Annotated in this window: 106 protein-coding genes and 1 pseudogene (1 of these 107 cut by a window edge); 59 read left to right on the forward strand and 48 right to left on the reverse strand. The window is 71.5% G+C overall.

Annotated features, from left to right (window positions below):
- Positions 1-129: 129 nt before the first annotated feature.
- The 3 genes from AC07CM_RS24525 to AC07CM_RS24535 form a co-directional block, all read right to left on the reverse strand.
- Complete coding sequence (locus tag AC07CM_RS24525) at positions 130-1,365, reverse strand: DUF2637 domain-containing protein (RefSeq protein ID WP_478878599.1); 1,236 nt, start codon at positions 1,363-1,365, stop codon at positions 130-132.
- A 72-nt stretch (positions 1,366-1,437) separates the two neighbouring features.
- Positions 1,438-2,346 (reverse strand): DUF3558 family protein, encoded by a 909-nt coding sequence (locus AC07CM_RS24530; protein WP_478878600.1) that lies wholly within the window; start codon positions 2,344-2,346, stop codon positions 1,438-1,440.
- 126 nt (positions 2,347-2,472) lie between these two features.
- Positions 2,473-3,330, reverse strand: coding sequence for a DUF3558 domain-containing protein (locus AC07CM_RS24535; protein WP_478878601.1), 858 nt, complete (start codon positions 3,328-3,330; stop codon positions 2,473-2,475).
- A 215-nt stretch (positions 3,331-3,545) separates the two neighbouring features.
- Between AC07CM_RS24535 and AC07CM_RS24540 the strand changes: the two genes are divergently transcribed.
- Complete coding sequence (locus tag AC07CM_RS24540; RefSeq protein WP_478878602.1) at positions 3,546-4,739, forward strand: RtcB family protein; 1,194 nt, start codon at positions 3,546-3,548, stop codon at positions 4,737-4,739.
- A gap of 18 nt (positions 4,740-4,757) precedes the next feature.
- On the opposite strand, the gene AC07CM_RS24545 is transcribed toward AC07CM_RS24540, so the two are convergent.
- From AC07CM_RS24545 to AC07CM_RS24555, 3 genes are all read right to left on the reverse strand, one after another.
- On the reverse strand, positions 4,758-4,904 hold the full coding sequence (locus AC07CM_RS24545; RefSeq protein ID WP_478878603.1) for a hypothetical protein: 147 nt from the start codon (positions 4,902-4,904) through the stop codon (positions 4,758-4,760).
- Complete coding sequence (locus AC07CM_RS24550) at positions 4,904-5,680, reverse strand: SDR family NAD(P)-dependent oxidoreductase (RefSeq protein ID WP_478878604.1); 777 nt, start codon at positions 5,678-5,680, stop codon at positions 4,904-4,906. Before AC07CM_RS24550 ends, AC07CM_RS24545 begins: the two co-directional genes overlap by 1 nt.
- Before the next feature lie 61 nt (positions 5,681-5,741).
- Positions 5,742-6,080 (reverse strand): YnfA family protein, encoded by a 339-nt coding sequence (locus AC07CM_RS24555; protein ID WP_478878605.1) that lies wholly within the window; start codon positions 6,078-6,080, stop codon positions 5,742-5,744.
- A gap of 112 nt (positions 6,081-6,192) precedes the next feature.
- Here AC07CM_RS24555 and AC07CM_RS24560 point away from each other — a divergent pair, with 112 nt between their 5' ends.
- Both AC07CM_RS24560 and AC07CM_RS24565 read left to right on the forward strand, forming a co-directional pair.
- Positions 6,193-6,669: a hypothetical protein gene (locus AC07CM_RS24560; RefSeq protein WP_478878606.1), complete on the forward strand. Its 477-nt coding sequence runs from the start codon at positions 6,193-6,195 to the stop codon at positions 6,667-6,669.
- A 54-nt stretch (positions 6,670-6,723) separates the two neighbouring features.
- On the forward strand, positions 6,724-7,206 hold the full coding sequence (locus AC07CM_RS24565; protein ID WP_478878607.1) for a MarR family winged helix-turn-helix transcriptional regulator: 483 nt from the start codon (positions 6,724-6,726) through the stop codon (positions 7,204-7,206).
- Between the two features lie 53 nt (positions 7,207-7,259).
- On the opposite strand, the gene AC07CM_RS24570 is transcribed toward AC07CM_RS24565, so the two are convergent.
- Complete coding sequence (locus AC07CM_RS24570; protein ID WP_478878608.1) at positions 7,260-7,670, reverse strand: winged helix-turn-helix transcriptional regulator; 411 nt, start codon at positions 7,668-7,670, stop codon at positions 7,260-7,262.
- 133 nt (positions 7,671-7,803) lie between these two features.
- Here AC07CM_RS24570 and AC07CM_RS24575 point away from each other — a divergent pair, with 133 nt between their 5' ends.
- The 5 genes from AC07CM_RS24575 (at position 7,804) to AC07CM_RS24595 (ending at position 12,881) form a co-directional block, all read left to right on the forward strand.
- Positions 7,804-8,694, forward strand: a complete 891-nt coding sequence (locus tag AC07CM_RS24575) for an NADP-dependent oxidoreductase (protein WP_478878609.1) — start codon at positions 7,804-7,806, stop codon at positions 8,692-8,694.
- 87 nt (positions 8,695-8,781) lie between these two features.
- On the forward strand, positions 8,782-9,873 hold the full coding sequence (locus AC07CM_RS24580) for an LLM class flavin-dependent oxidoreductase (protein WP_478878610.1): 1,092 nt from the start codon (positions 8,782-8,784) through the stop codon (positions 9,871-9,873).
- Positions 9,870-10,442 carry an FMN reductase gene (locus tag AC07CM_RS24585; RefSeq protein ID WP_478878611.1) on the forward strand — a complete coding sequence of 191 codons (573 nt, stop codon included), beginning with the start codon at positions 9,870-9,872 and terminating at the stop codon, positions 10,440-10,442. Before AC07CM_RS24580 ends, AC07CM_RS24585 begins: the two co-directional genes overlap by 4 nt.
- A gap of 268 nt (positions 10,443-10,710) precedes the next feature.
- On the forward strand, positions 10,711-11,430 hold the full coding sequence (locus tag AC07CM_RS24590; protein ID WP_478878780.1) for a response regulator transcription factor: 720 nt from the start codon (positions 10,711-10,713) through the stop codon (positions 11,428-11,430).
- A complete protein-coding gene (locus tag AC07CM_RS24595; RefSeq protein ID WP_478878612.1) occupies positions 11,430-12,881 on the forward strand; it encodes a sensor histidine kinase in 1,452 nt (483 codons plus the stop codon). The genes AC07CM_RS24590 and AC07CM_RS24595 overlap by 1 nt, the downstream gene beginning before the upstream one ends.
- 222 nt (positions 12,882-13,103) lie before the next feature.
- Here AC07CM_RS24595 and AC07CM_RS24600 read toward each other — a convergent pair whose 3' ends face one another.
- Together AC07CM_RS24600 and AC07CM_RS24605 are read right to left on the reverse strand one after the other, a co-directional pair.
- Entirely contained in the window at positions 13,104-14,924 is a 1,821-nt protein-coding gene (locus AC07CM_RS24600) for a phosphatidylglycerol lysyltransferase domain-containing protein (RefSeq protein WP_478878613.1), read from the reverse strand.
- Between the two features lie 102 nt (positions 14,925-15,026).
- Positions 15,027-15,308: a hypothetical protein gene (locus AC07CM_RS24605; protein WP_478878614.1), complete on the reverse strand. Its 282-nt coding sequence runs from the start codon at positions 15,306-15,308 to the stop codon at positions 15,027-15,029.
- Between the two features lie 79 nt (positions 15,309-15,387).
- Between AC07CM_RS24605 and AC07CM_RS24610 the strand changes: the two genes are divergently transcribed.
- Positions 15,388-16,215 carry a M55 family metallopeptidase gene (locus tag AC07CM_RS24610; protein WP_478878615.1) on the forward strand — a complete coding sequence of 276 codons (828 nt, stop codon included), beginning with the start codon at positions 15,388-15,390 and terminating at the stop codon, positions 16,213-16,215.
- A gap of 30 nt (positions 16,216-16,245) precedes the next feature.
- On the opposite strand, the gene pstB is transcribed toward AC07CM_RS24610, so the two are convergent.
- The 8 genes from pstB to AC07CM_RS24650 form a co-directional block, all read right to left on the reverse strand.
- A complete protein-coding gene (gene pstB, locus AC07CM_RS24615) occupies positions 16,246-17,070 on the reverse strand; it encodes a phosphate ABC transporter ATP-binding protein PstB (RefSeq protein WP_478878616.1) in 825 nt (274 codons plus the stop codon).
- Between the two features lie 23 nt (positions 17,071-17,093).
- Positions 17,094-18,002: a sortase gene (locus AC07CM_RS24620; protein WP_478878617.1), complete on the reverse strand. Its 909-nt coding sequence runs from the start codon at positions 18,000-18,002 to the stop codon at positions 17,094-17,096.
- 72 nt (positions 18,003-18,074) lie between these two features.
- Positions 18,075-20,069, reverse strand: coding sequence for an Ig-like domain repeat protein (locus AC07CM_RS24625; protein WP_478878618.1), 1,995 nt, complete (start codon positions 20,067-20,069; stop codon positions 18,075-18,077).
- A gap of 139 nt (positions 20,070-20,208) precedes the next feature.
- On the reverse strand, positions 20,209-22,821 hold the full coding sequence (locus tag AC07CM_RS24630; protein ID WP_478878619.1) for a hypothetical protein: 2,613 nt from the start codon (positions 22,819-22,821) through the stop codon (positions 20,209-20,211).
- The gene (locus AC07CM_RS24635; protein ID WP_478878620.1) at positions 22,818-24,473 is read right to left on the reverse strand and encodes a phosphate ABC transporter substrate-binding protein PstS; all 1,656 of its coding nucleotides are present in this window, start codon (positions 24,471-24,473) and stop codon (positions 22,818-22,820) included. The genes AC07CM_RS24630 and AC07CM_RS24635 overlap by 4 nt, the downstream gene beginning before the upstream one ends.
- Positions 24,473-25,840, reverse strand: a complete 1,368-nt coding sequence (gene pstA, locus AC07CM_RS24640) for a phosphate ABC transporter permease PstA (protein WP_478878621.1) — start codon at positions 25,838-25,840, stop codon at positions 24,473-24,475. Before pstA ends, AC07CM_RS24635 begins: the two co-directional genes overlap by 1 nt.
- A gap of 1 nt (position 25,841) precedes the next feature.
- Positions 25,842-26,813 carry a phosphate ABC transporter permease subunit PstC gene (gene pstC, locus AC07CM_RS24645; protein ID WP_478878622.1) on the reverse strand — a complete coding sequence of 324 codons (972 nt, stop codon included), beginning with the start codon at positions 26,811-26,813 and terminating at the stop codon, positions 25,842-25,844.
- Positions 26,814-27,060: 247 nt separating this feature from the next.
- Positions 27,061-27,672 carry a CGNR zinc finger domain-containing protein gene (locus AC07CM_RS24650; RefSeq protein WP_478878623.1) on the reverse strand — a complete coding sequence of 204 codons (612 nt, stop codon included), beginning with the start codon at positions 27,670-27,672 and terminating at the stop codon, positions 27,061-27,063.
- A 91-nt stretch (positions 27,673-27,763) separates the two neighbouring features.
- On the opposite strand from AC07CM_RS24650, the gene AC07CM_RS24655 reads away from it, so the two are divergent.
- The 3 genes from AC07CM_RS24655 (at position 27,764) to AC07CM_RS24665 (ending at position 30,497) form a co-directional block, all read left to right on the forward strand.
- Positions 27,764-28,546: an MBL fold metallo-hydrolase gene (locus AC07CM_RS24655; RefSeq protein WP_478878624.1), complete on the forward strand. Its 783-nt coding sequence runs from the start codon at positions 27,764-27,766 to the stop codon at positions 28,544-28,546.
- A gap of 167 nt (positions 28,547-28,713) precedes the next feature.
- Positions 28,714-29,661 carry an ABC transporter ATP-binding protein gene (locus AC07CM_RS24660; protein WP_478878625.1) on the forward strand — a complete coding sequence of 316 codons (948 nt, stop codon included), beginning with the start codon at positions 28,714-28,716 and terminating at the stop codon, positions 29,659-29,661.
- Positions 29,658-30,497, forward strand: coding sequence for an ABC transporter permease (locus AC07CM_RS24665; RefSeq protein WP_478878626.1), 840 nt, complete (start codon positions 29,658-29,660; stop codon positions 30,495-30,497). Before AC07CM_RS24660 ends, AC07CM_RS24665 begins: the two co-directional genes overlap by 4 nt.
- A gap of 160 nt (positions 30,498-30,657) precedes the next feature.
- Here AC07CM_RS24665 and AC07CM_RS24670 read toward each other — a convergent pair whose 3' ends face one another.
- Entirely contained in the window at positions 30,658-31,155 is a 498-nt protein-coding gene (locus AC07CM_RS24670; RefSeq protein WP_478878627.1) for a hypothetical protein, read from the reverse strand.
- 197 nt (positions 31,156-31,352) lie between these two features.
- Here AC07CM_RS24670 and AC07CM_RS24675 point away from each other — a divergent pair, with 197 nt between their 5' ends.
- From AC07CM_RS24675 to AC07CM_RS24695, 5 genes are all read left to right on the forward strand, one after another.
- A complete protein-coding gene (locus AC07CM_RS24675; RefSeq protein ID WP_478878628.1) occupies positions 31,353-32,318 on the forward strand; it encodes a cyclase family protein in 966 nt (321 codons plus the stop codon).
- Positions 32,319-32,423: 105 nt separating this feature from the next.
- Positions 32,424-34,013 carry a GMC oxidoreductase gene (locus tag AC07CM_RS24680; RefSeq protein ID WP_478878629.1) on the forward strand — a complete coding sequence of 530 codons (1,590 nt, stop codon included), beginning with the start codon at positions 32,424-32,426 and terminating at the stop codon, positions 34,011-34,013.
- A 164-nt stretch (positions 34,014-34,177) separates the two neighbouring features.
- Entirely contained in the window at positions 34,178-35,017 is an 840-nt protein-coding gene (locus tag AC07CM_RS24685) for an SDR family oxidoreductase (RefSeq protein WP_478878630.1), read from the forward strand.
- A 36-nt stretch (positions 35,018-35,053) separates the two neighbouring features.
- The gene (locus AC07CM_RS24690; protein WP_478878631.1) at positions 35,054-36,478 is read left to right on the forward strand and encodes a cytochrome ubiquinol oxidase subunit I; all 1,425 of its coding nucleotides are present in this window, start codon (positions 35,054-35,056) and stop codon (positions 36,476-36,478) included.
- Complete coding sequence (locus tag AC07CM_RS24695; protein ID WP_478878632.1) at positions 36,475-37,515, forward strand: cytochrome d ubiquinol oxidase subunit II; 1,041 nt, start codon at positions 36,475-36,477, stop codon at positions 37,513-37,515. Before AC07CM_RS24690 ends, AC07CM_RS24695 begins: the two co-directional genes overlap by 4 nt.
- 9 nt (positions 37,516-37,524) lie before the next feature.
- Here AC07CM_RS24695 and AC07CM_RS24700 read toward each other — a convergent pair whose 3' ends face one another.
- The 3 genes from AC07CM_RS24700 to AC07CM_RS24710 all read right to left on the reverse strand — a co-directional run bounded on the left by AC07CM_RS24700 (position 37,525) and on the right by AC07CM_RS24710 (position 40,965).
- Positions 37,525-39,363 (reverse strand): glycoside hydrolase family 15 protein, encoded by a 1,839-nt coding sequence (locus AC07CM_RS24700; protein ID WP_478878633.1) that lies wholly within the window; start codon positions 39,361-39,363, stop codon positions 37,525-37,527.
- Between the two features lie 144 nt (positions 39,364-39,507).
- Complete coding sequence (locus AC07CM_RS24705) at positions 39,508-40,452, reverse strand: DUF389 domain-containing protein (RefSeq protein WP_478878634.1); 945 nt, start codon at positions 40,450-40,452, stop codon at positions 39,508-39,510.
- Positions 40,453-40,476: 24 nt separating this feature from the next.
- Positions 40,477-40,965: a gluconokinase gene (locus AC07CM_RS24710; protein WP_478878781.1), complete on the reverse strand. Its 489-nt coding sequence runs from the start codon at positions 40,963-40,965 to the stop codon at positions 40,477-40,479.
- 198 nt (positions 40,966-41,163) lie between these two features.
- Here AC07CM_RS24710 and AC07CM_RS24715 point away from each other — a divergent pair, with 198 nt between their 5' ends.
- Positions 41,164-41,499, forward strand: a complete 336-nt coding sequence (locus AC07CM_RS24715; protein ID WP_478878635.1) for a hypothetical protein — start codon at positions 41,164-41,166, stop codon at positions 41,497-41,499.
- Between the two features lie 21 nt (positions 41,500-41,520).
- On the opposite strand, the gene AC07CM_RS24720 is transcribed toward AC07CM_RS24715, so the two are convergent.
- The 6 genes from AC07CM_RS24720 to AC07CM_RS24745 all read right to left on the reverse strand — a co-directional run bounded on the left by AC07CM_RS24720 (position 41,521) and on the right by AC07CM_RS24745 (position 46,916).
- Positions 41,521-42,510 carry a CorA family divalent cation transporter gene (locus AC07CM_RS24720; protein ID WP_478878636.1) on the reverse strand — a complete coding sequence of 330 codons (990 nt, stop codon included), beginning with the start codon at positions 42,508-42,510 and terminating at the stop codon, positions 41,521-41,523.
- 107 nt (positions 42,511-42,617) lie between these two features.
- Positions 42,618-43,034 carry a cupredoxin domain-containing protein gene (locus AC07CM_RS24725; RefSeq protein ID WP_478878637.1) on the reverse strand — a complete coding sequence of 139 codons (417 nt, stop codon included), beginning with the start codon at positions 43,032-43,034 and terminating at the stop codon, positions 42,618-42,620.
- A gap of 193 nt (positions 43,035-43,227) precedes the next feature.
- Entirely contained in the window at positions 43,228-43,857 is a 630-nt protein-coding gene (locus AC07CM_RS24730) for a hypothetical protein (protein WP_478878638.1), read from the reverse strand.
- Positions 43,854-44,126 carry an SHOCT domain-containing protein gene (locus AC07CM_RS24735; RefSeq protein WP_478878639.1) on the reverse strand — a complete coding sequence of 91 codons (273 nt, stop codon included), beginning with the start codon at positions 44,124-44,126 and terminating at the stop codon, positions 43,854-43,856. Before AC07CM_RS24735 ends, AC07CM_RS24730 begins: the two co-directional genes overlap by 4 nt.
- Before the next feature lie 148 nt (positions 44,127-44,274).
- Entirely contained in the window at positions 44,275-45,540 is a 1,266-nt protein-coding gene (locus AC07CM_RS24740; RefSeq protein ID WP_478878640.1) for an MFS transporter, read from the reverse strand.
- Positions 45,537-46,916, reverse strand: coding sequence for an MBL fold metallo-hydrolase (locus AC07CM_RS24745; protein WP_478878641.1), 1,380 nt, complete (start codon positions 46,914-46,916; stop codon positions 45,537-45,539). The genes AC07CM_RS24740 and AC07CM_RS24745 overlap by 4 nt, the downstream gene beginning before the upstream one ends.
- Before the next feature lie 86 nt (positions 46,917-47,002).
- Between AC07CM_RS24745 and AC07CM_RS24750 the strand changes: the two genes are divergently transcribed.
- On the forward strand, positions 47,003-47,680 hold the full coding sequence (locus tag AC07CM_RS24750) for an ArsR/SmtB family transcription factor (RefSeq protein WP_478878642.1): 678 nt from the start codon (positions 47,003-47,005) through the stop codon (positions 47,678-47,680).
- 100 nt (positions 47,681-47,780) lie between these two features.
- On the opposite strand, the gene AC07CM_RS24755 is transcribed toward AC07CM_RS24750, so the two are convergent.
- Both AC07CM_RS24755 and AC07CM_RS24760 read right to left on the reverse strand, forming a co-directional pair.
- A complete protein-coding gene (locus AC07CM_RS24755) occupies positions 47,781-48,281 on the reverse strand; it encodes an NUDIX domain-containing protein (RefSeq protein ID WP_478878643.1) in 501 nt (166 codons plus the stop codon).
- Between the two features lie 116 nt (positions 48,282-48,397).
- Positions 48,398-48,835, reverse strand: a complete 438-nt coding sequence (locus tag AC07CM_RS24760) for a hypothetical protein (RefSeq protein ID WP_020941521.1) — start codon at positions 48,833-48,835, stop codon at positions 48,398-48,400.
- A 564-nt stretch (positions 48,836-49,399) separates the two neighbouring features.
- On the opposite strand from AC07CM_RS24760, the gene hemL reads away from it, so the two are divergent.
- From hemL to AC07CM_RS24800, 8 genes are all read left to right on the forward strand, one after another.
- Entirely contained in the window at positions 49,400-50,719 is a 1,320-nt protein-coding gene (gene hemL / locus AC07CM_RS24765; RefSeq protein WP_478878644.1) for a glutamate-1-semialdehyde 2,1-aminomutase, read from the forward strand.
- On the forward strand, positions 50,716-51,426 hold the full coding sequence (locus AC07CM_RS24770) for a histidine phosphatase family protein (RefSeq protein ID WP_478878645.1): 711 nt from the start codon (positions 50,716-50,718) through the stop codon (positions 51,424-51,426). Before hemL ends, AC07CM_RS24770 begins: the two co-directional genes overlap by 4 nt.
- A 145-nt stretch (positions 51,427-51,571) precedes the next feature.
- Entirely contained in the window at positions 51,572-52,864 is a 1,293-nt protein-coding gene (locus tag AC07CM_RS24775) for a polysaccharide deacetylase family protein (protein ID WP_478878646.1), read from the forward strand.
- A 103-nt stretch (positions 52,865-52,967) separates the two neighbouring features.
- Positions 52,968-53,558, forward strand: a complete 591-nt coding sequence (locus AC07CM_RS24780) for a TlpA family protein disulfide reductase (RefSeq protein ID WP_478878647.1) — start codon at positions 52,968-52,970, stop codon at positions 53,556-53,558.
- Between the two features lies 1 nt (position 53,559).
- Entirely contained in the window at positions 53,560-54,324 is a 765-nt protein-coding gene (locus AC07CM_RS24785; RefSeq protein WP_478878648.1) for a cytochrome c biogenesis CcdA family protein, read from the forward strand.
- A 4-nt stretch (positions 54,325-54,328) separates the two neighbouring features.
- Positions 54,329-56,047, forward strand: coding sequence for a cytochrome c biogenesis protein ResB (gene resB / locus AC07CM_RS24790; protein ID WP_478878649.1), 1,719 nt, complete (start codon positions 54,329-54,331; stop codon positions 56,045-56,047).
- Positions 56,044-57,141: a c-type cytochrome biogenesis protein CcsB gene (gene ccsB, locus AC07CM_RS24795; RefSeq protein WP_478878650.1), complete on the forward strand. Its 1,098-nt coding sequence runs from the start codon at positions 56,044-56,046 to the stop codon at positions 57,139-57,141. The genes resB and ccsB overlap by 4 nt, the downstream gene beginning before the upstream one ends.
- Positions 57,142-57,166: 25 nt before the next feature.
- Positions 57,167-57,673 (forward strand): SRPBCC family protein, encoded by a 507-nt coding sequence (locus AC07CM_RS24800; protein ID WP_478878651.1) that lies wholly within the window; start codon positions 57,167-57,169, stop codon positions 57,671-57,673.
- Here AC07CM_RS24800 and AC07CM_RS24805 read toward each other — a convergent pair.
- The 5 genes from AC07CM_RS24805 to AC07CM_RS24825 form a co-directional block, all read right to left on the reverse strand.
- Positions 57,670-59,217 (reverse strand): hypothetical protein, encoded by a 1,548-nt coding sequence (locus AC07CM_RS24805; protein ID WP_478878652.1) that lies wholly within the window; start codon positions 59,215-59,217, stop codon positions 57,670-57,672. The two genes, AC07CM_RS24800 and AC07CM_RS24805, sit on opposite strands and share 4 nt — an antisense overlap.
- The gene (locus tag AC07CM_RS24810; RefSeq protein ID WP_478878653.1) at positions 59,217-61,337 is read right to left on the reverse strand and encodes a hypothetical protein; all 2,121 of its coding nucleotides are present in this window, start codon (positions 61,335-61,337) and stop codon (positions 59,217-59,219) included. The genes AC07CM_RS24805 and AC07CM_RS24810 overlap by 1 nt, the downstream gene beginning before the upstream one ends.
- Before the next feature lie 71 nt (positions 61,338-61,408).
- Positions 61,409-62,803: a condensation domain-containing protein gene (locus AC07CM_RS24815; protein ID WP_478878654.1), complete on the reverse strand. Its 1,395-nt coding sequence runs from the start codon at positions 62,801-62,803 to the stop codon at positions 61,409-61,411.
- Between the two features lie 177 nt (positions 62,804-62,980).
- The gene (locus AC07CM_RS24820) at positions 62,981-63,970 is read right to left on the reverse strand and encodes an isopenicillin N synthase family dioxygenase (protein WP_478878655.1); all 990 of its coding nucleotides are present in this window, start codon (positions 63,968-63,970) and stop codon (positions 62,981-62,983) included.
- A complete protein-coding gene (locus AC07CM_RS24825) occupies positions 63,951-64,400 on the reverse strand; it encodes a nucleoside deaminase (protein WP_478878656.1) in 450 nt (149 codons plus the stop codon). Before AC07CM_RS24825 ends, AC07CM_RS24820 begins: the two co-directional genes overlap by 20 nt.
- Positions 64,401-64,513: 113 nt before the next feature.
- Here AC07CM_RS24825 and AC07CM_RS24830 point away from each other — a divergent pair, with 113 nt between their 5' ends.
- Positions 64,514-65,281, forward strand: coding sequence for a CDP-alcohol phosphatidyltransferase family protein (locus AC07CM_RS24830; protein WP_478878657.1), 768 nt, complete (start codon positions 64,514-64,516; stop codon positions 65,279-65,281).
- Between the two features lie 99 nt (positions 65,282-65,380).
- Here the strand turns inward: AC07CM_RS24830 and AC07CM_RS24835 are convergent, their stop codons facing one another.
- Complete coding sequence (locus tag AC07CM_RS24835; RefSeq protein WP_478878658.1) at positions 65,381-66,355, reverse strand: quinone oxidoreductase family protein; 975 nt, start codon at positions 66,353-66,355, stop codon at positions 65,381-65,383.
- A gap of 107 nt (positions 66,356-66,462) precedes the next feature.
- On the opposite strand from AC07CM_RS24835, the gene AC07CM_RS24840 reads away from it, so the two are divergent.
- Entirely contained in the window at positions 66,463-66,798 is a 336-nt protein-coding gene (locus AC07CM_RS24840; RefSeq protein WP_478878659.1) for an ArsR/SmtB family transcription factor, read from the forward strand.
- A 91-nt stretch (positions 66,799-66,889) separates the two neighbouring features.
- Complete coding sequence (locus AC07CM_RS24845; protein WP_478878660.1) at positions 66,890-67,837, forward strand: DMT family transporter; 948 nt, start codon at positions 66,890-66,892, stop codon at positions 67,835-67,837.
- Here the strand turns inward: AC07CM_RS24845 and AC07CM_RS24850 are convergent.
- On the reverse strand, positions 67,734-68,615 hold the full coding sequence (locus tag AC07CM_RS24850; protein WP_478878661.1) for a LysR family transcriptional regulator: 882 nt from the start codon (positions 68,613-68,615) through the stop codon (positions 67,734-67,736). The two genes, AC07CM_RS24845 and AC07CM_RS24850, sit on opposite strands and share 104 nt — an antisense overlap.
- A gap of 3 nt (positions 68,616-68,618) precedes the next feature.
- A complete protein-coding gene (locus AC07CM_RS24855) occupies positions 68,619-68,945 on the reverse strand; it encodes a PLD nuclease N-terminal domain-containing protein (protein WP_478878662.1) in 327 nt (108 codons plus the stop codon).
- A 76-nt stretch (positions 68,946-69,021) separates the two neighbouring features.
- On the opposite strand from AC07CM_RS24855, the gene AC07CM_RS24860 reads away from it, so the two are divergent.
- The 9 genes from AC07CM_RS24860 to AC07CM_RS24900 all read left to right on the forward strand — a co-directional run bounded on the left by AC07CM_RS24860 (position 69,022) and on the right by AC07CM_RS24900 (position 76,436).
- Positions 69,022-70,473: a menaquinone biosynthesis decarboxylase gene (locus AC07CM_RS24860; protein WP_478878663.1), complete on the forward strand. Its 1,452-nt coding sequence runs from the start codon at positions 69,022-69,024 to the stop codon at positions 70,471-70,473.
- Positions 70,470-71,372, forward strand: coding sequence for a menaquinone biosynthesis prenyltransferase MqnP (gene mqnP, locus AC07CM_RS24865; RefSeq protein WP_478878664.1), 903 nt, complete (start codon positions 70,470-70,472; stop codon positions 71,370-71,372). Before AC07CM_RS24860 ends, mqnP begins: the two co-directional genes overlap by 4 nt.
- 310 nt (positions 71,373-71,682) lie before the next feature.
- A complete protein-coding gene (locus AC07CM_RS24870; protein WP_478878665.1) occupies positions 71,683-72,333 on the forward strand; it encodes a UbiX family flavin prenyltransferase in 651 nt (216 codons plus the stop codon).
- A gap of 93 nt (positions 72,334-72,426) precedes the next feature.
- The gene (locus AC07CM_RS24875) at positions 72,427-72,882 is read left to right on the forward strand and encodes an Lrp/AsnC family transcriptional regulator (protein ID WP_478878666.1); all 456 of its coding nucleotides are present in this window, start codon (positions 72,427-72,429) and stop codon (positions 72,880-72,882) included.
- 38 nt (positions 72,883-72,920) lie between these two features.
- The gene (mqnE, locus tag AC07CM_RS24880; RefSeq protein WP_391327580.1) at positions 72,921-74,084 is read left to right on the forward strand and encodes an aminofutalosine synthase MqnE; all 1,164 of its coding nucleotides are present in this window, start codon (positions 72,921-72,923) and stop codon (positions 74,082-74,084) included.
- Positions 74,085-74,167: 83 nt separating this feature from the next.
- A complete protein-coding gene (locus AC07CM_RS24885; protein WP_478878667.1) occupies positions 74,168-74,824 on the forward strand; it encodes a UdgX family uracil-DNA binding protein in 657 nt (218 codons plus the stop codon).
- A gap of 36 nt (positions 74,825-74,860) precedes the next feature.
- Complete coding sequence (locus AC07CM_RS24890; RefSeq protein ID WP_478878668.1) at positions 74,861-75,385, forward strand: N-acetyltransferase family protein; 525 nt, start codon at positions 74,861-74,863, stop codon at positions 75,383-75,385.
- Positions 75,386-75,460: 75 nt separating this feature from the next.
- Positions 75,461-75,760, forward strand: coding sequence for a DUF4229 domain-containing protein (locus AC07CM_RS24895; protein ID WP_478878669.1), 300 nt, complete (start codon positions 75,461-75,463; stop codon positions 75,758-75,760).
- A 25-nt stretch (positions 75,761-75,785) separates the two neighbouring features.
- Positions 75,786-76,436, forward strand: coding sequence for a TetR/AcrR family transcriptional regulator (locus AC07CM_RS24900; protein WP_478878670.1), 651 nt, complete (start codon positions 75,786-75,788; stop codon positions 76,434-76,436).
- Between the two features lie 167 nt (positions 76,437-76,603).
- Here AC07CM_RS24900 and AC07CM_RS24905 read toward each other — a convergent pair whose 3' ends face one another.
- Positions 76,604-77,479 (reverse strand): MaoC family dehydratase, encoded by an 876-nt coding sequence (locus tag AC07CM_RS24905; RefSeq protein ID WP_478878671.1) that lies wholly within the window; start codon positions 77,477-77,479, stop codon positions 76,604-76,606.
- Entirely contained in the window at positions 77,479-78,780 is a 1,302-nt protein-coding gene (locus AC07CM_RS24910; protein WP_478878672.1) for a 3-oxoacyl-ACP reductase, read from the reverse strand. The genes AC07CM_RS24905 and AC07CM_RS24910 overlap by 1 nt, the downstream gene beginning before the upstream one ends.
- A gap of 91 nt (positions 78,781-78,871) precedes the next feature.
- Here AC07CM_RS24910 and AC07CM_RS24915 point away from each other — a divergent pair, with 91 nt between their 5' ends.
- The 5 genes from AC07CM_RS24915 to AC07CM_RS24935 all read left to right on the forward strand — a co-directional run bounded on the left by AC07CM_RS24915 (position 78,872) and on the right by AC07CM_RS24935 (position 87,572).
- On the forward strand, positions 78,872-80,176 hold the full coding sequence (locus AC07CM_RS24915; protein WP_478878673.1) for an acetyl-CoA C-acetyltransferase: 1,305 nt from the start codon (positions 78,872-78,874) through the stop codon (positions 80,174-80,176).
- A 208-nt stretch (positions 80,177-80,384) separates the two neighbouring features.
- A complete protein-coding gene (locus AC07CM_RS24920; protein ID WP_478878674.1) occupies positions 80,385-82,328 on the forward strand; it encodes an AMP-dependent synthetase/ligase in 1,944 nt (647 codons plus the stop codon).
- 329 nt (positions 82,329-82,657) lie between these two features.
- Entirely contained in the window at positions 82,658-83,476 is an 819-nt protein-coding gene (locus AC07CM_RS24925; RefSeq protein WP_478878675.1) for an ATP-grasp domain-containing protein, read from the forward strand.
- 112 nt (positions 83,477-83,588) lie between these two features.
- Positions 83,589-84,383 (forward strand): AfsR/SARP family transcriptional regulator, encoded by a 795-nt coding sequence (locus tag AC07CM_RS24930; RefSeq protein ID WP_478878676.1) that lies wholly within the window; start codon positions 83,589-83,591, stop codon positions 84,381-84,383.
- Between the two features lie 171 nt (positions 84,384-84,554).
- Positions 84,555-87,572, forward strand: coding sequence for an AfsR/SARP family transcriptional regulator (locus AC07CM_RS24935; RefSeq protein WP_478878677.1), 3,018 nt, complete (start codon positions 84,555-84,557; stop codon positions 87,570-87,572).
- Positions 87,573-87,706: 134 nt separating this feature from the next.
- Here AC07CM_RS24935 and AC07CM_RS24940 read toward each other — a convergent pair whose 3' ends face one another.
- From AC07CM_RS24940 to AC07CM_RS24950, 3 genes are all read right to left on the reverse strand, one after another.
- Complete coding sequence (locus tag AC07CM_RS24940) at positions 87,707-87,910, reverse strand: hypothetical protein (protein WP_478878678.1); 204 nt, start codon at positions 87,908-87,910, stop codon at positions 87,707-87,709.
- 672 nt (positions 87,911-88,582) lie between these two features.
- Complete coding sequence (locus tag AC07CM_RS24945) at positions 88,583-88,897, reverse strand: AzlD domain-containing protein (protein WP_478878679.1); 315 nt, start codon at positions 88,895-88,897, stop codon at positions 88,583-88,585.
- On the reverse strand, positions 88,894-89,580 hold the full coding sequence (locus AC07CM_RS24950) for an AzlC family ABC transporter permease (RefSeq protein WP_478878680.1): 687 nt from the start codon (positions 89,578-89,580) through the stop codon (positions 88,894-88,896). Before AC07CM_RS24950 ends, AC07CM_RS24945 begins: the two co-directional genes overlap by 4 nt.
- Before the next feature lie 69 nt (positions 89,581-89,649).
- Here AC07CM_RS24950 and AC07CM_RS24955 point away from each other — a divergent pair, with 69 nt between their 5' ends.
- Complete coding sequence (locus tag AC07CM_RS24955; RefSeq protein WP_478878782.1) at positions 89,650-90,213, forward strand: helix-turn-helix domain-containing protein; 564 nt, start codon at positions 89,650-89,652, stop codon at positions 90,211-90,213.
- A 114-nt stretch (positions 90,214-90,327) separates the two neighbouring features.
- Here the strand turns inward: AC07CM_RS24955 and AC07CM_RS24960 are convergent, their stop codons facing one another.
- A complete protein-coding gene (locus AC07CM_RS24960) occupies positions 90,328-90,531 on the reverse strand; it encodes a cold-shock protein (RefSeq protein WP_003992177.1) in 204 nt (67 codons plus the stop codon).
- A 286-nt stretch (positions 90,532-90,817) separates the two neighbouring features.
- Here AC07CM_RS24960 and AC07CM_RS24965 point away from each other — a divergent pair, with 286 nt between their 5' ends.
- The 6 genes from AC07CM_RS24965 (at position 90,818) to AC07CM_RS24990 (ending at position 98,790) form a co-directional block, all read left to right on the forward strand.
- Positions 90,818-91,666: a menaquinone biosynthetic enzyme MqnA/MqnD family protein gene (locus tag AC07CM_RS24965; protein ID WP_478878681.1), complete on the forward strand. Its 849-nt coding sequence runs from the start codon at positions 90,818-90,820 to the stop codon at positions 91,664-91,666.
- Between the two features lie 48 nt (positions 91,667-91,714).
- Positions 91,715-93,544, forward strand: coding sequence for a serine/threonine-protein kinase (locus tag AC07CM_RS24970; protein WP_478878682.1), 1,830 nt, complete (start codon positions 91,715-91,717; stop codon positions 93,542-93,544).
- A gap of 229 nt (positions 93,545-93,773) precedes the next feature.
- Positions 93,774-96,131, forward strand: coding sequence for a protein kinase domain-containing protein (locus tag AC07CM_RS24975; RefSeq protein ID WP_478878683.1), 2,358 nt, complete (start codon positions 93,774-93,776; stop codon positions 96,129-96,131).
- Positions 96,132-96,178: 47 nt separating this feature from the next.
- On the forward strand, positions 96,179-96,901 hold the full coding sequence (locus tag AC07CM_RS24980) for a prepilin peptidase (RefSeq protein WP_478878783.1): 723 nt from the start codon (positions 96,179-96,181) through the stop codon (positions 96,899-96,901).
- 71 nt (positions 96,902-96,972) lie between these two features.
- Positions 96,973-98,172: a cyclic dehypoxanthinyl futalosine synthase gene (gene mqnC, locus AC07CM_RS24985; protein ID WP_478878684.1), complete on the forward strand. Its 1,200-nt coding sequence runs from the start codon at positions 96,973-96,975 to the stop codon at positions 98,170-98,172.
- Between the two features lie 18 nt (positions 98,173-98,190).
- Positions 98,191-98,790 (forward strand): hypothetical protein, encoded by a 600-nt coding sequence (locus AC07CM_RS24990; RefSeq protein WP_478878685.1) that lies wholly within the window; start codon positions 98,191-98,193, stop codon positions 98,788-98,790.
- A 27-nt stretch (positions 98,791-98,817) separates the two neighbouring features.
- Here AC07CM_RS24990 and AC07CM_RS24995 read toward each other — a convergent pair whose 3' ends face one another.
- Complete coding sequence (locus tag AC07CM_RS24995) at positions 98,818-99,789, reverse strand: chitinase (RefSeq protein WP_478878686.1); 972 nt, start codon at positions 99,787-99,789, stop codon at positions 98,818-98,820.
- A 348-nt stretch (positions 99,790-100,137) separates the two neighbouring features.
- On the opposite strand from AC07CM_RS24995, the gene AC07CM_RS25000 reads away from it, so the two are divergent.
- The 4 genes from AC07CM_RS25000 (at position 100,138) to AC07CM_RS25015 (ending at position 104,718) form a co-directional block, all read left to right on the forward strand.
- Positions 100,138-100,458, forward strand: a complete 321-nt coding sequence (locus tag AC07CM_RS25000) for a hypothetical protein (RefSeq protein WP_478878687.1) — start codon at positions 100,138-100,140, stop codon at positions 100,456-100,458.
- Positions 100,459-100,477: 19 nt separating this feature from the next.
- Entirely contained in the window at positions 100,478-102,790 is a 2,313-nt protein-coding gene (locus tag AC07CM_RS25005; RefSeq protein ID WP_478878688.1) for a bifunctional polysaccharide deacetylase/glycosyltransferase family 2 protein, read from the forward strand.
- Between the two features lie 153 nt (positions 102,791-102,943).
- Entirely contained in the window at positions 102,944-104,026 is a 1,083-nt protein-coding gene (locus tag AC07CM_RS25010; protein ID WP_478878784.1) for an acyltransferase family protein, read from the forward strand.
- The gene (locus tag AC07CM_RS25015) at positions 104,023-104,718 is read left to right on the forward strand and encodes a demethylmenaquinone methyltransferase (RefSeq protein WP_478878689.1); all 696 of its coding nucleotides are present in this window, start codon (positions 104,023-104,025) and stop codon (positions 104,716-104,718) included. Before AC07CM_RS25010 ends, AC07CM_RS25015 begins: the two co-directional genes overlap by 4 nt.
- A gap of 15 nt (positions 104,719-104,733) precedes the next feature.
- On the opposite strand, the gene AC07CM_RS25020 is transcribed toward AC07CM_RS25015, so the two are convergent.
- The gene (locus AC07CM_RS25020; protein WP_478878690.1) at positions 104,734-105,069 is read right to left on the reverse strand and encodes a PASTA domain-containing protein; all 336 of its coding nucleotides are present in this window, start codon (positions 105,067-105,069) and stop codon (positions 104,734-104,736) included.
- Positions 105,070-105,161: 92 nt separating this feature from the next.
- Positions 105,162-105,696 (reverse strand): annotated as a pseudogene (locus AC07CM_RS25025) (GNAT family N-acetyltransferase).
- A gap of 70 nt (positions 105,697-105,766) precedes the next feature.
- On the opposite strand from AC07CM_RS25025, the gene AC07CM_RS25030 reads away from it, so the two are divergent.
- On the forward strand, positions 105,767-107,050 hold the full coding sequence (locus AC07CM_RS25030; RefSeq protein ID WP_478878691.1) for a geranylgeranyl reductase family protein: 1,284 nt from the start codon (positions 105,767-105,769) through the stop codon (positions 107,048-107,050).
- Positions 107,051-107,131: 81 nt separating this feature from the next.
- Here AC07CM_RS25030 and def read toward each other — a convergent pair whose 3' ends face one another.
- Positions 107,132-107,755, reverse strand: a complete 624-nt coding sequence (gene def, locus AC07CM_RS25035; RefSeq protein WP_478878692.1) for a peptide deformylase — start codon at positions 107,753-107,755, stop codon at positions 107,132-107,134.
- A gap of 88 nt (positions 107,756-107,843) precedes the next feature.
- On the opposite strand from def, the gene AC07CM_RS25040 reads away from it, so the two are divergent.
- Entirely contained in the window at positions 107,844-109,685 is a 1,842-nt protein-coding gene (locus AC07CM_RS25040; RefSeq protein WP_478878693.1) for a hydroxysqualene dehydroxylase, read from the forward strand.
- Between the two features lie 115 nt (positions 109,686-109,800).
- Here AC07CM_RS25040 and AC07CM_RS25045 read toward each other — a convergent pair whose 3' ends face one another.
- A complete protein-coding gene (locus AC07CM_RS25045) occupies positions 109,801-110,610 on the reverse strand; it encodes a C40 family peptidase (protein WP_478878694.1) in 810 nt (269 codons plus the stop codon).
- A gap of 744 nt (positions 110,611-111,354) precedes the next feature.
- Between AC07CM_RS25045 and AC07CM_RS25050 the strand changes: the two genes are divergently transcribed.
- Positions 111,355-111,714, forward strand: coding sequence for an NADH-quinone oxidoreductase subunit A (locus tag AC07CM_RS25050; RefSeq protein ID WP_007383963.1), 360 nt, complete (start codon positions 111,355-111,357; stop codon positions 111,712-111,714).
- 15 nt (positions 111,715-111,729) lie between these two features.
- Positions 111,730-112,032: the 5' portion of a NuoB/complex I 20 kDa subunit family protein gene (locus tag AC07CM_RS25055; RefSeq protein ID WP_030742960.1), read on the forward strand. The gene runs 252 nt beyond the window's last position; only the first 303 of its 555 coding nucleotides appear in the window; the start codon lies at positions 111,730-111,732; the stop codon falls past the right edge of the window.

Consider the following 112,032-nt stretch of genomic DNA (forward strand, 5'->3'; position numbering starts at 1 on the left):
CTCTGCTGGGGGGGGGCGGAGGAGGACTGGGCCGGGACTTTGTTGGGGGAGAGGCCCCTGGGGTAGGGGAGGGGGAGCTCCTGCGGTACCCGTCCCCCCCCTCTCTCGTACGCGTCACGCGATATGGGGTTACGCGATGTGGTCCTCTTCCAGCTCCGCCGAGTGGCGCTGCTGGAACCGCTCCACCAGGGTCTTCAGGTCGCTGGGGCTCAGCGCCGTGCCGAACGTCGCCTGGATGTTGTCGCCGAGTACGCGGGGCGTGGGGTAGCTGCCGTCGATCGACTGACGGAAGACCTGGTAGAAGGCCTCCTCGTCCGGCTCCGGCGGCCCGCCGCCCTCACCCAGCTCGCGGGTGCGGTTCGGGCCCACCGGGATGGGGAAGCTGCCGGTCTCCTCCGGGGAGGGCTGCTGGAACTGGTCCGGCGGCTGCTCCTCGTACCACTCCTCGTACTGTTCCTCCGGGACGTACTGGGGGTCCGGGGGCGGTTCGTAGGTGGGGTCGTAGCCGCCGTGGTAGTCGATCTCGCGGGGGGTCTGGAACCAGGGGCTCTGGTCGTCCTCGGGGCGCTGCTCGGCGCGAGGTGCCGCCTGCTGTGGGACGGGTGCCGCCGCAGCGACACGACCGCCCGCGACCGAGTCGAGTTGCGGCTGTCGTGGTGCGGGTATCACCACCGGCTCTATGCCCGCCGCCGCCAGGCCCGCAGGTGCCGTCTCCGCCAGCGGGACGCCGTACCGCGCCAGCCTCAGCGGCATCAGGGACTCCACCGGGGCCTTCCTGCGCCAGGCCCGGCCGAAGCGGGAGCGGAGGCGGGCCTGGTAGACGAGACGCTCCTGCTCCAGCTTGATGACCTGGTCGTAGGAGCGCAGCTCCCACAGCTTCATACGGCGCCAGAGCAGGAACGTGGGGACCGGCGAGAGCAGCCAGCGGGTGAGGCGGACGCCCTCCATGTGCTTGTCGGCCGTGATGTCCGCGATCCGGCCGATGGCGTGGCGGGCCGCCTCGACGGCGACCACGAACAGGATCGGGATCACCGCGTGCATGCCCACGCCCAGCGGGTCCGGCCAGGCGGCGGCACCGTTGAACGCGATCGTCGCCACCGTCAGCAGCCACGCCGTCTGGCGCAGGAGCGGAAACGGGATCCGGATCCAGGTCAGCAGCAGGTCCAGGGCGAGGAGGACACAGATGCCTGCGTCGATGCCGATCGGGAACACATAGGAGAAGTTCCCGAAGCCCTTCTTGATGGCCAGCTCACGGACGGCCGCGTACGAACCGGCGAAGCCGATGCCGGCGATGATCAACGCGCCGCTCACGACCACGCCGATGAGCACGCGGTGCATCCGAGTCAGCTGCAGTGGCGCGGCCACTCGTACTCCCCTCCCATTGCGTGTTGGTGCGCGCAACAGAGTGGCACACGTGTGCGTCGCACGTGATGCCGGTCAGCCCTTGTTGGCGGCCGACTTCGACGGCGACGCACTGGAGGAGGGAGACTTCGACGCCGCCTTGGACGGGGTCTTCGACGCCGACTTCGACGGGGACGAGGCCGTCTTCGAGGGCGAACTCTGCCCAGAACCTTCACTGTTGGCGGAGGAGACGGACGCGACCGCCTCCTTCACCGCCTTCTCCGCCGCCTTCGTCAGATCGTCGGCGCTCGGTGTCTTCTCGCCCGCGAGACCGGCCCCGTTGTAGTCGAGCGTGACGACCACGTTCTCGACCCGGGCGACCACCGTCTGCTGCTTGAAGGCGCCTTCCTTCTTCTTCAGCTCGTAGCGCACCGCCGTCGCCTCCGCACCGGTCCCGGCGACCGGCTGCGACTTCGTGTTCTTCGCGCCGGACACCTTCTGCGCGTCCCCGACCTGCTGGGCGAAGTACGCGTGCGCCTGCTTCTCACCGGCACCGCGGTTCGCGTCCGAGTCGAAGCGCAGCAGGGAGACGTTCAGCCAGCGGAACTGGGAGCCCTTGGTGCCGTTGTTGTCCAGGCTGCTCCATGAGCAGGAGGAACGGGTCGCCGTATCGTCGGAACTGCCCTCCTTGCCCGACTTGGCACCCTTCGGCACCAGGTCGGTCAGGGTCTTCTTCGACAGCACCGCGCACGGCTCCGGGAGCTTGCGGTACGCGGCCGCCTGCACGGTCGGGGACGCGCTCGCCGAGGGCTGCTTCGACGAACCGCCGCCCGCGGTCTGCTGCGCGCTGTCGCCGCTCTTGCCCTGGGAGTCGCCGGAATCCGAGGAGCAGGCCGCGGTGATCAGCACCGCGGGAACGGCTGCCGCGCAGACAAGAGCACGGCGAAGGCGCTTGGCTCGCTGATGAGTCTGGGCACGGTCGTCTCGCTGGGCTGCTCGCTGCATGGTTCCTTCACTCATGACGCTCGGTGTTCGTGCGGGTTCCTGCGGGGCCACCGTACGCGGTGAAGGAGCTGTGCGGTTTCCGTTCCCCCGCTTTGCGGGGGCGGACGGGACGGCGCCCGGGTGCCCTCATCCGCCCAGCGTGTCCGCCAGTTGAGAGGCCAGGTTTCGGGCCCTGTCCTGCATTTCCTTGCTGTCGGGGACCGTTCCGGTGGCCGTCGGCTGCTCCTCGTACTCGATGGTGACGACGACGTTCGACGTGCGGAACGCCACAGTCACCGTCCGCGGTTCGGCGGTCGAACCGGACGAGTTCAGCTCGTCGTTCAGATACGCCTCGTCACCGAGACCGGCCAGCACACGGGGCTGAAGGTCGGCCGTAGGGGCACCGGGGGCGCCCGTGGAACCCGCCGAGGCGCCGGCGGAACTCCCCGAGGCATCCGCGGAACCCTCCGAGGCGGACGGCGAGGCCTCGCTCGCGGTGGCCGTGGGAGTCGGGGTGGAGCCGGCGGACGAGGGGGTGGCGGTGGACGAACTCGGCTCGGGCAGGTCGGCGGCCGTCTCCATGTCCTGGAACAGCTTCTGCGCCTGGTCGTCGTCGCTGACCGCGTTGTCGTACGAGACCACGCGCTCGAAGTCGACCGAGAGACGGTCGGTGGCGTCCGCGGACTCCACCTTCCAGTGGCAGCCCACCTTGCGGTCGGTGTTGTAGGTGAGCGTGGCCTCGCCCTGGTAGGCCCGGTCCCGCTGGGTCGGGTCGGTGAGCTGCTTGATGCCGGGCAGCAGCGAGTCGAGGGTGTCGTGGTCGACGGCGCCGCAGGGCTCCGGGAGGCTGCGGTACTTGCCGGGCTGGGCCGCCACCGTCGCCGTACCGGCGTCGCCCGGGTTGGCGTTGTCCGTCGGGCTGTCGTCGCCCGAACCGCTCGTGCAGCCGGCCAGCAGGGCCGCGAGGAGTGCGGCGATGCCGGTTACGTACGCCTTCCGCTGCACGGTCGGGCTCCTCTCGACGGTCTGTGTTCGCTCGGTTGTCCATGGTCCCCGCTGGTTATTCGCTTGCCGCAGCGGGGCGCCCCCTGGAGACAATGTGTATCGCACGCACCGCCGTGGATGCCGTTCTCTCGTCCCTTTTCGTCGACTTTGGCGCCACTTTTGCGTTTTGCTGCTCTTAAGCCTTTTGCCGTCATTTCCGGGGGAATGAGGAAGACATGTCGTACGTGGAGATGCCGGGCGCGAAGGTCCCGATCCGGATGTGGACGGACCCCGCGACGGTCGAGGACGTGGCCCTGCGCCAGCTCCAGAACGTGGCCACCCTGCCCTGGATCAAGGGCCTGGCCGTGATGCCGGACGTGCACTACGGAAAGGGCGCGACGGTCGGATCGGTCATCGCGATGCAGGGGGCGGTGTGCCCCGCCGCGGTGGGCGTGGACATCGGCTGCGGGATGTCGGCGGTCAGGACTTCCCTGACGGCGAACGACCTGCCCGGAGACCTGTCGCGGCTGCGGTCGAAGATCGAGCAGGCGATTCCGGTGGGGCGGGGCATGCACGAGGATCCCGTCGACCCGGGGGACTTCCATGGGCTGGCGACCGCCGGGTGGGACGACTTCTGGGGACGGTTCGACGGGGTCGCCGACTCGGTCAGATTCCGTCAGGAACGTGCGACGAAGCAGATGGGAACGCTCGGATCCGGCAACCATTTCGTCGAGGTGTGCACGGACACGGACGGCTCGGTCTGGCTGATGCTCCACTCCGGCTCCCGCAACATCGGCAAGGAACTCGCCGAGCACCACATCGGCGTGGCCCAGAAGCTCTCGCACAACCAGGGCCTGGTCGACCGCGACCTCGCGGTCTTCATCTCGGAGACCCCGCAGATGGCGGCCTACCGCAACGACCTGTTCTGGGCACAGGAGTACGCCAAGTACAACCGCACGCTCATGATGGCGCTCCTGAAGGACGTGATCCGCAAGGAGTTCAAGAAGGCCAAGCCGACCTTCGAGCCGGAGATCTCCTGTCACCACAACTACGTGGCCGAGGAGCGGTACGAGGGCATGGACCTGCTGGTCACCCGCAAGGGCGCGATCCGGGCCGGCTCCGGGGAGTACGGGATCATCCCGGGCTCGATGGGCACGGGCTCGTACATCGTGAAGGGTCTCGGCAACGAGCACGCCTTCAACTCGGCCTCGCACGGCGCGGGGCGGCGGATGAGCCGTAACGCGGCGAAGAAGCGATTCTCGACAAAGGACCTCGAGGACCAGACCCGGGGCGTGGAGTGCCGCAAGGACTCCGGCGTCGTGGACGAGATCCCGGGCGCGTACAAGTCCATCGACCAGGTCATCGACCAGCAGCGGGACTTGGTCGAGGTCGTGGCGAAGCTGAAGCAGGTCGTCTGCGTGAAGGGCTGACGACCTGCTCGGCCCCGCCTACTTCGCGTGGCGTACGGCGTAGATCATGACGAATGCCACGAAGTGGATGCCGAAGAGGAAGTACGCCAGGAAGTACCAGACCTGGCGTGCGTCCTTCGTCTCCTGGGCCAGGCGGCGTTTCTCCGGGGAGTCGTCCTCGGCCATCACAGCTCCCGGTGCACCTTGGTGTTGGAGGCCTGGGCGCGCGGGCGGAGGACCAGGAGGTCCACGTTGACGTGGCTGGGGCGGGTGACCGCCCAGGTGATCGTCTCGGCCACGTCGTCGGCGGTGAGGGGCTCGGCCACGCCCGCGTAGACCTTCGCGGCCTTCTCGGCGTCGCCGCCGAAGCGGGTCAGGGCGAACTCGTCGGTCTTGACCATGCCGGGCGCGATCTCGACGACCCGGACCGGGCGGCCGACGATCTCCAGGCGGAGGGTCTCGGCGAGGACGTGCTCGCCGTGCTTGGCGGCCACGTAGCCGCCGCCGCCCTCGTAGGTGCCGTGGCCCGCCGTGGAGGACACCACGACGACGACTCCGTCGCCGCTCGCCTCCAGCTTCGGGAGCAGGGCCTGGGTGATGTTCAGGGTGCCGATGACGTTCGTCTCGTACATCGTGCGCCAGTCGGCCGGGTCGCCGGTGGCGACGGGGTCCGCGCCGAGCGCTCCGCCGGCGTTGTTGACGAGGACACCGATCGTCCTGAAGGCCGTCGCGAACTCGTCCACCGCCGCGCGGTCGGTCACGTCCAGCTGGTAGGCCGTCGCCGAATGGCCGGCCGTGGTGAGTTCCTCGGCCAGTGCCTCGATGCGGTCCTTGCGACGGGCCGTGAGGACGACGCGGTAACCGGCCTCGGCGAGTCCGCGGGCCGTGGCGGCGCCGATGCCGCTGCTCGCACCCGTGACGACGGCGATGCGGGAGGCGGCGGACGGGGCTGCGGTGGCCATGGGCTGCTCCTGAGGGAGAGAGGTCGTCTGTGGTCGGCTCTTCGTCCAGCCTAGGCGAGCCTCAGCCGCCGTTCCTCGGCGCCCACATGATCACGGCCATGCCGGCGAGGCAGATCAGGGCTCCGGTGACGTCCCAGCGGTCGGGGCGGTAGCCGTCGGCGATCACGCCCCACAGGATCGAGCCGCCCACGAAGATCCCGCCGTAGGCGGCCAGGATGCGCCCGAAGTGCGCGTCCGGCTGAAAGGTGGCGACGAAGCCGTACGCGCCGAGGGCGAGGACCCCGCCGGTGATCCACAGCCAGCCGCGGTGTTCGCGTACGCCCTGCCAGATCAGCCAGGCGCCGCCGATCTCGAAGAGTGCGGCGAGCACGAAGAGGGCGGCGGAGCGGAGGATCGGCATGGGCGCAGCTTCGCACGCCGGTGTGGTGTCACCTGTTGGAGGGCGCCTGTCGGCAGGCGCGCGTGGCATACATCCGTACGGCACACCGGACAGAGGCCTGAGATGAGGTGGCATGCGGATGAGGGCGTGGGTGCTGGGTGCGTGCGGTGCCGTGGTGGTGGCAGGGGGCCTCGCCGGGCCGGCCGGGGCCGCTTCCGGGCCCGAGACGGACGCGGATGTGGCCTTTCACGGGAGTGTCGTGATGGACGGGGACCGGGTGCAGGTCCAGCTGACTCCGAGCAACGGCGGGCCCTCGGCGGTGCCGGACGCGAGCGTGCTGCTGCGCTGGTCGGTGCCGCTGGCGGACCGGCAGGAGCTGCCGGGCGGGTGTGTGCGGACGGACGAGCGGTCGGTGGTGTGCGGGACGGGCGAGCTGGCCGCCGAGGCGTCGGGTGAGCAGATCAGGCTGTCGGTGCGGCTGCGGGAGAAGCCGTCGGACGTGACGCTGGAGGTGGAGACCGCCTGGAACGGGGGCGTCGCGGACAGGGACCGGACGAACGACCGGCTGAGCGTGCTGGTCCTCGACACCGGGGACGCGTACGCCTTCTGAGACGCCGGGGACGTCGTACGATCTCTGCACCACGCAGACGAAGGGGAGTGCGGCATGGCCGGGAACGGGACCGGGCGGTCCGGGCTGCTGGCGGAGCTGTCCGTGGTGTCCCGGCGGTACATGGCGTCGTACGCCCTGTTCAACCAGGCCGTCGCCGACCGGATCGGGCTGCACCCCACCGATCTGCAGTGTCTGAACCTGCTCACGCTGGAGCGGGAGCCTGTCACCACGGGCCGGGTCGCGGAGCTGACCGGGTTGACGACGGGGTCGGCGACCCGGCTGGTGGACCGGCTGGAGCGGGCGGGGTACGTGGTGCGGCGGCGCGACGAGGTGGACCGGCGGCGGGTGCTGGTGGCGGTCGTGCCGGAGAAGATCGCCGAGTTCGGGCGGATGTGGGACTCGCTGGCCGGTGACTGGTCGAGGATCTTCGACGAGCTGGACGACATCGAACTGGCGACGATCGTCCGGCACATGGAGCGCACGGTGGAGTTCAGCGGGGAGCAGATCGCCCGGTTGCGCGAGCGCCCCGAGGACTAGGCCGGGTTTTCCGCGTTCCCCGCGTTCCCCGCGTTCCCCGCGTTCTACGCGTTCTACGCGTTCTCTGTGCTCTCCGCGTCGTACCGCTCGCGGGCTTCCCGTACCTCCTCGAAGTGGGTTTCGGCCCACTCCTTAACGGCGGTCAGCAGGGCGGCGAGGCTGCGGCCGAGCGGGGTGAGTTCGTAGTCGACCCGGACCGGGACGGACGGGGTGACGGTGCGGGTCACGAGGCCGTCGCGTTCGAGGGTGCGCAGGGTCTGGGTGAGCATCTTGGGGCTGACACCGGCGACCTTGCGGCCGATGTCGCTGTAGCGCATGGGGGCGGGGACCAGGGCGGCGACGACGAGGCCGACCCACTTGTCGCTGAGGCGGCCGAGCAGCTGGTTGGTGGGGCAGCTGCGCAGGAAGGCGTCGTAGTCGATACGGGCCTGCTCGCGCCGCTGGGCCGCGGTCATCGTCGCCATGGGGCTCTCCTCCGGGACACCTACGCACTCCGAGGTAACTACTTACCGATGGATAGTAGCTCTCCTAGGGTTGCCGCTGTGGCGGAGAAACCGCCGTAATCCCTCAAGTGGTTCTGTTCATAGGAGAGTTGACATGCGTGCTGCTGTGGTGACGACGTTCGGCGGGCCGGAGGCCGTGGAGATCGCCGAGGTGGCGGTGCCTGAGCCGGGAGCCCGGCAGGTGCGGATCAAGGTGGCGGCCGGGTCGCTGAACCCGGTGGACCTGTACGTCCGGGCCGGCTTCTTCGGTGGGGCGGGCAAGACGATCGGGCTCGGCTGGGACGTCGCCGGGACGGTGGACGCGGTGGGCGTGGCGGCCGCCTGGCAGGTGGGCGACGAGGTGGTCGCGCTGGTGCCGGGTGTGGCCGATGCGCTGGGGGCGCACGCCGAGTACGTCGTCGTGGACACGGACGCGGTGGCCAAGGCGCCGGCCGCGGTGGACGCGGTGCACGCCGGCACCCTGCCGCTGAACGGGCTGACCGCCGTCCAGGCCCTGGACCTGCTGGAGCCGGCGCCGGGTGCCTCGCTGCTGGTGACCGGTGCGGCGGGCGCGGTCGGCGGGTTCGCGGTGCAGCTGGCCGCGCACCGGGGGATCGCGGTGACCGGGCTCGCCCGGGCGGCCGACGAGGAGCTGGTGCGGTCGCTGGGAGCCGCCGACTTCACGGCCGACGGGGTGGCGCCGGGGAGCGTGGACGCGGTGCTGGACGCGGCGATGCTCGGCGAGCCGGCGCTGGAGTGGGTGCGGGACGGCGGTGTCTTCGTCAGTGCCCAGCCCGGCCGGCAGCCCGAATCCGTGCGCGGGGTGCGGACCACGGCCGTGGCGGTGAGCGCCGACGGGGCGCGGCTGGCGGAGCTTGCCCGGCTGGTGGACGAGGGTGTGCTGAGCCTCCGGGTGGCCGAGACCTACCCCCTGGCCGAGGCGGCCAAGGCGCATGCCCGGCTGGCGGAGGGCGGCGTACGGGGGCGCCTGGTGCTCGTGCCGTAGGGCGCTCCGGCAAGGGGGAATAGCCCGGACCCGGCTGCCGTTCCAGGGATATAGTTGAACCGTCAACAACCTGGAGGATGAGCCACCATGCAGTTCGGGATCTTCACGGTCGGCGACGTCACGCCGGACCCCACCACGGGGCGTACGCCGACCGAGCGCGAGCGGATCAAGGCCATGGTCGCCATCGCGCTCAAGGCCGAGGAGGTCGGGCTCGACGTGTTCGCCACCGGTGAGCACCACAACCCGCCGTTCGTGCCGTCCTCGCCGACCACGATGCTCGGCTACATAGCGGCACGGACGGAGCGGCTGATCCTCTCCACCTCCACCACCCTGATCACCACCAACGACCCGGTGAAGATCGCGGAGGACTTCGCGATGCTCCAGCACCTGGCCGACGGACGGGTGGACCTGATGATGGGCCGCGGCAACACCGGGCCGGTCTACCCCTGGTTCGGCAAGGACATCCGCGAGGGCATCAACCTCGCCGTCGAGAACTACGCCCTGCTGCGCCGCCTCTGGGACGAGGACGTCGTCGACTGGGAGGGCAAGTTCCGCACGCCGCTGCAGGGCTTCACCTCCACCCCGCGGCCGATGGACGACGTGCCGCCGTTCGTCTGGCACGGCTCCATCCGGTCCCCGGAGATCGCCGAGCAGGCCGCGTACTACGGCGACGGCTTCTTCCACAACAACATCTTCTGGCCGGCCGACCACACCAAGCGGATGGTCGAGTTCTACCGGAAGCGGTTCGCGCACTACGGGCACGGAACGCCCGAGCAGGCGATCGTCGGGCTCGGCGGCCAGGCGTTCATGCGGAAGAACTCGCAGGACGCGGTGCGTGAGTTCCGGCCGTACTTCGACAACGCGCCGGTGTACGGGCACGGGCCCTCGCTGGAGGACTTCACCGAGCAGACCCCGCTGACCGTCGGCTCCCCGCAGCAGGTGATCGAGAAGACCCTGGCCTTCCGGGAGTACGCCGGCGACTACCAGCGCCAGCTGTTCCTGATGGACCACGCGGGGCTGCCGCTGAAGACCGTGCTGGAGCAGCTCGACATGCTCGGCGAGGAGGTCGTACCGGTGCTGCGCAAGGAGTTCGCCAACGGCCGTCCGGCCAACGTGCCGGAGGCGCCCACCCACGCCTCCCTGCTCGCCGCCTCTTCGGAAGGAGTGACCGTCGCATGAAGCTCGTCGTCGTCTCGGCGGGACTGAGCGTCCCGTCCTCCACCCGGCTGCTGGGCGACCGGCTGGCCGCGGCCGTGGACCGGCGGACGCCGGTGGACATCCAGGTGGTCGAGCTGCGCGACCTCGCGGTCGAGATCGCGCACAACTTCACCAACGGCTTTCCCGGCAAGGGGCTCGCCGCCGCGCAGGACGCGGTGGCGGGCGCCGACGGGCTGATCGTGGTCACACCCGTGTTCAGCGCCTCCTACAGCGGGCTGTTCAAGTCGTTCTTCGACGTGCTCGACAAGGACGCGCTGGCGGGCAAGCCGGTGCTGGTCGCCGCCACCGGGGGCACGGCCCGGCACTCGCTGGTGCTGGAACACGCGCTGCGGCCGCTGTTCGCGTACCTGCGGGCGGTGGTCGTCCCCACGGCCGTGTACGCGGCCTCGGAGGACTGGGGCGCCGAGGGGCTCTCCGAGCGGGTCGAGCGGGCGGCGGGGGAGCTGGCCGCGCTGATGCCGTTGGCCGCTCGGCCGGCCGACGTGGGTGTCGTGCCCTTCGCCGAGCAGCTGGCGGCGCTGCGGTCCTAGTGGTTTCCCGCCCACCCGCCCATCCGTCCCGGCCGGCCGAAGGGTCGGGTGGTTTCCCACCGCCCGTCCGTCCCGGCCGGCCGAGGGGCCGCCGTCGCGGGTGGGTGGCCGCCTCCCGGCCGGTCGCCCGGTGCTGTGGGAAGACGGGGGGAAGCCTCTTCCGGTTGTCCCTGTGACGGTGAGAGGCGGGTAAAAAGGGTGATCGTAGGCCCACTCGTCCCGGCCGAACCGCCGGAGGCCTTGGCAGACTGGGGACGTGCCCCAGACTGTGCTGCTCGCCGAAGACGATCGTGCCATCCGTCATGCCCTGGAGCGTGCCCTGACGCTGGAGGGGTACGAGGTGACGGCGGTGGCCGACGGCGTGGAAGCGCTGGCACAGGCCCACAAGACCCCGCCGGACGTCCTGGTGCTCGATGTGATGATGCCGGGCATCGACGGGCTCCAGGTCTGCCGGGTGCTCCGGGCCGAGGGCGACCGCACCCCGATCCTGATGCTCACCGCGCTGGTGGAGACCGCCGACCGCATCGCGGGCCTGGACGCGGGCGCCGACGACTACGTGGTCAAGCCGTTCGACGTCGAGGAGGTCTTCGCGCGGCTGCGGGCACTGCTGCGGCGTACGAGCCCGGTGCCGGCGGGCGGCGGGGCGGTCTCCGGAGCCGACGCCGCCCGTGACGTGCAGGTCTCCGACCGGCAGGTGGAGGCCGCCGGCATCCGGATGGACCTGCAGGCACGCCGGGCCTGGCGCGGCCGGCGCGAGCTGGAACTGACCCGCACCGAGTTCGAGCTGCTCGAGCTGCTGGTGCGCAACGCCGGGATCGTCCTCGACCACTCCACGATCTACGACCGCATCTGGGGCTACGACTTCGGTCCCGGCTCGAAGAACCTCGCCGTCTACGTCGGCTACCTGCGCCGCAAGCTCGACGAGCCGGGCGCACCGCAGCTGATCCACACCGTCCGGGGCGTGGGTTACGTGCTGCGGGAAGACTAATGAGCCGCCGCTGGCGGCTGCCGGTGGGGCCCCGGCCCAAGCTGGTCTCGCTGCGTACCACCTTCGCGGTGTCCTTCGCGGCCGTCACCGCCGCCGTGACGATCCTCGTCGGCATCCTGTCCTACGGCTCGGCGGCGCGCCTGGTCCGGGTCGACCAGCAGTCCGTGTTCACGCAGGTCGTGCAGGACGTGCAGGACGAGGTGCGGCAGCACGAGATGGTCCCCGAGGACTTCTCCTCCTCCCGGCCGGGCCATGATCTGGTCCGGCCGGCCCGTACCGATGTGCAGGTGCTCGGCGCGCGGGGAGAGATCGTCGACCACGGCAGCCCGGTGCTGCCCGTCACCGTCCGGGACAGGGCCGTGGCCACCTCGCGGGCGGCCGGCAGAGTGGTCCAGCACAAGGACGTCCGGGTCGGCGAGGACCTCTTCCGCATCGCCACCGTCTCGCTCGGCGACGGCAAGGGCGCCGTGCAGGTCGCGCAGGAGTTCAGCGACACCGAGGACCTGCTGCGGGCGCTGCAGCAGCGGACGCTGATCCTGATGGCGGCGGTCGTGGTCGCCGCGGGACTGTTCGGATGGTGGCTGGCCCGCCGGATCACCAGGCGCCTGGTGATCCTCACCTCCGCCGCCGAGGACGTGGCCCGCACCCGGCAGCTGGGCATCGAGGTGCCCGTCGCGGGCCTGGACGAGGTGGGCCGGCTCGGCCGCGCCTTCGACCGGATGCTGGGCCGGCTCGCCCAGTCGGAGGAGGACCAGCGGCGGCTGGTCCAGGACGCCGGGCACGAGCTGCGCACGCCGCTGACGTCGCTGCGTACGAACATCTCGCTGCTGCGCAGGATCGACGAGCTTCCGCCGGCGACCCGGGAGGAACTCGTCGCCGACCTCGGTCAGGAGGCCCGCGAGCTGACCGACCTGGTCAACGAGCTGGTCGACCTCGCGGCCGGGCAGTCCGACAGCGAGCCGCCGCAGCAGGTGGACCTCGCCGACCTCGCCGAGGACGTGGTGGGGCTGGCCAAGCGCCGTACCGGCCGGGAGGTCGTGCTGCGCACGAGCGGTGACACCCGTACCCACGGGCGGCCCGGGATGCTGCAGCGGGCCATGTCCAACCTGGTGGAGAACGCGGCGAAGTTCGACCGGGAGGGCAAGGCGCCCATCGAGATCAACATCACCGGGCCGGCCCGGCCGGGCACCGTGCGCGTCGAGGTGCTGGACCGTGGCCCGGGCATCGCCGAGGGCGACCTGATCCGCATCTTCGACCGCTTCTACCGCGCCGCCGACGCGCGTTCCCTGCCGGGCTCGGGGCTCGGTCTCTCCATCGTCCGTGAGGTCGCGATGGCGCACGGTGGGGCGCCGTTCGCCGTTCGGCGGGAAGGGGGTGGGGCGGTGATCGGGTTCACCGTGGGCGGCGGGATCGTGGGGAGCGGTGGCGGCGGCGCGCGTGGTGGGGCCTGAGGGGCGGCGCGCGTGCCGTCGGTGTGCGGTCTCTGCGTGCCTCGGGGCTCGGGCTCTCCACGCTCCTTAGGGGGCGATTGCGCACGGTGGGGCGCCGATCGCCGGTCGCCGATCGCCGTTCGGCGGGAAGGGGGGGCGGTGATCGGGTTCACCGTGGGCGGCGGGATCGTGGGGAGCGGTGGTGGCGGCGCGCGTGGTGGAGGCTGAGGGGCGCCGCCGGGGTCACCGGGCCGTCGAGGCGGGGGCCGGGGTGATGGGCTGTTTGCGGCGGGGGAAGGCGGGGAGGGCGGGTGGGGTCAGGAAGCCCTCCGCCCGGGCGCTGGCCAGGCCGATCCTCGGGATGTCGCTGCTCTTGGCGAAGAGCAGGAAGCGCGGCTCCCAGACCGGGCGGTACTTGGCGTTCGCGCGGTACAGCGACTCGATCTGCCACCAGCGGGAGAAGAAGGTGAGGACCGAGCGCCAGAGGCGGAGCACGGGCCCGGCGCCGAGGCGGGAGCCGCGCTCGAAGACCGAGCGGAACATCGCGAAGTTCAGGGACACCCGGCGGACGTTCAACTCCTCGGCACGCAGGAGGAGTTCCACGACCATGTACTCCATCAGGCCGTTCTCGCAGGCGCGGTCGCGGCGCATCAGGTCGAGGGAGAGGCCGTACTCGCCCCAGGGCACGAAGCTGAGCAGGGCGCGGGGGACGTCGTCGGCGTCCCGGCACTCCAGCATCACGCAGCGGCCGTCGGCCGGGTCGCCGAGGCGGCCGAGCGCCATGGAGAAGCCGCGCTCGGTGGCGCCGTCGCGCCAGTGGTCGGCGCGGTCCACGAGGAGGTCCATCTCCTCGTCGGGGATGTCCTCGTGGCGGCGGATGCGGACCGTGTAACCGGCCCGGCGGACACGGTTGTGGGCCTGGCGGACGACCCGCATGGCCCGGCCTTCGAGGGTGAAGTCGGCGAGATCCACGATCGCCTCGTCGCCGAGTTCCAGGGCGTCCAGGCCGTGGCGCGCGTAGATGGTGCCGGCCTCCTCGCTCGCGCCCATGACGGCCGGGGCCCAGGCGTGCCTGCGGGCCTCGGCGAGCCAGGCGTCGATGGCGCCGGGCCAGGCCTCGGGGTCGCCGATGGGGTCGCCGGAGGCCAGGCTGACGCCGCCGACGACGCGGTAGGTGACGGCCGCCTTGCCGCTGGGGGAGAAGATGACGGCCTTGTCGCGGCGCAGCGCGAAGTAGCCGAGGGAGTCGCGTTCGCCGTTACGGTCCAGCAGCGCGCGCAGCCTGCGCTCGTCCTCCTGCGCCAGCAGGCATTCGCCGCGCGGGGCGCGGAAGCAGGCGTACAGCACCAGCAGGAAGGTCGCGGCGATCGCGACGTTGACGATCACGTCCACCCAGCGGGGGGCGTGGACGGCGTCGACCCGGTCGGCGAGCGGGCCGACGCTGATGCCGCGCAACAGGGTGTAGGCGATCTCGTCCTTGAGGGTGGCACCCGGGAGCTTGTTGGTCGCGTGCACCAGGAGCGTGCCGAGGGCGGCGCTGACCAGGGTGCCGCCGGTGCCGACGGCGAGGGCGAGGCGCGGGTTGGAGCGGTCGCCGATGGCGTCGAACTCGCGCCGGCCGATCAGCAGGGCGGCCACGAACAGGCCGGTGAGGGTGGCCGAGAGCCAGTTGAAGAGGTGCTCGCGGTAGGGGGCGCGGGTGAGGGCGAGGACGTAGAGGGAGAAGAGCGGGCCGGCCAGGAGGAGGTTGAAGACCCAGGCGGCGCGTTTGCGGCGGCGCATCACGATCGCGAGGAAGAGGGCGAGGGCCGCCGAGCCCAGGCCCGCGGTGGCCAGGTACGGCGTGAAGAACTCGCCCGCGTTGTGCTCGTGCACCTCCTCACGGAACGGCAGGGAGACGACCGCCGCGATGTTGAGCACCACCTGCAGGCGCAGGTACCAGACGGTGGCGGTCGCCACCCGCTCGCGCAGCCGGTCGTCCGCGGCGGGCGGGAAGGGGATGCGGGCGCGGGGGGTGCGCTGAGCGGGAACCTGCGGGACCTGGCTCGACTCTTGTGGGGGCATGGTGACGGGCACCTTGGGGAAGGGGACGGGGCAACGCTGACCCTACAGCTCGTAGGGTAGCGCGCATGTGTACGGCCGTACACATGGCTGCCGCACAGGATCTCATCCCCGGCCCTCGCCGCCGCGCCGGGCCGCCGCCAGCGTCCAGGCCAGGTTGCCCACCGCCGCCCCGGCCGCCACCACGGCGACGATCACCCCACCGGTCGCCAGGCCGTCGCTGAACAGGTGCGGGCGCCGGTCGAGGCTGTGCAGGCCGAAGCCGCACAGCTCGTACACGCCGACGGCGGCGACGACGAGGCTGATGACCAGCACGGTCAGCGTAGGGGCGAGACCGCGCACACCGGCCCGCGCCGCCGGGCCTGGTTCCGTTTGGATGTCCTGCATGGTGTCCCCCGATGAACAGACTTGTGGCCGTTGGCGGTTGGGAACCTACAGTACGTAGGGTCAAGTTAGGGTCAGTGGCGTGCGTATCTACCTCAGCGTGGACATGGAAGGCATCACCGGGCTCGTGGACGCGGACGACGTCCAGCCCGGCGGGCGGGACTACGAGCGGGGCCGCTCCATGATGGCCGAGGACGTGAACGCGGCGGTGCGCGGCGCGCTGGCGGCCGGCGCGAGCGACATCCTCGTGAACGACGCCCACGGCCCGATGCGCAACCTGCTGCCCGAGGCGCTGCACCCGGCGGCCCGCCTGGTCCGCGGCAAGCCCAAGCAACTGGGCATGCTGGAGGGGCTCGGCGCCGAGTACGACGCCGCGCTGTGCGTCGGCTACCACTCCCGGGCCGGCGCCCTGGGCGTGCTCAGCCACAGCTTCATGGGCCACGAGATAGAGGACATCTGGCTGGACGGCCGCCCCGTCGGGGAGATCGGCCTCGCCCACGCCACCGCGGCGGCCCTCGGCGTCCCCGTGGTGGCCCTCACGGGTGACGACGCGGCGTGCGCGGAGATGACGCAGTGGGACGCCTCGGTCGTCACCGTCCCCGTGAAGTACGCCCGCGACCGGTTCGCGGCCGAGCTGCGTCCGGCGGACGAGGCGCGCGCGGCCATCGAGGAGGGGGTCGCGCGGGCGCTGGCCGGAGTACCGTCGCGCCCGCCGGCCGCCGCAGAGGCCACCCTCACCGTCCGCTGGCAGTCCGCCTCGGTCGCCGCGACCCTGCTCGGCATACCCGGGGTCACCGCCGACGACAGCCGGACGGTCCGGGCGAGCGGCGAACTTCCGTCGCTGTACCGGCTGTTCGGTGTGTGGATGCGGGTCGTGTCCTCGCTCACCAATCAGCCGCCGTACTGCTGAGCGCCCTGGGGGCCGCGGGCGGCGCCCGGCTCAGCCGAACCGCCCCGCCACGTAGTCCGCCGTCCGCTGGTCCACCGGCTCGTTGAACATCTGCTCGGTCGGGCCGTGCTCGACGATCCCGCCGGGGGTGCCCTGCTCGGCGAGGAAGAAGGCGCACTGGTCGGAGACGCGGGCCGCCTGCTGCATGTTGTGCGTGACGATCACGATCGTGACCTGGCCCACGAGTTCGTGGATGGTCTCCTCGACCCGGCGGGTGGAGGTGGGGTCGAGCGCGGAGCACGGCTCGTCCATGAGCAGGACCCGGGGCCGCACGGCCAGCGCGCGGGCGATGCACAGGCGCTGCTGCTGACCGCCGGACAGCGCGCCGCCGGGCTGCCGGAGCCGGTCGCGGACCTCCTTCCACAGGCCCGCCCGGGACAGCGACTCCTCCACCAGCTCGTCCTTCTCGCGGCGGCCCGCCCGCGTGCCCGTCAGCCGCAGACCCGCCACCACGTTGTCGTAGATCGACATCGCGGGGAACGGGTTGGGCTTCTGGAAGACCATGCCGATCCGGCGGCGGGCGTCGGTCAGCCGGCGCTCGGGGGCGTAGACGTCCTCGCCCTCGAACAGCACCTCGCCGCCGAAGGCCGCGCCCGGAATCAGCTCGTGCATGCGGTTCAGGGTGCGCAGGAAGGTCGACTTGCCGCAGCCGGAGGGGCCGATCAGGGCCGTCACACGGCCCGCGGGCATGGTCAGCGAGACCCGGCTGAGCACCTGGTGGTCGCCGAACCAGGCGGAGACCGCGCGGGCCTCCAGGGTGGCGGGCGCGGCGCCGGGGGCTGGGGCAGCGACGGGCAGTACGACGGTGTCGGTCATGGTGGCCACCTCGGGTCGGGGAGTCACAGCAGGTTCGGGAGCAGCTCGGTGGTGCGCGTGGCGACCTGGAGGCCCAGCACCGCGACGACCGGCGCGAAGACGATCCACGTCTGGTGGCGGCCCCAGCGGTGCCACGTCCACACCGCGGCGACGGCCGCGAGGAGCAGCGCCTGCAGCCAGAGCACCAGCGGCCAGGGCGTCCCGGAGGGGCGGGCCAGCGGCTGTTCGGACTCCGGCAGGGTGCCGGAGCGGATCACGGCCGCCGGGGTCTGGAAGGGAGCGGAGACCAGGTCGGCGTCGACGCGCAGGACACCGGCCGGCATGAAACGGGGACCGGTCGCGGTGACCAGCACCAGACGGCCCTTGCCCGCTGCGGGCGCGGCGGGCGCCGGGTCGCCGGCCCGCCGCACGTCGATCACCCGGTAGGCGGCCCTGCCCTGGCCGGTGGTCACGGTGAACGTGTCGCCCCCGGCGAGGCCGGACAGATGCCCGAACGGGCCGCCGTAGGCGGCCGCCCGGCCCATCAGCACACTGGTGCCGGACTGCCCGGGCATCGGCGTGTCCCGGCGGTGCCCGGGGCCGTCGGTCAGGACGGCGGAGTCGGTGCCCTCCAGCACCACCTGGCTCAGGCCGAGCTTCGGTACGTCGATGAGCGCGACCGGGGTGCCCGGCGCGAGCAGGCTGCCCTGCTGGTCGGTCTGGGACACCGGGGCGGTGCCCAGGGCGAGCTGTTCGCGCAGCTCGTCGAACGCGGCGTGCTGCGCGCTGTGCTGCTGGATGCCGCTGGCCACCAGCAGCTGGGCGGTGATGCCGAGCAGCAGGGCGGCGAGGCTGAGCAGACCGCCGCGGGCCAGATGGCGGACGGCACCGGCGGCGCGGACGCGGGTGTGCGGCGCGGCCGGTCGGAGGGTGGTCGGTACGGCGACGGTCACGGCGGCCCGCCTCCTTCGGTGGATCGGCGGCTGCCGGGGAGATGGGGAAGGATCTCCCCGGCAGCCGGCGGGTCAGGTGGACTTGATGGTGAAGTTGGCGCCGGACTTGGCGGCGACCGTCGCCGAACCCGCGTAGAAGGCGTGCAGGACGTGCTTGCCCTTGCTCAGCTTCGGCAGGGTGATGGTCACCTTGCCGCCGCTCAGCTTGCCGGTGGCGAGCACCTTGGAGCCCTCGTAGACGCGCACGGTGCCACCCGGGGTGGTGCCGGTCGCGGTGACCTTCACCGTGACCTTGGCGTGGGCGGTGTGACTGATGGAGGAGGGCGCGGTGGAGCTGACCGACGGCGTCGCCCTGGTGATCTTCAGGGTGGCCGTCGTGGCGGAGGCGTTGAGCTTGGCGTTGCCCGCGTAGGAGACGCTCAGCGTGTGCGTGGTGACCTTGAGGTGGTTCGACAGACCGATGGTGACCTTGCCGGAGCCGTCCAGGGTGCCGGTGCCGAGGACCGTGCTGCCCTCCTTCACCGTGACCTTGCCGGTGGGGGCCACGCCGTGCGAGCCGGCGACGGTGACGGCGACCTTCGGCGTCCTGCCGTACGCGGTGGTCGCGGCGGTGGCCGTCGTGGTGCTCGCGAACCTGACCGAGCCGGACCAGGTGGCCGCGGCGCCGGTGCCGTTGAGGTTGGCGCCGGCGACCGTGGCGGTGTAACCGCCGTTGGCCAGGCCCTTGAAGGTGTACGAGGTGGTGTTCGCCGGGAGGTCCTTGACCGTGACGGCGCCGTCCGGGGCGGTCAGCGTCACCCGGTAGTCGGTGAGCGGCAGACCGGTGGGGGCCGGCGCGGTCCACGACAGCTTCAGGCTCGCGTCGCCCGGGGTGGCCTTCAGCGGGGTCGGCGCGGCGGGCGTCGCGGTGTCGATGCCCGACTCCTCCAGGCCGCCCAGCTTGGCGTGCTTGTTCACGCTGATGGAGCCGTTGTACGGCTCGTTGACGAAACCGAAGCCGGCGATGACGCCCTCGGCGGCGTCCGAGGCCAGCGCGGCGCTGTGGCCGCCGGTGGTCACGAAGACGTCGTAGAGGTCCTTGTCGAAGAAGATGCTGTTCGGGTCGATCGCCCGGGACGGCACGACGTTGTAGACGTCACGGCCGAACGTGGCGTTCTCGTAGTAGGCGTTGACCGGGGCGAGCTTGCCGTTCACCGTCGTCACCGGGCTGGTGGCACCGCTGTCACCGGGCAGCTGCACGGCCGCCAGGTGACCGCCGGCCGCGGCCGCCGCCTTGCTGTAGTCGGGGGCGACGCCGTTGATCTGGGCGATCCAGCTGCCCACGGAGAACGGCACCAGCGCGCCGTCCTCGGTCAGCGCGCCGTCGGCCTGGTTCTCCTGGACCGTCGGGATGTTCGGGGAGATCGTGGCGTCGGTCAGGCCGATCGCCGACAGGAAGAACTTGCGGGTGCCCGAGCCGCTCTGCGGGATCTTCGGGTGCACGGTCTGGCCGTCCACCTGCGTGAGCGAACCGGAGTAGATGTCGTGCAGCTGGTCCACCGTCAGGCTGCCGAGCGCCGAGCCCTTCACCGCGACGCCGACCGCGTCCCGGGCGAACGGGATGTAGGTGAACGCGGTGCCGGAGGTGGAGGGGCCGCTGGAGGAGCGGGCGAAGTCGACCTGGTTCTTGATGGAGACACCGGAGGAGTCCGGGTACTTGTCGCCGGTCAGCGCCTGGCTCAGGGCCAGGCGGCCCTTGCCGGAGCCGTTGGGACGCAGGAAGGACGGGCCGCCCGAGCGGGTGGTGATGTTCGAGGTGGTGGAGCCGGTGCCGGGCTCGATCGCGTCGTAGGAGGCGATGCCCGCCCCGGCTGCCGACTTCACGGCCGTACCGGCGTAGCTCTTTCCGTTGACCGTGTCGCCGGCCAGAGCGTTGAGCACGTCCTGGGTGGTGTCGGAGCCCACGCCAACCAACTGGCGGAAGGTTCCGGCGGGGGTGGGGTCGGCGTGCGCCGGGCTCGCCAGAGCCAGGCCGCCGGCCACCACGGCGGCGGCGACGAGCGCCGCCGTAGAGCGCGTTCTGCGCATCGAGAGTCTCCTGACGGTAGTGCGTCGGTGCGGGAGATGGGGATCTGGCAGGGTGGTACGGGCCGTCCGCCCCGACTGCCTTTCGGGGCGGGCGGCCGTCTGTGGGGGCGCCAGGTGTGGGCGCCCCGGTCTCAGGGCCTCAGGGCAGCCGCCTGCGCAGCCGCTCGGGCATGGTGAAGGCCGGTACGACGGTCACCGCGCGCCCGCCGGGCAGCGGCACCCGCAGGGGCAGCCGCAACCGGCCGCCGCCCGCGAACGGCGCGCCGACGCCGGCGAACGCACCCAGCGCGGCACCGACCGGTACGGCGTAGCGCAGCGGGTTGGCCGGGTCGCCCGGTGTGGTCCCGGCGGCCGTGGTCTCCACGGCCTTGCCGCCGTCGTACGAGGCCTGGGCGCTGGGCGATGCGCTCGCGCCGCCGTCGGCTCCGGTGCCGCCGGCCGCCGACGCACCGCCGGACGCGGCGCCGCCCGAACCCTCGCCGGAGCCGCCGCCGCCGGTGCCACCCGAGCCCGAGTCGCCGCCGGTGGACGGCGGCGCCTTGTAGTGCAGGAGCGCGTCGGCGGCCCTGGTCGCCCGCTCGCGCAGGGCGCTCGAGAGCGGGGCGTAGCCGGCGGGCAGCCGGCCCGGGTCGGCGCCGCTGACCTGACCGGCGCCCGCCGCGTAGCGCAGCAGCGCCGCGTAGCCCGCGCGGGCGTCCGCCTTCAGCCAGCCCGGCCGTGCGGCCGCGTAGACCAGCTGGGCCAGCGGGTAGGCGCCTTTCGCCTTGGCGTTCGCCGGGGTGATCTCGGCGACGTCCTTGCCGGAGGCGCTCCTGGCCGCCTCGGTCAGGGCCGCCGTGGTGGGGGCGACGAACCTGCCCGCCGCGTTGCGCAGCCTGGCCGTCTGCAGGCCGTACCGGGCGGCGGAGGCCACGTCGGTGACGGTGACGACGAACCGGGAGCCGACCGTCTGCGGGCCGGGGCTCTTGTAGGCGGGCGGGTTGGACAGCGGGTCCCAGGTCGATTTCCACAGAGTGTCGGCGCGCCGGGTGTGGAGGGCGCCGGCGTGCATGTCGTCGACGTACGGGTGGAAGTCGGTCATGCACTGCCTGGCCGTCTTGGGCGCGTCCGTGCCGGGCGGCACCGTGCACCAGGGGTCGCTCTTCGGGTACTCGTCGACGTGCGAGGGGTCGAAGGCGAAACCGGAGGGGTTCAGTTCCAGGTTGGTGCTGTAGTACGGGTTGACCCGCATGCCCCAGTCGTCGGGCACACCGGACAGGAACTGCCGGGCCTCCTTGTCGGAGAGGATCCACTGCCACACCGCGCGGGCGCTGTCGTTGTGCCCGAGCGCGGTGAGCAGGTCGGTGTCGGTGGCCGGGGTCTCGGCGACCGAGAGATACGCGAACTCGGGGTTGAGGTCGATGAACTCGGGGTCGCTCGCCAGGCCCGCCGGGTTGTTCCGCGCCCAGCGGTAGCCGGGGGCCACCTTGTCGCCGAGCACCGAACCCCAGGTGGAGTTCCGGTACGACTCGGTGAGCAGCTTGGCGACCAGCCGGGGCGTCAGCTCGACCGACTCGACCCTGGTGCCCGCGAGTCTCCTGATGTCCTCGGGTGCCCCGGCCTTGGGTCTGCGTTCGATCGTGAACCCGATGACCGCTCCGGACAGCGCCACGGGCGCGTACGTCGTCGTGCCGGACGGTGCCGACGTGCCCTCGTCGGCGCCCAGGGCGCGGGTGGTGAAGCCGAGGCCGAAGGTCTTGTCGGTGCCGAGCCGGGAGCGGGTGTCGGGCTCACCGAGTTCCGTGTAGCCGTACACCTTGCCGGACGGGCACAGTGCCGCCTGCCAGCTGGTGACGGCGTCGGCGGCCAGCTCGCTGCCGGTGGTGGGGCGTTCGTCGCTGCCCAGCGGGCAGTTGCTGCCCACCTGGTTGAAGTGCAGCGGGATCGCGATGCGGTTCTGCCAGTTGGTGGAGGAGACCGGGGAGCCCGCGTTGACCTGGCTGTGGTCGGCGTACGGCTTTCCGTCGAGGTCTAGGTGGCCCTGCGGGACGATCACCAGCCAGCAGGAGCGGGGCGTGGTGACGCCGTTGCGGGTGACCGGGGAGCCGCAGCCCAGGTGCGGGGCCTCGTTGGCGGTCTGCACCTCGAAGTACTCGTCGCCCGTGCCGCCGGCCCCGGTGCGGGCGAAGTCCACCTCGTTGGTGGTGTTGTGGTTGAAGAACCGGTTGTTCTGGGTGTTGGTGGTGACCGTCTCGCCGGTGACCGACTTGAACGGCACCTCGCCCGGGACGCCCGGGGGCTGGGCGGCCCCGTAGCGGTTGTCCTGGCCGTAGTTGGTGGGGTCGGCGCTGTAGAAGATCTGGCGGGTGTCGTCCTGCTGGTTGCCGGGCCAGTTGCCCCGGTCGGTGGTCGGGGAGGCGCCGTACTGGCACTGGGTGCGGGGCGGACCCGGGTTGTCCGGGACGGTGTGGTCGTCGTCGCCCCAGCACTGCATGATCTGCACGAAGTCGGTGTTGAACCACGTGCCCGCGAAGGTGGTCGGGGTGCCGCCGCGCCAGGAGACCTTGACCGCCTGGCTGGTGAGACGGCTCGTCTGGTCGACCGTGAACTTCATGTCCTTGAACTCGCCCCGCCCGGAGACGGTGACCGCCGAGCTCGCGGGGGCGGCTGTCGCGGAGGGGGCCGCCTGGGCGACCGCGAGGCCTGCGAGGGCGCCCACGGTGGCACCGGCGAGCAGCCGGACCAGGCCGCGGCGCAGTCTGCTGTCTCTCATCGGCCGGCTCCGTCCGTGGAGCCGTCCCCGGAGCGGGCGCCCACCAGGCGGGAGACGACCGAGGGCAGCAGGACCAGCCCGAGCACGAGGAACGCGGCCAGCAGCATCAGGGTCTGCGTACCGGTCCAGCCGTGGCCCGCGGCGACGGCGACCGGCTGGGCGAGTGCGACGGTGTTGTCGGCGCCCGAGGCGCCCGAGGCGCCGGCCGAGCCGCCGCCCGGCGCGAGGGTCTGTCCGGTGTCCGGGTCGACGGACGGAGTGCCGCCACCGGTGCCCGCCGTACCGTTTCCGCCGCCGGTGGATCCGCCGTCCGTGGCATCGCCCGCCCCGGAGCCCCCGCCCGAACCGCCGCCGCCGTCACCGGACTTGGCGCCACCGCTGCCCGTGGTGCACGGCGGGGCGCCCTTCCTGTCGCAGGGCTTCGGGTAGGGCGCGGTGTCGGCGAGCCGGTTGTGGCCGTTCGGAGTGAACGTCGGGTTGTTGCAGCGCCTGATGTCGATGTTCCGCGTCTGCACGCCCGGGATCCGGCGGATCTGGTCGAAGCCCGCCCGGACCAGGTTGATCGGCAGTGGCGAGTAGCCGAGCTTGGGCGCCTGCTGCTGGCCCTGGCACATGAAGTAGTACGAGAACGCGCCCAGCGTCCGCCCCTTGACCTGGCTGAAGGTGCCCCGCACCTTCAGGGGCAGGATCATGTACGAGTAGCTGGACAGCGGGTAGTTGCGCCTGTCGGTGTCGTTGTAGACGCCGTCGAGCTGCTGGGTGAGGTAGTCCGGGGAGTTCTTGTTCGTGTTGATCCTCGCCTTGAGCAGCGAGACCGCGACGTTCTGCGGGGTCGGCTCGGTGTAGTAGCCCGCGTGGTTGAGGACCTTGGCGACCGGATAGTGCGCGTTGAGCGCGTAGGAGTAGTTGACGTAGCCGATCGCGCCCTCGCCGTAGTTCTGGGCGACGTACCCGGCCACGCCGAGGTCGCCGGACTGGGCGATCATCCCGGGGACGGTCGGGTAGTTCGAGGTCTGGCCGCAGGCGCCCGAGCGGCCGACCTTGCGGCAGTAGGCCTGCCAGAGGGCCTTGTGCTGGTTGGTCATCCACAGCGTGAACTGGGCGGTGGAACCGGAGCCGTCGGAGCGGACGACCGGGACGATCGTGCGGTGGGGCAGCTGGAGGCCGGGGTTGTCGGCGCGGATCACCGGGTCGTCCCAGTTCTTGACCACCCCGGTGAAGATCTTCGTGACGACGTCGCCGGACAGACGCAGGTTGGTGACCCGCTTGCCGTTGACGGTCAGGTGGTACATGAAGACGGTGCCGCCGGCGACGATGGGCATGTACGCGTAGCTGCCCGCCGCGGGGCGTTCGGCCGCCGATCCGTCGGTGGGGTGGGTCTGGAAGGGGATGTCGGAGACCGCGAAGTCGACCGTGCCGCTGAGGAACTGGCGGCGGCCGTCGGAGGAGCCGGCGCCCGCGTAGCTGATGCGCATGCCGTACTGGTTGACGGCTCTGCGCCACTCGTCGACGGCGTTCTCCGCCCAGGTGGAGCCCGCGCCGGAGATGGGGGTGTAGGTGTCGGCGGCGGCCGGGGTGGCCGTCGTGAGGATGCCCATCAACGCGGCCAGGATGCCCAGCCGTCGTAGGGCGGTGGTGAGTTGGCTGAGCATCAGAGGCTGCCTTCGTTGTCGGGTGCGGGTTCGTGGGCGGGCACCCGGCCTCCGGCCGGGTATGGGTTCCCACCCGCACCACCCGCACCATCCGTGCGGCGTTCGTGGTCGGGTTCGGGTGGCCCCTGTGGGGCTGGGGCGTCGCCGGCGGCTGCCGGGGGCCGGTCCTGCGGCGTCTCGTCGAACAGCGTCAGGCCCGGGGCGTGCAGGTCCGCGAAGCGATCCGCGTCGCGCCGTGAAGCCCGCGCCGCCTTCCTCGCCCGGCGTCTGCTCTGGTGGCCCGGGCCGCGGCCGCCGATGACGCGGGCCAGCGCGAAAAGGACCAGGACCAGGGCCATCAGCACCGCTGCCGCGCCGAAACCGCGGGCGATCATCGTCGGCTGGGGTGACTTGACGAAGTTGAAGACGGCCAGCGGGAGCGAGATCATCGGGCCGTCGGTCGGGTCTGCGTTGAGCGCGGCCGTGAAGCCCGCCGTGAGCAGCACCGGGGAGGTCTCGCCGATGCCGCGCGCGGTGCCGAGGATGACGGCCGTGGCCAGTCCCGAGCGCGCGGTGGGCAGGACCACGTGCCACACCGTCCGCCAGCGCGGAGCGCCCAGCGCCTCCGCCGCCTCGGTCAGCGTGCCGGGCACCAGGCGGAGCACCACGTCCGCCGCCCGGATCACGATCGGCAGCATCATCACGCTGATCGCGAAGCCCGCCGCGAGCCCCGACTTCTGCATGCCGAGCCCGAGGATCCAGGTGGCGTACACCATCAGGCCGGCCACGATGGAGGGCAGCGCGGTCATCGCCTCGACGATCGTCCGGACGAAGCGGGAGAAGCGGCCCGGGATCTGGTTGAGGTAGACCGCGCAGGCCAGGCCCAGCGGGACCGTGATCAGCAGGGCGATGGTGATCATGGTGAGGGTGCCGAGCACGGCGTGCGCGATGCCGCCGTGGGTGAGCGGATCCAGCGGGCCGGCGGCCTGCATGTCCTCGGTGAAGAAGTTGCCGTGCGGCAGCGCCTCGCGGCCGCGCCAGGCGGTGAAGCCGACGACCAGGGCGAGCGCGCAGAACAGCAGCGTGGCCGCGCTCCACAGCACGACGGTCATCAGCCGGTCCCGTACCGCCTGCCCGTCCTCCTCCAGGCCGGTGAGCACGCCGTGGACGAGCAGGAAGACGAGATAGGCCGTGACGGTGAAACCCAACGCACCGGAGAACGGCGCGAGTTGCCCGAAGAGCAGCACCGCGGTGCACAGTCCCGAGGCGGCGGCGCCGACCAGGGAGAGGACCTGGGAGCGGGTGGCGCCGCCGATGCGGCGCGGAACGTCGGGGAGTTCGACTGGCTCTGCCGCGACCGCGGGGGCGGTCTCTTCCACGATGGTCATCTCATGCCTCGCTCTGTGCGCCGGACCGGGAGCGGGCCACGATCGAGGAGGCGGTGAAGTTGACCGCCAGGGTGAGCAGGAACAGCGCCAGGCCCGCCGCCATCAGCGCCGACATGCCGAAGGTCGACGCGTCGCCGTAGTGCAGCGCGATCAGGGAGGAGACGGAGTTCGAGCCGGTCTGCAGGATGTGCGGCTGGATGGTGAAGACCGGCGAGATGATCAGGTAGACGGCGATGGTCTCGCCGAGCGCCCGGCCGAGGCCGAGCATCGTGCCGCCGATGATGCCGCCCTTGCCGTACGGCAGGACGACCGCGCGGATCATGCCCCAGCGGGTCGCACCGAGGGCGTACGCGCCCTCCCGCTCGCCGGCCGGGGCCTGGGTGAACACCTCGCGCATCACCGAGCACTGGATCGGCGCCACCATCAGGGCGACGACGAGTCCGGCGACGAAGGTCGAGGCGGTGTAGACGCTCTGGGAGGCCAGCGGCTCCCCGGGCTGCGTGCCGTCCACCTTCAGGAACGGGATCCAGCCGAACCAGTCGGACAGCCAGCGCGAGAGCCCGATCACGTGCTGCTGCAGGAAGAACAGTCCCCACAGCCCGTACACCACCGACGGGACGGCCGCCATCAGGTCGACCATGGTCACGAGCGTCCGGCGCAGCGGGCGCGGTGCCACGTCGGAGATGAACAGGGCGGTGCCCACCGCCAGTGGCACGGAGATCGTCACGGCCACGGCGGCGATGAGCAGTGTCCCGGTGAGGACGGCGGCGATGCCGAACCGGTGGACGTCCGGCTGCCATTCGGCGGTCGTGAGGAAGGCGAACCCCCTGACCCGCAGCGCCTGTCCGGCCCGGAGCAGCAGAAACAGGCCAACCCCGGCCATGATCGCGAGGACGACGACACCGGTGGCCGTCAACTGGTGACGGAAGACCCGGTCACCGAGGCTTCGGGCGGCGAACGCCTTTCGCGGCAATGGCCGTTCGGGTTCCTTCGGGTCTTCGGATCTGCTGGGCTCCGTTCTGCCGGAACCCTTTACCGCGGACAGCACGTATGGCCCCCCAGGCGACATGCGGCGACATGGGCGGGAACGGCGGTCCCCGCGCGGGGAGAGTCAATGGCCGGATGCTGTCGGACCCGGGCGCCGAAGACAGCGCGTGAGTGAACGGTTCATGTCAGTTCGGTGGGGGAGATGTGTGTGCAGGGGCCACGCTTTCGCCGGCTCAGTCCGTCGTTCGCCGTGCGTTGCGGCGGGCGTAGGCGCGGGCCGCGCGGGCGCGGTCGCCGCAGCGGGTCGAGCACCAGTGGCGGCGGCCGTGCCGGAGCAGGTAGCGGTTGCAGGGCGGTGAGGCGCAGGCGGTGAGGCGGTCGGCGTCGGGGCCGGTGAGCAGCTCGGCGGCGTCGGCCGCGAGGGTCGCCAGGGCGTGCTCGACGATCTGGGTCGTGGGATGGGCGGCCGCCCGGTACAGGCCGTGCTCGGGGTGCCAGTGCAGCAGGGCGGCGGCGGGGGCGCGGGTGAGCGCGTCGTTGAGGGCGTCCAGGGCGCCGGCCGGGGCGGGCCGGTCGTCGACCCGGGAGGCGAGCAGGGAGCGGATCTGCTCGCGCAGGGACCGCAGCCGGGACGCGCAGGTCTCCCTCAGGTCCGCGTCGGCCGGGGCCAGTCCGTGGTCCACGAGCCACCGTTGTGCCGCGGCGGGCGTGTCGAGGAGGTCGGTGAACTGGCCGCCCGGCAGGGCGACGGCGCTGTTGGCGAGGTCGAGGGCGGCGTACTGCTCCGCGCCCGGCGCGGGGGGCACGGGCTGCTCGTCGGTCACGGACCCCTTCATATGTCTCATGGTACGGCTTGCGGCCATCCGTGAGAAACGACTACGGTCACCTCACGGATAGACCTTCATTCAACCGTGAGACGATTCCGAGGTGCCCGACATGGCTGCTGCCGCCCCGACCCCCGGCCCCACACACGAGCGGGTGCCCGTCCGCGTCCTCGGCGGCCCGACCGTCCTCATCGAGTACGGCGGCCTCCGCCTCCTCACCGACCCGACCTTCGACGCTCCCGGCGACTACCCCGCGCCCAGCGGCCGGGTCCTCACCAAGACGGCACCGCCCCGGCTCACCCCGGCCGAGCTGGGCCCCGTGGACGTCGTCCTGCTCTCCCACGACCAGCACGCCGACAACCTCGACCACTCCGGCCGCGCCCTGCTCGCCGAGGTGCCCCGCACCCTCACCACACCGAGCGCCGCCGAGCGCGTCGGCGGCACCGCGCGGGCCCTCGCCCCCTGGGAGTCCGTCGAACTGGCCCGTCCCGACGGCGGCACCGTCACCGTCACCGGTGCGCCCGCCCTGCACGGACCCAAGGGCTCCGAGCCGATCGTCGGCGAGGTCACCGGCTTCGTCCTGACCTCCGCCGACCTGCCGACCGTCTACGTCAGCGGCGACAACGCCTCCCTCGAACTGGTCCAGGAGATCGCCGACCGGTACGCCCCCGTCGACACCGCCGTCCTCTTCGCCGGCGCCCCCCGCCTGCCCGTCCTCGACGACGCCCTCCTCGTCCTCGACGGCGCCGGCACCGCGAGCGCCGCGCGGATCCTCGACGCCCGCCGGGTCGTGCCCGCCCACTGCGACAGCTGGGCCCACTTCACGGAGAACCGGGACGACGTGGTGGCGGCGTTCACCTCGGGGGGGCTGGCCGAGCGCCTCCAGCTCGACTGAGGTGCCGCAGGGCCGCCGTGGCTCGACTGACGTGCCGTAGGACCGCCGTACCACCCGCTTGGCCGTGCCTGCCCCCCGACACCGCGAAACCGGGACTATTCGGACCATAGCGTTACGGGTGAGGCGTCAGACGCGACGGACGCCCCGGTCCGAGAGAGAGGGCGCGCATGATCGACGCACGGCAGCTGACCAAGCGGTACGGGGAGAAGACGGCCGTCGACGGACTGGACTTCGTCGTGCGGCCGGGCACCGTGACCGGCTTCCTGGGACCCAACGGCGCGGGCAAGTCCACGACGATGCGGATGATCGTCGGGCTCGACGCGCCGACCAGCGGCACCGTCACCGTGAACGGCCGCCACTACGCCCGGCACCGGGCACCGCTGCAGGAGGTCGGGGCACTCCTGGAGGCGAAGTCCGTCCACCCGGGCCGCTCGGCCCACCACCACCTCAGGGCGCTGGCGCTCACCCACGGCATCCCGCGCCGCCGGGTCGACGAGGTCATCGAGCTGGCCGGTCTCGACAGCGTGGCGCGCAAACGGGCCGGTGCCTTCTCCCTCGGCATGGGCCAGCGACTGGGCATCGCGGCGGCGCTGCTCGGCGATCCGCAGACGGTGATGCTGGACGAACCGGTCAACGGGCTCGACCCGGAGGGCGTGCTCTGGATCCGCAACCTGCTGACCTCGCTCGCGGCCGAGGGGCGCACGGTGTTCGTCTCCTCGCACCTGATGAGCGAGGTGGCGCTGGTGGCGGACCACCTGATCGTCGTGGGACGGGGGCGGCTGCTGGCCGACACCACCGTGGCCGCCCTGGTCCGCCGGGCGGGCGGCGACACGGTGAAGGTGGCCACCGAGGACCCCGCGCGGCTGCGCGAGGTGCTGGCCGGGCCGGGTGTCGACGTCACCGGCCGCGTCGGCTCCGAGGAGCTGCAGGTGACCGGCCTGACCGCACGTGAGATCGGCCTGAGGGCCGCCGAGCACGGAATCCCGCTGTTCGAACTGACCTCGCGGTCCGTCTCCCTGGAGGAGGCCTTCATGGACCTGACCCGGGACGCCGTCGAGTACCACGGCTCCACCACCGCCGCCGACACCCGCGAGACCGCCGGGAGGACGGCATGAGCGCCCTCACCGCCGCCACCGAGACGTCCCGCACCACACCCGCGCGCCCCGCCTACCGCGTGACCGGGCGGCGCGTGCTGTCCTCCGAGTGGGCCAAGCTCTGGACGGTGCGCTCGACCTGGATCACCCTCGGCCTCGGCCTGCTGTTCCTGGTCGTCTTCGGGCTCATCGCCGCGAGCCGCTACAGGTCCATGACCGGCACGCCCCGCATGAACCCCGAGTTCGCCCGGGCCACGGCCGTCAGCCTGTGCCTGTTCGGCACCAACTTCGCCCAGCTGGCCCTGGGTGTCCTCGGCGTGCTGGTCACGGCCGGGGAGTACTCCACCGGCACGATCCGCTCGACCCTGGCCGCCGTACCGCGCCGGCTGCCCGTGCTGTGGTCCAAGGCGGCCGTGTACGGGCTGGTCGCCCTGGTCGTCGGCACCCTCGGCGCGTTCGCCGCCTTCCTGTTCGGCAGCGGCATCGTCTCCGGCACCCCGGCCGCGATGGACCTCGGCCACGCGGGGGTCGTGCGGAGCCTGCTGGGCGCCGGGCTCTACCTCGGCCTGGTCGGTGTCATCGGCACCGCCCTGGGCGCGCTGCTGCGGTCGGTGGCCGGCGGCATCTCGGTCCTGGTCGCCACCCTGATGCTCATCCCCGGACTGGCCTCCCTGCTGCCCAGTTCCTGGCAGGACGCCATCAGCCCCTACCTGCCGAGCAACGCGGGCCAGGCGATGTTCGCCGTGACCCACGACTCCACGAGCCTCGCCCCCCTGGCCGGTCTGCTGGTCTTCCTCGGCTGGACGGCGCTCGCGCTGGCGGGGGCCGCGTACCGGCTGGTCCGCAGCGACGCCTGACCGCGATGCCCGACCGCGACGCCTGACCGCGATGCCCGACCGCGATGCCCGACCGCGACGCCTGACCGCGATGCCCAATCAGAGGTCGCCCGACCGTGGCGGCACGCGAAACCGCCGGCCGCCCGGCTGGACCGGGGCGGCCGGCGGCTTGGCCTCCGGCTCAGTAGCGCAGGGCCGTGCCGACCGCCGCGCGCACGTCCCCGGTCAGCTTGCGGTGGCTGGTGGCCGTGCCGTCGCCGGAGGCGCCCGCGGCCACGTTGCCGACCTTCACCACGGTCACGTCCAGCAGGTTGCCGCTCGGGTCCGTGAAGTTGACCTGGACGGCGAAGGACTTGGCGGAATCGGCCGTGTTCTTCGCGGTCACCTTCGCGGTCGCCTTGCCGTCGCCGCCGATGGCGACGCTGCCGAGCGACACGTCGTCCTTCGCGTTCACCCCGTTCTTGACCTCGCTCAGCTTGCTCTTGGCCTCCGCCGAGGCCGAGGCCAGCGCGTCCCCGCCCCGGGAGGCGAGGGAGGAGGCGGCGGACGCGGCCGCCGAGGCCGCCTTGCTGGCGTTGCTGGACGTGTTTCCCGAGTTGTCTCCGCACCCGGCCGCCGCGACGGCGACGGCGGCGGCCAGCACCGCGCCCGCCGCACCCCGTGTCCAGTGCCCTGCCATACCGCGCCTCCCATGACCTCGAACGATCCGTCCCTCCCAGTGAAGGGTGAGCGGCCGTGACCCGCACGCCGGGTGGGATGCCCGGGCCGCGCAGGCACCCGAACGGCGGTCACCCGCCGGACGTGCGGGGCCGTCGGCCGGGTGCTGCAATGAGCGGGAGGGGGGCGCTGAGGACCACTCCTCGGGAGGACTGCCCGATGACCTCGCACCCGCACCCCGCGCCCTCCCGCCGGACGGCACCGCGGCCCCTGTCGGAGGCGGCCTTCCGGGAGCTGTACCAGCGGCTGCGGGACCGGGCCGAGGACGACACGGGCGACCGGCGCGGCGCGCTGGACCGGCTCACGCCCGAGCGGGTGGTGGCGGCCGCCGCCGAGGTCCGCGCCGGGCGTTCGGTGTCGCTGGCGGCGCCGATCGAGACCCGGCCCGGACCGGACAGTCCCGAGCCCGCCTCCCACCGGATGACCGCACCGACGCACTCGGAGACCGGCGGCCACGGACTGCGGTTCGCCCGGGACCGGTTCGCCATGAACGTGCACGGGGACGTCGACAGCCACCTCGACGCCCTCTGCCATGTGATCTTCGACGGCCGGCTGTACGGCGGTGTCCCGGCGAGCACCGTGACACCGGAGGGCGCCGGCGCGCTCACCCTCGACCTGGCGCGTGACGGCATCGTCGGCCGCGGTGTCCTCCTGGACGTCCCGCGTCTGCGGGGCGTGCGGTGGCTCGAACCCGGCGACGACGTGACCGCCGAGGACCTGCTCGCGGCCGAGAACGCCCAGCGGACCACGGTCGGCCCCGGCGATCTGCTGTTCGTGCGCGTGGGGCACCGGCTGCGGCGCCGGACCCTCGGGGCCTGGGACGTGACCGGGGCGCGGGCGGGTCTGCATCCGACGGCGATGAGCTTCCTGGGCGAGCGGGAGGTGTCCGCCCTGGGGTCGGACGGCAACAACGACACGGCGCCCAGCGCGGTGGCAGAAGTCCCGTTCCCCGTGCACGTGCTGGCCGTCAACGCCATGGGGCTGCATCTGATGGACTACCTGGACTTCGAGGAACTGGTACCGGTGTGCGAGCAGCAGGACCGGTGGCACTTCCTGTGCGTGGTCGCCCCGCTGCGGCTCCCGGCGGCCACCGGCTCCCCGGTGAACCCGATCGCCGTTCTGTGACCGCCCCCGCGTGCGGCCCACCGCTCCGGGTGCCGCACGCGGGCATGGCGCGTACGTTCGAAGAGGGAAGGCCGGCAACGGCCGCGTACCGCACGAGCAAGGACGGTGGTCGCCGTGGATGCCCTGCCCCGTTACGACGTCATCGTCATCGGCACCGGCGCCGGCGGTGGCACCCTCGCCCACCGCCTCGCCCCGTCCGGCAAACGGGTGCTCATCCTCGAACGCGGCGACTACCTGCGGCGCGAGCGCGACAACTGGGACTCCACGGCCGTGTTCGTCAAGGCCAAGTACCGGGCCCCGGAGTTCTGGCTCGACCGGCACGGCAACGAGTTCCCGCCCGAGGTGAACTACTACGTCGGCGGCAACACCAAGTTCTACGGCGCGGCGCTGTTCCGGCTGCGCCCCGAGGACTTCGGCGAACTGCGCCACCACGACGGCGTCTCTCCCGCCTGGCCCCTCGCCTACGAGGACCTGGAGCCGTACTACACCCAGGCGGAGCACCTGTACCTGGTGCACGGACGGCACGGCGAGGACCCCTGGGAAGGGCCGTGCAGCGCGCAGTACGCCTGTCCGCCGGTCGAACACGAGCCGCGGATCGAGCAGTTGAGCCAGGACCTGGAGAAGCAGGGCCTGCACCCCTTCCACCTGCCGATCGGGGTCAACCTCACCCAGGACGAGTACGGCCGGGCCACCCACGCCAGCGCCTGCATCCGCTGCGACCGGGTGGACGGCTTCCCCTGCCTGGTGCGCGCCAAGTCCGACGCCCAGGTGATCTGCGTGGAGCCGGCCCTCGAGCATCCGAACGTGGAGATGGTCACCAACGCCCGGGTGACGAGGCTCGAGACCGATCCGACCGGACGCAGCGTCACCTCCGTCGTCGCCCAGCTCCCGGGCGAGGAGGAGGCCCGCTTCTCGGCGGACGTCGTGGTCGTGGCCTGCGGTGCGGTCAACTCCGCGGCCCTGCTGCTCGCCTCGGCGAACGAGCGGCACCCGCGCGGGCTGGCGAACAGCTCGGACGTCGTCGGCCGCCACTACATGCGCCACAACAACCTCGCGCTGATGGCCGTCTCGAAGGAGCCCAACGACACCAAGTTCCAGAAGACCCTCGCCCTGCACGACTGGTACCTGGGCGCGGACGACTGGGACCACCCGCTCGGCGGGATCCAGATGCTCGGCAAGTCCGACGCCGAGCAGATCCACGGCGAGGCCCCGCGCTGGGCCGGCGCGGTGTCGCCGGACATGCCCTTCGAGGTCCTCGCCCACCACGCCGTCGACTTCTGGCTGTGCGGGGAAGACCTGCCACAGCCGGAGAACCGGGTGACCCTGGAGGACGACGGCCGGATCCGGCTCACCCTCGACGAGGGCAACAACATCGCCGGACTCCAGCGCCTGCGGCACAAACTGCAGCACATGCTCGGCCATCTCGGCATGCACGAGCACCGGCTGCTGTCCCGGAGCATCTACCTGCACAAGGGCATGCCGATCGGCGCCACCGCACATCAGGCGGGCACGGTGCGCTTCGGCGCCGACCCGGCGTCCTCGGCCCTGGACCTCAACTGCAAGGCCCACGACCTGGACAACCTCTACGTCGTCGACACGAGCTTCTTCCCGAGCATCGGCGCGGTCAATCCGTCCCTGACGGCCATCGCGAACGCCCTGCGCGTGGGCGACCACCTGCTGGAGCGGCTGGGCTGACGCCGCGCCGGGGGCCCGGACTCCGACCGGGCGAAGATCCTCAGTCGGGCAGCGCAACGCGGTCCGCCCCGACATGCCGCCGTTCCCCCGCGGTGTTTGTCTGAGCCTGAACCGCCGGGTCGTGGACCCGGCCGAACCGGGCACGCAGTGGAGGAGCAGGCATCGTGAGTTCCACCGAGGGCGCACCCCAGGGCGTGATTCCCGCGCATCTGTTGAAGGGCCAGAAGGCGCTGGTCACCGGCGCGAACTCCGGAATCGGCAGGGCGACGGCCGTCGCCCTGGGCCGGGCCGGGGCCGATGTCGTGGTGAACTACGTGGCCGGCGGCGAGGAGGCGGAGAAGGTGGTCGAGGAGATCACCGGCTTCGGGGTGCGGGCCGCCGCCTACGAGGCGGACGTGTCCGACGAGGACCAGGTCGTCGCCATGACGAACCGGATGGTCGAGGAGTTCGGCACCATCGACATCCTGGTCGCCAACGCCGGACTGCAGCGGGACGCCCCGTTCACCGAGATGACCCTCGCCCAGTGGCGGAAGGTCCTGGACGTCAACCTCACCGGTCAGTTCCTGTGCGCCCGCGAGGCGACCAAGGAGTTCCTGCGCCGTGGAGTGGTCCCGGAGGTGTCGCGCGCGGCCGGGAAGATCATCTGCATGAGCTCGGTGCACCAGATCATCCCGTGGGCCGGCCACGTCAACTACGCCTCGTCCAAGGGCGGCGTGCAGATGATGATGGAGACCCTCGCCCAGGAGCTCGCCCCGAAGAAGATCCGGGTGAACGCGGTCGCCCCCGGGGCCATCAAGACCCCCATCAACCGCAGCGCGTGGGACACCGCTCAGGCGGAGCAGGATCTGTTGAAGCTGATCCCCTACGACCGGGTCGGCGACCCCGAGGACATCGCCAACGCCGTCGTCGGCCTCGCCTCCGACCTCATGGACTACGTCGTGGGCGCCACCCTCTACGTCGACGGCGGGATGACCCTCTTCCCCGGCTTCGCCACCGGCGGCTGACCCACCTCACTCTCGCCGGCCCCGGGGGAGACCCGTATGCACACCCTCATGACGTCGCTGGCGGACGCGCCGCCGCAGATGCTCCCGGCCAGGTCCATGATGGCCTTCACCCTCGCGACCCACATCATCCTGGTGCCGCTGGGCGTGGCGCTGCCGCTGATCACACTGATCATGCACGGCTACGGGCTGCGCCGCGGCGACGCCACCGCCCTGCTGCTGGCCCGCCGGTGGTCGGCGGTGATGGCGGTGCAGTTCGCGATCGGTGTCGTCACCGGGACCGTGCTGTCCTTCGAGTTCGGGCTGCTGTGGCCGCGCATGATGGGCCGGTGGGGAGATGTCTTCGGCCTCGGTTTCGGTGTCGAGGCGTGGGGCTTCTTCCTGGAGGCCGTGCTCATCGCCGTCTACCTGTACGGCTGGCGGCGGCTTCCCGCCCGCGCCCACTTCCTGCTCGCGCTGCCGCTGCCGTTCGTCGCCCTGCTCGGCGCCTTCGGGATCCTGGCCGCCAACTCGTGGATGAACACACCGCGGGGCTTCACCCTCGACTCCGCGGGCAACCCCGTGAACGTGGACGTCCGCAGGGCGATCTTCACTCCCATCTTCGGCCCGGAGTACTGGCACTTCGTCATGGCGATGTTCGTGACGGCCGGCTACGTCGTGGCCGGTGTCTATGCCATGGGGTGGCTGCGCGGCCGCCGCGACCGGTACCACCGGCTCGGTTTCACGATCCCCTTCACGCTCGCCGCCGTGTGCACACCGGTGCAGTTCATGCTGGGCGACTCCATCGCCCGGCAGGTGTTCCACAAGCAGCCGGTGAAGTTCGCCGCGATGGAGATCGTCTGGAACACCGACACCCACGTTCCGGAGTACCTGTACGGCCGGCTGCATCCGAACGGGACCATCTCCGGCGGGATCAGGATCCCGCAGCTCGACTCCGTCCTGGCCGGCTTCCGCCCCGACACCAAGGTCACCGGGATGACCTCGGTGCCGGCGAGCGACCGGCCGACGGCCACCCAGGCCACCATCGTCCACTGGACCTTCGACACCATGGTCTTCATCGGCTCCGCGCTGTTGCTGCTCGCCCTCTGGTACGGCGCGATGTGGCTGCTGCGCCGCAGGATGCCCGCCTCACCCTGGTTCTTCCGGTGCGCGGCCGTGGCCGGCGTGGCCTCCGTCGTCGCCGTGGAGTGCGGCTGGATCACCACCGAGGTGGGCCGCCAGCCGTGGATCGTGTACCAGAACATGCGGGTCGCGGAAGCGGTGACGGCGACCCGCGCGGCCGGCCTGTGGACCATGTTCGGCCTGGTCGTCCTGGTGTACGTCTTCGTGTTCGGGTCGCTCCTGGTGATCCTTCTGAAGATGCGCTCCCGCTGGCGGCAGGCGGACGAGACGGGCGGGCCGCCGAAGGAGACACCGGAGACGGACACGCCGTACGGACCGCGATCCCTCGGGAGCCGGCCGTGATCGCCGGGGTGATCGCAGTCGTCCTGCTGCTCCTGATCGCCGCCTACGCCTGCGCCGGCGGCACCGACTACGGAGCCGGGTTCTGGGACCTGACGGCGGGCGGTGCGGAACGCGGCGAGCGCCCGCGCCGGCTGATCGACCAGGCGATGGAGCCCGTCTGGGAGGTCAACAACGTCTGGCTGATCTTCGTGCTGGTCGTCATGTGGACGGGCTTCCCCGTTCTGTTCGAGCAGGTGTTCATGGCGTTGTGGCTGCCCCTGGCGCTGGCCGCCGTGGGCATCGTCCTGCGCGGCGCCGGCTTCGCGCTGCGCAGGCCCGTCCAGCGGCTGGCCGGGCGGCGCCTGTACGGCGCGATCTTCGCCGTCTCCTCGCTGCTGACGCCGTTCTTCCTGGGCGCCGCCGCCGGGGGAGTGGCCTCGGGCCGGGTGACGGCGACCACGACCGCGTCGACGGACGTCTGGGCAAACCCCACGTCCCTCCTGTTCGGGCTGCTCGCCGTCGCGACCACGGCCCTGCTCGGGGCGGTGTTCCTCGCCGCGGACGCCCGGCGCTTCGACGTGCCGGACCTCGACCGGTACTTCCGGCGGCGGGCGCTGGGCGCCCTCGCCGTCATCGCCGCGCTCGCCGTCATCACGCTGTTCGCCACTCACGAGGACGCCCCGCACGTGTGGCACGGGCTCACCCACGGCGTCGGACTGGTCTTCGTCGTCCTCGCGGCCCTGGCCACAGGTGCCACCGCGGTGCTGCTGATCCGATCCTCCGGGGCCTGGTCGCGGGTCGCGGCGGTCGCCGTGGTCGCCTCGGCCGTGATCGCCTGGGGGATGGCGCAGCGCCCGTACCTGATCCCGACCTCGCTCACCGTGGCCGACGGCGCGGGCGCGCACACCACGCTCCGCTGGCTGGGCCTGGTCACCCTCGTGGCCGTCGTCCTGGTCTTCCCCGCGGTCGCCCTGCTGTACTGGCTGGACACCCACGGTGAGCTGGAGGGGCTCAGCGACACCGACCTGCGGAAGACGGGGGCGGGTGACGAGGGCTGACCTCGCGGACTACCGCCGGTCGAGGGCCTCGTTCAGGGTCAGGGCCGAGTCGATGAGGGCGAGATGGGTGAACGCCTGTGGGAAGTTGCCCAGTTGACGGCCCGTCGGGTCGATCTCCTCCGAGTACAGGCCCAGATGGTTGGCGTACCCCATCATCTTCTCGAAGACCAGCCGTGCCCTGTCGGTCCGTCCCGCGCGCGCCAGGGCGTCGACGTACATGAAGGTGCACAGCGAGAAGGTGCCCTCCGAGCCGCGCAGGCCGTCGGGCGAGGCCGAGGGGTTGTAGCGGTAGACGAGGCTGTCGCTGACCAGTTCCTGCTCCATGGCGTCGAGGGTCGAGGCCCACATCGGATCCCCGGGGGTGAGGAATCCGACCGTCGCCATGCGCAGCAGCGAGGAGTCCAGCACCTCACTGCCGTAGTGCTGGACGAAGGCCCCACGCTCCTCGCTCCAGCCCTTGGCCATGACCTGCTCGTAGACGGCGTCCCGCTCGGTGCGCCAGCGTCCGGCCGCCGACGGCCATCCTTTCGCGTCGGCGAGTCGCAGAGCGCGGTCGAACGCCACCCACGTCATCACCCGGCCGTACGTGAAGTCCTGGCGGCCGCCGCGGGTCTCCCAGATGCCCTCCTCGGCCTGGTCCCAGTGGTCGGCCAGCCATTCCAGGTCCGTCCGCAGCGAGGTCCATCCCCCGTACCCGACCTCGAAACCGTGCCGGTGCGCGAAGTAGATGCTGTCCATCGCCTCGCCGTAGATGTCCAGCTGGAGCTGCGTCGCGGCGCCGTTGCCGATCCGCACCGGCGCGGAACCCGCGTACCCCTCCCAGTTGTCGAGGATCAGCTCGTTCAGGTCGGAGGAGCCGTCGACCTTGTACATGATGTTGAGCGGGCCCGTGTTCCCCTCGCTGCCGACCCGCTCCTTGACCCGGTCGCTCAGCCAGATGATGAACGCCCGGGCCTCCTCCGTGAATCCCAGTCCCAGCAGGGCGTACACGGAGAAGGACGCGTCACGGATCCAGGTGAAGCGGTAGTCCCAGTTGCGTTCGCCGCCCAGCTGCTCCGGGAGAGCCGCCGTCGGAGCGGCCACCACGGCGCCGCTGGGGGCGAAGGTCATGAGCTTCAGCGTGATCGCGGAACGCTCGACCATCTCCCGCCAGCGCCCGGTGTAGCGCGACTGCGCGAGCCAGGAGCGCCAGAACGCCCTGGTCTCGTCGAAGAGCCGTTGGTGTTCGTCGCGGCGGACCTCCGCGGGCGGCCCCTCGGCACCCACCTCCAGAATCAGCCCGCGCTGCTGGCCGGCCTGCAGCGTCAGCGAGAGGTGCAGGTCGGCATCCCGGTCCGTGAGAACGTCCAGGAGCCGCTCGTCCTCCGGTTCGCGGATGGGGTGCACGGTGAGTTCCGTGCCGTCCTCCGCGGCGAAGACCGCTCCGTGCTGGGTGAGGTGCAACTCGTGTGCGCTGCGCCCGTAGTCGAACCGCGGGGCGATCTCCACCTGGAACGTCATGCTGCCGCGCACACAGCGGACCAGGCGGACCACCCGGTGGCGGGACGTGACCGTCGTACCGGTCACGGGCATGAAGTCGAGTACCTCACCGGCTCCCGCCTCCGTCATGAACCGGGTCACCAGGATCGCCGTGTCGGGGAGGTACAACTGCTTGGTGGCATACGTCGCGTGCGCCGGCCGAACCGTGCAGTGCCCGCCCTTGTCCGTGTCCAGAAGCGCTCCGAACACACTCGGCGAGTCGAACCGCGGGGCGCAGAACCAGTCGATCACCCCGTCGGTGGTCACCAGCGCCGAGGTCTGCAGATCGCCGATCAGACCGTGGTTCTCGATCAGCGGGTAGTCGTCCATGGAGGCGCCCCCTTCGGAGTGCGTTTCGCCCGTTTCACCCGAATGCACCACCTCCGATCAGCGTAAGCCGGACGTCGTGCACCGGCCCGTCGGACCGGGTCCGCGCGAGGTGCACAGGCCGGGCCGGTGACCGGGCTCCATCCGCTAGCGCCGTGCGTCGGCACGGCGGGCGGCGCGGCGCCAGAGGCGGCGTTGCAGACGCAGGGTGAGCACCCCGACGATCACGAGCACGACCACGTTGACCAGCAGTTGGAGCAGCGAGCCCCATGCCTGGTGCCAGTCGGAGAAGGCGAGCGAGACGGCCATGTCCGAGGCGGCGGGGATGGTGGTCACGGAGATGAAGACCCCGAGGAGGGCGCTGCCGCGTGCCTCGGTGAGCGAGACGATTCCGACGACGCCGGCGAGGACGGCGACGGCGACGGAGAGGAAGTCCGGCGTGTCGATGAGGTGGGAGACGGGCCGCAGACCGAGCTCGAAGGCCGTGGACTGCAGGCCGAAGGCCCGCACCAGCGCCGCGAAACCCAGCGTGACCGCGATGGCCAGCAGGAACCCGGCCGTCAGGGCGCGCGTCCCCTCCCGGACCCTGCGCCGGTTGCGGCGGTCGAGGCCGAGCGCCACGCTGGTGATCGCGTTGTACTCCGGGCCGACCACCATGGCCGCCACGATGAGGATCTGAGAGTTCGTCATGATGCCGACCGAACCGATGAGCCCGGCGATGACCAGGAACAGGAAGAAGGACGGCGGGTAGGTCCCGGAAGCCCGGATGTGGGCCTCGACCGCGGCCCACAGCGGCGTGTCGACGAGCACGTTCGGCTGCTCGGCCTCGATCCGCTCGGCGTGGCGCGAGAACATCATGTCGACGTCGTCGACGGCGATCGACCCCGCGCGGTCGACGCCCAGCTCGCGCAGGTCCCCCAGCACGCCGTTCGCGGCGCCCTTCACCACGTCGCACTCGAGCGCGTCGCCGTCCGGGACGTGGGCCGCCCGTGAGACCACGAGGTTCAGGACGCGATCGTGCGAGGCCAGCAGGTCGACGGCCGACGGGGTGAGCGCCGACGGCATCACCATGCGGAAGTGGATCAGATCCATCCGAGACCTCCCGGGAGGCGCCCGCTAGCGGTCCGGCCCGCACACGGCGTGCAGCGCGGCCGTCAGGACCTGCTCCGGGGCGCCGGACGCGTCGATGGTGACGCCCGGCTCGTCGGGGTGCAGCGGATCCAGAGCGGCGTACTGGGAGTCGAGCAGCGCCGGCGGCATGAAGTGCCCCCTCCGGCGGGCGATGCGCCGCGCGGCCACCTCGCGGTCGAGAGCCAGGTACACGAACCACACCTCCGCTCCGGTGCGCCGGAACTCGTCGCGGTACGCGCGCTTGAGCGCGGAGCACGCGGCGACGCCCCCGTGCCCGCTCGACGCGGTGGTCCGGATCCACTCCGTGAGCGCGGCCAGCCAGGGCCGCCTGTCGGCGTCGTCCAGGGGGTGTCCGGACGCCATCTTGGCGCGGTTCGCCGCGGAGTGGAGGTCGTCGCCCTCCAGGAACGGCACGCCGAGCCGGTCCGCGAGCCGCGCTCCGACGGCGGACTTGCCGGATGCCGAGACGCCCATGACGACGACCACCCGCGAACCCCCGTCCGGTCCGGCCAAGAGGCCTCCCTGAGGGCACGGCGGAACACTCGTACATCACCACTATCGCCCGGCATCACACAGCGCGCGCGGCTCGCCGGGCGTCCGCGACCGCTCTGGCGGATAGTGGTTGGCGGGACCATGTCCCAGCCAGCTCTCCGTACGGGCACAGGAGGACCGATGCGCGCTTCACGGCCGCTGGCCGCCCTCGCCGGTATCGCGTTGTTCGGCGTCGCGCTGACCGCCTGCCAGGACCAGGCGTCCGGCCAGGTCACGGCCCGTAACGGCGTCAGACCCGTGCAGTCCTTCACGAACCCGTCGGTCCACGGGTGTCACAGCTTCCGCGAGGGCGTGACCCACGTCGACAACTTCACGCAGAGCAGCCTCCTCCTGTACACGACACCCGACTGCACCGAACCGAAGGGCCAGGAGAGCGTCTACCTGGACATACAGGGGCAGGGCGAGGTGGTCAGGTCCACCGGACTCTGGCAGAGCTTCTCCATCGCCCCCGACTGACGGACGGGCGTATCCCCGCGCTCACGAGTCCCGCACGCCCTCGTCGTCCCGGAGCCGTCGCCAGATGTGGGTGCGGTGCAGCACGTACAGGGCGAGCCCCAGGACCCCGACCTGCAACGCGACGGCGAACAGCCAGAAGACGACCTTGCTCTCCATCTCGTCCGTGAGGTAGCTGAAGTTCATGCCGAAGTAGCCGGTCAGGAACGTCAGCGGCAGGAAGATCGTCGACACGATGGCCAGCCGGTTGATGACGCCGTTCTGCTCGCCCGAGACGAGGGAGGAGTAGCTGGCGAAGGCTCGTCGGGTGGCCTCCTGCAGGGACTGGATGTCGGTGAGCACCAGCCGGCCGGTGTGCTGGAACTGCCGGGCGAGCCGTTGGCGCTCCTCCGGGAAGTCGCGGTTCAGCAGCCTGCGCATGAAGATCTCGTCCGTCGCCTGGAGGTAGGGCAGGAGGAAGTGGTGCAGGAGGGCGGCACGCCGCCGCAGCCGGGACAGGCGGTAGACCTGCTGGGGGTGCCGTCGCTCGAACATCTCGTCCTCGAGTTCCTCCACCACCAGCAGGTCCGCCACCGCGGCCCGGCGGAAGGTGTCCAGGGCCCCTTCCAGCAGCAGGAACAGCACGGCCGCGGTGTCGGCGGGGTGCTCCTCCTCCAGCCGGGCGACGAGGCTCTCCACCGGCTCGGCCGGCCCCCGGCGGAACGCGACCAGGTGCCGTTCCGTCACCAGGACATGGACGTGGACGACTCGGCCGCCCTCGACGACGGGTACGACGAAACCGGCCCGGTCCCCGAGGAACTGGGCCCGCGCAGGTTCACCCGCCCGGCCGAACCAGGGCGGGCACTCGGACTCCAGGCCGAGCCCGGCGACGACCGGACCCGCCTCGGCGTCCGGCTCGCCGGGCAGCCGGACGTCGACGAGCAGGAAGTCGGACGCGGCGAGACGTTCACGGGCCTCCGCCAGGCCCGTACGCGTGGTGGTCCCGCCGGGCATCGACACCACCGAAACGATCATCTTCCCTCACCGTGGTCCCAGTTCCATGGGTCCCACGGTGCGCACACTCCGCCGCCGCCGGTCGGGGACACACGCGGGCGCGGCGACGGGTACCCCGGACGGCGGTGTCAGCCGACGTGGATGTGCTGGTCCATGCCGAGCTGCTTGTGGCTGTCGACCGGGCAGTAGACGTCGTACGTGCCCTTCTTGAGGTGCACCGTCAGCATCGCCTGCTGCCCCTGCGGGATGTCCTTGGTCCGGGCGTCCTCCACGCCGGGTCCGTCGACGGACAGGGCGTGCGTGATCTTGCCGGCGTTGTGGGAGACGAAGGTGTAGGTGCCCGGCGTGAACGACGTCCGGGAGAGCTTCAGCCCGTACTCGGTCTCGGTGACCGTCACCCGGGTCCCCGAGACCGTCTGCCCCGTGGGCGTGCCGCTCGCGTGGCCGCCGCTCCCGTTCGAGCAGGCGGCCAGGGCGAGAGCGGCACAGAAGGCCGCCGCCGTCGTGCCGAGTGCCGTACGGGTCGTGTGAGCCGAGATCGCCATGTGGCTCATCCCCTTCGAGGCCCACTCACGAGCGGCCCGGTTCGTCCGCGTGTGCCGTGAGAAGTCCTCTACAGCGGATACGGGCGTACGGGCCCCGAAGTTCATGAACCGGGCAGATCGGGGCCGGGCGGTACGACAGGGCCGACGCCGGGAGAGGGGGGCGGATGTCGCCGCGCCGTTCTGTTCGGCCCGGTCATGTGTGGTCGGGTCCTTCCCGCATCTCCAGGAAGCGGCCGTGCCAGGTGTGGTACCAGACGTCTCCGGTGGTCGCGTTGACCGAGAGCATGCCGACGATGCGACCGTCGCGCAGGGTGTGCAGGGTGTAGTAGCCGGGAAAGGCATCCGGCTCGGCGGCGCGCAGCCCGGGACGGTGGTCGCGCAGCCACTGGTCGGCGATCCGGACGGCACGGTCGGGCCCGATGGCCGCAGCACCGCTCGGGGCGCGGGCGGGCATCATGCCGTAGACCGTGTTCCACATCATGGCCGGCCCGTACTCCAGGTGGACGCGGCCCGAGTCCGGCTCGACGAGGACTTCTGTGGCGTGCCTGCCGTGGGCGTCGAGGAGTTCCGCGTAGTAGTTGTCGCTGAACCGCATGACCTCGCCGACATGAAGCTTCCACCGGTCTGCGAAGCGCCCTGCGGCGCGGCCGGCGTCGGCCAGGCCGTGCACCGGTGCGCCGCGGACCTGGGCACGCGTCACCGCGGTGGGGCCGGACGTCTCGAAGCCGCTGCCCGCCACCCACGCGACGGAGGCGATCAGCGCGGCCAGCGCACCGACCAGCACGGTCAGCGGCACCCAGCGGCCGCGCAGTCGCCGGTTCACCTCGGCCCCGGCCGATGGGTGGCGAGATGCTTGCGCGCCTCGTGGTAGGCGTCCGCGTCGATCTCACCCGAGGCGAAGCGGCGGTCGAGGATCTCCTCGGGTGTCTCCCTGGGCGTCTCTCCGGGAGCCCACCCGCGGTACGTGCCGTCGTCCCGGCCAGAGGGGTGCCGCGTCAGACGGATCACGGCCCAGACCACCAGCCCGATCAGCGCGATCCACAGCAGTGGCATGAACGACATCCAGGCCCAGCCGCCGTTCCAGTACATCACCAGAACTCACCTCCCGGGAGGCTCCCCCATACCTCATCGTCCCTCCGGGCCGAGGCCCCGTGCCAGGGCCCTTCGCCCGGGAAGATGGGCCACTCGGTCCTCACGTGCCGACGTCACGCCGGGCCGCTCGGCCGGCGGGACTCCCGGTTCAGTCGGTGAGCCAGCGGGCCGCGAGAAGTCCCGAGGCGGCGGTGAGGACGGCGGCCGCGATGACGGTGGCGTTCAGTCCGAGGGTGTCGGCGAGGACGCCGGCCACGAGGGCGCCGGCCGCGTAACCGATGTCGCGCCAGAAGCGGTAGGTGCCCAGGGCGTTCGCGCGCCAGGCGGGGTGGGCGTGGTCGGAGACGGAGGCGATGAGGGCCGGGTAGACCATGGCGGTGCCGATGCCCAGGAACACCGCGGAGAGGATCCCGGCGAGCAGGGGGCGGCCGAGGAGAGCGAGGGCGAGGACGAAGCCGACGGCCTGGACGAGCATGCCGTGGACGATGAGAGGTTTGCGGCCGATGCGGTCGGAGAGGTGGCCGGTGTACGTCTGGCCGAGGCCCCACAGGATCGGGTAGAGGCCCTTGATCAGACCGACGGCGGCCAGGCCCAGGCCGTGGTCGGTGAACAGGAGCGGGAAGACGCCCCAGGTCAGGCCGTCGTTGAGGTTGTTGACCAGCCCGGCCTGGCTGGCGCCGCGCAGGTTGCGGTCGCGCCAGGAGGTGCGGGCGAAGGTGGCCGGCAGGCCGGTGTCCGCGTCGGTGGGCAGGGGCCTGGCGTGCTGGGCCAGTTCGAGGGCGACGTGGGCGGCGGTGTCGCGGACGACGAGGGACAGGGCGAGTCCGGCGGCGACGAAGACGACACCGATGAGTTCGGGGACGGGGCGCAGGCCGTGGGTGGTGGCGAGGTAACCGGTGAGCAGGGCGGTGGCGCCCACGGCGGTGTAGCCGGCGGCCTCGTTGAGGCCGGTGGCCAGCCCTCGGCGGGCGGGCCCGACGAGGTCGATCTTCATGTTGACGGTCATCGACCAGGTCAGGCCCTGGTTGAGGCCGAGCAGGACGTTCGCGGCGACGATCCAGCCCCAGGACGGCGCCCAGGCGAGGGCGAAGGGGACGGGTATGCCGATCAGCCAGCCGGTGACGAGAAGCCGCTTGCGCCGGAAGCGGGCGGTCAGGGCGCCCGCGGCGAGGTTGGTCAGTGCCTTGGTGACGCCGAAGGCGATGATGAAGGAGAAGACGGCCAGGTCGCTGGCCAGGCCGAAGACACGGACACCGATCAGGGGGACGGTGGTGCGTTCCAGGCCGACCAGGGCGCCGACGCAGATGTTGACGACGACGAGCAGGGTGAACTGAAGCCAGTTCTCCCGCAGGCCGAGGCGGACGGGTCGCCCGGACACGTCGGTCGGTGTGGTGGTGGCGGGAGTGGTGTTCACGCGCCGGCGCCTTCGGTGCCCTGGGTGAGCCGCTGACCGTGGGCGGCGGCGTAGTCGGCCGGTCCGCCGTCGAGGACGGCGATGTCGGTGTGACCCGCGCGTTCGAGGAGGCTGGCGGCCGTCATGGCCCGCTCGCCGTGGCCGCAGGCCACGACCGGCCTCGCGGGGGCATCCACGGCGCGGGCGGCGAGGCACCCGAGCTCGATGTGTACGGCGGCGGGGACGTGCCCGGCGGCGAACTCGGCTTCCTGCCGTACGTCCAGGTAGGGGCGGTTCCCGGCGCGGGCGGCGGTGACGAACCGGGTGGGGGTCTGCCGGTTCCCGTCGGCGAGCCAGGCGGCCATGCCGCCGGTGAGGCGTCCGGCGAGGCGCTCGTAGCCGATCTTGTACGCCTGCCAGACGATCTCGTGCGGGTCCTGGTCGTCGTTCGTGACGAAGGCGACCGGGGCGGTCTCGGGCAGGAGCCAGCCCAGCCAGGTCGCGAACTGATCGCGCAGCGGGATGGACAGGGATCCCGGGATGTGGCCTGCCGCGTAGTCGGCCGCCGGCCGGACGTCCACCACGTGCCCGCCGTCGGCGAGCAGGGACCTGAGCTGCTCGGCGGTGAGGCCGGGCAGCGGCGGGGCGCCGGTCAGGATGCGCGGGCCGCGGCGGTTGGCCTCGGCGAGCCGGTCGAAGTAGTCCGGGTAGCTGCCCAGGCCGGCCAGCAGCCGGCGTACGAAGGAGTCCTCGTCCGGGGCGGCCAGCAGCGGGTTGGACCGCTTCTGCGCGCCGATGGTGGAGGTGCGCTCGGTGCCGGGCGGGGCCGAGCAGAACGATCCCGCTCCATGGGTGGGCCACACCGCCACGTCGTCCGGCAGGGCGGCGAGCCGCTTCAGCGAGCTGTACTGGGCGCGGGCCATGTCCTCGGTGCGGTCGGCACCGAGAAGGTCGGGGCGGGCGGCGGAGTCCACGATCAGCGAGCCACCGGTGAAGATCCCGAGTTCACGGTCGCCGTCCAGGAGAAGGAAGGAGAGGTGCTCGTCCGTGTGGCCGGGAGTGGCCAGGGCCCGCAGGGTCAGACCGCCCAGGCCGACCTCGTCGCCGTCTGCCAGACCGCGGTGCGGGAAGGCGCGATGTCCGGCGGCGGAGGCCAGCACCGTCGCCCCGTCGTCGTGGGCGAGCTGTACGGCGCCGGACAGGAAGTCCGCGTGCAGGTGGGTGTCCGCCGCGTACGCCACGGACAGCCCGCGCCGCTTCGCCGCTCCCCGCAGTGCGCGCAGGTCGCGGCTCGCGTCCACGGCCAGGGCACGGCCGTCGCCGAGATCGACGAGGTAGGCGCTGTTGCCGAGTCCGGTGTCGACCAGGGGTATCAGGGGGTCGTCGGCGAAGCCCATCGGATCCTCCAGGATTCGGATGCGAGGGCACGTGGTTCTGGCTCCCGCCTTCGCTTACACTATTCCATGGATTTATGGAGGATGGCATGGCGGGAAGCACCACGGCGGGGGCGAAGGCGCAGCTGTACGACGCGTTCGCGGCCAGCGGCAAGGCGCTGGCCAGCGGAAAGCGACTTGAACTGCTCGATCTGCTGGCCCAGGGCGAGCGGACGGTGGACGCCCTGGCCAAGGCGGCGGGGCTGAACCTGACGACGGCGTCGGCACATCTGCAGACCCTGAAGCAGGCCGGGTTCGTCGCCACCCGCCGCGAGGGCGTGCGCATCCACTACCGGCTCGCCGGTGCCGACGTGGCCCAGCTGTTCGCGCTGCTGCGCAAGGTCGCCGAGCGCCACCAGGCCGCCGTACCCGCGGCCCGGGACGCCTACCTCGGCGAGGACGACGCGGCGGAGGTCAGCCGCGAAGAGCTGCGCGCCCGCGTGGCGGCGGGAGACGTGGTGGTGCTCGACGTGCGGCCGGTGGAGGAGTACCGCGCCGGGCACATCCCGGGCGCCGTCTCCATCCCGGTCGAGGAACTCACCGACCGGATCAACGAGCTGCCGGACGACACGGAGATCGTCGTGTACTGCCGCGGCGAGTACTGCGTCCTCGCCTACGACGCCGTACGACTGCTCACCGATCACGGACGCCGAGCGATCCGCCTCGACGACGGAATGCTGGAATGGCGCCTGGCAGACCTGCCGGTCGCCGCCGGGCCCGTGACGTGACCGACAGCGTCCTGCCGGGCTGCTCGAGCTCGGGGTAGCCCTCCGCGAGGCCTGCCCGCTCCTCGCGGCCTTTCCGGACACATCGACGCCGCAGCAGCCCCTACTTCCAGCCGTGCGATGAGACCTGCGGCCCGCCCGTGAGATACCGGTGGAGAGCGCTGCCGCTGGTGTCGACGAACTCCTCCGGGACGGCGCCGGCATCAACCCAGCAGACTTGGGCGTGCTTGCACGGTTCGCGGTTTTCCGGTTCGCCGGTCCACTCGTTGGCGGCGAAGACGACAGTGAGGAAACCGTTGGGAGCTTCCACGCCCCACGCGCCGTGAATGATGTGAGCGATCTTCAGGGAGTCCGGCTTCACGGTCAGGCCGGTCTCCTCGTACAACTCACGTACGGCGGTTTCGGTGATCGGCTCGCCGGGTTCGCTCTTGCCGACGGGGAGGTCCCACATGCCCTGAGCGAACTTGGCGTTCTCGCCGCGTCGGAGGAGTACGACGCGGTTGGTGGCCTTGTCGTGGACGATGACGGCGGCGACCAGCAGGGTCATGGATTCGAGTGCCGGCGGGAGGGCTTTGGGCCGGTCGTCGGTGTTCGGCTGAGCCACGGGCGGCGTCCCCCTTCGTCGGCCGATCGGTGCGCAGCTGAGGCCAGTGCAGGCTCCCTCTCGGGCACTGGCGAGGGCGGAACCCGAGTCCCGCCCAAACCCCAGGAAACCCCAGCTCAGGGCCACACAAGGCAATAAGGCTGATGCCCCGCCTCATGCAGCCGATGCGAGAAGTCCTGCCACTCGTGCAGCAACTGGTACACGTTGAACGCGTCCCGCGGGCCGCCGCGGTCGGGGACCGTCGACCAGATGAAGGCCGCCGCGCCCACCGCCTCCTCGCCGATGCCGCGCAGGGGGTCGACGACCGTCGTGGGGAGCTTGACGACCGCGTAGTCGGGGTGCAGGACCACCAGCTCCAGCGGGGGCACCTTGTGCAGGGGCACACCCTGGATGCCGGTCAGCACCATCGCCGCCATCGTCTCCGGCTTGATCTTGGTGAACATGCCGTTCATGCCCAGCTCGTCGCCGCCGAGTTCCTCGGGACGCATCGAGATGGGGACGCGGGCCGCGGTCGCGCCGTCCGGCGCGCCGAAGTATTTGTACGTCACCCCCACCCGACCACCATTCCTGCTCCCCGCCCGGAGGCGGTCGGCCCGGTGGTCGAGCCGGCGCTCGGTCGGCCGGTCCAGCTGGCTCTCCAGCTGCCGGTCGACCTGCCGGTCGTACCGCTCGGGCTCACTCGGTACACCCTGTGCCTGACGTGCGTCAGTCTGACGTGTTTCGGTCGATTCCTCCGCGTCGCGTCGGTGCCTTCCCCGCCGGGCACGCCGAGGACCCAGGTCATCAGTCCCCTCGCCCAGTCCGCCACCGCGATGCATATCTCCACCCGACTGCTTTTCTAGGACGCGTGGCCCCCGCCGCGCAACCCGATCATCGTGTCAGTGACCTCCCCCACGGCCGCTCGCCGAAACGTGCGGTGAAACACCAGTCCGCGGGAGCTTCCCGGTCACTGATCACTACGTGCCGTATGAGCTGTGTGTATCAGGTCTCAGTCTTACAGATGGCGCGGCCGTGACCCCGAGGTCGGCCGCTCGCCGAGCGAGCCGCGGCCTACCCTGAGGAGGTCACCACGCAATCGGACTGCCGAGAAGTCGGAGAAGTCGCACGTCATGAGTGCCATGAGCGAACTGCCCCATCCCTATGAAGCGCCCGCGTCGCAGGCGCTCTTCGACCGTGCGTCCGCCGTCACACCGGGCGGCGTGAACTCCCCGGTGCGCGCCTTCCGCGCTGTCGGCGGCACGCCCCGGTTCATGGTCTCCGGCACGGGACCGTACCTCACCGACGCCGACGGGCGGGAGTACGTCGACCTCGTCTGCTCCTGGGGACCGATGATCCTCGGGCACTCGCACCCCGAGGTCATCGCCGCCGTCCAGGAGGCCGTCGCCCGCGGTACGTCCTTCGGCACGCCCGGTGAGGGCGAGGTCGCGCTCGCCGAGGAGATCGTCGCCCGGGTGGCGCCGGTCGAGCAGGTGCGGCTGGTCAGCAGCGGCACCGAGGCGACCATGTCTGCCATCCGGCTCGCCCGCGGGTTCACCCGGCGGTCCAAGGTGATCAAGTTCGCCGGCTGCTACCACGGGCACGTGGACTCGCTGCTCGCGGCGGCGGGCAGTGGCGTGGCGACCTTCGCGCTGCCCGATACGCCCGGCGTCACCGGCGCCCAGGCGGGCGACACGATCGTGCTGCCGTACAACGACCTCGAAGCCGTGCAGGAGGCCTTCCACCGGCACCCGGGCGAGATCGCCTGTGTCATCACCGAGGCCTCGCCCGGCAACATGGGCGTCGTGCCGCCGGACCCCGGTTTCAACCAGGGGCTGAAGGACGCCTGCTCCAAGAACGGCGCCCTCTTCATCTCCGACGAGGTCATGACCGGGTTCCGCACCAGCCGGTCCGGATGGTTCGGGGTCGACGGGGTCACGCCCGACCTCATGACCTTCGGCAAGGTCATGGGCGGCGGGTTCCCCGCCGCCGCCTTCGGCGGGCGGGCCGACGTGATGGCCCACCTCGCTCCCGCCGGGCCCGTCTACCAGGCCGGCACCCTCTCCGGGAACCCGGTCGCCACCGCCGCCGGGCTCGCCCAGCTGCGGCTTCTCGACGACGCCGCGTACGACACGGTGAACGCCGTGTCGGAGCAGATCCGGACGCTCGTCAGCGAGGCGCTGAGCAAGGAGGGCGTCGCGCACCGGCTGCAGACCGCCTCCAACATGTTCTCCGTGTTCTTCACCGACCGGCAGGTGCGCAACTACGAGGACGCCAAGCGCCAGGAGTCGTTCCGCTTCACCGCCTTCTTCCACTCGCTGCTGTCGAACGGCGTCTATCTGCCGCCGTCGTCCTTCGAGTCCTGGTTCGTGTCCACGGCCCACGACGAGCGGGCCATCCAGAAGATCGCCGACGCCCTCCCGGCGGCGGCCCGAGCGGCCGCGGAGGCCACGGCAGCATGAGCAGCAACCCCGAGAGCCCCGAGAACCCCGTAAGCAAGGACGTCACCGTCGTCCACCTCATGCGGCACGGCGAGGTCGCCAACCCCGACGGGATCCTGTACGGGCGGCTGCCCGGCTACCACCTCTCCGAGCTGGGCCGGCAGATGGCCGACCGGGTCGCCGAGCACCTCTCCGCGCGGGATGTGACCCATGTGGTCGCCTCGCCGCTGGAGCGGGCGCAGGAGACCGCCACCCCGGTCGCCAAGGCGCACGGGCTGGACCTCGCCACCGACGAGCGGCTGATCGAGGCGGACAACGTCTTCCAGGGCAAGACCTTCGGGGTCGGGGACGGCGCCCTGCGCAAGCCCGACAACTGGAAGCACCTCGTCAACCCGTTCCGGCCGTCCTGGGGCGAGCCGTACGTCGACCAGGTCGTACGGATGATGGGCGCGCTGAACGCGGCCAAGGACCAGGCGCGCGGGCACGAGGCGGTGCTGGTCAGCCATCAGCTGCCGATCTGGATCGTGCGGTCGTACGTCGAGAAGCGGCGGCTGTGGCACGACCCGCGCAAGCGGCAGTGCACGCTCGCCTCACTGACGACCTTCACCTACCTCGGTGACAAGATCGTGTCCGTCGGCTACAGCGAGCCCGCCATCGACCTGGTGCCCACTCATCTCCGCGCCGGTGCCAAGCCGGTGAAGGGCAAGAGCAAGGCATTCGGCGCGTAACGGCCACTGCTGACGGCCCGTCCGAAAGGCCTTAGGGCACTTTTGCCGGTTCCGTTACGAAAAACATAAGAATCGAAGGAACCTCCCCGATCGTCGCGTCCTCTGACTGGGTGACCACCAGCAGGCGCGACGAATCGGGGATCTCATGCGCACCTTCTCCCGCAACCTCTCCCGGAGGGGAATGCTCGGCCTCGGCGCGGGCGCGGCGGCCGCGGCCGGTCTCGTCGGCTGCGGGAGTCTCAAGTCCTCGGACGGTGGCGGGCACCCGGACGGTTCCCGCAAGGCGCGGCCCAGGCACGGCGGCGGGAGCAGTGCGCACCCCGCCCGGCCCATCGGTGACGGCTCCACCTCCTTCACCGGCAGGCAGCCGCACCAGCCCGCCAAGCCCGAGGCGCTGGAGCCGGGGCAGACCCCGCCGCAGTTCGTGATCTTCTCCTGGGACGGGGCCGGCGAGGTCGGCAACGGTCTCTTCCCGCGCTTCCTGGACCTGGCCAAGGAGCACGGCGCGAGCATGACCTTCTTCCTCTCGGGCCTCTATCTGCTGCCCGAGTCGAAGAAGCGGCTGTACGAGCCGCCGAACAACCCGCGCGGCGCCTCCGACATCGGCTACCTCACCGACGAGCACATCAAGGCGACGCTGGCCAACGTCCGCCGGGCCTGGCTGGAGGGCCACGAGATCGGCACGCACTTCAACGGGCACTTCTGCGCCGGGACCGGCACGGTCGGCAACTGGACCCCGCAGCAGTGGAGGAGCGAGATCCAGCAGGCCAAGTCCTTCGTGAAGCAGTGGCGGACCAACACCGGCTGGACCGATCTGCCCGCGCTGCCGTTCGACTACGACAAGGAACTGGTCGGCGGCCGTACGCCCTGTCTGCTCGGCCAGAACAACCTGCTGCCCACAGCCCGTGAGCTGGGCTGGCGCTACGACGCCTCCTCGCCGGGTGGCCGTCAGGTGTGGCCGGTCGAGCGAACGGGGATCTGGGACCTCCCGTTGCAGCAGATACCTTTTCCCGGACGTTCCTTCGAGGTCCTGTCCATGGACTACAACATGCTCGCCAACCAGTCCGTGAACTCGACCAAGGCGCCCGCCTACAACTACCCGGGCTGGCGGAAGCAGTCCGCGCAGGCCTATATCCAGGGATTCGAGCGGGCATACACGACAAACCGGGCGCCGTTCTTCATAGGCAACCACTTCGAGCAGTGGAACGGCGGCATCTACATGGACTCCGTCGAGGAGGCCTTCAAGCACATGGCCCGGGAGAAGGAGAAGGGCGCGGACGTACGCATGGTCTCCTTCCGGCAGTTCGTCGACTGGATGGACGTCCAGAAGCCGGAGGTGCTCGCGAAGCTGCGCACGCTGGAGGTCGGGCAGCGGCCCGCCGGGGGCTGGAAGGACTTCCTGCGGGACAGCAAGTCGGCCTCCTCCGACGCCGCGTGAGCAGATGCCCGAAATGTCCGGCTTAAATACCGCCTGAAATGCGGTTTTCCGCCCGGCAGGGGGGTGCGCGAGATCCCCGGAACAGGCATGCGAAACTTTTCACATGAGTACCCGTAGCCGCGCCGTCCTGCTCAGCGCCATGGCCGCTGTCGCGGCCCTGACCCTGTCCGCGTGCGGTAACGGCGGCACCTCCGGCGGAGGCGGCAACACCAACTTCGTCACCGGCAACAACGGCATCGACACCGCCCCCGTGGGCAAGCGGGCCGCGGCGCCCGACCTGTCCGGCAAGACCATCGATGGCAAGACCCTGGACGTCGCCGACTACAAGGGCAAGGTCGTCGTCATCAACGTCTGGGGCTCGTGGTGTGGGCCCTGCCGGGAAGAGGCCCAGTACTTCGCCAAGGTCTCCAAGGCGTACGAGAACAAGGGCGTGCAGTTCGTCGGCATCAACACCCGCGACAGCAGCACCACCCCCGCGCTCGCCTTCGAGAAGGAGCACGGGATCGCCTACCCGAGCCTGTACGACCCGACGGGAAGGCTGATGCTCCGCTTCAAGAAGGGCACGCTCAACCCGCAGCTGATCCCCTCCACGCTCATCATCGACAAGGACGGGAAGGTCGCCGCGCGGGCGCTGGAGGCGCTCGACGACACGGCCCTGCTGAAGATGCTCGAGCCGGTCCTCGCGGAGAAGTGACGTGAGCGCACTCGTGACGCTGGCCGCGGAGAACCAGACCGTGAAGAACGGCGCGCTGCTGATCGCCCTGCCGGTCGCCCTGCTCGGCGGGCTCGTCTCGTTCTTCTCGCCCTGCGTGCTGCCGCTGGTCCCCGGTTACCTCTCCTACGTCACCGGGGTCGCCGGCACCGATCTGGCGGAGACCAGGCGGGGGCGGATGGTCACCGGAGCCGCCCTGTTCGTGCTCGGCTTCTCGGCCGTGTTCATCTCCGGCGGGGCCCTGTTCGGCTACTTCGGCTCGAACCTGCAGGAGTACAAGGACACCCTGTCCAAGGTGCTCGGCGTGCTCATGATCGTCATGGGCGCCTTCTTCATGGGGCTCATGCCCTGGCTCACCCAGCGCGAGTTCCGCTTCCACAAGCGGCCGGCGACCGGACTGGTGGGCGCGCCCGTACTCGGTGCCCTGTTCGGCATCGGCTGGACGCCCTGCATCGGCCCCACCCTCGGGGCGGTCAACTTCCTCGCCATGCACGAGTCGAGCGCCGGGCGCGGCTCCCTGCTGATGACCGCCTACTGCATCGGCCTCGGCGTGCCCTTCGTGCTCGCCGCGGTGGCCTTCCGCAAGGCGCTCGGTGCCTTCGGCTGGGTCAAGCGCCACTATGTCTGGGTGATGCGCATCGGCGGCACGATGATGATCCTGACCGGTGTGCTGCTGCTGACCGGGGCCTGGGACAGTCTGGTGCAGCAGATGCAGACCTGGTCCGACGGCTTCAGTGTGGGGATCTGACTCGATGAGCAACACCGAAACGGACAAGAGCCAGGACCAGGAGGACCTGGGGGCGGCCGGCTCCCAGCTGTCCACCGCCCCGCGGGAGGAGACCACGGCCGCGCCGGGCATCGGCCTGGTCGGCTGGGTCCGCTGGTTCTGGCGGCAGCTGACCTCCATGCGGGTCGCGCTGCTCCTGCTCCTGCTGCTCTCCCTCGGCGCGATCCCCGGCTCGCTCATCCCGCAGACCGGCGCCGACCTGAACAAGGTCGACGAGTTCCGCAAGGCCCACCGGACGCTCGCGCCGGTCTACGACAAGCTCGGCCTGTTCCACGTCTACAGCTCGGTGTGGTTCTCCGCGATCTACATCCTGCTCTTCGTCTCCCTGATCGGCTGCATCGTCCCGCGCACCTGGCAGTTCGTCGGCCAGCTGCGCGGCCGCCCGCCGGGCGCCCCCAAGCGGCTGACCCGGCTGCCCGCCTACACCACCTGGCGCACCACCGCCGAGCCGGAGCAGGTCCGCGAGGTCGCCCTCGCGCTGCTGAAGAAGCGCCGCTTCCGCGCCCACGTCGCCGGTGACGCGGTCGCCGCCGAGAAGGGCTATGTGCGGGAGCTGGGCAACCTGGCCTTCCACATCGCGCTGATCGTCCTGCTGGTCGCCTTCGCCTCGGGTCAGCTGTACAAGTCGGACGGCACCAAGCTGATGGTCGAGGGCGACGGCTTCTCCAACGCACTGCCGCTGTACGACGACTTCAAGTCCGGCAGCCTGTTCCAGAACGACGACCTGGTGCCGTTCAGCTTCGACCTCAAGGACTTCAAGGCCACTTACGAGGTCAGCGGGCCCAACCGGGGTACCCCGCGCACCTTCGAGGCGAAGATCAAGTACAGAGAGGGCGCGTACGGCAAGGGGAAGCCGGCCACCGTCAAGGTCAACAAGCCGCTGGAGATCGGCGACTCGAAGGTCTACTTGGTCAGCCACGGCTACGCCCCCGTCGTCACCGTCCGGGACGGCAAGGGCGAGGTCGTCTACCACGACGCCGTACCGCTGCTGCCGCTCGACGGCAACGTCACCTCCAACGGCGTCATCAAGGTGATGGACGGCTACCGCGACGCCAAGGGCCAGAAGGACCAGCTCGGCTTCCAGGCCTTCTTCGTGCCGACCTTCGACCCGCAGAGCGGCACCATGCTCTCGCGGTTCCCGTCGCTGGTGAACCCGCTGCTCGCCGTGAACGCCTACCACGGCGACCTGGGCGTCGACGCGGGCGTGTCGCAGAACGTGTACCAGCTGGACACGAAGCACATGAAGGCCTTCAAGGACGCCAAGGGCCAGCTGCTGAAGAAGCTGCTCAAGCCGGGCGACACCCTCACCCTGCCGAACGGCGCCGGGTCCATCACCTTCGACAAGGACGTCAAGGAGTGGGCGGGCTTCGAGATCGTGCAGGAGCCCGGCAGCGGCTGGGCGCTCGGCGGCGCCCTCGTCGCGATCTTCGGCCTGGCCGCCTCCCTGTTCATCCAGCGCCGCCGCGTGTGGGTCCGGGCGGTGCGCGGCGTCGACGGCGTCACGGTGGTCGAGATGGCCGGGCTCGGCCGCAGCGAGTCCGCCAAGGTGCCCGAGGAGCTGGGCGACCTCGCCGGAATCCTCTACGACCAGGCGCCGGGGGCTCCCGACCCCGACGACCCCCCAGCGTCCAAGGAAGCATCCCCCGACCCCCAAGCCGTACCTGCCGAAGGGGCTGAGAAGTGACTCTCGCCGCCGCAACCGACCTCGCCGCCGCGACCAACGAGCACCTGGCGAGCATCAGCAACACGCTGATCTACTCCTCGATGGCCGTCTACACCCTGGCCTTCTTCGCGTACATCATGGAATGGCTCTTCGGCAGCCGCAGCAAGGTCGGCCGCACGGCCGCCGCGCTGACCGGCCGGAGCGCCCAGCAGGCGGGGCCGGCCGTCACCGTGAAGCAGGCCGGCGGGACCGCCGTGCTGGAGCGGCCCAAGGTCGTCGTGCGCTCCGCGTCCGGCGCCCGGGACGTGCCGGACGGGCCCGGCGCGCACGGCGGCGACGAGCAGGGCGACCTCTACGGGCGCATCGCCATCTCCCTCACCGCGCTCGCGTTCCTGGTGGAGCTGGCCGGGGTGGTCTCCCGCGCGGCCTCCGTGGAGCGGGCGCCGTGGGGCAACATGTACGAGTTCAACATCACCTTCTCCACGGTCGCGGTCGGTGTGTACCTCGGGCTGCTGGCACTGAAGAAGAACGTGCGCTGGCTCGGGCTGTTCCTGATCACCACGGTCCTGCTCGACCTCGGCCTCGCGGTCACCGTGCTGTACACCGCCAGCGACCAGCTGGTGCCCGCCCTGCACTCGTACTGGCTGTACATCCACGTCTCCACCGCGATCTTCTGCGGCGCGGTCTTCTACGTGGGCGCGGTCGCCACGATCCTGTACCTGTTCAAGGACTCCTACGAGAACAAGCTCGTCAGCGGCGGCAAGCCCGGCAGCTTCGCGACCTCCGTCCTGGAGCGCCTGCCCGCCTCCGCCTCCCTGGACAAGTTCGCCTACCGCGTCAACGCGGCCGTCTTCCCGCTGTGGACGTTCACGATCATCGCGGGCGCGATCTGGGCGGGCGACGCCTGGGGCCGCTACTGGAACTGGGACCCCAAGGAGACCTGGTCCTTCATCACCTGGATCGCCTACGCCTGCTACCTGCACGCGCGCGCCACGGCCGGCTGGAAGGGCCGCAAGGCCGCCTACCTGGCGATGATCGCCTTCGGTTGCTGGCTGTTCAACTACTACGGCGTCAACATCTTCGTGAGCGGCAAGCACTCCTACGCGGGCGTGTGATTGCCCGGTCGGTGACACTGGTGTCATGAGCGGTTCCATCGAACAGGGCATCAGCCAGACGCACGGGAACACGCACATACTCCACTTCCTGGTGCGGATCCCGCGGAGCATGGAGGACGTCTGGGCGGCGGTGGCCACCCCCGAGGGGCTCGGGGAATGGTTCACCGCCGTCGACGTTCTGGAGCCCCGCCTCGACGGCGTGGTCACCCTGCGTGACCTGGGCACGGGGCGGGTCACGGCGTGGGACGTGGACCGCGTCGCCGAGTACACCGTGGAGGGCGGCGGCCGGATCCGGTTCCATCTGGAACGGGGCGAGGACGACGCAAGCGTGCTGCGCTTCACCCACGAGTTCCAGGGCGAGGGGGAGTCCGAGTCCGGCTGGCGCACCCGGTTCGACCGGCTGATCGCACGCCTCGAACCCGGGAAGCCCCTTCCCGAGCCGGAGCCCTCGCAGCCCGTTCCAGGCCAGGAGCCCCCGCAGTCGCTCCCCGGCCAGGAGCCCACGCAGCCCCTGCCCGGGCAGTTCACCTAGGACGGCGGCAGGCACTCCTTCGCGGGTGGCTTCCCCTCCGGCCAGGCGATCCGCACGAACCGGGAGCCGCCCTCCGGGGTCAGCTCCACGATCGGCACGGCCTTGTCGTACGGGTTGCCGTGCACGTCCAGGCAGATCCAGCCGCTCGCTCCGCTCACCCGCAGCGAGCCCTTCACCTGCGGCCACTGCAGGCCGACGTCCGCGAGCGCCGGGAGGTCCCGCCCGTCCGGTACCGCCTCCCGGATGCCGTGCACGGCCAGCCGCAGCGCGTCGTATCCGATGATCAGCTGGCCGTCGTCCAGGGCGACCGGACCGATCGGGCCGGCCGGCTCCCGCCCGGCGGCCGTCAGCAGCTCGCGCAGCGTCCCGAAGTCCGCCGCCGAGCCGCCCGTCCGCGCCGGGTCCCTGACCCAGGCGTCCGGGTGGGCGAGGGAGGTGTAGCGGACGGAGAGGTGGTGGCGCAGGGCGGCGCGGTCCAGGTTGCTCTCGTGGGTCAGGTACGAGGCCTCGTCGCCGGTCAGCACGGTGAACTTCCGGTCCTGGCAGCCGCGCCCGCCCAGCGCGTTGATGAACTGCCGCAGCTGCGTGTGCCGTCCCGCGAACAGGATCGTGTCGGTCTCCCGGCTCGTGTCGCACACCAGATGGGTGATCTGCCGGAAGGTGTTCGCGGTCGTGCCCTCCTCGCTGCGGTCGGCGGGCGGCGTGAACGGCTGCGGCTCGTACGGAGAGCCCTTGATCAGGGCCGCGAACGACTCCTGCAGCGTCCGCGTGTACGGGTCGCCGGGCTTGTCGTACACCAGCAGCGCCTTGCCCGCGCTCACCTTGGCGAAGGACGCCAGCGCACGTGCCTCGTCCGTGTTGGTCGGCGACACCCGGGCGAGACCCGGATACGGGTCCTTGCCGTGCTGCCCGTTGGCCAGGTCGTCGGCGGTGATGGAGGAGCCGACCACCGGGATCCCGCGCCGGGTCAGTTCGCCTACGGCCTTCTTGTTGTTGTCGGTGCTCTGCCCGATGCCGGCGACCGCCCGCAGCCGGTCCGCGCTCGTCGTCATCCGCGTCAGCCGGTCCACCGTCTGCCGCCAGTGGTCCCCGGTCGCGCCCGGATTGGCGAGCACCAGCCGGATCGCCGGCGCCTCCCCGTTGGAGTCGTGGTTGGCCTGGTACTGCGCGAGGTAGGCGCCCTGCAACTGGTGCTGGATGTCGTTCAGACTGGTCCGGGAGGTGGAGGTGTACGGCAGCATCAGCGCCACCGTGACGTAGGTCCCCTTCCTCAGACGGCCGTTCTCCCGCGCGATGGCCCGGACCGCCGGCCGCAGCTGGGCGCGCCCGAAGTCGTACGAGCCCGTCGCCACACCCACGCACTCGTCACTGCCCTCCGGCCGGGCCACCCCGGGCGCGCAGGACCGGTCCTCGTGCGTGAGGGCCCGCACCGCGAACACCAGCCCGGCCACCAGAACCGCCGAGATCAGCAGCGCCAGATAGCGGCGCAGCGGGATCTCCCACACGCTCTCGCGCGCCCAAGTGCCCATGCCCCTGCGCGCCATCACGCCTCCCCGCTCCCGCCGTCCGGGCCGCCGTCCGTGTCTTCGGGGTCGTCGATGTCGTCGGCGTCGTCGGGGCCGTCCATCGGACGCCCGGTGAGCGCCGCCGCCGGCCAGTCCCGGGAGGCCCGCCACAGCAGCGCGTTGCCCGCGGGCCGCAGGTTGGACAGCTGCTCCAGCTCGAAGCGGAGCCGGTCGCCCACCTTCGGGTCGGGCAGCACCAGCGGATCGCCCAGCTGCCACACCGCGTGCAGCGACCGCCGTACGCGCAGGTGCAGGACGGCGTCCACGCCCTCGGGCGGCTCCTGCTCCGCGTCCGTGCGGCCGAGCGCGACCGAGGCCCGTCGGTCGCCGTGACCGGTGAAGTCCCGGCCGTCGGCGTCGTGCGCGTGGAACCAGGGCGCGGACGCGACGAAGCGCAGGGTGCGCAGCCAGGCCCGGGTTTCCAGCCTGTGGAAGGTGTCGCGCAGGTGGGCGACCGCCGACTCCGTACTGCCGAGGGCCAGTTCGTGATGGAGCCGGTAACGCGCCTGCCCGGGCTCGGTGTAGTGCGCGATCAGCGTCTCGTGCGCCGTGCGCCAGGAGGCGTGGTCGGCGTCCCGTAGATGCAGCCTCAGCAGCAGCAGGGTGCGGACGAAGGGGTCGCCCACGAACTGGCCCGGCACGCTCGCCAGCCCCTCCTCGGTCAGCCGCGTCCGCAGGGCCCGTACGTCCGCCGGGCCGAAGGTGTCCGGGAGCAGGGCCGTGGCCAGCGCGCAGGCCGAGTCGTGGTCGTGGGCGGCGGCCAGCACGGTCAGCTCGTCCAGGTGCTCGGCGGGCACCAGCCGGTCCAGCAGCGCCCGGTAGGCGGGCGCGGCCGGCAGGTCCTCGGCGGGCCGTACGTCCGCCGTGAGCAGCCCGCCCAGCGAGGACGTCCCGGGTAGGTTCTGCGCCGCGGACTCGGCGAGCAGGACGATGCCCAGCGGATTGCCGCCCGTCAACCGGTGTGTGGCGTGCGGGAGCCGGGGCGGTACCGGGGTGTCGTCGCAGACGGCGCCCACGATGTGCAGGGCGTCGTCCGCGCTGAGCGGGGGCAGCGCCACCAGCAGCGCCCGGGAGGAGGGCGCCGGGTCCGGTGTCCAGCCGCTGCGCCGGGCCACCTCGGGCAGCGCCCGCCGGACCGCGCTGCGCAGCTCCTGGCGGCCCTCGCCGCGCCGGGCCGCGACGAACACCATCTGGTCCGCGATGCCCTCGGCGCGGTCGCGCAGCACGGCCTCCACGAGCCCGGGACCCGGCGCGGTCTGCACGTTGTCGATCAGCGCCAGCGGCCGGCCGAGCCGCTGCATGCGCGGCAGCACCCCCGCGTAGGCCTCCGTCAGGTCGGCCAGCAGCGCCCGCACCAGATACCGCTCGGCGTGCTCCCGGGAGGAGCCGCCCGCCCGGAAGTGCCCCGACAGCAGGATCAGGCCGCGCTGGGCGTGCCCGCCCGCGTTCGGATACGCCCGGTACCACACCGACGCCTTCTGGTGCCGCCGGCTGGTGAAGCCCTCGGCGACGGACTCCAGGGTCGCCTCGATCGCGCCCGACAGCAGCGGCCCGGTGCCGGTGGCCGCGGCCACCACCTTGGCCGCCACCCTCCCGGCCCAGCGCCCGGCCAGCCCGCTGATCCACGAGCCGCTCTCGTTCAGCAGCAGGATCCGCTCGACCTCCCGGCGGATCCGCTCCGAGTCGGCGTCGCCCCAGCCGCTCGCGGCCACGGCCACCAGGCCGGACATCAGCCGCGGGAAGGTGATCCGCCCGGCGCCCGTCACCGGCTCCGCCAGCTGCTCGGCGACCAGCAGCAGCGCCTGCGCCACCGGCGACCACGACTCGGCCGGCCGGTCCGCCGGCGACCCCGCGAACTGCTCCTCCGCGCAGTCGATCAGCGCGACCGGCGTGTGCCCCTTGTAGGCGTTCCGCAGCTCGCCGAGCACCGCGCTCTTGCCCAGACCGCGGGCGCCGGTGAGCACCACGAAGGGCAGCTCGCCCGGGTGCTCGAACGGATGACTTCGGTGCTGGTGGGGGCGCAGGCCCACGAGCCGGGGAGCAAGACCGGCCGGATCGACGTCGAACAGCGCTCCGCGCCCGTGCAACCGTCTGTGCACCGCATTCCCCCCTCAACAGCAGTGTAGAAAGGGGGAGTTGCTTCGGACCAGGGTCAGTGATGACCGTTGGGTCACGAAGCCGTCGCCGCGATCAGATCCCTCAGCCGCTCCACGTACAGCCGCATGTTCTTGGCCGCCACGTCGGTGTCCGGGTAGCGGCCGGCCAGCCACAGGCCGTCGTGCAGCCGGTTGACCCAGACGCACACCTGGTCGCCGTAGGACACCCGCAGCAGCCCGTACGCCCGCTGCCCGGCCCACTGAGCGGCGCCGGGGATGCCGCGGGCGTCCACGAAGGAGACGATCGAGTACAGGTCCGGGGAGGTCGGCCGGAAGTCCGTGCCGAGCAGCTTCAGCACCCGGGCCAGCGGCATCCGGGCGAGCGCCCGGTTGGCCTGCAGCTCGGTGCGCACCGCCCGCAGGGTGCCCGGCAGGTCGGCGGTGCCGGGCAGGGGCACCTCGATCGGGGCGCCGCCCACGTACCAGCCCACCGAGTCGGACCACCGGGACTTCACCCGGGTGTGGAACGGCACGACCGTCCGGTACACGGACTGCCCGCCGAGTTCCTGCACGATCAGGCCGGTGGCCGCGAGCAGACCGACCAGGCTGCCGCCGCAGGGCCGGCAGTACGCCTCGAACGCGGCGGCCGTGGCCGCGTCCGTGAGCGGCTCGCAGATCATCTTCTGCGGGGGCAGCGGGCCACCGGGCTCGAGCCCGAGGTCGACGGGGAAGCTCGGCAGCGTGCCGTCGCACCGCCGGATGAACTCCCGCCAGCGGGCGACGATGTCGTGGTCGTCGCCGATGCGGTCCGCGTCCGCCCGTTCCAGCTCGCAGAAGTCGACGTAACTGGCGGCCGGCGTCCGCACCACGGGCCCGCGCCCCTCCAGGCCTGCCGCGTACAGCTCGTGGATCTCGGCGGGGATGCCGTGCAGGGAGTAGGCGTCGACGTTGCTGTGGTCGAAGGCCATGTACACGCTGGTCGAGTCGTCCCGGACGACCGCTGCGTAGATGAGGTTCGGCCAGCGCAGGGCGTCCGCGACGGCGTCGAACCGGCCCTCGAGGTGCCGGGCCAGGGCGCCCGGGTCGTGGAAGTCCCCGACCGTGTCCCTGCGCAGGGACACGTCACCGGCGTCCAGTGTGAACCTGCGCAGGTCGTCGCCCGAGTCACCGGTCCAGCGGAAGCCGCTGCGCAGCGTCTCGTGCCGCACCGTCCAGGCCCGCAGCGCCTCCTGGAGCACGTCGAGGTCGACCCGGCCGGGAAGGTCGAAGGCCGTGCCCAGCCAGGTCGGCACGAACAGCCCCCCGTCGCGTACGGACCGGGCCGTCCTGATGTGCGACTCCTGGATGTAGGCCGGCGGCCGGGAGTCCTCCGGCAGTCCCGTCGCCTTCGCGACGGTCTCCGGGCTCAGCGTCCACTCGACGAGCCGTCCCGGCCGGACCTCGCAGCGCTGGATGTCAGTGATTCGCACGCGTCTCCGATCGCAGAAGGGGCCCCTGAATGGGGCCCCTTCAAGGCAATGCCGTCGGACGCGGCCGGGACATGCCCGCCCAGGGCATTTCAACGGAACGGATGGCGGGCCGAACGCGGAAGTGAATAACCGACGGTGATCGGGGCGGGGTCCGGCCGACTGCGATCGGGACGGGAATCAGCCGACGGTGATCGAGTCCAGCTTCTCGCGCAGGTAGACGTGCGAGTCGACCGGCGGGTACGCGACCCGGCCCACCGGCGCCGGCAGGGACTCCACCAGCGTGCCCGGGGTGCACTCGCCGAAGTAGACGAGGGACATCAGCTCCTCGGCGGGCGCGTCGGCGGGCGGTGGCAGCACCCGGTGCCGACCCGACCGCCACCGGTCGCCGGTCCAGCGGGCCAGCAGGTCACCGATGTTGATGGTGAGGGCCGCCGGGTCGTAGGGAGCGTCCTCCCAGCCGACGCCTCCGGACGCGGGGTCCGTGTAGACCTGCAGACCGCCCTTGCCCGCCTGCCGGTCGAGGATGGTCACGGTGCCGAAGTCGGAGTGCGGCCCGATCCGGAACTGGCCGGGCTCGGGTTCGCCGACGACCTCGGTCCCCGGGTACCAGTTGATGTTGAAGCCGTACGTCGGATGGTCCATGTGCCGGGAGAAGAAGTCGGGTTCGACCCCGAGGGCGTACGCCAGCAGCGACAGCAGCTCCTTCTCCAGGCCGGCCATCCGCGCGAGGTACTCCTCGCACAGCGGCCGCAGTCCGGGGGCCTCGGCGGGCCACACGTTGGGCGCGTACCACTCGGCGTTGACGGCCGGGTCCTCGAAGGGCTCGTGCGTCGCGAAGGTCAGCGACTCCTTGAGGTCGGGTGGGGTCTCGGTGCCCTCCGCGTAGGCGTTGGCCTCGGCGCCGGGGCCCAGCCACCCGCGCCCGCCGACCTTGGCCGCGTAGGCCTGCTTGGTCTCGACGGGCAGCAGGAAGAACCGCCGCGCGGCCTCGCGGACGGCGTCCCGCAGCCCGCGATCCACGCCGTGCCCGGTGACCAGCAGGAAGCCGGCGGTCTGCAGGGCCCGGTCGACGGTACGGGCCAGCGCGGCACGGGCCCCGGTGTCGCCGGACAGCCAGGGGCCGAGGTCGATGGTCGGAATCCGTGGACTACTCACCGATGTCCTCATTCCACAGAGCCGGGTTGTTCCTGATGAAGTCGCGCATCAGCCCGACGCACCCGGGGTCGTCGAGGAGCACGATCTCCACGCCGTGTCCGGCGAGCCAGTCGTGGCCGCCGTGGAAGGTGGTGGCCTCGCCGACCACCACGCGGGAGATGCCGAACTGGCGGACCAGGCCGCTGCAGTACCAGCAGGGGGAGAGGGTGGTCACCATGGTCGTGCCGCGGTACGTGGACTGCCGTCCCGCCGCCCGGAAGGCGGCCGTCTCCGCGTGCGTGGCGGGGTCGTCGTCCTGGACCCTGCGGTTGCGGCCGCGGCCGAGCAGGGTGCCGTCGGGGCCGTAGAGGGCGGCGCCGATCGGTATGCCGCCCTCGGCGAGTCCGGCGCGGGCCTCGGAGACGGCGGTGGCGAGCCAGGCGCGGGCCTGTTCCTGGTCCATGCCTTCACTGTTCCCCCGGCAGAGCACCGGGGCAACGCGCGGCGCCCGCCCGCGGGCGGTGCGAACCGCCTCTGTAGCCTGGCCCGATCACTTCACGCGGGAGGGAAACGCCCATGGTCGCTGCCCCGGTTCTGGAGGAGCTGCGGGAGGTCTGCCAGCCGCACGCCAAGCTGGCCAGCCGCAACGGGGAGCACTGGGCGGGCCGGCTGTACATGCGCAGGGTGTCGCTGCGGTTCACCCGGCAGCTGGTGCGCACTCCCGTCACCCCGGACCAGCTGACCTGGACCATGGTGGCGTGCGGGGTGGCCTCCGGCGCGGCGCTGCTGGTCCCCGGTCTCACCGGGGCCGTGCTCGCCGTCGTCCTCATGCAGCTCTTCCTGCTCTTCGACTGCGTGGACGGCGAGGTCGCCCGCTGGAAGGGGCAGAACAGCGCGACGGGCATCTACGTGGACCGGCTCGGGGCGTACCTGGCCGACGCGGCGCTGATGGTGGGCATCGGGTTCCGGGCGGCGGAGAACGGCCTCGGCGGCCCGCTCTCGCTCGGCCTCGCCACCGCGCTCGGCGTCGTCCTGCTGAAGGCCTCCACCGACCTGGTGGACGTGGCCCGGGCCCGGCGCGGGCTCGGGGTGGCCGACGACGAGTCGACCCGGCCGCGTTCGCAGGGTGTCGCCATCGTGCGGCGGCTGGCGGCGGCCTTCAAGATCCACCGCGTGACCAACGGCATCGAGGCGTCCCTGGTCGTGCTCGTGGCGGCGATCGGGGACACGGTCACGGGCGGGGTGGACGTGACGCGCTGGGTGCTGGTCGCCCTGGCCGTCATCACCTGGGTGATGGTCCCGGCCCACCTCCTGTCGATCCTGTCGTCGTCCAGGCTGCGCTGAGGCGCCCGTGGCGCTCCTCGGGCGGCTCGGGCGGCGCGTCCCGGGGGGACCGCCACGGCTCCCCCCGAGGCGCGTCAAAGTCTGGCCGCAGGGCCACGCCTACGCCCCCACGCGCAGCAGCAGCTTCCCGGTGCTGGTGCGCGCCCCCATCAGCCGGTGTGCCTCCGCCGCTTCCTCCAGGGGGAACTCGGCCGTCACCGGCAGGGACACCGTGCCGTCGACCGCGTGGGCGAAGGCGCGCTCGGTCAGCCGGCGCAGCTCGGCCGGGGCGGTCTTCGCGAGGGTCAGGATGGAGAAGCCGGCGACCGAGACGCCGAGCGGGTACAGCTCGGGCTGGCCCACGCTCCACGGTTCGGCCGAACTGGCGTTGCCGAAGGAGACCAGGCGGCCGAAGGGGGCCAGGGAGGCGAGGCCGGCGCGCAGGGTGTCGCCGCCGACGGGGTCCAGGACCAGGTCGACGCCCCGGCCGCCGGTCGCCTGCCGTACGGGCTCCTGGAAGGAGCCGGCGAACACCTCGTCGTAGCCGTGCTCCTTGGCGTGGGCCGCCTTCGCCGCCGAGGACACCACGCCGTACACCGTCCCGGCGCCCGCCGCCCGCGCCAACTGGCCCACCACCGTGCCCACTCCGCCCGCCGCGCCCTGGACGAGGACCGACTCGCCCGGCTGGAGCCTGCCGACGGTGTGGACGAGGGCGTACGCCGTCGGCAGGACCGTCGGCAGCGTGGCCGCCGTGCGCAGGTCCACGCCCGCCGGGACCGGGAAGACGGTCGTCGCGTCGGCCACGGCCACCTCCGCGTACGCCCCGCCCTCCGTCAGCGCCGCGACCTCCTGACCGACGCTCAGGCCGGTGACGCCCGCGCCGAGCGCGCGGACCCGGCCGGAGACCTCCAGGCCCGGGACGTAAGGCAGTTGAGGCACCCGGTAGCCCTCCGTCCGCGCCTTCAGGTCGGCGAAGTTCACGCCCGTGTAGGCCACGTCGACGCTCACCTGACCTGGGCCGGGCTCGGGCACCTCGGCCGTCACCGCCTTCAGCACCTCGGGACCGCCGTACTGCTGGAACTCCACTGCGCGCATGCCGTACCCCCGGACTCGGAGAAGTGTTCAACGAAAAGCGAACACTCGGAAGTGTATGGTTTTCATCGAACACTCGGCAAGCGTAAAACGCGGGGCAGGAGGACGGCATGGCCGTGAGCGGTCACCGGGCAGCCCCGGAGCACACCCATCCGGACGAAGTGACGGTCCTCGCCGCGCTCGCGGCGCTCGCCGACCCCGTGCGCCTCACCCTGGTCAGGGAGCTGGCCGGATCCGCCGACTGGGCCCGCAGCTGCGGCAGTTTCGACGTGCCGGTCGGGAAGGCGGCCCTCAGCCACCACTTCGCGGTGCTGCGCGGGGCAGGTCTCGTGGAGCAGCGCGACGAGGGGGCGAGGAGAGTGAACCGGCTGCGCCGGACGGAGTTCGACGCGCGCTTCCCGGGGCTGCTCGACCTCGTGCTGCGCACCCCGGACCCGGCTGTCTGACCTGCCGTCATCGGCGTGGCCGATGGGGCCATCGGCAGGACGCCCCAGTGGCCCGTGGACCGGCACCGGCGCGGCTTCGTAGCTTCGCGTCATGACCCCAGATCACGAGGGCACGGCCCAGCTGACCACCGCGATGATGCTGTCCGGCACCCTCGGCGTCTTCGTCGTCGAGTCCGGCGCCCCGCCCTTCGACGTCGTCTTCTTCCGCGTCCTGTTCGGCGCCCTCGCCCTCGGCGGCTACGTCGCCGCCCGGGGCCGGCTGCGCGACCACGGCTTCACCCGCCGCACGTTCTCACTCGCCGTCCTCGGCGGGGTGTTCATCGTCTTCAACTGGGTGCTGCTCTTCCAGTCCTACGAGAACACGTCCATCTCCGTGGCCACCGTCGTCTACCACACGCAGCCCTTCTACGTGGTCCTCCTCGGCGCCCTGCTGTTCCGCGAACGGCTCACCGCGGCCAGGGTCGGCTGGATCGCGGTCGCCTTCGCCGGGCTGATCCTGGTCTCCGGCGTGACCCCCGCCGACTTCACCGGTGGCGGGGCGTACCTCACCGGCATCGGCCAGGCGCTGCTCGCCGCGCTTCTGTACGGCCTGTCCACCCTGGTCACCAAGCGGATCAGCGGCGTACGCCCGCATCTGATCGCCCTGGTGCAGGTCCTGGTCGGCATCCCGCTGCTGCTGCCCTTCGCGGACTTCGGCGCCATGCGGGGCACGGGCTGGGACTGGGGCTGGCTGGCCGGGCTCGGCCTCCTGCACACCGGCGTGATGTACGTCCTGATGTACGCGGCCTACGCCCAGCTGCCCACCTCGAAGATCGCCGTCCTCGCCTTCGTCTACCCGGCCGTGGCGATGGTGATGGACTGGGCGGTCTACGGCCACCACATCGGGCTGGTCCAGGCGCTCGGCGTGCCGCTCATCGTCACCGCGAGCCTCAAGGTCACCCTTGCTCGGAAACCAGCTGCCGGGCCCGCTCCACGAACAGCCGGGCATGCGCCGGGAGCCGCTTCCCGGACCGCCACGCCAGCTGCGTGCGAAGTGTGAACGGCGGCTCCCAGCCGAGCCGTACGAGGGTGCCCTCCGCGAGTTCGGCGGCGACCGTCACCTCGGGCAGCAGCGCGATCCCGAGGCCGGCCGCCGCCGCGCGCTTGGTGGCCTCGATCGTGCCGAACTCCATGAACTCCACGGGCTTCAGCGCGGTCAGCTCCCGCTCGAACAGGTCCCGGTAGGCGCAGCCCGGCTCGGTGGCCAGTAGCGGCTGCCCGGTCAGGTCGGCCGTCTCGACCGGCCGGCCGGCCATCGCGTGCCCGGGACCCGCGACCAGCGCCAGCGGCTCCACCGCGAGCACCGCGCTCTCCAGGCCCGGGTGCTCCGTCTCCTCCTCCATCAGGAAACCGACGTCGTACGTCCCCTCCCGCAGGGCCCGCCGGGTCTCGTCGCCGATGGTGGTGCGCAGGGCGAGCCGCACCCCGGGGTGGCGGTGGTGGATGTACTCCAGCAGCGGGGGCAGCCGGTAGGAGGTCAGGGACTCCATGGTGCCGACGGTCAGCGTGCCGGACGGCTCCTCGGCGCCGGTGACCGCCGCCCGGGCCTCCTCGGCCAGCTCGATGATCCGCCGGGCGTAGGGCAGCAGCCGCTCGCCCGCCTCGGTGAGCCGGATGCGGCTGCCGAGCCGGTCGAACAGCTCCACGCCGAGGGAGGACTCCAGGGTGCGGATCTGACCGGTCACGCTGGACTGCGCGTACGACAGCTCGGCCGCGGCCCGGGTGAAGCTCAGCACCGTGGCGACCTTCTCGAACGTGACGAGCAGCCGGAGTTCCATGCGTCAGCGGTCCCCGCGGTCGTCCTCGTCGAGGGATTTGAGGAACTCGGGGTTGTCGTCGGGGGCGACCCAGCGGGCCGCGGTGTCGCGATGCCACTCGGAGGGAGTGGAGCCTCCCCCGGAGGGGGTACCCCCAGTGGGGGAGTGCCGCACCTTGCCGGTGATCAGCCAGGCGACCGGGCCCACCAGCACCTCGCCGAAGAGCAGGACGATGAGCACCCACACCACCTTCGGCAGGTGGCGCACCTCTTCCTCCGGGGTGTTCAGGCAGTCCACGAAGGCGTAGATCCACAGCGCCAGGACCAGCAGGAACGGCAGATACCTGAGCATGGGCGAACGATCCCCCCGCGGTGTGAGTCGGCCCCGGTGACCGGCCCAGGTTATCGGGTGGCCGATACTGGGACACATGGCTTACGACGATCTTCGCTCCCTGCTGCGGGCGCTGGAGCGCGAAGGGGACCTCAAGCGCATCAAGGCCGAGGTCGATCCGTATCTGGAGGTCGGGGAGATCGTCGACCGGGTGCAGAAGTCCGGTGGACCGGCGCTGCTCTTCGAGAACGTGAAGGGCTCGGCGATGCCCCTCGCGATGAACGTCTTCGGGACCGACCGGCGGCTGCTGAAGTCGCTGGGCCTGAAGTCGTACGGCGAGATCTCCGAGAAGATCGGCGGGCTGCTGCGGCCGGAGCTGCCGCACGGCTTCGTGGGCGTCCGCGAGGCCTTCGGCAAGCTCGGCGCGATGACGCACGTGCCGCCGAGGAAGGTGAAGGAAGCGCCCGTGCAGGAGGTCGTCCTGCACGGGGACGAGGTGGACCTCGACCGGCTCCCGGCGCTCTTCACCTGGCCCCAGGACGGCGGCTCCTTCTTCAACCTCGGGCTCACCCACACCAAGGACCCCGAGACCGGCATCCGCAACCTCGGCCTGTACCGCCTGCAGCGGCACGACCGGCGCACCATCGGCATGCACTGGCAGATCCACAAGGACAGCCGGAACCACTACCAGGTGGCGGCCCGGCGAGGCGAGCGCCTGCCCGTCGCCGTCGCCTTCGGCTGCCCGCCCGCCGTGACGTACGCCTCCACCGCCCCGCTGCCCGGGGACATCGACGAGTACCTCTTCGCGGGGTTCATCGCGGGCAAGCGGATCGAGATGGTCGACTGCAAGACCGTCCCGCTGCAGGTACCCGCGAACGCCGAGGTCGTCCTGGAGGGCTGGCTGGAGCCGGGCGAGATGCTCCCGGAGGGCCCCTTCGGCGACCACACCGGCTTCTACACCCCGCAGGAGCCGTTCCCGGCCCTGAGGATCGACTGCGTGACGATGCGCAAGCGCCCGCTGCTCCAGTCGATCGTGGTCGGCCGGCCGCCCACCGAGGACGGGCCGCTGGGCCGGGCCACCGAGCGCTTCTTCCTGCCCCTGCTGAAGATCATCGTCCCGGACATCGTGGACTACCACCTGCCCGAGGCCGGCGGTTTCCACAACTGCGCGATCGTCTCCATCGACAAGAAGTACCCGAAGCACGCCCAGAAGGTGATGCACGCGATCTGGGGGGCACACATGATGTCCCTGACCAAGCTGATCGTGGTCGTGGACGCCGACTGCGACGTCCACGATCTGCACGAGGTCGCCTGGCGGGCCCTCGGCAACACGGACTACGCCCGCGACCTCACGGTCGTCGAAGGCCCCGTCGACCATCTCGACCACGCCTCCTACCAGCAGTTCTGGGGCGGCAAGGCCGGGATCGACGCCACGAAGAAGTGGCCCGAGGAGGGCTACACCAGGGACGGGGGCTGGCCGGACATGGTCCTCTCCGACCCCTCTACGGCGGCCCTGGTGGACCGCCGCTGGAAGGAGTACGGCCTGTGAGCAGCGCCTCCGCGGCACTTCCGCGGCCGGGACGCACCAAGGCGTTCCTGCGCCTGGTGATGATCGAGCACTCGGTCTTCGCGCTCCCCTTCGCCTACATCGCCTCGCTGACCGCGATGCACCAGTGGGACCGGAACATCCACTGGGGCCGGCTGCTGCTGGTCACGATCTGCATGGTGGGCCTGCGTACGTTCGCCATGGCGGTCAACCGGATCATCGACCGCGAGATCGACGCCCGTAACCCGCGCACGGCACACCGGGAACTGGTGACGGGCGCGATGTCGGTGAAGCACGCCTGGACCGGCGCCCTGATCGCCCTGGTGGTCTTCCTGGGCGCGGCGGCGCTGCTGAACCCCCTCTGCCTGGCCCTGGCCCCCATCGCGGTGATCCCGATGGTCGTCTACCCGTACGGCAAACGGTTCACGAACTTCCCGCAGGCCATCCTGGGCCTCGCCCAGGCCATGGGCCCGGTGGGCGGCTGGCTCGCCATCTCGGGCAGGTGGTCCTGGGACGCGGTGATCCTCGGCCTCGCCGTCGGCATCTGGATCGGCGGCTTCGACCTGATCTACGCCTGCCAGGACGTGGAGACCGACCGCGAGATCGGCGTCATGTCGGTCCCGGCCCGCTTCGGCATCCCGGCCGCGATCCGGGGCGCCCGCGCCTGCCACACGGTGACGACGGCCCTGTTCGTCTGGTACGGGGTTTCCACGGGTGCAGGCGCCTTCTTCTGGCTGGGCCTGCTGATCGTCGCGGGCGCCTTCGTCTACGAACACCGCATCGTCCGCCCCCACGACCTGTCCCGCCTGAACAGGGCGTTCTTCAGCGTCAACGGATTCATCGGCATTGCCCTGTTCGTGTGCGCCCTGCTCGATCTGCTCGTTCGGGGTCTGACGATCTAGCTAGGACCTTTCTTCCGGATCTGGCCGGCCCCGAGCCACGGCGCCTGCTGTCCGGCCCGAGCGGGGTCCGGTGCGTGCAGTTGCAAGGCGGAGGAGGGAGTCGACGCGATGGGGGTGCCCCCGCGCGAGCGAAGCCGAGCGTGGGGGAGTCGGCGAGTGACGACGACACGGCGGATGTGCGTGCCGGGCCCCGCGTCCCCGGCAAGATCCGGAAGAGAGGTCCCTGGTTGTCCCCGGGCGCCGGACCCGGCCTGAGCGGCGTGCGTCTCGCCGGTACGCTCAAGGTGTGAACGCAGGAGAAACGCAGCGCGTGCCTTGGATCGTGGGGGTGTCCGGAGCTTCCGGTACGCCGTATGCGGCTGCCGTGCTGCGGGCGCTGCTGGACGCGGGCGAGGCGGTCGACCTGGTGGTCAGCCGGGCCTCGCGGCTGACGTTGCTGGACGAGACGGGGATCTCGTTCCGGGACGCCCACTGGCAGGAGGACCTGCGGGAATGGCTGGGCCGGGGGGCCGACGGAAAACCCGGGACCTTCGACGCGGACGTCAGCGGGGTCCGGTACTGGAGCGCGGGGGACCTCGCCGCGGGTCCGTCCTCGGGGTCGTACCCGGTGAAGGGCATGCTGATCGTCCCGGCCTCCACGGCCTGTGTCGCCGGTGTCGCCCTCGGGCTCTCCAAGGACCTGCTCCAGCGCGCCGCGAGCGTCACACTGAAGGAGCACCGGCCGCTGGTCGTCGCCGTACGGGAGACCCCCCTGAACGGGCAGACCCTGCGGCACCTCGTCGCGCTCGACGACGCGGGGGCGAGCGTGGTGCCGGCCTCGCCCGCCTTCTACGCGGGCGCCACCCACATCCAGGATCTGGTGGACTTCGTCGCCGGGCGGGTGCTGGACGCGGCGGGCATCGGGCACGGTCTGTACCGGCGCTGGAAGGGCGAACTGGGCGGCGGCACGGAGAGCCGGTAGCCCGGCAGGTCGCAGGACCTCTCATCACCTCAGGCATTACCTCAGGCATCACTTCAGGAACTTCAGAACATTCCAGGGGAAGGCTTCGATCGCATGGACGCGGTGGACAGGCAGCTCATCCAGGCCCTGAGGGAGAACGGGCGGGCCTCCTACGCGGAGCTGGGGCGCCTCGTCGGTCTGTCGGGGCCCAGCGTCACCGACCGCATCAACCGGCTGGAGGCGGCCGGTGTCATCACCGGCTACCGCGCCACCGTGAACGCGGCCTCCCTCGGCCTCGGTGTGACCGCCCTGATCGGCATCTCGCTCTCCGACGCCGCCGACCACGAGGACGTGGCGCAGCGGGTGCGGGACCTGCCGGAGATCGAGGACTGCTGGTTCATCGCCGGGGACGACTCCTTCATGCTCAAGGTGCGGGCGACGGACGTGGACGGGCTGGAGAAGATCATCCGGCGGCTGAGCGGCACCAAGGGCGTCTCCCGCACCCGTACCACGATCGTGCTGTCCACGAAGTGGGAGAACCGGGTCGGGGAGTTGCCCGAAGAGGTCTAGGGATACCGTTGGTCGGGCTGTCGGAGAAAGGTGAAGGCATGGACGTCGGGCTCAAGCGCGAGCTGGAGGAGAAGGTCCGCTCCGGTGAGCGGCTGACCCGCGAGGACGGCATCGCGCTGTACGAGTCGGACGACCTGGCGTGGCTCGGCGGCCTCGCGCACGAGGTGCGCACCCGCAAGAACGGTGACGTCGTGCACTTCAACGTCAACCGGCACCTCAACATGACGAACGTGTGCACGGCCTCCTGTGCCTACTGCTCCTTCCAGCGCAAGCCGGGCGAGAAGGACGCGTACACGATGCGCATCGAGGAGGCCGTCAAGCTCGCCAAGGCGATGGAGTCGGAGAACCTCACCGAGCTGCACATCGTCAACGGCCTGCACCCGAACCTGCCGTGGCGCTACTACCCGCGCTCGCTGCGGGAGCTGAAGGCCGCCCTGCCGAACGTCTCGCTCAAGGCCTTCACGGCCACCGAGATCCACCACTTCGAGACCATCTCGGGCCTGTCGGCCTCCGAGATCCTCGACGAGCTGATCGACGCCGGGCTCGAGTCCCTCACCGGCGGCGGCGCCGAGATCTTCGACTGGGAGGTCCGGCAGCACATCGTGGACCACCGGACCCACTGGGAGGACTGGTCCAGGATTCACCGGCTGGCGCACGAGAAGGGTCTGAAGACCCCGTGCACCATGCTCTACGGCCACATCGAGGAGCCCCGCCACCGCGTGGACCACGTGCTGCGGCTGCGTGAGCTGCAGGACGAGACCGGCGGCTTCCAGGTCTTCATCCCGCTGCGCTACCAGCACGACTTCGTGGACATGAAGGACGGCAAGATCCGCAACCGGCTGCAGGCGCGCACGCAGATGGCGACCGGTGCCGAGGCGCTGAAGACCTTCGCCGTCTCCCGTCTCCTCTTCGACAACGTGCCGCACGTGAAGGTCTTCTGGGTCATGCACGGCGTGCAGACGGCCCAGCTCGCCCTCCAGCACGGCGCCGACGACATGGACGGCTCGGTGGTCGAGTACAAGATCACGCACGACGCGGACAACTACGGCACCCCGAACAAGCTGACCCGCGAGGACCTGCTCGACCTGATCCGCGACGCCGGCTTCCGCCCGGTGGAGCGCAACACCCGCTACGAGATCATCCGCGAGTACGACGGCCCGGACCCCCTGCGCCGCGAGTCGCCCCAGCCGATGCGGGTGTGACCCCAGGGGGCTCCGCCCCCTGACCCCCGGCCTGCCGGGACACCCCTTCGTTCGCCGCCGCGGACGAGGGGTACCCGGCCGGCATGGCCACCACGAAGTCCCCCGAAGAGGACTACACGGCGGAGCCCTTCGTACCGGAGCACGGCGGTCTCACCGCCCTCCGCGAAGCCGCCGCGGGCTGCCGTGGCTGCCCCCTGCACGAGGCCGCCACCCAGACCGTGTTCGGGCAGGGTGCGGCGGACGCCCGGGTCATGCTCGTCGGCGAACAGCCCGGCGACCAGGAGGACCGTCAGGGCAAGCCGTTCGTCGGCCCCGCCGGGAAGCTGCTCGACCGAGCCCTCGCGGAGGCCGGCATCGACCCGGCGGACACGTACGTCACCAACGCGGTCAAGCACTTCAAGTTCACGCAGGCCGAGCCCCGCAAGCGCCGGATCCACAAGGCACCGAGCCTGCGGGAGACGACCGCGTGCGGCCCCTGGCTCGCGGCCGAGCTGGCGATCGTCGAGCCCGAGCTGATCGTGGTGCTCGGCGCCACCGCCGGCAAGGCGCTGCTCGGGTCGTCGTTCCGGGTCACGCAGGTGCGCGGGACCGTACTGGAGCGGGAGATCCACGGGCGGACGGAGCGCCTGGTGCCCACCGTGCATCCCTCGGCCGTGCTGCGGGCGGACGACCGTGAGCAGGCGTACCAGGGGCTGCTGTCGGACCTGAAGGTGGCTGAGCGAGCGCTCGGGCAAAGGTGACTGCACCAGCGCTCGAGTAATGGATACCATCCGTCCATGCCCCTTACCTTCACGCTTGACCCCGCCGTCACCCCTGCCCTGCGCGACGGCATACTCGACCTGTGGGCGGACGTCTCCGAAGCGGGCGGTGCCGTGGGCTTCGTCCCCCCGGTGACGCGCGAGGACATCCGGCCGGAGCTGGTGCGGCACATGGTGCAGATGGCCGAGGGCCGCACCCGGCTGCTCGTCGGGCGGGACGAGCGCGGCGAACCGGCCGCCGCCGCCTTCCTCACGCGCAACACGCACCGGCTGATGACCCACTGGCTGTGGCTGTACACGGTGATGGTCCACCCGAAGCACCAGGGCAGGGGCTACGGCCGTGACCTGCTCGCCGCCGCGGCCGACGCGGCCCGCGGCACCGAGGGGATCGAGGCGATACGGCTGACCTGCCGGGGCGGGCTCGGTCTGGAGCGGTTCTACGCCTCCTGCGGCTACAAGGAGGTCGGCCGGGTGCCCGGCGCCATCCGGGTCGCCCCCGACGACGACCGCGACGACGTCTTCATGCTGCTGCCGCTCCACTGACCCCGCTGCATGATCGCCCACGAGGCGTGCTTCACTGGACGTTGACCCTTTTTGGAATCGGACGAGTGGATTGAGATGCTCCGCTACACGCTGATGCGCCTCGGCATCTTCGCCGGCTGTCTCGTGGTCGTCTGGGGAGCCGTCTACTCCGGCATCTTCCCGCGCGGCTTCGGCAACTCCAACGGCCTCTGGGTCCTGCTGCTGGCCATGGTCCTCTCGGCGCCGATCAGCTGGGTGGTGCTGCGCAAGGAGCGGGACCGGGCCTCCGAGCGGATCGTCGGCAAGGTCGACCGGATGAAGGCCAACCTGGAGGCCAACCGCAGCCAGGAGGACGGTGCCGACGACACCGCACGGGCGCAGGGCCAGCCTTCCTGACCCGAGGGCCCAATAGGCTTGCCCCATGGGTGCCGTGAAGACCAAACGGATGCCGAGGGCGGTCCGTGAGCAGCAGATGCTCGACGCCGCCGTACAGATCTTCGGCCAACGCGGCTACATGGCTGCCTCGATGGACGAGATAGCGGAACTCGCCGGCGTCTCCAAGCCGTTGGTCTATCTGTACCTCAACTCGAAGGAAGACCTCTTCACGGCCTGCATCCGCCGCGAGGCCACCGCCCTGACGGAGGCCGTCCGCACCGGTGTCCGCCGTGACCTGCCCGCCGACCGTCAGCTGTGGGACGGGCTCCAGGCCTTCTTCGCGCACACCGCCGAGCACCCCGACGGCTGGTCCGTGCTGCACCTCCAGGCCCGCACGCACGGTGAGACCTTCGCCGCCGAGGTCACCGCGATGCGCGAGGAGATCGTCGCGTTCGTGACCCAGCTGATCGCGGCCGCCGCGCGCGAGGCGCACCGGGACCCCGACCTGCCCGAGCACGAGGTCGCCGGGCTCGCCGAGGCCCTGGTCGGCGCCGCCGAGTCCCTCGCCGCCTGGGCGAACGCCACTCCCGGTGTCACGGCCCGGCAGGCGGCGGCCACCCTGATGAACTTCGCCTGGGCCGGCCTGGCCAACCTGATGGAGGGCCAGGTGTGGACCCCGCCGACGGCAGAGGCCTAGCACCGTAGGGGTGCCCCGCGCGTCCGGTGCGGGCGGTTCGTGGCTGGTCGCGCCGTTACCCGCGCCCCTTGGACAGGCGAGCCGCAGCGTGCTCCATGGGCGCGGGGAACTGCGTGAACAACCCCCACGCACCCGCAACCCGGCAACGGCGTGACCTCTGAACGGCGCTACCCCCGAGCCGTGCCGGCCGGCGGACGCACCTCGCCGGACAGGTGAAGCCTCCCGTCCGAGCCCCGCAGGGAGAAGCGCCCGGCGCCGTCCGCCCCGTAGGTCACCGTCCCGGGCAACAGCACGGGCGCCCGGAACTCGGCCCGCACCACGGCGGAGCCGTTCGTGCCGTGGGCGGCCAGGCAGCGGGCCACCGTCCACATGCCGTGCGCGATGGCGCGCGGGAAGCCGAAGAGACGCGCGGTGAAGGGGTGCAGATGGATGGGGTTGCGGTCCCCCGACGCGGCGCCGTACCGGCGGCCGACGTCCTCGGCGATCCGCCACTCGGCCACCACGGGCAGCGGGACCGGTGGCCGCTCCTGCCGGGGCTCCCCGGGGGCGGCGGCGGTCCGGTGCCGGGCCAGATAGGTGCTGCGCGACTCCCATACGAGGTCCCCGCCGGCCCGCAGCTCCGTGACCACCGTGGCCTCGGTTCCGCGCCGGTGCGGGGCCAGTCCGTCGACGTGGACGGCGAGTTCGTACTGCCCGGCGGCCGGCAGGGCGGTGCGGCGGACGATCTCGATCGAGGTGTGGACCAGGCCGAGCAGCGGCAGTGGGAAGTCCGGGCCGCTCATCAGGCGCATGGCCAGCGGGAAGCCGAGGACGTGCGGGTAGGTGACGGGCAGCGCGTCCTCGCCGTCGACCGCGCCGGTGGCGAAGCCGCACACCCGCTCGTAGGCGGCCAGCCGGGCCAGGTCGACGCGCAGGCCGGGCAGCACCAGACGGGTGCGCGGGAAGTCCGCGTCCGGCGCGGGGCGCTTGAAGGGGGAGCGCAGGGCGCCCCGGGCCAGCAGCGGGGCCAGCGCGGGCGCGGAGGCCAGGGTGACGGCGGTCATCACGCCCCCAGCAGGCTCTGGCCGCAGACGCGGACGACCTGGCCGTTGACCGCCCCGGAGGCCGGGTGGGCGAGCCAGGCCGTGGTCTCGGCGACGTCGATCGGCAGCCCACCCTGTGCGAGGGAGTTCATCCGGCGGCCGGCCTCCCGGATGAACAGCGGGACCGCCGCGGTCATCTTCGTCTCGATGAAGCCGGGCGCGACCGCGTTGACGGTCACCCCGTGCTCGGCGAGCGCGCGCGGCGCGAGGGACCGTACGAGGCCCACGACACCGGCCTTGCTCGCACCGTAGTTGGTCTGGCCCGCGTTGCCCGCGAGTCCGGCGATGGAGGCGGTGGCCACGACCCGGCCGCCGGAGCGGAGGGCGCCCTTGGCGAGGAGGGCGTCGGTGGTGCGCAGCACGCTGCCGAGGTTCACCTCCAGGACCGAACTCCACCGGTCGGCGGGCATGTTGACCAGGCGGCGGTCGCGGGTGATGCCCGCGTTGTGGATCAGGACGTCCAGGCCGTCGGGGAGGGCGGCGGCGATCCGCGAGCCCGCGTCGTCGGCGGTGATGTCGAGGGGGAGAACGGTGCCGCCGAGCCGTTCGGCGACCCGGCGGGCGTCCGCCTCCGCCGCGGGCACGTCGAGGACGACGACATGGGCGCCGTCCCGGGCCAGCGTCTCGGCGACGGCCTCCCCGATGCCGCGCGCGGCACCGGTGACCAGGGCGGTGCGCCCGGCGAGTGGCCGCTCCCGGTCGGCGGGTGCGGGGATCGTGCCGGTACCGACCTCGATCACCTGCCCGCTGACGTAGGCGGACCTGGGGGAGAGCAGGAAGCGCAGGGTGGACTCGGCGGCGGTCGCGTCGGTCAGCCGGACCAGGTTGACGGTCCTGCCCCGGCCGATCTCCTTGCCGAGCGAGCGGGTGAAGCCCTCCAGGGCCTGCTGGGCGGCGCTCTGGTGGTGGTCGGCGGGGTCGAGCGGGGCGCCCAGCACCAGGACCCGGCCGCTCGGGGCGACGGAGCCCACGACGGGGTGCAGGGCCGCGTGCACCTCGGCGAGGGCGCCGACGTCCCGTACGCCGGTGGCGTCCAGGACGACGGCTGCGGGGACATTGCCGCCCGGGGTGAGGCCGGTGCGGGCGAGCACGGGGGCGAGATCGAGGGCCGACGTCCCGGCGGTGACCTGATGCAACTCACCCTTCGGGGAGGGCGCTTCGGCCGACCAGCGGCTCAGTCCGGCCGGCTGGGGCAGGCCCAGGCGCCGGGTGAGGAAACGGCCGGGTGCCGTGCCGGTGAAGCTCAGGTAGCGGTCGGCCATGTCCAACTCCCACGCGACTCGGTACGAAGTGCTTACTCTGGAGTAAGGTTACCGGAGGTAAGGCTATGTCACCGGTGAGGAGCAGGTCGAGATGAGTCCCCTTGAGCACCCTCGGGCCGCCGAGCCCGCCCGGGTCCGGCGGGTGGCGGTGATCGGCGGCACGCGCATCCCGTTCGCCCGCTCCGACGGCCCCTACGCCACCGCTTCCAACCAGGAGATGCTCACGGCGGCCCTGGACGGCCTGACCGAGCGGTACGGGCTCCAGGAGCCGGGCTCCGTCGGGGAGTTCGTCGCCGGTGCGGTCCTCAAGCACAGCCGGGACTTCAACCTGGCCCGCGAGACCGTCCTCGGCTCGCGGCTGGACCCGCGCACCCCCGCCTACGACATCCAGCAGGCCTGCGGCACCGGGCTCCAGGCCGTCGTCGCCGCCGCCAACAAGATCGCCCTCGGGCAGACCGAGTCGGCGGTGGCGGGCGGCGCCGACACCGCGAGCGACGCGCCGCTCGGGGTAAACGACCGGCTGCGCCGCATCCTGTTGGAGGCGAGGCGGGCCAAGTCCGCCGGTGCCCGCCTGAAGGCGCTGGCGAAGGTGCGTCCGGGGCATCTCGTCCCCGACGTCCCGCGCAACGCCGAGCCGCGCACCGGGTTGTCGATGGGTGAGCACGCGGCGGTCACGGCACGGGCTTGGGGCGTCACCCGCGAGGCGCAGGACGAACTGGCGGCGACGAGCCACCGGCGGCTGGCGGCGGCCTACGAACGGGGCTTCTTCGAGGATCTCGTGATCCCCTTCCGGGGACTGGAGCGGGACCAGAACCTGCGTCCGGACTCCACGCCGGAGAAACTGGCCGCGCTGAAGCCGGTGTTCGGCGTGCGGGACCCCGGGCCGACCATGACGGCGGGCAATTCGACACCGCTCACGGACGGGGCCGCGGTGGTCCTGCTGGCGAGCGAGGAGTGGGCGCGGGCACGGGGTCTGGAACCCCTCGCCCACCTGACGGCGTACGAGACGGCGGCCGTGGACTTCGTGCACGGTGACGTGGCGGACGGCGAGGACGGGCTTCTCATGGCACCGGCGTACGCGGTCCCGCGCCTGCTGGAGCGCACGGGCCTGGACCTGGCCGACTTCGACCTGATCGAGATCCACGAGGCCTTCGCCTCCCAGGTCCTGGCCACGCTCGCGGCCTGGGAGAAACGCGGGCTGGTGCCGGTGGACCGGGCCCGGCTGAACGTGGCCGGGTCTTCCCTGGCCACGGGGCACCCCTTCGCGGCGACCGGGGCGAGGATCGTCGCCACCCTCGCCAAGCTGCTGTCGGAACGGGAGGGCCCGAGCAGGGGGTTGATCTCCGTCTGCGCGGCGGGAGGCCAGGGTGTGACGGCGATCCTGGAGCGGAACTGAGCACCCCTCACATAACCCCTGAGGCTGCACATCCCCGGCTCCGGACCATTCCCGAACCCGCACAAGCCCCCCACAGCAGCCTCGTACGATCACCTGCCTGACCGGCGGTAACCCCTGTCCGCGGACCACTGCCGATGAACGCCTCGGCGCCCGAGGCACGTACGTCATGCAGCAAGAAGTGCACCGCTGCACGCCCGAGGAGCCGCCCGTGTCCACCCCGTACCCGAACGTCCCCGTCTCCTCCGGCGCCACCGTCTCGGCCACCGACTACGACGGCCGCCCGGTCCTCGTGGAACCCGAGACCCGCCGGCTGGACGGCGCCGTACGGGAGGCGTACGTACCGCCCTTCGCCGCCACGGTGCGGCACGGCTCGCTCGCCGACCTGCCCTTCGACAACGCCGAGGCGGACCCACGCGCGGCCGTGCTCAGCCGCAGACTGGACGACGGCCGCTGGACGGACGTGACCGCGGCGGACTTCGCCGAGCAGGTCCTCGCGGTGGCGAAGGGGCTGATCGCGGAGGGGATGGTGCCCGGCGACCGTATCGCCGTGATGGCCCGCACGACGTACGAGTGGACCCTGCTCGACTTCGCCGCCTGGGCGGCCGGCCTCGTCACGGTCCCCATCTACCCCACGTCCTCCGTCTTCCAGACCCGTTGGATCCTGCACGACTCCGGGGCGGTCGCCCTGGTGACCGAGACCGCCGGCCAGGCCGCCGCCATCGGCCCCGAGCTGGAGCGCATGCCGGACCTCAGGCACCTGTGGGTGATGGAGAAGGGACATGTGGAACGGCTGGGCGAGCTGGGCGCCCAGGTGCCGGACGGGGAAGTGGGCGTACGCCGGGGCATGCTCGGCCCGGACACCCTCGCCACGCTCATCTACACCTCGGGCACCACCGGCCGCCCCAAGGGCTGCGCCCTCTCGCACGGCAACTTCTTCGCCGAGGTCGACAACGCCATCGAACTCCTCCACCCGATCTTCAAGGCGAAGTCGAGCGAGGACGTCTCGGTGCTGCTGTTCCTGCCGATGTCCCACGTCTTCGGACGGATGGTCGCGATCGCGTGCGTGCGCGCCAGGGTCCGGCTCGGGCACGCGCCCAGCCTGAAGGCGGAGGACCTGCTGGCCGACCTCGCCGCCTTCCGGCCGACCTGCCTGCTGACCATCCCGTACATCCTGGAGAAGGTCTTCAACTCCGCGCGTGCCAAGGCGGAGGCGGGTGGCCGGGTGGCCGCGTTCGACCGGGCGACCCAGGTGGCCGTGCGGTACGGCGAGGCGCTGGAGGCCCACCAGACCGGCACCGGCAGTGGCCCCAACCGAGCTCTGAGGACGACCCGTTCGTTCTACGACCCGCTCGTCTACCGGCGCATCCGCAACGCCATGGGCGGCAGGGTCAAGTACGCCATCTGCGGCGGCTCCCCGCTCGGCCGCCGCCTGGCCGCCTTCTACGCCGGCGCCGGCATCGAGATCTTCGAGGGCTACGGCCTGACGGAGACCACCGGCGCCTCGACGGTCACCCCGCCGCTCAAGCCCCGCCTCGGCACGGTCGGCTGGCCGCTGCCCGGCACCCGGGTGCGGATCGCGGCGGACGGCGAGATCCTGCTCGCCGGCGAACATGTGCTGCGCGGCTACTGGGACCCGCAGGCGGGCGGAGTCGTGCCCGCGACCCGGGACGGCTGGCTGCCCACCGGCGACCTCGGCGAACTGGACGACGAGGGCTATCTGACCATCACCGGCCGCAAGAAGGAGCTGCTGATCACGGCGGGCGGCAAGTCGGTGGCGCCCGCTCCGATGGAGAACTGGCTGCGCCAGCACCCGCTGATCTCCCAGTGCATGCTCGTCGGCGACGGCCGCCCCTACGTCGCCGCCCTCGTCACCCTCGACCCGGACGGCATCACCCACTGGCGCCAGATGAACGGCAAGCACCCGGTGCCGCCGGAACTGCTCGTCGCGGACCCGGAGTTGGCCGCCGTGCTGCAGCGGGCGATGGACGAGGCCAACAGGCTGGTGTCCCGGCCCGAGTCCATCCGCCGGTTTGCCGTACTGCCGGTGGACTTCACCGAGCAGGCAGGCCATCTGACCCCCTCGATGAAGCTCAGGCGGCAGCAGATCATGCGCGACTTCGCACCGGAGGTGGAGAGCCTCTACGACCGCTGAGCCGGCCGACACCCGCTCCCCCCAGTCGCCGGCCCGGGCCTTCTTGGACACCGTCGCCGAACGTTTCGCGTCGTTCCCGATGGGCCGAAACAGCCGGACAGAGGGGTAAACCGGCTGTTCTGTATTTGCCGTGAATCCGCCCGCGGCAAGTGCCGGGGAGCGGGTAGCGTAGGAGGGATACCGCCGTCCACCGGCTTGTGACCCACGCGGAAGAAGTGAGCGTCTTGGGCGAACGCCTCCACCTCGGGACCCGGCCGGGACCGGATCGGGAACGCCCCCTCGTAGCCTGCCTTTCCACCCTCGCCGACTCCGTCATCACGAGCAGAGGTATGAAAGAAGACAACGACGTCCGCCGGATCTTCCTGCTCAACCCGGACCAGCGCCTCCTTCGCGAGGCCGCGCACGCAGGTGTCCAAGTGCGCTCGGTCCGGGTCGACGCCACGGACGAGTCGGCGCTGCGCGCACCGCTTCGGGAAGCCGCCGAGGCCGGACTGTGCGTCAACCCCGCCCGCGCCCTCAGGGTGCTGTCCGACCCCGCGGCCGTGCAACGCCTGGTCCGCGACAACCGGCTCTCGCCCGGCGGCACCCAGGTGAAAGGCGTTGACCTGCGGCTGACCGTGGAGACGCTGAGCGTGCACGGGATGCACCAGGCCGTCGGGATCACCGCCCTGACCCCCTACGGTCTGCTCCACCCGGCCCCGCTCACCGACGACACGGCCGCCGAGGTGCGCGCCGTGGTGACCGCGCTGCTGGATCTGACCGGATACCAGTACGGCCCGGCCCACACGAGCGTCGCCGTCACCCCGCGCGGCCCGGTGATCACCGGCTGCCGGGCGGGACTCGGGGACGACCCGGTGCCGGAACTGGTCAAGGTGGCCGGCGGGTTCGACCTCGCGGCAGCGGCCATCGAGGTGCTCGCCGGACGGCTGGTCGACGCGGTGCGCCCGAACCGGTTCGCCGCCGCCGCCCTGCTGAGCCCGCCGTGGCGGATGAAGAGCACCGAGGTGGGGATACTGCCGCACGTCCGGCACGTCTCGCCGCCCGGTGCGCTGCGCCCGGGACACCTCGTCGTGCACGCCGACTCGCCCGAGGGCGCGGCGCGGCGGGTGGCCTCCCTGCGGGCGATGGTGGTCGGCGAGGACCTCTGACCCCTGACCGGGAACGGATCGGGAACGATCCGGTACGGGGTGACCGCACTGTTGATACGTCGCCGGAAGAAGGACGACGACGCCAGCGACATCAACGGGAGGCGGAGTCAGGATGCTGAAGTTCTCGATCCTCGGGGCACTGCAGATCCGTGCCGTGTCCGGTCCTGCGGAGATCTCCGGCGACCTGCAGCGCACCCTGGTGCAGACCCTGCTGATCAGTGAGGGTCAGCCGGTGTCCGGGGAGAGCCTGGTCGAGGAGATGTGGGGCGAGGCCGTACCGGACAACCAGGCCAACGCCCTGCAGGCCCACGTCAGCCGGCTGCGCCGCAAACTGCGCAGCCTGGAGCCGGGCCGCGGCGGGCCCCGGGTGACCATTCACCCCTCCGGCTACCGGCTCGTCGTGGCCGACGGAGAACTGGACGCGGGCGAGTTCGTCAGGGCCGTACGTCAGGCCGAGTCGGCCGCGCCGGACGACGCGGCCCGCACCGCGCGGCTGCTCGGCGACGCGCTCGCGCTGTGGCGCGGCCCCGTCTTCGGCGGGTTCGCCGGCGGAACGCTGTGTCAACTGGCGGGCGCCCGCTACGAGGAGTACCGGATGCGGGCCATGGAGCTGCGCTTCGACGCCGAGCTGCGCGTCGGCCACCATGCGTCGGTGCTCGCGGAGTTGGCCGAGGCACACACCAACCACCCGCTGCGCGAGCGCTTCTGCGAGCAGCTGATGATCGCCCTGTACTGCTCGGGACGGCAGGCCGACGCCCTCGACGTCTTCCGCCGGATGCGCCGGCACCTCGACGACGAGCTCGGAATCCAGCCATCCCCCGCGCTGCGCCAGGTGGAGAGCGCCATTCTCTGCCATGACCCGGCCCTGGCCGCCGATGTGCGCTCCACCCTCCTCCAGCTCGCGTGAAAAGGGTTAGTTTTGGGCGCGAACCGAGGCGCACCGCGGGTAACGTGAAGTTACCTTCCAGCGTGGCTTGTTCGGGGTACAACCTAGGATTGTCCCGAACATCTCGGGCTGGGCAACGCGACGGGGCGGGGGGACGGGTTCGTGGAGTCGGCGGCATCCGGTCGGCCTGTCGTGCGCTTCAACATCCTCGGCTCGTTGGAAGGCTGGCACGGCGAACACCGGCTGAGGCTCGGCAGTCCCACCCAGGAACGCGTCCTCGTCACGCTCTTATTGGAGCCCGGGCGGATGGTGCCGGTGTCCCGGCTGGTGGCCGCCGCCTGGGACGACGAACCGCCGCAGACCGCCGGCCACCAGATCCGCAAGGCCGTCGCCGCGCTGCGCACCCGCATCCCGGGCGGCGGCTCACTGATCGTCACCGACGGCGCCGGATACCGGGCCGTCCTGGCGGAGGACCAGCTGGACCTGCACGAGTTCGGCCGGCGCTCGGCCGAGGCACGGCAGGCGGTGGCCGCCGGGCGGCCCGCCGAGGCCGTCGGGCATCTGCGGTCCTGTCTGGACCTGTGGCGCGGCCCGGTGATGGCCGACACCGGCGGCGCGGTGATCTCCGCGGCCTCCGCCGCTCTCGAGGAACGGCACATGGCGGTCGCCGAGCAGTACTTCGAGCTGCAGCTCGAACTCGGGCAGTCGACCGAGCTCATCGGCGCTCTACGCGAGTTGGTGACCGCGCACCCGCTGCGGGAGACCCTGCGCGGACGGCTGATGCTGGCCCTGTACCGGGCGGGCCGGCAGGCGGAGGCACTGGAGGAGTTCGGCCGGGTGCGGGAACTGCTCGTGGAGGAACTGGGCATCGACCCGGGCGCCGAGCTGACCCGGCTGTACGAGGCCATCCTGCGCGACAGCCCCGAGGTGGCGCCCCGTGTGCCACAGTCCGTGTCCGACCGTGCCGCCCTCCTCGTACCGGCCCCGCTCGTGCAGCCGGACCGGTCCGAGCCCGCGCCCTGCACCCTGCCGTACGACCTGCCGGACTTCACCGGCCGGGACGAGGAGCTGGCGCGGCTGCTGGAGGTGGGCCGGGATCCGGCCGGCGGCAGCACCCGGATCGTCGGCGTGGACGGCATGGGCGGCAGCGGCAAGACCGCCCTCGCCGTGCACGCCGCCCATCTGCTCGCCGCCGACTACCCCGACGGGCAGCTCTTCGTCGACCTGCGCGGTTTCAGCCCCGGTGAGAAGGCACAGGAGCCGGGGGCGGTCCTGCACTCCCTGCTGCGCACCGTCGGCATTCCGGACGACCGGATACCGGACGACCTGGAGCGGCGTACCACCCTCTGGAGAACCGTTTCCGCCCAGCGAAAGCTCCTGCTCCTCCTCGACAACGCCGCCGACGCCGCCCAGATACGGCCCCTGCTGCCCGCCTCCGAGGACTGCCTGGCCATCCTCACCAGCCGGGTCCGCATGCTCGAACTCGACGGCGCCGAGTGGCTCTCCCTAGGCCTGCTCTCGGCCGACGACAGCACCACCCTGCTCACCCGCATGCTGGGCACCGACCGCACCGCCGCCGAACCCCAGGCCGTCGCCCACCTCACCCGGCTGTGCTGCGGCCTGCCCCTCGCCCTGCGCATCACCACCGCCCGGCTGCGCAACCGGCCCCGCTGGACCGTCCAGTACCTGGTCGACCGGCTCGCCGACGAGACCCGGCGGCTGCGCGAACTGAGCGCCGGGGAACGCAGCGTCGAGGCCACGCTCAGGCTGTCGTACCAGGCGATGGAGGAGGACCGGCGCGTCGCGTTCCGGCTGCTCGGCCTGCACCCCGGCAGCGCCATCGACGTCCACTCGGCCGCCGCGCTGCTCGGCACCGACGTCCACGACGCCGAGGACACCCTGGAGAACCTGCTCGACGCCCATCTGCTGGAACAGCACGAGGCGGGGCTGTACGGGTTCCACGATCTGGTGCGGACCTACGCGATGAGCGTGCGGGAGGCGGAGGACGACGAGGTCGCCGCCGTCGAGCGGCTGGTGGCGTACTACACGCTGGCCACGGACCATGCCTGCGAGATGCTCTTCCCCGGGCGTGAGCGCTTCGGCGAACCGGTCGAGCGGATAGCGTCCGAACTGCCCCGGCTGGACGGGGAGGAGCGAGCGCTGCGCTGGTTCGACCGGGAACACGACGCGCTGCTCGCGGCCGTCACGCAGGCGGGTGCCGAGGGCCTGCACCGCACCGCCGCCCTCCTCGCCCGCAATGTGCTGTTCTACCTCCACCTGCGCGGACACTACGAGGAGTTCCGGGTCGTCAACACGATCGCGGTCGCCGCCTGCCGGCAGCTCGGCGACCCGGTGCTGCTGAGACTCAGCCTGTCCAACCTGGCCGTGGGGCACTGGTGGCTCGGCAACTTCCACGACGGCATCACCACCGCGCAGGAGGCCCTGGAGCTGGTCGGCAGCAATGATCCGCGCACCGAGGCGTTCTGCATCGACGTGCTCGGGCTGCTGCACGGGGCCCTCGGCAACTTCGACGAGGCCCGGCGGCACCTGACCCAGGGCATCGCACTGCACCGGGAGTCCGGCACGACCCGTGCGGAGGCTGAGGCGCTGGTCAACCTCAGCACGGTGCAGACCTGGGCGGGGCACTACGCCGAGGGCGTACGGCACGCGGCGCGGGCCACCGAGCTGAACCGCCGCCTCGGCGAGCGCAACCACGAGATCTCCTCACTGGCCTGGCTGGCCCTGGCCCACCTCGGCAGCGGCGAAGACGAGCGGGCGCGTGCCTGTCTGTCCCAGGCCCTCGAACTGTGCGACGAGTCCCGCCAGCCCGGGAACGTCGCCTTCGTCCTCGCGCACTGGGCCCGGGTCTGCCAGCGCCTCGGCGAGGTGCGTTCGGCCGCGGAACACGCCGAGCGGGCTCTGGACCTGGTCTCCGCCGAGGGCACCGTTCTGCGCCAGGCGACCGTCGCGAACGTGGTGGGGCTGGTCCACCTGCGCGGCGGCGCGCCGGACCGGGCGATGGAACTGCACCGCCGCGCCCACGAGCTGGCCTCCCGCCTCGGCTACCGCATCGAGATCGCCCGGGCCCTGCACGGCATGGCGGAGGCGGCGGGGGTGCTGGGCGACGAACCGGCGGCACGCCGGCACCTGCTGGCGGCCGAGACCCTGTACGACTCGATGGGAGTGACGGAGGCGGGGCGTCGCCCGTAGGCGGCCGACTCGTGAGCGGCGGAACCCATGGGTGCCGGCGCTCGTGCGAGCGCTCATACGGGACGGCACCGACGGGGTGTGAGCCCGGCCGGTGCCGCCGATGCGCGGTGCGCGGTCCGTGGGATGCGCAACGGTCAGAAGTGGACGGCCATCGGGTCGCGGTCGTCCGCCAGAGCCGGTCCGGAGGGCGCCTGATGTCCCGAGAGGCCGGGGGCGATGTGCACCAGGGTGTCCTGCACACCGGTCGACGGAACGGTCGCTGCGGCGCCGAGCGCCAGAACGCCCGAGCCGGCGAGCGCGGCCAGCACCGTCTTCGTACGCAGAGCGATGGTGCGCATAGGACTAACCCCCAGGAAGAGACGGATCGTGATCCGGTCGCCGGGCCTCTCCCCGACGCCGCTGCCGATGCTCTTGGGCCGCGATCCCCATGCCGTCCCCGCTGGTTCCCGGACCGGGTCGGTCCACCGGTACTCCTGGTTTCAACCGCCCGGGAGGCCCGGGACCAGGGCCTTTCTTCCGGATCAGACCGGCTCGGAGCGGCTGCGCCGTCTGCCCGACCCCGGCAAGATCCGAAAGACGGGCCCCAGGCGGGATTCCGCGCGAACAGACGGGCGTGCGGGGTCGGTTCGCCGAGGTGCTCGCGGGCTCGCGCACCGTCCGGGAGCCGAGGACGAAGCCGGCGTCCGCGAGCGGCTCGGCGAGCTGCCCGGACCGGCCCCGGGTGGAAGTCCAGCGCCACCGGGTGGCCCAGGGGGCGGTCCAGGCGGCGGGTGTGCACGCCGGGCCGGAAGGCGAGCAGGAGATGGCCGTCGGGCGCCAGGACCCGGCGAAACTCGGCGAAGAGCGCCGGCAGTCGCTCCACAGGGGTGTGGATGCTCGAGTGCCAGGAGACGACACCGGACGGTCAGCCGCCGTTCGGGCCGGGGGTGGTGGGGGCGGCGGTCGTGCCGGGAGCCGTGTGGGCGGCCGTTACGCGCAGGGACCGTGGCCGGGGGTCCGACAGCCCTGCGTCATGCCACCCCCGCCAGCCGCAGCACCGCCGTGGTGGCCGCCGCGCCCAGAACCACCACCGCGAAGGGCGCCCGCCGCCAGGCCAGAACCCCGCCCGCCAGCACCCCGGCCGGCCGGGCCCAGCCCGCGAAGCCGCCGCCCTCGGTCAGGGCGCCAGTGGCCAGCAGCGCGACGAGCAGGACGACCGCCCCCGCCGACGCCAGCTCCTGCACCCGGGCCGGGACCGTCACCCGGCCGTGCAGCAGGGGGCCCACCAGACGGAAGGCGTAGGTGCCGACCGCGAGGGCCAGGATCACGGCCACCGTGGCGTTCATACGGCGGCCTCCGCGGGACGGCGGTGCAGGAACAGCCCGGCGAGCGCGAGCAGTACCGGCACCCCGGCCGGCACCGCCGGCGTGACGGCCAGGGCCAGGGCGGCGCCGAGCAGGGCGCAGCGCCGTACCGCCGCGTCGGCCCGCAGGGCGGGCAGGACCAGGGCCACCAGGACGGCCGGGAAGGCGGCGTCGAGGCCGTAACGGGCGGTGTCGCCCAGCGCGCTTCCGGCGAGCGCGCCCGCCAGCACGCCCGTGTTCCACACGGCGAACAGGCCGAGCCCGGAGATCCAGAACGCCCTGCGCCGCCGTTCCGGATCGGGCTGGGCGAGGGCGAAGGCGACCGTCTCGTCGGTGACCAGATGCGCACCGAGAAAACGGGTCGTGCGACCGGTACCGATGATGTCGGCGACGGCCAGACTGAAGGCCGCCGTGCGGGTGTTGAGCAGCAGTCCGGTGGCCGCGGCGGCCAGCGGCCCGCCCCCGGCGAGCAGCACCCCGACCGCGCTGAACTGGGCCGACCCCGCGTACACCACCAGCGACATCAGCACCGGCACCCACACCGGCAGCCCGCCCGCCACGGAGACCGCACCGAAGGACGCGCCGACGATGCCGCCGGCCAGCCAGACCAGGGAGCTGTCCCGGACCAGCGAGCCGGTCTCGGGTGTTCGAAGCAGCGAACGCATGTTTTCTACAATGGACAGCGGACGCCCTGTCCGTCAAGCCGAACGATCGTACCGATGGAGCGAACGACCATGGCCGAGGCACCCGACCGGCTCCCGATGGAGTGGATCGCCGCGTCACTCAAGCGCGAGCGCGCCCGCACCGGGCTGTCCCTGTCCGAGCTGGCCAAGCGCGCGGGCATCGCGAAGTCCACGCTGTCCCAGCTGGAGGCGGCGAGCGGGAACCCGAGCGTGGAGACGATCTGGGCGCTGGGGGTCGCGCTGGGGGTCCCCTTCAGCGCGCTGGTCGAACCGCCGACGCCGAGCGTCCAGGTGATCCGGGCGGGCCAGGGCCCGGCGGTCGCCTCGGAGCAGGCCACCTACGCCGGCACCCTGCTGTCGGCGAGTCCTCCCGGTGCCCGGCGGGACATCTACCAGATCCGCGCGGAGCCCGGCTCGGCGCGCGCGGCCGAGCCGCACATTCCGGGCACGGTCGAGCATCTGATCGTCGGTACGGGACGGGTGAAGGCGGGACCGGCGGGAGAGGAAGTCGAACTCGATCCCGGCGATTACATGACCTATCGGGGGGATGTGGCTCACTCGTACGAGGCGCTGGAGCCGGGCACGACCTTCGTCCTTGTCATGCAGCACACGTAGAGAATTCGCCGAGAATTCACAACGCGGAGTGGGCCGGAAAAGGCAGGAGCCCCGTCGCCGGACGGCGCGGGGCTCCTTGGGTACTGCACTCAGGTTCTGCGATCAGGCAGATGCTCAGACGGGGGTGACGTTCTCCGCCTGCGGACCCTTCGGGCCCTGCGTCACGTCAAAGCTCACCTGCTGGTTCTCCTCGAGGGAGCGGAAGCCGGAGGCGTTGATCGCGGAGTAGTGAACGAAGACGTCGGGGCCGCCGCCCTCCTGGGCGATGAAGCCAAAGCCCTTTTCGGCGTTGAACCACTTCACGGTTCCGGTAGCCATAAGCCCTCCTTGGGCTCAAAAGGGTTGCCCTGCTCCAGAACCTGCAAGTGCGAAACAGTGCTGCACAACTGCATTCGTCTGAAAACGACGAGAGCCCGCGGTCACATGCTCCGCAGGCTCTGTACTGCAAGGGAAACCAAACTGCAACTTGCGGCGAGCCTAGCACGCAGGCAGCCGAAAGCAATAGAGGGCAAGATCACTTCACCCGAATGTTTGAACCCCGGATGGGTGTGTTGACGGTGGGGCCGGTCCGAGCACGGTACAGCACGGGGTCTAGTCTCGCGATGTGGACAATTCTCGCACCCGGCCGCGCGTCGGCCACATCCAGTTCCTGAACTGCCTGCCCCTCTACTGGGGGCTCGCGAGAACCGGCACGCTTCTCGACTTCGAGCTGACCAAGGACACCCCGGAGAAGCTCAGCGAGCAGCTCGTGCGCGGCGACCTCGACATCGGGCCCGTCACCCTCGTGGAGTTCCTGCGCAACGCCGACGATCTGGTCGCCTTCCCGGACATCGCCGTCGGCTGCGACGGCCCCGTGATGTCCTGCGTGATCGTCTCGCAGGTCCCGCTGGACCAGCTGGACGGCGCCCGGGTCGCGCTCGGCTCGACCTCGCGCACCTCGGTCCGCCTCGCCCAGCTCCTGCTGGCCGAGCGGTACGGCGTGCGGCCCGACTACTACACCTGCCCGCCCGACCTCGGCCTGATGATGCAGGAGGCGGACGCCGCCGTGCTCATCGGCGACGCGGCCCTGCGCGCCAACCTGCACTACGGGCCCAAGCTCGGCCTGGACGTGCACGACCTCGGAGCCATGTGGAAGGAGTGGACCGGCCTGCCGTTCGTCTTCGCGGTCTGGGCGGCCCGGCGCGACTACCTGGAGCGCGAGCCGGCCCTCACCCGTCAGGTCCACGAGGCCTTCCTCTCCTCCCGCAACCTCTCCCTGGAGGAGGTCGGCAAGGTCGCCGAACAGGCCTCGCGCTGGGAGGCCTTCGACGAGGCGACCCTGGAGCAGTACTTCACCACCCTCGACTTCAGCTTCGGCGAGCCGCAGCTGGCCGCGGTCACCGAGTTCGCCCGCCGAGTCGGCCCGACGACAGGCTTCCCGGCGGACGTGAAGGTGGATCTGCTCCAGCCGTAGTCACTACGCTGCGAGCAGTTGGGCGTACCGGGGGGAGAGGTGGACGCCATGCAGCCGCTCGGAGCCGACGAACCGGCCGCCGTCGGGCCCTACCGGCTGCTCGGCCGGCTCGGCTCCGGCGGCATGGGCCGCGTCTACCTCGGCCGCAGCGCGGGCGGCCGCACGGTGGCCGTGAAGATCGTGCACCCGCACTTCGCGCTCGACGAGGAGTTCCGCGCCCGCTTCCGGCGCGAGGTGGAGGCCGCCCGCCGGGTCGGCGGCGCCTGGACGGCGCCGGTCCTCGACGCCGACCCGGAGGCCGCCGTGCCCTGGGTCGCCACCGCCTACGCCGCCGGGCCCTCGCTCGCCGCGGCCGTCACGGACGGCGGCCCGCTGCCCGCGCACACCGTACGGGCCCTGGGCGCGGGCCTCGCCGAGGCCCTGACGGCGGTGCACGAACTGGGCCTCGTCCACCGGGACGTGAAGCCCTCCAACGTCCTGCTGACCCTGGACGGACCGCTCCTCATCGACTTCGGCATCGCCCGGGCCACGGACGGCACGGCGTCCCTGACGTCGACCGGCGTCTCCGTCGGCTCGCCCGGCTACATGTCCCCCGAACAGATCCTCGGCAAGGGGGTCACCGGGGCGGCCGACATCTTCTCCCTGGGTGCGGTGCTGGCCTATGCGGCGACCGGTGAGCCCCCGTTCCCCGGCGACTCCTCGGCCGCGCTGCTCTACAAGGTCGTTCACGAGGAGCCGGAACTGGGCTCGCTGACCGGCGACTTGCGGGAAGCGGCGGCTGCCTGCCTGGCGAAGGACCCGGCGGCCCGTCCGGCCCCCGCCGAGCTGGCCCGCCGGCTCGCCCCCGAGGGCGCCGCCCGGCTGGTCGCCGGTGGCTGGCTGCCGGGCCCGCTGGTGGAACAGGTCAGCCGAAGCGCCGTACACCTGCTCAACCTGGACACGACGGAGACGGCGCCGTCCGGTCCGGTGGAGTTCAGCAGTCCTTCGGTGGGCGGGACTTCGGGCGTCGCCTCGGGGGAGTTCGGGCCGGCTCCGGTGATGACTCCGCCCGGGTTTCCGGCGGTCGCGTCCGGGACGCCTGCCGTGCCCGGGACGCCTGCCGTGCCGTCCGGGGCTCCTGCCGTGCCGTCGGGTGCGCCGACCGTATCCCCGGGTGTTCCGGCCGGGCGGTCCGGCACTCCGGGCGCGGACCCGACCGTCGTGCCCGGGGCGCGGGACGCGGTGCCCGGTCCCGGCAAGGTCAGCGTGAGCGTGGCGGCGACCTCCGTGCCGGGGGAGAGCGGGCGCGGGCGGCGGGTGAGCTGCACCGTCGCGCTGGCCGTCGCGGGAGCGCTGGCCGTCGTGTCCCTGGGGCTCGGGACTCTGCTGCGCCCGTGGGCCGGCGGTGACCACGACACGGCGGGCGGCGCACCGTCCGCCTCCCACTCGGCCACGGCGTCGCAGCCGGCCGACGGCTACTCCGAGGAGCCGGACCCCACGCAGGGCGCGGAGTCCCCGGCGCCCACCCGGACCGACAGCCCGGCCGGCGCGATCCCCGCCCGCTACCTCGGCACCTGGGAGGGCCAGGCGACCGGGCTCGGCGGCAGCCTGCCCATGGGCACCTTCCGGCTCACCGTCCACCAGGCGCGTGTCGGCCGGGAGTTGGGGCGGCTGAAGCAGACCGACCAGCTCGGAGCCGTCTGCACCGACATCCTCACGCTGAAGAAGGTGACGAAGACGGGCGTCGTGGCGACCTCGGTGGGCGCCGCGGACAACCACGCCGGCTGCAACCCCACGCCGCATCCGGTCCAGTTGACGCCGGTGGGCGACGACCTCCGTTACTCCTCCGACAGTGCGGCCGAGGGCAACCCGGTCGCGCGGATGTCGAAGGCCGACTAGTCCACGGCCCCGCGCACGGCCCCGCCCGCGCCTCACACCCACGCCCCCGTCACCCCTTCCTCCCCGGCTGTCACTACTGTGTCCGCGTTGGCGAACGCCAACTGCGCGTCCTCGCACGGCCATCGGACCGGCAGGGCGGCACAACGCGGAGCAACGCCGAGTGACGCCGAGCAAGGCTGAGCGAAGCAGGGCAAAGCATCGCAACGGGGAAGGACGGGGAACACCCGCCATGGAGACACTGCAGCCGGACGACCCGCGGGAGTTGGGCAGCTACCGCATGCTGCGCAGGCTCGGAGCCGGCGGAATGGGCCGGGTCTACCTGGCCCGCTCGCCCGGCGGTCGCACGGTCGCCGTGAAGGTCGTACGCCCCGACCTCGCCGCCGACGCCGACTTCCGCCGCCGCTTCCGGCACGAGGTGGAGATCGCCCAGGCGGTCTCCGGCCAGTACACCGCCTCGGTGGTGGACGCCGACCCGGAGGCGCCGTTGCCGTGGCTGGCGACCTCGTACGTGCTCGGCCCGGATCTGACGGACCTCGTGGCCACGCACGGCGCGCTGCCCGAGCGCACCGTGCGCGCGCTGGGCGCGGGGCTCGCGGCCGCCCTCCAGGAGATCCACGCGGCCGGGCTCATCCACCGCGACCTCAAGCCGTCGAACGTCCTCCTGGCCGCGGCCGGGCCCCGCGTCATCGACTTCGGCATCGCGCGAGCGGTGGACGGCACCCGGATGACCCAGACGGGAGTCGTGGTCGGCTCGCCCGGCTACATGCCCCCGGAGCAGGCGCTGGGCCAGGACGTCGGCCCGGCGGGCGACGTCTTCTCCCTGGGCGCCGTCCTCGCCTTCGCGGCCACCGGCCGCAACGTCTTCGGCGACGGCGCCGCCTCGCACGCGGCGATGCTCTACCAGGTCGTCCACGGCGAACCCGACCTGACCGGCGCACCGCAGTCCCTGCTCGGGCTGCTGCGGGCCTGTCTGCTGAAGGCCCCGGCCGCCCGGCCCGGCCCCGCCGAGATCGTGACGGCGCTGGCCCCGCAGGGTGCCGCGGGTGTGCTCAGCGACTGGCTGCCGTCGGCCGTGGCCTCCACCATCGCCACCCACGCTGCCGGGATCCTCGACCTGGAGGCGCCCGAGCAGCCGGGCGCACCGGCCGCCGCACCCTCCTTCGGCCCGGCCCCGACGATGCCTGCCGCCGCGGTGCCCCCGGCGGGTACGCCGGCGGCGGGACACGGCTACCCGCCGGCGAGTACGCCCGCGGCCGGGTACGGCCATCCGCCGGTCGGCACCCCCGCGTCCGCCCACGGCACACCCGTCCCCGGCCACGACACCCCACCCTCCGGCACCGTCCGGATCGGCGCCACGGACGCCTCCTCGGCACCCACCCGCCGTCGCGCCCTCTCCTACGCCCTCGGCGGGGCCGCCGCCGTCGCCGTGGCCGGCGGGGGCACGGCCTGGTGGCTGTCCGGCAAGGACGACGGCACCGGCACGACCGACGGACCGGCCGGCCGCGGCAGTTCCGGCAAGCCGGCCGACGAGACCTTCACCACCCCGCCTCCCGGGGTGTCCCCGCAGCCGCTGTGGCACGAGAGCGCCGCCGAGGACAGCACCGCGACCTCCGTACCGCTCCTCGCTTACGACGGACTGCTCCTGGTCAGCGGCGACCCCTTGGTGGCGTACGACGTGAAGACCGGCAAGCCGCGCTGGTCCAAGAAGGGCGTCTGCCGCTCCGGAGCCCCGCTCCTCTTCCACGGCGGCAAGGTGTTCCTGGCCGACGGCGACTTCGACGGCGTCCTGGTCGCCTACGACGTGAGGACCGGCGACGAGGCCTGGCGCAGCCGGCTCGGCAAGAAGCTGAGCATCGAGCGGACGATCGCCATCGACGACAAGAACGTCTACGTCACGCTGACCGACTACGGCCAGGCGAAGAGCGCCACCAAGTACCGCACCGCCGTCGCCGCGGTCAGCCACGCCACGGGCCGCACCACGTGGCTGCGGCGGCGCGACTGGGGCACCAAGGACTACGACGTCGAGGGCACCGTCTCCGGCAACTACCTCGTCTACGCCGACTCCAACTACAACCTCACCGTGCGCGACACCGCCACGGGCGGTCAGCTGTGGACCAGGAAGATCGGCGACGACTGGAGCTGGCAGCCCACGGCCGCGGACGGGCTGGTGTTCCTGCCGGGCGAAGAACTGACCGCCGTGGACATCGAGACCGGCAGGACACGCTGGACGATGTCGTCGAACGGCCGCCGCGGCTTCAACAACCCCACCGCCATCGACGGCGTGCTCTACGCCACCGACTACGAGCACGGCGTCTGGGCCGTCGACGTCAAGGACGTCAAGCGGATCTGGCTCTGCGAGACGGGCAACCGCGTGCCCAGGGAGGCGTTCCTGAAAGCCGGGACGACGCTCTACGCGGCCGCCGGCCCGCTGGGCGGCGGCATCATCGCGCTGGACGCCAGGACCGGCAAGGTCCGCTGGACCTGGGTCGACAACACCGACGCCACCGACTACTGGCAGATCGCCCGGTCGGGCGACCGGCTGCTGGTGACCGGTGGTCAGGAGGTCTACGCGATGCCGGCCGTCTGAGACCGGCTTCCTCCACCGGCCGCACTCCATAGGATCTCCCCGTGAGCATGGGTGCGTTGGTCCTCGTCGCGGTGCTGTGGGGCGCGGTGGCGGGCGTGCTGCTGCCCCGGGCCGCCTACCGCTTCGCCGTCCCGGAGGAGGAGCCGTGGCGGGAGCGGTGTCCTGACGGGCACCCGATCCGCGGGTGGCTCGGCCGGGCACGCTGCGGGGAGTGCGCGCAGACGTCGTACGGCCCGTCCGCCGTCCGCCTCGCCACCGCGACCGCCCTCACCTGCGCCGCCCTCGCCGCCGCCACCGGTACCCGGCCCGAGCTGGCCGTCTGGCTGCTGCTCGCGCCGGTGTGGGTGCTGCTGGCCGCCGTGGACCTGCGGGTGCGGCGGCTGCCCGACCCGCTGACCCTGCCGCTCGCGACCGCCGGGCTCGCGCTGCTCGGCCTCGTCGCGCTGCTGCCCGAGCACGCCGGTCACTGGCTCACCGCGCTGTACGGCGCGTTCGCGCTCGGCGGCGGCTTCTGCGTGCTGTGGCTCATCAACCCGGCCGGCATGGGCTTCGGGGACGTGAAGCTCGCCCTGGGCATGGGCGCCGTCCTCGGCTGGTACGGCTGGCCGACGGTCCTGCTCGGCGCCTTCGCCGGCTTCCTGCTCGGCGCGCTGTACGGCGGCGCACTCGTCGTGGCCCGGCGCGCGGGGCGCAAGACGGCCATCCCGTTCGGGCCGTTCCTCATCGCGGGGGCCTTCGCGGGGCTGCTGACCGGCGCGTACACGGCCTGACGTCCTTGCGGGAAAACGGCTGGCGTAGGCTGGCTTGGTCCGTCCACAACCCTTGACGAAAGGGACCCCTGGTGACCGAGAAGGCCGACCTCCAGTCTGTCCTCGACCGAGCCGCTGCCGGTGGGCGGATCACCCCGGACGAGGCACTCGTCCTCTACCGCGACGCGCCCCTGCACGCGCTGGGCGCCGCCGCCGACGCCGTGCGCCGCCGCAAGTACGCGGGCATCGAGCACATCGCGACGTACATCATCGAGCGGAACATCAACTACACGAACGTGTGCGTCACGGCGTGCAAGTTCTGCGCCTTCTACGCGGCCCCCAAGGACACCGCGAAGGGCTGGACCCGCGACCTCGACGACATCCTGCGCCGGTGCGCGGAGACCGTCGAGCTGGGCGGCACCCAGATCATGTTCCAGGGCGGGCACCACCCGGACTACGGCGTCGAGTACTACGAGAAGCACTTCAAGGCCATCAAGGACGCCTTCCCGCAGCTGGTGATCCACTCGCTGGGCGCCTCCGAGGTCGAGCACATGGCCCGTATCTCCGGCGTGTCGGTCGAGGAGGCCATCACCCGGATCCACGAGGCGGGTCTGGACTCCTTCGCCGGCGCCGGCGCGGAACTCCTGCCCGAGCGCCCCCGCAAGGCCATCGCGCCCCTCAAGGAGAGCGGCGAGCGCTGGCTGGAGATCATGGAGAGCGCGCACAAGCTGGGCGTGGAGTCGACGTCCACCATGCTGATGGGCACGGGCGAGACGAACGCCGAGCGCATCGAGCACCTGCGCATGATCCGGGACGTGCAGGACCGCACGGGCGGCTTCCGCGCGTTCATCCCATACACCTACCAGCCCGAGAACAACCACCTGAAGGGCCGTACCCAGGCCACCCTCTTCGAGTATCTGCGGATGATCGCGATCGCCCGCCTCTTCCTCGACAACGTCCAGCACATCCAGGGCTCGTGGCTGACCACCGGCAAGGAGGTCGGCCAGCTCTCCCTGCACTACGGCGCGGACGACCTCGGCTCGATCATGCTGGAGGAGAACGTGGTCTCCTCGGCCGGTGCCAAGCACCGCTCCAACCGCCTGGAGATCATCGACCTGATCCGCAAGGCGGGCCGGGTCCCGGCGCAGCGCGCCACGACCTACGAGCACCTCGTCGTGCACGACGACCCGGCGAACGACCCCGTCGACGAGCGGGTGATGTCGCACATCTCGTCGACGGCGATCGAGGGCGGGACGGCTCACCCCGAGCTGAAGCTGCTCGCGCCCAACTAGAGCCGACCGGGCGTTTTCGTGCTGACACTTCACGTTGCCGAACAGTCGCCCGAGACGGCGGTTCTGGTCGACGGGGCGTCCGTCGCCGCCGTCGGCCGGTACGAGGATCTGGCCGCCGCCGCCCCGCGGGCGAGGGTGCGGCGCTGGCCCGGCATCCTGACGCCGGGACTGCTGAACCCGTACGGCCCCGAACTGCTGGAGGCCACCTACCATCCCGACCCGCGCGAGGCCGACGCCCTCGGTACCGAGCCCATCGGCGGGGAGCGGGCACGGGAGATCTTCCGCACCGACCCCGCCCGCCTCGGCGCGAGCGCGCGGCGGGGTGTGCAGCGGATGCTGGCGCACGGCACGGTGGCGGTGGCCGGGGAGCTGCGGTCGAGGGCCGTGGTCGACGCCGTGCGCAGGGCCGGGCTCGCGGTCGGACAGCGGCCGGACCGCCTCCCGGGCCCGGCGGCGTTGTCCCCGACCCCGCTGATCCTGCTGCCGGGGCTGGTGCCGGGCGGTCCCGCCCGGTTCGCCGTGTTCGACGTCGCGGACCGGGGCGAACTGGTCCGGCGCGGCGCCGGGACCTGCGTGGCGACCGTGATCGGCGGGCGGCTCGTGTACCGCGGCCGCTGAGCACGGCTCGCGTCTGCGAACGCCGGCTCAGCCCGCGAAAGCCTCCCCGAACGCCCCCCAATCCTGCTTCACCCCGCTGCAGTCGGTCGCCGCGTCGTCCTGCCCGCTCTCCCCGTCCGCGCACTGCTGGTCGCGGAACGTCGACCACATCGACACCCAGGCGATCTCCTCCTCCTCGGCGAACTTCCGCACCTGCGCGGCGTCGGAGAGGGTGAAGGTCTCCCCGGCCACGTCGTTGACGCCGATCATCGAGGTGAGCGCCATGCCCCGCCAGGCGCCCGCGCCGGACAGCCCGAACACCTTCTTCAGCTGGGTGTGCGCGGCCTTGGCGGAGGTGAGGGCGTAGTCGCCCATGTCGCCGCCGTACGACTCGCCGTAGTTCATGGTCATCAGGTTGACCGTGGAGACCTGGACGTCGTACCGGTTCGCCGACTCCAGCAGCGCGAGGCCGTCCGAGTCGAGGCCCGCGGGCATCACCGGAAGGGTGAAGGAGACCTTCAGGTCCGGGCGTTGCCGCTGCAGCCGGGCTATCGCACGTGAACGCAGGGCCGTGGAGGCGGAGTCGGCCAGTTCGTCGCCCTCGATGTCGAAGTCGGCCCGGGTGGAGCCTGCCGCGTCCAGGGCCTTCGCGTAGGCGGTCGCCAGTGCGGAGGCGCTGTCGCAGGTGGCGGCCAACTCCTTGCCGGAGGCCCCGCCGAAGGAGACACGGACCGTGGCGCCGTCCTTCTTCAGCCGCGAGATCCGGGACTTCACGGCCGAGTCTCCGATCGCCTCGGTCCCGTTCCACTTCGGTGCGCACCCGCTGCCGTCGGAGATCACGAAGGCGAGGTTGTACGTCGAAGGGGCACCGGCGGAGTCGGTGGCAGCGGCCTCGATGGCGCTGACATAGGGGGCGTAGGCGGGGGAGTACGGCGTGCTTTCCGAGCCCTTGGAGCAACCTGTCACAGCGAGTGCAAACATGCAGGCGAACCCCGCGATCCGTGTCGGACGGCTCCTCATCGGCGCATGCACCCGCTCTCGTGACTTCTGTCTCAGGACGGAAACAGGGTTTGTTCGAACGCAAGGAAATGTCTCACATCATGGGCGATACCTCGCAGGGCGATTCGAGGGTTTATGCCCGGCTTGATCGTGCTATTCAAGCCAGTTTGTTCGGAACGTTCTCATGGAATTTCTCAGGAAAGCGACAGCTTTGAGTTCCCTTCATGGGTGGCTCATAAGAAGCACCGAGAAAGGGACACATAAAGGCTGCCTAATATCCGAGGAATGCAATCCGAACCCGCCATCGAAAGTCGTGCCGCCGGGCGCGGTCGCCGCCGCAAACATGGCAACGGGTCCACCGAAGGGCCCGTGTTCGTTGACTCCACCGGACGCCGGTCGAAGGTGCTCCGCCGTATCGGCCTGCTCGTCGGCGTCGTCTGCCTCGCGTACGCGGGCGTGCTCGGCGCCGCCTTCATGGGCTGGGGCACCTCCCTCACCCCGTCCTCGCTGTTCCCCTTCGGTGGCGCCGAGGGCGGCCGGGCCCCCGCCGGCATCCGCCCGCAGGGTGGGATCGGCCGCCAGGCGGGCCTCTCGAACCGCACCCCGTCGGCGCCGCCCTCGCGCACCGCCGCCCCGCCCGCATCCGCGTCGGCATCCGTGTCCGTGTCCGCGGCCGCGGACTCCGACTGACCGGGCACAGGCGGCAGTCATGATCACTTCCACGCCCTCCCGAGGCCGCAGGCGCGCCCCCACCCGCATCGAGCGGGCCGCGGGCCGGGCCGCCACGCTGCAGCGCCCGCGCGTCATCCTCGCCCTGCTCCTCCTGCTCGCACTGACCTGCGTGATGCTGCTCGACGGCTATCTGCGCGCCGAGGTCGGCGGCGACGAGCGGGTGCGCGACGGCGCCAGTTCCAGCGCGGTCCCCGACAAGATCCTGAACGGCGGCCCGATCCTCACCTTCCGCGGCGGCCAGGCCGCCACGGTCTCCGTCCCCGCCAAGACCATCGCGCTCACCTTCGACGACGGCCCGAACCCGACCTGGACGCCCCAGGTGCTCGAGATCCTCGAGAAGTACGACGTGCCCGGCACGTTCTTCCTGGTCGGCTCGATGGTCTCGCGCTACCCGGGCATCGTGCGCACGATGGTCCGGCAGGGCAACGAGGTCGGCATCCACACCTTCACGCACGTCGACCTGTCGTACCAGAGCGACTCCCGCGTCGACCGCGAGATGGAGCAGACGCAGCTCGCCCTCGCCGGCGCGGCGGGCATCACCACGACCCTGTTCCGCGCGCCGTACTCCTCCGAGACGGACGCCATCGACAACTACGGCTGGCCGGTCTACAAGAGGCTCGGCCAGGACGGCTACACCAGCGTGTTCGTCGACACCGACAGCGACGACTGGAAGAGGCCGGGCGTCTCGAAGATCGTCAAGTGGGCGACGCCCAAGGGCACCAAGGGCGCCTCCGTGCTCTTCCACGACGCCGGCGGTGAGCGCTCGCAGACGATCGAGGCGCTCCCCGAGTACATCGAGAAGATGAAGGCGAAGGGCTACACCTTCACCACCATCAGTGGGGTCATGGAGAAGCAGCGCTCGGCCGGGAGGCAGGCCGCGTCCGCCGCATCAAGAGCTGTTACGGCCACGGGGGCGGCCGGCGCGCAGCCCGGCTACGGCACCGCACCGAACCAGCAGGGCGGCGCGTCCACCACCTCCCGTCTCCAGGCCGCCCATCGCGAGGCCACCGGCATGACCCTCTACGAGGGCAAGGCCCTCGTCGCGGCCGTCGCCGTCGCCGAGTGGACCGTACCCGCGCTCTCGGCCGGCCTGATCGTCGTCGGCGTGGCCGTCATGGGCCGCTTCGGGATGATGCTGGTCCTCGCGCGGCGCCACCACCGAAAGCGCAACAGACGCCGGTTCGGCTGGGGGCCGCCGGTGACCGATCCGGTGAGCGTGATCGTCCCGGCGTACAACGAGAGGGAGTGCATCGCCAACACCCTGGAGTCGCTGGCGCGGAGCACCCACCTGATCGAGATCATCGTCGTGGACGACGGTTCGACCGACGGCACCTCCGAGATCGCGCGCGATGCGGCGAACTCGCTCGGCATGACGAACGTCCGGGTCATCCGCCAGGAGAACGCGGGCAAGCCGGCGGCGCTGAACAACGGTGTGCGCAGCGCCCGTCACGACATCGTCGTGATGATGGACGGCGACACGGTCTTCGAACCCGACACCGTGCGGCACCTCGTGCAGCCGTTCGCCGACCCCGAGGTCGGCGCGGTCGCCGGCAACGCCAAGGTCGGCAACCGCAACACGGTCATCGGCGCCTGGCAGCACATCGAGTACGTGATGGGATTCAATCTGGACCGGCGCATGTACGACCTGCTGCGCTGCATGCCGACGATCCCGGGCGCGATCGGCGCGTTCCGCCGCGAGGCGGTCCTGCAGGTCGGCGGGATGAGCGAGGACACGCTCGCCGAGGACACCGACATCACCATCGCCATGCACCGCGCGGGCTGGCGGGTCGTCTATCAGGAGCACGCCAAGGCCTGGACCGAGGCGCCCGGTTCGCTCAAGCAGCTCTGGTCCCAGCGCTACCGCTGGTCCTACGGCACCATGCAGGCGCTGTGGAAACACCGCAGGTCCCTGACGGACAGGGGCCCTTCGGGCCGCTTCGGCCTGGTCGGCATGCCCCTGGTGGTCGTCTTCCAGATCGTCACGCCGCTCTTCGCCCCCCTGATCGACGTGTTCACCGTCTACTCGATGATCTTCGTCGACTTCCGGGCGTCCCTGCTGGCCTGGCTCGCGGTTCTGGCCGTCCAACTGGCCTGCGCCGCCTACGCCTTCCGCCTCGACCGCGAGAAGTACCGCTATCTGCTGATGATGCCCCTGCAGCAACTGGCCTACCGCCAGATGATGTACCTCGTCCTCATCCACTCCTGCGTCACAGCCCTCACCGGCGGCCGCCTCCGCTGGCAGAAACTGAAACGAACGGGCGAGGTCGGCACCCCGGCGGGGGTGAGCTGAGTGGGATCCCGTCGAAGGAGTGGCCCTGCTCCGGAACCGGCCGTGGGCAGTCGTTCCGCAGGGCGACGGGGGTCCCCCCGTTCGAGCGCGGCCGAGAGTGGGGGAGGGTGGGCACAGCCCGCAGCGCAGGGCACCGTCTCGGACACCGCCCGACTGCCCCGAGCTCACCCCTCGGCCCCGGCGAGGGACCGCTACTTCGACACCCTCAGAGCACTGGCCCTCATCCGGGTCGTCACCTACCACACGTTCGGCTGGGCCTGGTGCGGCTTGGCCTTCCCCTCCATGGGCGTCATGTTCGCCCTCGCCGGCACCCTCATGGCCAAGTCCCTGGAGCGCCCCGCCCTCAAGGTCCTCAGGAGCCGCCTGCGCCGCCTCCTGCCCCCCTTCTGGTTCTGGGGTTTCTTCGTCGTCCTCGCGATGCTGATCCACGGCTGGATGCCGGGCCGGCAGATCGTCTACTGGATCGTGCCGCTCGGTGATCCCCCGGGCAACGCGTGGGGCGAGCAGGCCTGGGAGATCCTCTGGTACCTGCGCACGTACCTCTGGTTCGTCCTGCTGTCCCCGGCCCTGCTGTGGATCTTCCGCAAGGCGCCCGTCCCCGTCCTGCTGCTGTCCCTCACCCCGGTCCTGGTCCTGAACTTCCTCTGGTCCGGCCCGGACAACCGCTTCGGCAGCGCCCTGTGGGACCTGTCGACGTACCTCTTCTGCTGGATCCTCGGCTTCGCCCACCGCGACGGCGTGCTCCAGCGGGCGAAGCCGGCCCTCGTGAGCGTCCTCTCGCTCGCCGCGCTCGGGTACGGCGCCTGGTACGCCTTCTCGCACCGGGCCGACTTCGGCACGTACGACCTCGACGAGAACCCGCTCGCGCAGGCCTTCTGGTCGGCCGGCTTCGTGACGCTGCTGATGTGGACCAAGGCGTACTTCCGGATCGACCTCGCCCGGCTCACCCGCTTCCGGCGTCTCGACCGCACGGTCACCGTCTTCAACGCGCGCGCGGTGACGATCTACCTCTGGCACGAGATCGCCCTCGTTCTCGCGGTCCCGCTGATCGACCGGTTCTGGGACGTGCCCGCCTTCGAGAAGTACCTGCCGCTGGACAGCCAGTGGTTCATGTTCGGCATCGGCTGGCTCCTGATCGCCGCCTTCGTCCTGGCGTGCGGCTGGGTGGAGGACGTGGCCGCGAAGAAGAAGCCGCGACTGATCCCGGGAGGCCGTGCTGCAAGAATGGGCGGGTGACCCGCGCTTCCCTGAACAAGCAGCCGCACGAAGTCGCCTCGATGTTCGACGACGTGGCGGAACGGTACGACCTGACGAACGACGTGCTGTCGCTCGGCCAGGACCGGCGCTGGCGCAAGGAGGTGGCGAAGGCGGTCGACGCGCGTCCCGCGCAGAAGGTCCTCGACCTCGCGGCCGGTACGGCGACCTCCTCGCTGCCCTTCGCCCGGTCGGGCGCGTACGTGGTCCCCTGCGACTTCTCCCTCGGGATGCTCCAGGTCGGCAAGAAGAGGCACATCTGGCTGCCGTTCACGGCGGGCGACGCGACGCGGCTGCCGTTCAAGGACGACACCTTCGACGCCGTCACGATCTCCTTCGGACTGCGCAACGTACAGGACACGGACGCGGCGCTGCGCGAGATGTACCGGGTGACCCGGCCTGGCGGACGAGTGGTGATCTGCGAGTTCTCGCACCCGACGTGGGAGCCCTTCCGGACCGTCTACACCGAGTACCTGATGCGCGCCCTGCCGCCGGTCGCACGCGCGGTGTCCTCGAACCCGGACGCGTACGTGTACCTCGCCGAGTCCATCCGTGCCTGGCCCGACCAGCCCGCCCTCGCCGAACGGCTGCGCAAGGCGGGCTGGTCGAAGGTGGCCTGGCGCAACCTCAGCGGCGGCGTGGTCGCGCTGCACCGGGGCTTCAAGGAGAGCTGAACCCCTTCGCGCGGTTCAGCGGTTGATCATCTCGAAGGCGTCTCCGGGCTCACCCAGTTCGCGCTGCATTCCACCCGTGGGCGGCCGCGGGATGCGTGGCTCGCGCACGCCTCCGCCGCCCTCACCCTCACCGAAGTCGAACCACACGTACACCATGGAGTCCGGCGGCACCTCGGCACCGGGCGGCGGATACTGGCGTACGACGTAGTCGACGACCGTGTGGTGGAAGTCGGGGCGGTCCGGCGCGTTGAGGAACAGGCCCCGCGCCCGGGCCGTTTCACGCGCGTCCATGGCCATCAGACCGACCAGACGAGGAACGCGCGTTTCGGGTGTATTGGGTGTTATACGCACAGATGTCACCCCCAGCGGTACTGGAAGGGTAACTCGCCCCCGCGCCACCCGGAAGCGCCATGTGGCTTTCTGTAACAGTTAGTTACTCTGAGTCACAGATCGAGCCGGTAGCAGTGCCCCCTCCCGGGCCGAGGAAGCGGTCACGAACGTCTCCATGAGCCGCATGCCCAGCCGCCGGGTGACCGCGATGGAACGTGCGTTGCGCGCGTCGACCATCGCCACCACGTGCGGCACCCCCGCCGCCCGCAGCCGCACCAGCGTCTCCTCGGCGGCCGCCGTGGCGTAACCCCGGCCCCAGTGCGCCCGGCCGAGCCGCCAGCCGATCTCGATCTCGCCCGTCGGGCCCCACGCATGCGGCCACGGCTGGGCGCCGGTGAAGCCGACGACGTCTCCCGAGTCGTCCAGCACCGACCACAGACAGAACCCCCGCTCCGCGTCGTGCCGGCGCTGGCGCGCGGTCAGCTCCTCGTAGACCGAGAGCTCGGCGGCCTTCCCGCCGTGGAACTCCATGACCTCGGGATCGGCGAACACCCGGTGCCAGGCGAACGCGTCCTCGTCGGTGGGCACACGCAGCCGTACTGCGGGGAGAGCTTCGTTCACGGGGCAGCCCTTCAGCCGGGTGATCAATTCTGCTGAATAGACTGCCCATGTCCAGTGCCGGTCGGCACGCAGATTTCGAACTTGGGGAGATCCCGCCGTGACCGAGCCCCTCTCCGACAACACCGCCGATGTGATCGTCGTGGGCGCGGGGCCAGCCGGCTCCACCACCGCCTACCACCTCGCCAAGGCCGGACTCGACGTCCTCCTGCTGGAGAAGACCGAGTTCCCGCGGGAGAAGGTCTGCGGCGACGGCCTCACCCCGCGCGCGGTCAAGCAGTTGGTCGCGATGGGCCTCGACATCTCCGAGGAGGCCGGCTGGCTGCGCAACAAGGGCCTGCGCATCATCGGCGGCGGCTCCCGGCTCCAGCTCGACTGGCCCGATCTCGCCTCGTTCCCGAACTACGGCCTGGTCCGCAAGCGCGACGACTTCGACGAGCAGCTCGCCCACAACGCCCAGAAGGCCGGCGCCCGCCTGTACGAGCGCTGCAACGTCTCCGGCCCCGTCGTCGACGACCGCACCGGCCGCATCACCGGCGTGCACGCCAAACTCGGCGAGGAGAAGCGCGAGGTGACCTTCCACGCGCCGCTCGTCGTCGCCGCCGACGGCAACTCCACCCGCCTGTCCCTCGCGATGGGGCTGCACCGCCGCGAGGACCGCCCCATGGGCGTGGCGGTGCGCACCTACTTCACCTCCCCGCGCCACGACGACGACTACCTGGAGTCCTGGCTGGAGCTGTGGGATCGCCGCGGCCCCCAGGACCGCCTCCTGCCCGGCTACGGCTGGATCTTCGGCATGGGCGACGGCACCTCCAACGTGGGCCTCGGCGTGCTCAACACCTCGGCCGCCTTCAAGGAGCTGGACTGGCGCGAGATCCTCAAGGCCTGGTGCGCCTCCATGCCGGAGGACTGGGGCTACACCCCCGACAACATGACCGGCCCGATCCGCGGCGCCGCCCTCCCCATGGCCTTCAACCGCCAGCCGCACTACACGAAGGGGCTGCTGCTCGTCGGCGACGCCGGCGGCCTGGTGAACCCCTTCAACGGCGAGGGCATCGCCTATGCCATGGAGTCCGGCCAGATCGCCGCCGACGTCATCGTGCAGGCCCACGCCCGGGCCACGCCCGCCCAGCGCGAGATCGCACTGCAGCGCTACCCGCGCGTCCTCAAGGACACCTACGGCGGCTACTACACCCTCGGCCGCGCCTTCGTGAAGCTCATCGGCAACCCGAAGGTCATGCAGATCGCCGCCCAGCGCGGCCTCACCCACCCGGTGCTGATGAAGTTCACCCTGAAGCTCCTCGCGAACCTCACCGATCCCACGGGCGGCGACGCGATGGACCGCATCATCAACGGCCTGAGCAAGGTGGCCCCGAAGGCATGACCAGGGCCTCTCTTTCGGATCTTGCCGGGGTCGGACAGAAGGCGCCGTCGCTCCGAGCCGGCCTGATCCGAAAGAAAGACCCTACGGCCTGAGAGCCTCGGCGTTGGCGGCCCGGCGGGCGAACACCTCCTCCCGCCGGTCCGCCATCTGCCGCAGAGCATCCTTTTTCTCCCGCTTCGAGAGCCGGTCCAGGTAGATGTGGCCGTCGGTGTGGTCGGTCTCGTGGACGAGGCAGCGCGCGAAATAGCCCGTGCCCTCGATGAGCAGGGGATCACCGTCCTTGTCCTGCCCGCGCACGACGGCGCGCTCGGGCCGCGGTACGGCCATCACGGCACCCGGCACGGACAGACACCCCTCGCCGTCGTCGATCAGCCGCCGCCCGGCGGAGGCGGCCTCCAACACCGGATTCACTACGTGTCCGACATGCCGGACTCCATCGTCGTCGGGGCAGTCGTACACGAACAGGCGCAGATCGACCCCAACCTGATTCGCCGCCAGTCCGGCCCCCTCGGCGACGTACATGGTGAGGAACATGTCGTCGATGAGTGCGGCGAGGTCGGGCCCGAACTCCGTGACGTCCCGGCAGGGCCTGTGCAGCACCTCCTCGCCGACCTCGGTGATCCGGCGCACCGCACCGCGCCGGGCCTCGGGGGCGTAACGCGGGTAGTGGTCGGCGGGGGCGCCTTGCACGAACACGCTCGGCATCGCTGTCTCCCTGTGTTTGTGAGGATGCTGTGGGTGACAGGTTCGCGGGCTTCCGGCATCCGGAGCCCCTCCCTACCCTCCGGTTCTCATGACAACAGAACTCGCGCGGCAGTCACATGGGCACGTCGGACACGTCGGGCCCCCCAGGAGACGCTTCCTGACGGCGGCCGGCGGAGCGCTCGCCGCCGGTGCGGCCGGCGCCGCCTTAGGAACGGCCCCGACGGCGGCCGCCGCGACCCCGGCCGCCGCCAAGCGGGTCGCCGTCCTCGGCGGCGGGGTCTCCGGCCTCAGCGCCGCCCACGAACTCGCCGACCGCGGCTACGCCGTCACCGTCTACGAGTACTACGACCACCTCGGCGGCAAGGCCCGCTCGATGGACGTCCCCGGCACGGGCACCGGCGGCCGCAAACCGCTCCCCGGCGAACACGGTTTCCGTTTCTTCCCCGGTTTCTACCGGAACCTCCCGGACACCATGCGCCGCATCCCCGTGCCCGGCAACGCGGGCGGCGTCCACGACAACCTCCGCAGCGGCACCGAGGCCCTGTTTGCCCGCGGCTCGGGCCGGCCCGACCTGCACTTCCCCCTGCGGCGCGTCACCACCCCACCCGCGCCCGGGGACATCACCCCGTCCTGGCTCCGCGACCAGATCCTGTCCGTCCTGGACCTCGGCACCCGCCTCCCGGCCCACGAGGCCGCCTACTTCGCCGACCGCGTCCTGGTCCACCTCACCAGCTGCGACGCCCGCCGCGAGGACCAGTGGGAGAAGACGGCGTGGTGGGACTTCATCCGGGCCGGCGAGATGAGCGACGAATACCAGGTCCTCCTCGGCATCGGCCAGACCCGCAACCTGGTGGCCACCCGTGCCGAGATCGCCTCCACCCGCACGGTCGGCCGCGTCATCATCGAGGCCCTGCTGCTGTGGGGCCTGCTCGGCCGCGGCATGGACGGCGACGCCGACATCGACCGCGTCCTGAACGCTCCGACCAGTGAGGCCTGGATCGACCCCTGGGAGGCACACCTGCGCTCGCTCGGCGTCGAGTTCGTCCTCGGCACGCAGGTGCGGGAGGTGATCTACGAGGGCGGCCGGGTGACCGGCGCCCGGGTGTCGGCCCGTGATGGTGGCCAGGAGCGCACGATCACCGCCGACCACTACGTCTGCGCGATGCCCGTCGAGCACGCCCGGGCGACCTGGGGGCGCGCCCTGCGCGCCGCCGACCCGCAGCTCGGCCGGTGCGACGCGCTGAAGACCGACTGGATGACCGGCGTCCAGTTCTATCTGCGCACGCCCACACCCGTCGTCCACGGCCACATCAACTGCCTCGACTCGCCCTGGGCGGTGACGGGCGTCGGCCAGGCCCAGTTCTGGGACGTACGGGACTTCTCGCGCGACTACGGGGACGGCCGGGCCCACGACTGCCTGTCCGCGATCATCTCCGAGTGGGACAAGCCAGGCATCCTGTACGGCAAGACGGCTCGCGCGTGCACCAAGGACGAGATCGTCGCAGAGCTCTGGGCCCAGCTGAAGGACGGCGTGAACGACTCCGGCAAGACGGTCCTCAGGGACGAGGACCGGCTCGGCTGGTTCATGGACCCCGCGGTGACCGGTCTGGGCGGCCCCGACCCGCAGAACCGCGAGCAGCTCCTCATCCATCCCACGGGGACGCTCTACAACCGTCCGTCGGCGAAGACGGCGGTGCCCAACTTCTTCCTCGCCGGCGACTACGTCCGCACGGATGTGGACCTGGCGACGATGGAGGGTGCCAACGAGTCCGCGCGACGTGCCGTCAACGCACTCCTGGACGCGGACAATTCGGACACAGGGCGCTGCCGGATCTGGGAGCTGTTCCGTCCGCCCGAGATGGAGCCCCTCAAGCGCGTGGACGAGCTGCGCCACCGGCTGGGCCTGCCCAACACCTTCGACCTGGGATGAGCCGTATAGGGCGAACCTGCCCGGATTGACCCGGAAATGCGGTCATCGGGTGTGCGGAAGGGCCGCTGCCCCCGAGCGGCTGCGGCCCTACGCGCGTGAGACGTGTGCCGAGTGCTCAGAGCACTCGCACGGCGCCGGTCGGCGGGTCGTACGACAGCGGGTGCTCGCCGACGCCGCTGGAGGGGTTCTGCGCGCCGACGAACATGCCGTCGCCGACGTACACGCCCACGTGGTACGCGCTGCCCGCGCTTCCCCAGTACAGGATGTCACCCGGCTGCAGGTTGCTCAGCGACACCTGGGTGCCGGCCGTCGACTGGTCCTGGGAGACGCGCGGCAGGCTGATGCCCACCTGCTTGAAGGCCGTCTGCACCAGGCCGGAGCAGTCGTAGGCCGAGGGACCGGTGGCGCCGGAGACGTACGCCTTGCCGATCTGCGCCTTCACGAAGGCGACGACGGCCGCGGCCGAACCGGTGGCCGTGGACGTGCTCGTGGAGGTGCCGGTGCTCGCCGTGGTGGAGAGCGTCGTCCGCTCCGCGTTGCGCGAGGCACGCGCGGCGGCGGCCTTGCGGGCGGCCTCCTGAGCCTTCTTCTTGGCCTCCGCCGCCTTCTGCTTCGCGTCCGCCAGGTCCGACTTGGCCTGCTTGGCGGCGTTTGCGGCGGCCGCGTCACGCTCGGCCTGCAGCTGGTAGTTCGCGGCGGCCTGCTGCGTGGCGTCCGCGGACTGGGCGACCTGGGCGGCCAGGTCGGCCGTCAGGGTGGGCAGTTCGAGGGTCTGCGTCACCGGCTCGGCAGCGTTCGCCGACCCGGACGCCCCGGCCACTGCCAGGGTGCTGAGGACGCCACCGGCAACGCCGGCCCGCATCGCGATGGTGGACGCGCTGCGGCGGGGCTTCCGGTGGCTGCGTATGTGAGCGGTGTGGGACATGGGAATAACCGGTACCAGGGGCTCCTTCATATCTTCAAGAAACGTGTGCTGCGCCACAGTTACTCAATCGAGGCCCCAAATCCCCGGCGTGTCGCTCTTTATTGACGCCGTAACGGACATTGCGGACCCTTGTGATCAAGCCCTTGATCACGGTCTTTGATCATTACGTCCGAATTGCCCCGCACCTACCACTGGTTGGGGTCGATGGCCAAGCCCCGCTCTCAGACGCCTCTCATGGATGTGGCGGAGGTCACGGAACGGTCACCGGAAGGGTGGCGTCCGCGCGGCCGGCAGTTCGTGAACGCGTGCACGCGCCCACACGCCGTCCACATCGCGTTCCGAAGCTCCCCCTCATGTGTGAACGCGGTCCTCTATCAACGGTCCGCGTCCAACACCAATTTGCATGCAGCGGAACTCTCTTGATATGGAGACGCCCCCTCCGGCCTGCGATGACGAGCGAAAATGTCACTTCTGGTGATCAGCTGAACGCTTCGCGTACGAAGATCACTCATCATCCGACTTCATGATCCTTCGTCAGGTGGTGGAGATCACAAAGCTTGTGCAATACCCCGTGTCGCAGATCACAGAGTGGCGGGCATAAGATGCGAGGCAGTTGGGCTTGTGACCTGCTTCACATGTTCTCGATCTTCGCCCGGGGCGAGCGGGGCTCGTGGGACCGGTGCGGCGGATGTGAGCCCAGTGCAACCGCCAGCAGTCAGTGCCGACTGAGAGGAGCGAGGAGCGGTGAACGCTTATGCGCCCATCCTCGTACTGGGAGCCCTCGGGGCAGGCTTTGCGATCTTCTCCGTGGTCATGGCCACGCTGATCGGTCCGAAGCGTTACAACCGGGCCAAGCTCGAGGCCTACGAGTGCGGTATCGAGCCGACCCCCACGCCGGCCGGCGGCGGGCGCTTCCCCATCAAGTACTACCTGACGGCGATGCTCTTCATCGTCTTCGACATCGAGATCGTCTTCCTCTACCCCTGGGCCGTCACCTTCGACGCCCTGGGTGTTTTCGGGCTCGTGGAGATGCTGCTCTTCGTGCTCACCGTCTTCGTCGCGTACGCGTACGTATGGCGGCGCGGCGGCCTGGAATGGGACTGAGGGGCCTTTAGAGACATGGGACTCGAAGAAAAGCTGCCGAGCGGCTTCCTGCTGACCACCGTCGAGCAGGCCGCGGGCTGGGTGCGCAAGGCGTCCGTCTTCCCGGCCACCTTCGGCCTGGCCTGCTGCGCCATCGAGATGATGACCACCGGTGCCGGCCGCTACGACCTCGCGCGCTTCGGCATGGAGGTCTTCCGCGGCTCGCCGCGCCAGGCCGACCTGATGATCGTCGCCGGCCGGGTCAGCCAGAAGATGGCGCCGGTGCTCAGGCAGGTCTACGACCAGATGCCCAGCCCCAAGTGGGTGATCTCCATGGGC

The sequence above is a fragment of the Streptomyces sp. NPDC044061 genome, from assembly GCF_056434305.1.

What these genes read in the sequence shown, in the direction of transcription:
- AC07CM_RS24825 (WP_478878656.1), bottom strand. Translation starts at nt 64,400, where the DNA reads ATGGACCAGGAACAGGCCCGCGCCTGGCTCGCCACCGCCGTCTCCGAG.
- AC07CM_RS24805 (WP_478878652.1), bottom strand. Translation starts at nt 59,217, where the DNA reads ATGGCGCGCAGGGGCATGGGCACTTGGGCGCGCGAGAGCGTGTGGGAG.
- AC07CM_RS24780 (WP_478878647.1), top strand. Translation starts at nt 52,968, where the DNA reads ATGAGTACCCGTAGCCGCGCCGTCCTGCTCAGCGCCATGGCCGCTGTC.
- AC07CM_RS24635 (WP_478878620.1), bottom strand. Translation starts at nt 24,473, where the DNA reads ATGCTCAGCCAACTCACCACCGCCCTACGACGGCTGGGCATCCTGGCC.
- AC07CM_RS24580 (WP_478878610.1), top strand. Translation starts at nt 8,782, where the DNA reads ATGCAGTTCGGGATCTTCACGGTCGGCGACGTCACGCCGGACCCCACC.
- AC07CM_RS24655 (WP_478878624.1), top strand. Translation starts at nt 27,764, where the DNA reads ATGGCTGCTGCCGCCCCGACCCCCGGCCCCACACACGAGCGGGTGCCC.
- AC07CM_RS24845 (WP_478878660.1), top strand. Translation starts at nt 66,890, where the DNA reads ATGACCCCAGATCACGAGGGCACGGCCCAGCTGACCACCGCGATGATG.
- AC07CM_RS24705 (WP_478878634.1), bottom strand. Translation starts at nt 40,452, where the DNA reads ATGGATCTGATCCACTTCCGCATGGTGATGCCGTCGGCGCTCACCCCG.
- AC07CM_RS24875 (WP_478878666.1), top strand. Translation starts at nt 72,427, where the DNA reads ATGGACGCGGTGGACAGGCAGCTCATCCAGGCCCTGAGGGAGAACGGG.
- AC07CM_RS24540 (WP_478878602.1), top strand. Translation starts at nt 3,546, where the DNA reads ATGTCGTACGTGGAGATGCCGGGCGCGAAGGTCCCGATCCGGATGTGG.
- AC07CM_RS24630 (WP_478878619.1), bottom strand. Translation starts at nt 22,821, where the DNA reads ATGAGAGACAGCAGACTGCGCCGCGGCCTGGTCCGGCTGCTCGCCGGT.
- AC07CM_RS24770 (WP_478878645.1), top strand. Translation starts at nt 50,716, where the DNA reads ATGAGCAGCAACCCCGAGAGCCCCGAGAACCCCGTAAGCAAGGACGTC.
- AC07CM_RS24840 (WP_478878659.1), top strand. Translation starts at nt 66,463, where the DNA reads ATGGCCGTGAGCGGTCACCGGGCAGCCCCGGAGCACACCCATCCGGAC.
- AC07CM_RS24565 (WP_478878607.1), top strand. Translation starts at nt 6,724, where the DNA reads ATGGCCGGGAACGGGACCGGGCGGTCCGGGCTGCTGGCGGAGCTGTCC.
- AC07CM_RS24900 (WP_478878670.1), top strand. Translation starts at nt 75,786, where the DNA reads ATGGGTGCCGTGAAGACCAAACGGATGCCGAGGGCGGTCCGTGAGCAG.
- AC07CM_RS24970 (WP_478878682.1), top strand. Translation starts at nt 91,715, where the DNA reads ATGCAGCCGCTCGGAGCCGACGAACCGGCCGCCGTCGGGCCCTACCGG.
- AC07CM_RS24860 (WP_478878663.1), top strand. Translation starts at nt 69,022, where the DNA reads ATGGCTTACGACGATCTTCGCTCCCTGCTGCGGGCGCTGGAGCGCGAA.
- AC07CM_RS24895 (WP_478878669.1), top strand. Translation starts at nt 75,461, where the DNA reads ATGCTCCGCTACACGCTGATGCGCCTCGGCATCTTCGCCGGCTGTCTC.
- AC07CM_RS24660 (WP_478878625.1), top strand. Translation starts at nt 28,714, where the DNA reads ATGATCGACGCACGGCAGCTGACCAAGCGGTACGGGGAGAAGACGGCC.
- AC07CM_RS24820 (WP_478878655.1), bottom strand. Translation starts at nt 63,970, where the DNA reads ATGAGGACATCGGTGAGTAGTCCACGGATTCCGACCATCGACCTCGGC.
- AC07CM_RS24600 (WP_478878613.1), bottom strand. Translation starts at nt 14,924, where the DNA reads ATGCCCCCACAAGAGTCGAGCCAGGTCCCGCAGGTTCCCGCTCAGCGC.
- AC07CM_RS24715 (WP_478878635.1), top strand. Translation starts at nt 41,164, where the DNA reads ATGCGCGCTTCACGGCCGCTGGCCGCCCTCGCCGGTATCGCGTTGTTC.
- AC07CM_RS24530 (WP_478878600.1), bottom strand. Translation starts at nt 2,346, where the DNA reads ATGCAGCGAGCAGCCCAGCGAGACGACCGTGCCCAGACTCATCAGCGA.
- AC07CM_RS24915 (WP_478878673.1), top strand. Translation starts at nt 78,872, where the DNA reads ATGAGTCCCCTTGAGCACCCTCGGGCCGCCGAGCCCGCCCGGGTCCGG.
- AC07CM_RS25040 (WP_478878693.1), top strand. Translation starts at nt 107,844, where the DNA reads ATGACAACAGAACTCGCGCGGCAGTCACATGGGCACGTCGGACACGTC.
- AC07CM_RS24885 (WP_478878667.1), top strand. Translation starts at nt 74,168, where the DNA reads ATGGCCACCACGAAGTCCCCCGAAGAGGACTACACGGCGGAGCCCTTC.
- AC07CM_RS24930 (WP_478878676.1), top strand. Translation starts at nt 83,589, where the DNA reads ATGCTGAAGTTCTCGATCCTCGGGGCACTGCAGATCCGTGCCGTGTCC.
- AC07CM_RS24710 (WP_478878781.1), bottom strand. Translation starts at nt 40,965, where the DNA reads ATGGGCGTCTCGGCATCCGGCAAGTCCGCCGTCGGAGCGCGGCTCGCG.
- AC07CM_RS24665 (WP_478878626.1), top strand. Translation starts at nt 29,658, where the DNA reads ATGAGCGCCCTCACCGCCGCCACCGAGACGTCCCGCACCACACCCGCG.
- AC07CM_RS24555 (WP_478878605.1), bottom strand. Translation starts at nt 6,080, where the DNA reads ATGCCGATCCTCCGCTCCGCCGCCCTCTTCGTGCTCGCCGCACTCTTC.
- AC07CM_RS24800 (WP_478878651.1), top strand. Translation starts at nt 57,167, where the DNA reads ATGAGCGGTTCCATCGAACAGGGCATCAGCCAGACGCACGGGAACACG.
- AC07CM_RS24890 (WP_478878668.1), top strand. Translation starts at nt 74,861, where the DNA reads ATGCCCCTTACCTTCACGCTTGACCCCGCCGTCACCCCTGCCCTGCGC.
- AC07CM_RS24750 (WP_478878642.1), top strand. Translation starts at nt 47,003, where the DNA reads ATGGCGGGAAGCACCACGGCGGGGGCGAAGGCGCAGCTGTACGACGCG.
- AC07CM_RS24775 (WP_478878646.1), top strand. Translation starts at nt 51,572, where the DNA reads ATGCGCACCTTCTCCCGCAACCTCTCCCGGAGGGGAATGCTCGGCCTC.
- AC07CM_RS24650 (WP_478878623.1), bottom strand. Translation starts at nt 27,672, where the DNA reads ATGAGACATATGAAGGGGTCCGTGACCGACGAGCAGCCCGTGCCCCCC.
- AC07CM_RS24670 (WP_478878627.1), bottom strand. Translation starts at nt 31,155, where the DNA reads ATGGCAGGGCACTGGACACGGGGTGCGGCGGGCGCGGTGCTGGCCGCC.
- AC07CM_RS24910 (WP_478878672.1), bottom strand. Translation starts at nt 78,780, where the DNA reads ATGGCCGACCGCTACCTGAGCTTCACCGGCACGGCACCCGGCCGTTTC.
- hemL (WP_478878644.1), top strand. Translation starts at nt 49,400, where the DNA reads ATGAGCGAACTGCCCCATCCCTATGAAGCGCCCGCGTCGCAGGCGCTC.
- AC07CM_RS24585 (WP_478878611.1), top strand. Translation starts at nt 9,870, where the DNA reads ATGAAGCTCGTCGTCGTCTCGGCGGGACTGAGCGTCCCGTCCTCCACC.
- pstB (WP_478878616.1), bottom strand. Translation starts at nt 17,070, where the DNA reads ATGACCGACACCGTCGTACTGCCCGTCGCTGCCCCAGCCCCCGGCGCC.
- AC07CM_RS24955 (WP_478878782.1), top strand. Translation starts at nt 89,650, where the DNA reads ATGGCCGAGGCACCCGACCGGCTCCCGATGGAGTGGATCGCCGCGTCA.
- AC07CM_RS24975 (WP_478878683.1), top strand. Translation starts at nt 93,774, where the DNA reads ATGGAGACACTGCAGCCGGACGACCCGCGGGAGTTGGGCAGCTACCGC.
- AC07CM_RS24745 (WP_478878641.1), bottom strand. Translation starts at nt 46,916, where the DNA reads ATGGGCTTCGCCGACGACCCCCTGATACCCCTGGTCGACACCGGACTC.
- AC07CM_RS24550 (WP_478878604.1), bottom strand. Translation starts at nt 5,680, where the DNA reads ATGGCCACCGCAGCCCCGTCCGCCGCCTCCCGCATCGCCGTCGTCACG.
- AC07CM_RS24995 (WP_478878686.1), bottom strand. Translation starts at nt 99,789, where the DNA reads ATGAGGAGCCGTCCGACACGGATCGCGGGGTTCGCCTGCATGTTTGCA.
- AC07CM_RS24855 (WP_478878662.1), bottom strand. Translation starts at nt 68,945, where the DNA reads ATGCTCAGGTATCTGCCGTTCCTGCTGGTCCTGGCGCTGTGGATCTAC.
- AC07CM_RS24545 (WP_478878603.1), bottom strand. Translation starts at nt 4,904, where the DNA reads ATGGCCGAGGACGACTCCCCGGAGAAACGCCGCCTGGCCCAGGAGACG.
- AC07CM_RS24830 (WP_478878657.1), top strand. Translation starts at nt 64,514, where the DNA reads ATGGTCGCTGCCCCGGTTCTGGAGGAGCTGCGGGAGGTCTGCCAGCCG.
- AC07CM_RS24570 (WP_478878608.1), bottom strand. Translation starts at nt 7,670, where the DNA reads ATGGCGACGATGACCGCGGCCCAGCGGCGCGAGCAGGCCCGTATCGAC.
- AC07CM_RS24575 (WP_478878609.1), top strand. Translation starts at nt 7,804, where the DNA reads ATGCGTGCTGCTGTGGTGACGACGTTCGGCGGGCCGGAGGCCGTGGAG.
- AC07CM_RS24625 (WP_478878618.1), bottom strand. Translation starts at nt 20,069, where the DNA reads ATGCGCAGAACGCGCTCTACGGCGGCGCTCGTCGCCGCCGCCGTGGTG.
- AC07CM_RS24940 (WP_478878678.1), bottom strand. Translation starts at nt 87,910, where the DNA reads ATGCGCACCATCGCTCTGCGTACGAAGACGGTGCTGGCCGCGCTCGCC.
- AC07CM_RS24725 (WP_478878637.1), bottom strand. Translation starts at nt 43,034, where the DNA reads ATGGCGATCTCGGCTCACACGACCCGTACGGCACTCGGCACGACGGCG.
- AC07CM_RS25045 (WP_478878694.1), bottom strand. Translation starts at nt 110,610, where the DNA reads ATGTCCCACACCGCTCACATACGCAGCCACCGGAAGCCCCGCCGCAGC.
- AC07CM_RS25005 (WP_478878688.1), top strand. Translation starts at nt 100,478, where the DNA reads ATGATCACTTCCACGCCCTCCCGAGGCCGCAGGCGCGCCCCCACCCGC.
- AC07CM_RS24950 (WP_478878680.1), bottom strand. Translation starts at nt 89,580, where the DNA reads ATGCGTTCGCTGCTTCGAACACCCGAGACCGGCTCGCTGGTCCGGGAC.
- pstA (WP_478878621.1), bottom strand. Translation starts at nt 25,840, where the DNA reads ATGACCATCGTGGAAGAGACCGCCCCCGCGGTCGCGGCAGAGCCAGTC.
- resB (WP_478878649.1), top strand. Translation starts at nt 54,329, where the DNA reads ATGAGCAACACCGAAACGGACAAGAGCCAGGACCAGGAGGACCTGGGG.
- AC07CM_RS24945 (WP_478878679.1), bottom strand. Translation starts at nt 88,897, where the DNA reads ATGAACGCCACGGTGGCCGTGATCCTGGCCCTCGCGGTCGGCACCTAC.
- AC07CM_RS24980 (WP_478878783.1), top strand. Translation starts at nt 96,179, where the DNA reads ATGGGTGCGTTGGTCCTCGTCGCGGTGCTGTGGGGCGCGGTGGCGGGC.
- AC07CM_RS24835 (WP_478878658.1), bottom strand. Translation starts at nt 66,355, where the DNA reads ATGCGCGCAGTGGAGTTCCAGCAGTACGGCGGTCCCGAGGTGCTGAAG.
- AC07CM_RS24700 (WP_478878633.1), bottom strand. Translation starts at nt 39,363, where the DNA reads ATGGACGACTACCCGCTGATCGAGAACCACGGTCTGATCGGCGATCTG.
- AC07CM_RS24925 (WP_478878675.1), top strand. Translation starts at nt 82,658, where the DNA reads ATGAAAGAAGACAACGACGTCCGCCGGATCTTCCTGCTCAACCCGGAC.
- AC07CM_RS24675 (WP_478878628.1), top strand. Translation starts at nt 31,353, where the DNA reads ATGACCTCGCACCCGCACCCCGCGCCCTCCCGCCGGACGGCACCGCGG.
- AC07CM_RS24605 (WP_478878614.1), bottom strand. Translation starts at nt 15,308, where the DNA reads ATGCAGGACATCCAAACGGAACCAGGCCCGGCGGCGCGGGCCGGTGTG.
- AC07CM_RS24690 (WP_478878631.1), top strand. Translation starts at nt 35,054, where the DNA reads ATGCACACCCTCATGACGTCGCTGGCGGACGCGCCGCCGCAGATGCTC.
- AC07CM_RS24560 (WP_478878606.1), top strand. Translation starts at nt 6,193, where the DNA reads ATGCGGATGAGGGCGTGGGTGCTGGGTGCGTGCGGTGCCGTGGTGGTG.
- AC07CM_RS24850 (WP_478878661.1), bottom strand. Translation starts at nt 68,615, where the DNA reads ATGGAACTCCGGCTGCTCGTCACGTTCGAGAAGGTCGCCACGGTGCTG.
- AC07CM_RS24905 (WP_478878671.1), bottom strand. Translation starts at nt 77,479, where the DNA reads ATGACCGCCGTCACCCTGGCCTCCGCGCCCGCGCTGGCCCCGCTGCTG.
- def (WP_478878692.1), bottom strand. Translation starts at nt 107,755, where the DNA reads ATGCCGAGCGTGTTCGTGCAAGGCGCCCCCGCCGACCACTACCCGCGT.
- AC07CM_RS24720 (WP_478878636.1), bottom strand. Translation starts at nt 42,510, where the DNA reads ATGATCGTTTCGGTGGTGTCGATGCCCGGCGGGACCACCACGCGTACG.
- AC07CM_RS24960 (WP_003992177.1), bottom strand. Translation starts at nt 90,531, where the DNA reads ATGGCTACCGGAACCGTGAAGTGGTTCAACGCCGAAAAGGGCTTTGGC.
- AC07CM_RS24595 (WP_478878612.1), top strand. Translation starts at nt 11,430, where the DNA reads ATGAGCCGCCGCTGGCGGCTGCCGGTGGGGCCCCGGCCCAAGCTGGTC.
- mqnE (WP_391327580.1), top strand. Translation starts at nt 72,921, where the DNA reads ATGGACGTCGGGCTCAAGCGCGAGCTGGAGGAGAAGGTCCGCTCCGGT.